Consider the following 115,343-nt stretch of genomic DNA (forward strand, 5'->3'; position numbering starts at 1 on the left):
ATTACGGTGAAGATGCCCCACGGGCTCTCGGCCAGGGCCTTGACCACGATCAGCGCCAGCACCGCGAGGATGATGATCATGATCAGGAAGCAGCCGAACAGTGCGATGGTCCCGGGAATCCGGCCCATCTCTTCACGCACCATGTCGCCCAGGGAACGGCCGTTGCGTCGGGTCGACATGAACAGGACCATGAAGTCCTGCACCGCGCCCGCCAGCACCACACCGGCAATCAGCCAGAGTGTGCCGGGCAGATACCCCATCTGCGCCGCCAGCACCGGACCGACCAGCGGCCCCGCGCCAGCGATGGCCGCGAAGTGGTGACCGAAAAGAATGTGTTTGTTGGTCGGCACATAGTCCAGACCATCGTTGTTGAGCACGGCGGGGGTGGCCCGACGCGGATCCAGTTGCATCACGTTGTTGGCGATGAACAGACTGTAGTAACGGTACGCAACCAGATAAATGGCCACGGCAGCGACCACAATCCACAAGGCATTGATCGCCTCGCCGCGGCGCAATGCCACTACGCCGAGGGCGCACGCTCCTACGATTGCCAGCACGAGCCAGGGTAAGTGGCGCAGCAGGCTATTATTATTTTTCATTTTATTATTCCAGCCAGGGTGGACAAGAAAGACAGCCACCCCGAGTTTAGCGCTTACGGCGCCAAAGGCCATACCCCGACATAGGTCTAGACGCCTTAGTGATTGGCTGGCGCCCGCATTCGCGGTCTATAGTCAGCGAACCTTCATGAGGATTGCGCCATGAGCGAGCACCCCGCCAATCGACGTCGTTTCAAACGTATTGCGTTCGATGCCCGAACCGAGCTGAAACAGGGCGAGTACATCTGGCCGGTCAAACTGATCGACCTGTCGCTCAAAGGCCTGCTGATCGAGCGACCGGAGCCGTGGCTGGGGGATAAAGAGCAGGACTTCTTCGTCGACATTCATCTGAGCGAAGACGTCGATATCGAGATGGACGTGCATCTGGCCCATGAGGAAAACGGCCACTTGGGGTTCATCTGCCGGCACATCAGCCTGGAATCGATCCAGCGCCTGCGCCGCTTGATCGAGTTGAATCTGGCGGATGAGGCCGAGCTGGAGCGCGAACTGGGTGCGCTGATCGAGATCTAGGGCCCCCAGTCCCAATTTGGAATGCCCTGTGGTGAGGGGGATCTATGTGGTGAGGGGATTGATGTGGCGAGGGATTTATGTGGCGAGGGATTTATCCCCGTTGGGGCGCGCAGCGGCCCTGAAAAGCGGGTCTGCTGCGCAGCCCAACAGGGCTAACCCCCTCACCACAGAGGTTCGGCGTTCACTCAAACAGTGCGTCGAGGGCTTGTTCGAGACGGGTCACGGCAATGATCTGCAACCCCGCCGGCGCTTCCTTCGGTGCGTTGCCCTTGGGCACAATCGCGCGTTTGAAGCCGTGCTTGGCCGCTTCTTTCAACCGCTCCTGCCCGCTCGGCACCGGGCGTACCTCGCCGGACAGGCCGACTTCGCCGAACACCAGCAAATCATGGGGCAGCGGCCGGTTACGCAAACTCGACATCACTGCCGCCATCAACGCCAGATCCGAGGCGGTTTCCAGCACCTTCACGCCACCGACCACGTTGAGGAACACGTCCTGGTCGTGAGTCGGAATGCCGCCATGACGGTGCAGCACCGCGAGCAGCATTGCCAGACGGTTCTGATCCAGCCCCAGCGTGACCCGACGCGGGTTGGCCAGATGGCTGTCATCGACCAGCGCCTGCACTTCCACCAGCATCGGCCGGGTGCCTTCCCACGTCGCCATGACCACACTGCCCGGGACTTCTTCCTGAGCGCGAGTGAGAAAAATCGCCGATGGGTTGGAGACTTCTTTCAGGCCCTTATCGGTCATGCCGAATACGCCCAACTCGTTGACCGCGCCGAAACGGTTCTTCACCGCGCGCAGCAAACGCAGACGACCATCGGATTCACCTTCGAAATACAACACGGTGTCGACCATGTGTTCCAAAACACGAGGACCGGCCAAAGCGCCCTCTTTGGTAACGTGGCCGACGAGGAAGATCGCCGTGCCACTCTGCTTGGCGTAACGCACCAGCAGCGCCGCGCTCTCACGCACCTGGGATACGCCGCCCGGCGCCGATTGCAGCTGTTCGGTGAAAATGGTCTGGATCGAGTCGATCACCATCACCTTGGGCTTTTCCTGACGAGCGGTGGCGATGATGGTTTCGATGCAGGTCTCGGTCATCACCCGCAGCTGATCCTGGGGCAGGCCGAGACGACGCGCACGCATGGCCACCTGCTGCTGGGATTCCTCACCGGTGACGTACAGCGCCGGCATGCTCTTGGCCAGGTTGCACAGGGTCTGTAGCAGGATTGTCGACTTGCCGATCCCCGGATCACCGCCAATCAGCACCACAGAACCGTCAACCAGGCCGCCGCCGAGCACGCGATCGAGTTCACCGGAGGCAGTAGAAAAACGCGGGATTTCTTCGATGCTGACTTCGGCGAGCGTCTTGATCTGTGCCTGCTGCCCGGCCCAACCGGTGCGCCCGGTGGGTGCCGTAGCGCCGCCGCTTTCGATCATGGTTTCGGTCAGGGTGTTCCAGGCACCGCACTCGCCGCACTGCCCGGCCCACTTGGGAAAGGTTGCGCCGCACTCGGTGCAGCCGTACATGCGCTTGGCCTTGGCCATCAGAACCCCCGAAAGAAAAGACGCGATGATAACGCAGCCATCGCCGATCAGCGCGGCGCGGCAGTCCGGATTTCGCCGCTGGCCAGACGCACGGCACTGTTGCCCAGCGGATCCTCGGCATTCAGGTCGGCGCCCTTGGCTTTCAACGCATCAAGCAATTCCAGACGTTTGAACAGCCCGGCGTACATCGCCGCGGTCTGCCCGGCGCCGTTACGTTGGTCCGGGCTGCAATCGGTGGCCATCAGGCGCCGGGCGATCTGCAACTCGCCTTTGAATATCGCGCCCATCAGGGCGGTGTTGCCGCGTTGGTCTTGAGCACAGGCATCGGCGCCAGCGGCGAGCAGGCGTTCCACCGCCGGCGCCTGACCGTGATAAGCCGCCAGAATCAGCGCGGTGTAACCCTTGCTGTCGCGGGTATCGAGGGAATAACCGGACTCGATAAAGGTGTCGAGCATCGGCACGTCGCCACGGCGGGCGGCGTCGAAGTAGTAATCCTGCAACTGCGCCTTGAGCGCCTCGGGACTTTGCTCGACCGGTGCCGCCCAGGTGAGGGTCGACAGGCACGCGGCCAGGCCTAAAAGAAAAATACGCATCGAGCACTCTCCTTGAGCGCACGCGAGGCCGGACCGGCCCTCGCGTGCGCCGCATGGCTATCAGTCGGTCAGTTTGGCCGCCAGCGCTTTCACACGGCTGAGGTCGCCCTTGGCCACCTCGGTCACACCGCTGCCGTACTCAGGGTCGGCCTTGTACAGGAACGACAGAATGATGTGCTTGCTCTCGTCATCAGTGGTGGCCAGCGAGCCGCCGAAGCTGTCGATCAGGTCGCGACGTTCCTGCTTGCTGTACGAGCGATACAGATCACCGGCCTGTTTGAAGTTCTGCTCACGCTGAATCTTCGCCTGCTGGGTGGTGCCCGCCAGCGCCGATTGGCTGTAACGCGCCGATGGCGTCTCTTCACGCGGTTGCAGACGGCTTGGCTGGTAGTTGACGCCGGACTGGCTGGCGCCGAAATTCATCGCACCATCCTGATTGCCATTGTTCACTGCGGTTTTCGGTGCGTTGATCGGCAATTGCAATGCGTTGGCACCGAGGCGATACATCTGCGTATCGGCATAAGAGAACACTCGGCCCTGCAACAAACGATCTTCCGAAGGCTCGATACCCGGAACTACGTTGGCGGGTGCCATGGCCACTTGTTCGGTTTCCTGGAAGACATTGGCCGGGTTACGGTTCAAGACCATCTGTCCAACTTTGCGCTCCGGAATACCCGGCCAGATCTTGGTTGCATCCAATGGATCGAAATCAAACTTGGACAAATCCTGTGGCTTCAGAACTTGCACGTACAAGTCCCACTTCGGAAAGTTGCCTTTATTGATATTGCTGACCAAGTCATTGGTCATATGGCTGTAATCCTGACCCTGAACCTTGCCAACCTGTTTCGGCCGCAGATTATTAATCCCCTGCAAGCTCTTCCAGTGAAACTTCACATAGTGAACTTCATTTTTTGCATTGATCAGCTTGTAGGCATGAACGCCATTACCATCCATTTCGCGATAACTGGCCGGGGTACCGTAGTTGGAATACAACTCGGTCAGTGTGCGGGTCGCTTCCGGTACATGGGAGAAGAAATCGAACCGGCGAGAATCGTCGTCCAGGTTGGTGCGCGGATCGGGCTTGAAGGCGTGCACCATGTCCGGGAACTTGATCGCATCGCGGATGAAAAAGGTCGGGAAGTTGTTGCCGACCAGATCCCAATTGCCGTCAGCGGTGTAGAACTTGGTGGCGAAACCGCGCGGATCGCGCAGGGTTTCCGGGGAGTGGTTGCCGTGCACCACCGCCGAAAAGCGTACGAACACTGGGGTGCTCTGGCCGGCGGCGAATACCTTGGCCTTGCTCAGGTCACTGAGGTCATCGGTCACGGTGAAGGTGCCATGAGCGCCGGTGCCGCGTGCATGCACCACGCGCTCGGGGATGCGTTCGCGATCGAAGCGCTGCAGCTTCTGGATCAGTTGCACATCCTGCAGCAGTACCGGGCCGCTGGCCCCAGCGGTTTGCGAGTTCTGATTGTCACCGACCGCAGCGCCGTTATCGCGGGTCAGCGGAGCGGCATTGACTGAAAAGGTCAGCAGGCTGGCGGTCAGTACACCGAAGGTGCGGCGATGGGGAAAAGCCCCCAGTCCAGGAATGGATGTCATATCAGGTTCCTCTGGTTTTATTGGGCGCATCCAGGTGCGCCACGCCAAGGCTAGAGGCCTGTGCAGCGGAACATAAATAGAAAGAACGTAACACCATGATTGAAGAAATTGGCTGTGCAATCAGCGCTTTAGCGCGTATTTCGCGCGCGATTGCTGGCATTTTGCAAACTAATCGTCAATTGATGTGTCGATAAAAACGGGCATTGTAAGAAGGTGTTTCGCGCAGGAGGCGTTTCGCTGATTTACACTGCCTACACCAAACTCATCTGTAACAAGGAAATAACTATGGGCGTGCTTAGCGAGTTCAAGGCCTTCGCGGTCAAAGGCAATGTGGTCGACATGGCCGTCGGTATCATCATTGGCGCAGCGTTCGGCAAGATTGTTTCGTCGTTTGTCGGCGACGTGATCATGCCGCCGATCGGCCTGTTGATCGGTGGGGTCGATTTCAGTGATCTGGCCGTCACGCTCAAAGCCGCCCAGGGCGATGCGCCCGCCGTGGTGCTGGCTTACGGCAAATTCCTGCAGACGGTGCTGGATTTCGTGATTGTCGCTTTCGCGATCTTCATGGGCGTCAAAGCCATCAACCGCCTCAAGCGCGAAGAAGCCGTAGCACCCACTGCGCCGCCGATCCCGAGCAAGGAAGAGCAACTGCTGGGCGAAATCCGCGACCTGCTCAAGGCGCAGAACGAGCGGCCCTGAGGCATTTGCTTCACATTGAAACGGCACCCGCGGGTGCCGTTTTCGTTACCAGTAATTCTCTACCGCGACCTGCCCCGGCTTGCGCGTCAGGCTCAGGCGCATGTCGCGCTGCTTGAGCAAGGCGCGGGTGTCGTCGATCATCTGCGGATTGCCGCACAGCATCACCCGCGAATGCTCTGGCGATAGCTCAACGCCCGCCGCTCGCTCCAGTTCGCCATTTTCGATCAACGTGGTGATCCGGCCCTGCAGCGCGCCGGGATGCACTTGGCGGGTCACAGTGGGGATGAATTGCAGCTTGTGGGCGTATTCGCTCAGATAGTCACGTTGCGCCAACCCGGCGATCAACTCCTGATAGGCCAGTTCCCGCGCCTCCCGCACGCTGTAAACCAGAATGATCCGCTCGAATTTCTCCCAGACTTCGAAGTCCTGCAGGATCGACAGAAACGGCGCCACCCCGGTGCCGGTGGACAGTAGCCAAAGGTCCCGGCCGTCGACAAAGCGATCCAGCGTCAGATAACCGAACGCCTGGCGCTCCACCATCAAAGTGTCGCCGACCTGGAGTCGGCTCAACTCACTGGTGAATTCACCGCCCGGCACAACGATGGAAAAGAACTCGAGAAACTCGTCGAACGGCGACGACACCATCGAATAGGCGCGCCAGACCGTGCTGCCATCGGCCTTGGTCACGCCCAGCCGGGCGAACTGGCCGGCACGAAAGCGAAAGCCGGGATCGCGGCTGGTGCGCAGCGTGAACAGGTTCGGGGTCAACGGTTGCACATCGAGCAAGGTCTGGCTGGTGTACTTCTCGGCGCTGGCAGTCATGAGGCACTCCTTGAAACGATTACCCCCAGTGTCCCGCAAAATCGCGCTGCCAAACACCTGTCATTGGTAATGGTATTAACAGGATCGGCACCGCGCATTCGACTTTTCGTCAATCCTGGATCTAGAGCAATAACTTTAAGATGCCAATTAAAATATAACAGCCTGTATTGCTAAGAACGCTTTATAAAAAACATCAAAGTTTCAATCTCGAAATAATGTAAGGCGATTCGCAGGAAAGATCCTACACTTCGATTCGTGCCGGATCTTTTGGATCCATTCGGCGCCCCGATATCAGGCTATGGAGGCGATAGTTCATGGAAACGTGGAAGGAATCACAATTGAAACAACTGACGTTTGCCAAGGGCATAGAATCGGCTTACGCAATATTGCTGAGATTCGCCGAAAACCTGGGCTTTAATTTCTGCGCAATCGCAGTCACGTCACCGAATCGCGAAGTGCATCTTAACGCCTTGCAAATCAATAACTATCCGAAAGAATGGAACGTCCAGTACAAAAAACAGAACTACCGCAATATTGATCCGGTAATAGCGCATTGCAATCACTCAATACTGCCGATCGTTTGGGAGGAGACCGTGTTTTCAGACGCGCCCGAACTGTGGCAGGCGCTGAAACAGAACGGGCTGCAACATGGCTGGTCGCAAGCGTTTCATGACGAAGCCAGCGGTTTGTGCAGCATCATCAGCCTGGCGCGTACTCATTGCCCGATCAGCCCGCTCGAGCTGTATGAGCATTATGGTTATCTGTTCTACGCCAACCGGCACCTCAGCGAATTGTATGCCCGCACCGTTCCTGTTCAGGCCAAGCCCAGCAGGCCCAGGCTATCGTCCCGGGAGCTGGAGATCATGAAATTGTCCGCCGTGGGCAAGACAGCTCACGATATCTCGCGGATCCTGAGCCTGAGCGAGCGCACCGTTAACTACCATGTGCAAAACGTTATCGAGAAATTCAACGTCTGCAACAAGATTTCTGCGGTGATCGCGGCCGCCCGTGCCGGAATCATCTGAATAACCCAGGGGTAACGCGCCTCAATCCCGCATGTATTTACACGCAAAAAACGTACCATTGCGGCCTCTCCGAGTGATGACGCAACCTGCTTGCATCGCTGTCCACTCGGTAGGATCCCGTCGCACGACAGCCAGCAACGGGACACCCGCCGAATATCCTGAGTCCCCGCCCCATGCCTTTGCTCGAAACGCCTTTAGCTCAACTCGACCTGATCCGCCAGCCCGAACAGCAGAATGAACCGCTGCAAGCCTTCGATGCGGCGGACGAATACCTGCTCAATTATCTCGCCAGCGAACAACCGGCAAGCAGCACTCGCGTGCTGGTGCTCAATGACAGCTTTGGGGCGTTGGCGATCAGTCTGCTGGGCAAGGTCGAGGTGAGCAGCAGCGGCGATTCGTTCCTGGGTTTTATCGGGCTGGAAAAGAACCTGCTGCGCAATGGCCAGGCATTCGACGCGATCCGCCCGATACCGGCCAGTGAGCCTTTGGTCGGGCCGTTTGATCGGGTGCTGATCCGAGTCCCCAAAACCCTGGCGCTATTGGAAGAGCAGTTGATCCGCCTGCAAGGGCAACTCGCTCCCGGCGCGCAAGTGATCGCGGCGGCCATGGTCAAGCATCTGCCCCGTGCCGCAGGCGATCTGCTGGAGCGCTACGTCGGTCCGGTGCAGGCATCGCTGGCGGTAAAAAAGGCGCGACTGCTGATCGCCACGCCTGAAACCAAAGTGCTCGCCACATCGCCCTACCCGACTCGCTATCGCCTCGACGAACCAGCGATCGAACTGCTTAACCACGCCAACGTGTTCTGCCGCGAAGGCCTGGACATCGGCACTCGCGCATTTCTCCCGCATCTGCCAAAGAACCTTGGCAACGCGCGGGTCGCCGATCTCGGTTGCGGCAACGGTGTGCTGGCGATTGCCAGCGCCCTGCAGAACCCGGATGCGCATTACACGCTGGTCGACGAATCGTTCATGGCGGTGCAATCGGCTGCCGAGAACTGGCGCGCGGCATTGGGCGATCGCGAAGTCATCGTGCGCGCTGGCGATGGTCTGGCCGGGCAGGCGCCACAGTCGCTGGACGTGGTGCTGTGCAACCCACCGTTCCATCAGCAGCAGGTGGTCGGCGATTTCCTCGCCTGGCGCATGTTCCAGCAGGCGCGTGAGGCGCTGGTGGTCGGTGGTGCGCTGTACATCGTCGGCAACCGGCATCTGGGCTATCACAGCAAACTGGCGCGCCTGTTCCGTGGTGTCGAGCAAGTCGCGGCGACGCCAAAATTCGTCATCCTCAAGGCGCGCAAATAGATTTCGCGCATAAAAAACCCTCCGTGAGGAGGGTTGCGAGTCCATACCCGAAGGCGCCGGGACGGGATGTCTCAGTGAGTGGTCAAACCTGCGGCATTCATGAACATGCGCATCAGGCTGGCGGCGATGAACAACACGCCGACACTGCCAACCCAGATCAGGGCCAACCAGCCGAGCCGCTGCCACAGCGGCTTTTTTCGGCTTCTTCAATGTCGTGCAGGGAATGTTTGCCGGTCATTTTCTTCAAACCTCTTCAAAATTGATGGCGCCGCTGGCGACGCCATCGCGGGCAAGCCCGCTCCCACAGGGTTTCACTTAGTGGTAACCGTCTTCGTGGGTGACCTTGCCGCGGAACACGTAATAGCTCCAGAAGGTGTAACCCAGGATGAACGGGATGATGAACAGCGTGCCCACCAGCATGAAGCCCTGACTTTGCGGCGGCGCAGCGGCGTCCCAGATCGAGATCGACGGCGGCACGATATTCGGCCACAGGCTGATGCCCAGGCCGCTGTAGCCGAGGAAGATCAGCACCAGGGTCAGCAGGAACGGCGTGTAGTTGGCATTGCGTGCCACCGCGCGGATCAGGCCGTACAAGGTGACCAGCACCAGAATCGGCACCGGCATGAACCAGAACAGGTTCGGCATACTGAACCAGCGCGAGGCGATTTCCGGATGCGACAGTGGCGTCCACAGGCTAACGATACCGATCACTGCCAACAGAACAAACGCAAGCGGCCGCGCCAGGTCATGCATCTGCTCCTGCAACTTGCCTTCGGTTTTCATGATCAGCCAAGTACAGCCGAGCAAGGCATAGGCCACCACCAGCGCCGCACCGCAGAACAGCGTGAACGGGGTCAGCCAATCCAGTGAACCACCGGCGAACTGGCGATTGACCACCGGCAGACCATCGATGAACGCACCGAGCGCCACGCCCTGAAAGAACGTCGCCGCGATCGAACCACCGATGAATGCCTTGTCCCACAGATGCCGTTTTTCATCCTTGGCCTTGAAGCGGAACTCGAAAGCCACGCCACGGAAGATCAGGCCCATCAACATGAAGATCAGCGGCAGGTACAGCGCCGACAGCACTACCGAATAGGCCAGCGGGAATGCGCCGAACAACGCCGCGCCGCCCAGCACCAGCCAGGTCTCGTTGCCGTCCCACACAGGGGCGACCGTGTTCATCATCACGTCGCGATCGGTCTTGCCTGGCACGAACGGGAAGAGAATGCCGATGCCCAGGTCGAAGCCGTCCATGACCACGTACATCATGATGCCGAAGATGATGATCACGGCCCAGATCAGCGGAAGATCAATACCCATGAGTCAAATCTCCTTGGTCAAGCGAGTGTTGTCTTCGTGCTCGCCCTCGGCCGGATCGTCAGCTGCGGACAATGGACGCGCCGGAGTACGTTTCTTGCCTGGACCACCGTCCGGAGTGTCGCTGCCTTCGCTGATCTTCGGCCCTTTGCGCACCAGACGCATCATGTAGCCAAGACCTGCGCCGAACAGCGCGAAATAGACCACGACGAACATGATCAGGGTGATGCTCATCTGCATGAAGCTGTGGTTGGACGAAGCATCCGCAGTGCGCATCAGGCCGTAGACCACCCACGGCTGACGGCCGATTTCCGTGGTGAACCAGCCGGCGAGAATCGCGATCAGCCCGGACGGCCCCATCCACAAGGCCAGATGCAGGAACGGACGTGAGGTGTACAGCGAGTCACGCTTGCGCAGCCACAGGCTCCACAGACCGGTGAAGATCATCAGGAAACCGAGGCCGACCATGATCCGGAACGACCAGAACACAATGGTCGAATTCGGCCGGTCTTCGGGTGGAAACTCCTTCAGCGCCGGCACTTGTTTGTCCAGCGAGTGCGTGAGAATCAGGCTGCCGAGATAGGGAATCTCCACGGCAAACTTGGTGCGTTCTTCTTTCATGTCCGGCCAGCCGAACAGGATCAGCGGCGTGGCTTCGTCGCCGTGGTTTTCCCAGTGGCCTTCGATCGCCGCGATTTTTGCCGGCTGATGCTTGAGCGTGTTCAGGCCGTGGAAGTCGCCGATCACCGCTTGAATCGGCGCGACGATCAACGCCATCCACATGGCCATCGACAGCATGGTGCGGATCGCCGGGTTGTCCCTGCCGCGCAGCAGGTGCCAGGCCGCTGAAGAGCCGACGAAGAACGCCGTCGCGACGAATGCGGCAGTCGCCATGTGCATCAGGCGGTAGGGGAATGACGGGTTGAAGACAATGGCCAGCCAGTCGGTCGGAATCACCTGGCCGTTAACGATTTCAAAACCTTGCGGGGTCTGCATCCAGCTGTTGGAGGCGAGAATCCAGAAGGTCGAAATCAGCGTGCCGATCGCCACCATCACCGTCGAGAAAAAGTGCAGGCCGCGCCCGACCTTGTTCCACCCGAACAGCATGACGCCGAGGAAACCGGCCTCGAGGAAGAACGCCGTGAGCACTTCATAAGTCAGCAACGGCCCGGTGACGGCGCCGGCGAAGTCGGAGAAACGACTCCAGTTGGTGCCGAACTGATAGGCCATGACCAGTCCGGAGACCACACCCATGCCGAAGTTGACGGCAAAAATCTTCGACCAGAAATGGTAGAGGTCACGGTAGGTATCGTTGCGGGTTTTCAGCCACAGGCCTTCGAGCACCGCCAGGTAACTCGCCAGGCCGATGGTGATGGCCGGGAACAGAATGTGGAACGAGATGGTGAACGCGAACTGAATTCGGGCGAGATCTAGAGCCTCTAAACCGAACATATGGCTTCCTCTGTCAGGTAGTACGGGTAGCGGACCCGGAGGCCTGCAACCACTGCCCCCACGGATATGGAGTGCGGCGAATTCGGATTCGTTCTTTTTACAACCATCGCAACGCAGGGAGTCTGGCCAACTGGCCGTCAGATCGGTTCCGCATGCGGTCTTGATCTGGATCAAGCAACGTTGAAAGAGTAGTCCCATTTTTGCCAATGAACTGCGTGGTCGTTTGCCGCGTGGCAAGTTGTCTCACTCCTGTGGCGAGGGATTTATCCCCGTTGGGTCGCGCAGCGGCCTCAAAATCTCGAAGCGACGACTGCTGCGCAGCCGAACGGGGATAAATCCCCTCACCACAGGGCTGATTGTCAGCATGAAAGATCGATGTCTGGCTAACTGAATTGTTTCTCGCAGCAACTTCCTGTTACAGACTGGTGATAATCTCGCCGTTCACTCGTCCAAGACCTGCCTTCAGATGCCCATACAAGAGCCCCTGCTGTTACGTCACCATCGTCCGTTCATGGCCTTCTGGCTGGCGCGGATATTCACTGCCAGCGGGTTTCAGATGCTCACCGTGGCGATTGGCTGGAACCTCTATCAACTGACCGGCAACGTGCTGGATCTGGGTCTGGTCGGGCTGGTGGAATTTGCTCCGCGCGTGCTGTTCATGCTGCACACCGGCCATGTCGCTGATCGCTACGATCGGCGCAAGGTCGCCGCGCTCTGTCAGTCGTTGCAGGCACTGATTGCCCTGGCGCTGGCCATTGGCAGTGCCACCGACAATGTCACTCGCGAGATGATTTTCATCCTCGCCTTTCTCCTGGGTGCGGCGCGTTCGTTCGAGATGCCAACGACCCAGGCGCTGCTGCCCAGCATCGTCCCGAGTGCACTTTTCCCCGTGCAGTTGCCGCCGCGCAATCAGCGCAACAGTCGGCGACCATCGTCGCCCCGGCACTTGGCGGCTTGCTCTATGCGTTCGGCAGCGTCTGGGTCTACGGCCCGACCGTGCTGCTATATGTGATCGCCTGCGCGCTGATGCTCAACCTGCCAGCACGCCAGACGCCATTGAATAAAGGCAAAGCCACGCTGGACTCGCTGCTGGCGGGGATTCGCTTTATCCGCAGCCGTCCGGACATCCTCGGCGCGATCTCGCTGGACCTGTTTGCCGTGTTGCTGGGCGGCGCCACGGCGCTGCTGCCGGTGTTCGCCAAGGACATTCTGCTGACCGGCCCGTGGGGTCTTGGCCTGTTGCGCTCGGCGCCGGCGGTGGGTGCGTTGCTGATGTCGCTGTTTCTGGCGCGGTTTGCCGTGGAACGCAATGTCGGCCGGGTGATGTTCACCGCCGTTGGCATCTTCGGCGTCGCCACCATCGCTTTCGGTCTGTCGACCTCGTTCTGGTTCTCGCTGGCGGTGCTGGTGGTGCTCGGCGCGGCGGACATGATCAGCATGGTCATCCGCGCCTCGTTCGTGCAGCTGGAAACCCCCGACGAAATGCGCGGCCGGGTCAGCGCGGTCAACGGGCTATTCATCGGCGCATCGAACCAGTTGGGCGAATTCGAGTCCGGCCTCACCGCCCACTGGTTCGGCACCGTGCCGGCGGTGGTCATGGGCGGGATCGGCACGCTGGTGGTGACGGGGACGTGGATCAAACTGTTTCCGACGTTGGCGAATCGGGATCGGATGCATGTGCCGGTGGAAGAGAAGGTCTGAGGTTTTTGGAAAAAACGCACCTGCTCAGCACATATCAAGCGACAACGTGCGGTACATAGTTACCGCACTGAGTGTAATGTATCGCCTTACACTCGCCGCCATGATCAAATCCTTTCAGCACAAAGGCCTTCGTGGCTTCTATGAAACAGGTACGACTCGTGGAATTCGTGCCGACCATGCAAAACGGCTGTCGCGCATGTTGCAGTTCATGGATCGAGCGACACTTCCCGGCGATCTGGACTTGCCGGGCTGGCGCCTGCATCCGTTGAAAGGCGAGCTGAGTGAATACTGGTCGCTCAGCGTTTCAGGCAACTGGCGAGTGATCTTTCGTTTTGTCGGTTCGGATATCGAATTGGTCGATTATCTGGACTACCACTGACAGGAGGCAGGCTCATGCCCATGCACAACCCGCCACACCCCGGTGAAACCCTGCTGCTGGATGTCTTGCCCGAGCTTGGTATCAGCGTGAGCGAATTGGCCCGGCACCTTGGCTTTGCACGCCCGCATCTTTCGCGCGTACTGCACGGACACGCGCCAATCAGCCCGGATCTGGCAGTACGACTTGAGCGTGCAGGGATCGGCAAGGCGCGCGTTTGGCTAGGCGTCCAAACCGACTACGATCTTTGGCAAGCGGAGCACCGTGAGCAACCAATGATAGAACCCCTCGCAGCCCACGGCTGACCCGTCAGGCCACCAACTCCCCGCCACCCTCGCCCGCAACGCCTTGCCGCCAAGCTGCTCAACCAGGGTCAGGGCAAATTCCAGCGCCGCGCCCGAGCCTTGCGCGGTGATGCTGTTGCCGTCGACCACCACCGGTTGATCAACAAACGTACAGCCGGACAACTGATGGCTGGCGCCGGGCAGGCAGGTCATGCGTCGCTGGCGCAGCACGCCTGATGCCTGGAGGGCGGTGGCTGGGGCTTCGCCGATGGCAGCGAACAGGCGGCCGGCGCTGGCTTGGTCCTTGAGCAACTGCTGCAAGGGCTGATGCACCGCCAGATGCCGGGAACCGACGTCGCCGCCCGGCAGGACGATCAGGTCGAAGCTCTGTGCCAGTACATCGACGAGCATGCCGTCGGCAGTCAACCGGGTGCCGCGAGCGCAGGTCAGCATGCGTCGGCCTTCGATGCTGGCGGCGACCACTTCGATGCCGGCGCGGCGCAGTACGTCGATCAGGGTCACGCTTTGCAAATCATCGATGCCCTCGGCGAGGGCAATCAGGGCTCTGGAAGTCATGGGTGCTTTCCGCTGGGTAGTCTGTAAAGCGTAGTCAGCTTTGTCCCAGCCTGTTCGCAGACAGCCGTTACTTGATGTAAAGCTGAGCCGAGAGCGTGTTGCGCGGAGCGTTGATCGAGGTGTTGCTGAAGCTGAAGGTGCCTTGCTGTTTGCCGGCCAGATCGAAGGTATACAGAGAACCGACGGTTTTGCTGCCTGGGGTACATTCGGTGAGGTTGCCACTATCGAAGGCACACACCGGGCCTCGTGTGCCGTTGACCTCGAAGCCATCCAGCGTCACGTGTGGCTGGTTCTGGCCATAGCCGACTTCCAGCACGTAGACCTTGATATTCGGCCCGCTGTGATCGCACTGGGTTTGCGGTTGGTTATCGGCAATATCTTCCAGGCCGCAGGACGGTGATTGAACCTTGATCACCTTCACTTCGGTGAGCGGAGGCGCCGAGGCCGCGAACGCCGGAGCTGTCAGCAGCAGCGCTGCAATCCATCCGAAAATCCTGATCCAACCGTTGCGCATGCCTGCCCACTCCAAAAATCAGCGCGCAGTATGGCGCAGTTGTCGGCTGCGCAAAACTTCGCCGACGATCGACACCAACATCCGCCAAATTCCTCACGCGGCTGGTATGATGCGCGGCTTTTTCCGGCCCACGACAATTTTCCAGGCGCTTGCGACGGTCTGTGCTTTGCTGTTGAGGTCGATACATTCACGGCGCCACGCGCGCCACGGGGAGCAGACATGCTGGAAAGGCTGTTTCAACTCAAGGCACACAACACCAACGTGCGCACCGAAATTCTTGCGGGCGTCACGACTTTCCTGGCCATGGCTTACATTCTGTTCGTCAACCCGAGCATCCTCGGCGAGACCGGCATGGACAAGGGCGCGATCTTCGTCGCCACCTGTCTGGCGGCTGCCATCGGCTCGACCGTGATGGGCCTGATCGCCAACTACCCGATCGCCCTCGCTCCGGGCATGGGCCTGAACGCCTTCTTTACCTACACCGTGGTTCTGCACATGGGCCACACCTGGCAGGTGGCGCTGGGTGCGGTGTTCATTTCCGCCGTGCTGTTTTTCCTGCTGTCGATCTTCCGCATCCGTGAATGGATCATCAACGCCATCCCGCTGCCACTGCGCTCGGCAATCGCCGCCGGTATCGGTCTGTTCCTGGCGTTGATTGCCTTGCACAACGCGGAAATCGTGGTTGGCAATTCGGCGACCATGGTCGGCCTCGGTGATCTGACCAAACCCGCACCGATCCTTGCGACAATCGGCTTCGCGGTGATCGTCGCCCTCGAAGCGCTGAAAGTGCGCGGCGCGGTGCTGATCGGCATTCTCGCTGTGACCATCGCCTCGATCGTACTGAATGTCACCAAGTTCGGCGGCATCCTGTCGATGCCGCCGTCGCTGGCGCCGACTTTCCTGCAACTGGACATCAAAGGTGCACTGGACATCGGTCTGGTCAGCGTGATTTTCGCTTTCCTGTTCGTCGACCTGTTCGACAACTCCGGGACCCTCATCGGCGTCGCCAAGCGCGCCGGCCTGATGGGCAAGGACGGCCACATGCCGAAAATGGGTCGCGCGCTGATCGCCGACAGTACGGCGGCCATGGCCGGCTCGCTGCTGGGCACGTCGACCACCACCAGCTACATCGAATCCGCAGCCGGCGTCAGTGCCGGTGGCCGCACGGGCCTGACCGCCATCGTCGTGGCAATCCTGTTCCTGCTGGCGCTGTTCTTCTCGCCCCTGGCGGCCAGCGTTCCGGCGTTCGCCACCGCGCCAGCGCTGCTGTTCGTCGCCGTGCTGATGACTTCCGGCCTGGCGGAAATAGACTGGGACGACATCACCGTGGCTGCGCCGGTTGTGGTCACCGCACTGGCCATGCCGTTCACCTATTCGATCGCCAACGGCATCGCCTTCGGCTTCATCGCCTGGACCGCCATCAAGCTGCTGTCCGGCCGTGCCCGTGAGCTGAACCCGGCACTGGTGATTCTGTCGATTCTGTTTGTGATCAAGTTGGGTTGGTTCAACGCATGAGTTTCGATTCCCAAGCCTACGCCGAACAACTCGAAGCCAAGGTCACGCGCTTGCGTGATCTGCTGGCGCCGTTCGATGCACCCGCGCCGACGGTGTTTGATTCGCCGTTGCAGAACTTCCGCCTGCGCGCCGAATTCCGCCTGTGGCGCGAGGGCGGCGAACGGCATTACGCGATGTTCTCTCAGGACGACAAGCGCACGCCGATCCTCATCGAGCAATTCCCGATTGCCAGCCTGCGCATCAACCAGTTGATGCCGCAGTTGAAGGCTGCGTGGCAGGCCAGTTCGGCGCTGAGCCACAAGCTGTTCCAGGTCGAATTCCTGACCACGCTGGCCGGCGACGCGATGATCACCCTGTGCTATCACCGTCCGCTGGACGAGCACTGGCACGCGGCAGCCACTCAGTTGTCGGCGGATCTGGGCGTGAGCATCATCGGCCGCTCCAAAGGCAAGCGCGAAGTGCTCGGTCAGGACTATGTCGTCGAGAAACTCGAAGTCGGCGGCCGCACCTTCAGCTATCGCCAGCCCGAAGGCGCGTTCACCCAGCCCAACGGCACGGTGAACCAGAAGATGCTCAATTGGGCATACGAAGCCTTGGGCGATCGCAGCGACGATCTGCTCGAGCTGTACTGCGGCAACGGTAACTTCACCCTGCCGCTGGCGACTCGCGTGCGCAAAGTGCTCGCCACCGAAATCAGCAAGACTTCGGTCAACGCGGCCCTGAGCAATCTCAGCGACAACGCTGTGGATAACGTCACGCTGGTGCGTTTGTCCGCCGAGGAACTGACCGAAGCGCTCAACGAAGTGCGCCCGTTCCGTCGCCTGCACGGCATCGATCTGAAGAGCTACGAATTCGGCAGCGTCTTCGTCGACCCACCGCGCGCCGGCATGGACCCGGACACCTGCGAACTGACCCGGCGCTTCGACAATATCCTCTACATCTCCTGCAACCCGGACACCCTGGCGGCCAACATCGCCCAGTTGCATGACACCCACCGCATTACCAAGTGCGCATTGTTCGACCAGTTCCCGTGGACCCATCACATGGAATCCGGTGTGTTGCTGACCCGGCGTTGATTGCCTGTAGCTGATACGGAAAAGCCGTCGTGATTGACGGCTTTTTTGTGGGAATCTTTGATCCGTGCGATCACCGAACACAAAACGCCTTGGTCATTTCCCGCCAATTGACCGATGTAACCATCTAGTACATTTTACCTCCACAGGCTGAACCCTCTCGGCCAATACCAAAAATAATAAGTGGAGTTGCCCCCATGCCCCTATCGTTCTGGTGCTTAACGGCCCGAACCTGAACCTGCTCGGCACGCGTGAGCCGGCGACTTATGGTCATGAAACCCTGGCGGATATTTCCGCGTTGTGTGGTCGCGCGGCTGACGAGTTCGGCCTGTCTGTGGAATTTCGCCAGACCAATCATGAAGGCGAGCTGCTCGACTGGATTCACGCCGCGCGCGATCGTTGTGCCGGGATCGTGATCAATCCGGCGGCGTGGACGCATACGTCGGTGGCGATTCGCGATGCCTTGGTCGCCAGTGAATTACCGGTGATCGAGGTGCACCTGTCCAACGTGCATGCCCGCGAGCCGTTCCGTCATCACTCGTTTGTTTCCGGCATTGCCACGGCGGTGATGTGCGGGTTCGGCAGCCATGGCTATCGCCTGGCGCTGGAGCATTTCAGTCAGCGGTTGCGGGGTGAAGGCCATGTCACGTTCCAGAGTGATACTCGCCGGGCTGATCGGCGCGGGAATTCAGGCTTCGCGCACGCCGGCACTGCACGAACACGAGGGTGATGCGCAGGGCCTGCGTTATCTGTACCAGCTCATCGACCTCGATCAATTGCACCTCGACAGCACGGCTCTACCCAACTTGCTGCAAGCGGCGGAGCGGATGAATTACACCGGACTGAACATTACCTTCCCGTGCAAACAGGCGGTCATCCCGCTGCTTGATGAGTTGTCGCCGGAAGCCCGCGGCATCGGCGCGGTGAACACCGTGGTGCTGAAGGACGGCAAGCGTGTCGGCCACAACACCGATTGCCTCGGTTTCGCCGAGGGTTTTCGCCGGGGTCTGACAGACGCTGCCCGTGAACGCGTCGTCCAGATGGGCGCCGGTGGCGCTGGCGCGGCGGTGGCCCACGCACTGCTCAGCGAAGGCGTACGGCAATTGACGATTTTTGATGTCGACCGCGAGCGTGCCGAGAGCCTGGCGAACAACCTGAATCAACATTTCGGCCCCGGTCGCGCGCAGGCCGGACTGGATTTGCCCGGGGCACTGGCGCAGGCCGAGGGTCTGGTCAACACCACGCCGATGGGCATGGCCAAGCTGCCGGGTTCACCGGTGCCGGCCGGGTTATTGCGCCAGGCAATGTGGGTCGCGGAGATCGTGTATTTCCCGCTGGAAACCGAACTGCTGCGCGACGCCCGCGCGTTGGGTTGCCACACGCTGGATGGCGGCAACATGGCGGTGTTTCAGGCGGTAAAGGCCTTTGAACTGTTCAGCGGCGTGGCGGCGGATGCGCAGCGCATGCTTGAGCATTTTCAGAGCATGAATGCCTGAACAATAGGGTAACTCTTGTGGGAGCGAGCCTGCTCGCGAAGGCGTTGGGTCAGTCAACGAACATGGCGACTGACACACCGCTTTCGCGAGCAGGCTCGCTCCCACAGGGACATCGAGTCAGGCCTTCAGGTAGCGCAACACCGACTCGCAGATCATCTCGCGATGACGCTGTTTGATGGTTTCATCCGGCAGGTCGATCTGGAAGATTTCCCCAGCGTGTGGCGGTTCGACACGCGATAGAAGCAGAACGAACTGATCAGCAGGTGCACGTCCAGCGCATCGATGCCACGCCGGAACACACCCTCGTCCGCCCCCGTTGCAGAATCCCGCCCAAGGTATCGAGGATCGTGTTGTTCAGCGCCTTGATCGCATCGGAACGCTTCACGTATTCGGCGTTGTGGATGTTTTCGATGCTGACGATGCGCACGAAATCGACGTTGCGGTCATGGTGATCGAAGGTGAATTCCACCAGTCGGCGGATCGCCAGTTCGGGCGGCAATTCGTCCAGATGCAGGCGGTTTTCCGTGCTGCGGATATCGCCGTAAAGTTTCTCCAGCACCTCGACATACAACTGCTCCTTGCTGCCGAAGTAGTAATAAATCATGCGCTTGGAGGTGTGAATGCGCTCGGCGATCGCGTCGACGCGGGCGCCGGACAGGCCCTGCTGGACGAACTCGACGATCGCCTCCTGCAGGATGTTCTCGCGGGTCTTTTCCGGGTTGTTCTTGCGACTCTTGCGCGGCACTGCGTCGGACTCGACAGCAGCGGCGGAAAGTTCTGAATTCATGGTCATCGCGGGCTCACGGCCATCACTGCACAAGCTGGCGATTATGGGCCGCGCGGGACAGTGAAGGAAGCCGCGCAGCCCGTGTTTGATCCCGCGTTTACGAATTCCCTACAACTTCGCCTGACGCACCGCGCCACTGCGCGATTTAGCCATCGCCGCCAGCCTGACGGCAACGTTGGCCGCGCCATAACCAGCGTAACCGTTCTTGCGCTGGATGATCTCGAAGAAGAAACGTCCCTCGAACGGCTCGGTGTAAACATGAAACAACTCGCCGCCCTGGGCATCACGGTCGTAGAGGACGTTGTAATAGGCCAGCTCGCTGAGAAACTCATCGTCGAAATCGAAGCGCGCCGCGAGGTCGTCGTAATAGTTCAGCGGGATGTCGAGCAGTGGCACGCCGGCTTCTTTGGCGCGACTGACCTGGGCGAAGATGTCGGCACAATCGAAGGCAATGTGGTGCACACCGGAGCCGCGATAACTCGATAGCGCATGAGAAATGGCGGTATTGCGGTTCTCGGAAATGTTCAGCGGCAAACGGATCGAACTGTCGCGGCTGCGCAGTGCGCGGCTCTTCACCAGGCCGTACGGATCGGGCAAGACCACTTCATCGTCGGCCTCGAAGTCCAGCAGGCTTTTATAGAACAGCACCCAACTGTCGAGGCTGTCGGCCGGCAACGCCATTGCCATGTGATCGATACGCTTGAGGCCGCCGCCGGCCTGCACGTCGGGCAACAGATTGAAATCGGTGCCGTAAACGTCGGCGTCTTCATCGACCAGATAAATCAGGCTGCCGTCCGGTGCGCGCACCGCCGCCAGTTCCAGTTCATTCGGCCCGACCAGCCCGCGATAGGGCTGCCCCTTGTAAGCGACGGCGCGGGCCAGCGCACTGGCGCTGTCCTTGACCCGCACGGCCGTGGCGCACAGCGACGGGCCGTGGGCTTCGAAAAAGCTGTGGGCGAACGAATACGGCTCGGAGTTGAGGATCAGGTTGATATCGCCCTGACGCAGCAGGCTGACGCTCTTGGAGCGATGCTGCCCGGCCTTGGCAAAGCCGAGACGTTGCAGCCAGTGACTGAGCTTCGCGCCCAGCGCTTCGTCGACGGCAAATTCGAGAAATTCAACGCCGTTGTATTCGCTGGCCGGCGGCGTTTCGAAAAGAATTTCACGGTTGGCCACCGGCGTCGCTTCCTGCTCGAGACGCTGACGGGTCTTCTCTTCCAGATACAGCAGCGAACGCAAACCGTCGGCGGCATTGGCCCGTGGCGGCGCGGCGCGGAAGCCGTCGTTGAAAATCTCCAGCGACAGCGGCCCGGTATAGCCACTCTTGATGATCGGCGCGAGAAAGCCCGGCAGGTCGAATTCGCCCTGCCCCGGGAAGCAACGGAAATGCCGGCTCCACTCCAGCACATCCATGGCCAGGATCGGCGCGTCGGCCATTTGCACGAAGAAGATCTTGTCGCCGGGAATATCGGCGATTGCGCTGGGATCGCCTTTCAGCGACAGGGTATGGAAGCTGTCGAGCAACACACCGAGGCTCGGGTGATCAGCCTGACGGACGATGTCCCAGACCTGTTGATAAGTATTGACGTGACGGCCCCACGCCAGCGCTTCGTAACCGATGCGCAAGCCACGGGCGCCGGCGCGTTCGGCCAGCAGGCGCAAATCATCGACGAGGATTTGTTGATCGCCGACACTGTCCGGCGAGGCGTTGCTGCAGACCAGCACCAAGTCGGTGCCAAGTTCCTGCATCAGATCGAATTTGCGCTCGGCGCGCTCGAGATTGCGCACCAGGCGATCGCGGCGGCAGCCTTCGAAGTCACGGAACGGCTGAAACAGGGTGATGGCGATGCCGAGATCGACGCACATCTGTTTGATTTCACGCGGACTGCCGTCGTAGTACAGGAGGTCGTTTTCGAAAATCTCCACGCCGTCGAACCCGGCGGCGGCAATGGCTTCGAGTTTTTCCGGCAGGGTGCCGCTCAAGGAAACGGTGGCAATGGAACGCTGCATGTTTCAACTCCCGTTTGGAGACGGCGGCTGCGTGAGCCGCGCCGCTTTTATAGGATGAGCAAATTATTGGCTGCATCCCTGCGCGCAGCAAATTTAAAGTGTACTACCCGGTTAGTTTTGCGTGCGATTATCGAACACTAAGGCGATTTGGCGAATTGACGATTTTTTGTTCACTGCCCAACATCGGTTGCACATCGAGTCCGGCCACTAACCACCGGGCAAGGTGTTCGACAGAAAAGAACACCAAATAACAAATCCAAAAACGGGTGGAACACATGATTCCTTCACAGACTTCCCGCATGGCTCCGGCCATGAGCACTGCCACGGGTGGCATTGGCGACAAGATCCGCGGCGCCATGGCCGTCGGCAAGACCCGCTGGGGCATGCTGGCGCTGGTGTTTTTGCCACCACCCTCAACTACATCGACCGCGCCGCCCTCGGCGTCATGCAGCCAATCCTCGCCAAGGAAATGAGCTGGACGGCGATGGACTACGCCAACATCAACTTCTGGTTTCAGGTCGGCTACGCGATCGGGTTTGTCCTGCAGGGACGTTTGATCGACCGGGTCGGCGTCAAGCGCGTGTTCTTCTGCGCGGTGCTGCTCTGGAGCCTGGCCACCGGTGCCCATGGCCTGGCGACCTCAGCGGTCGGCTTCATGGTCTGCCGCTTTATCCTCGGCCTGACGGAAGCGGCCAACTATCCGGCCTGCGTGAAGACCACGCGCCTGTGGTTCCCGGCCGGTGAACGTGCAGTCGCTACCGGCATTTTCAACGCCGGCACCAACGTCGGCGCGATGTTCACGCCGATGCTGCTGCCTCTGGTCCTGCATGTGTGGGGCTGGCAAGCGGCGTTCCTGTGCATGGCGGCACTCGGCGGCATCTGGCTGCTGTTCTGGGGCTTGAAGTATTTCAATCCGGAAGATCACCCGACGGTGAAACAGTCGGAGCTCGATTACATCCAGCAGCAAGTCGAACCGGAACAGGCCCGCGTGCCGTTCAGCAAGATCCTGCGCATGCGCGGCACCTGGGCCTTCGCCCTCGCCTACTCGCTGACCGCGCCGGTGTTCTGGTTCTATCTGTACTGGCTGCCGCCGTTTCTCAATCAGCAATACAACCTCGGCATCAACGTGACGCAGATGGGTATTCCGCTGATCATCATTTACGTGACGGCTGACTTCGGCAGTGTCGGCGGCGGGATTCTGTCCTCGTTCCTGATCGGTCGCGGCATGAACTCGATCAAGGCGCGACTGCTGTCGATGCTGCTGTTTGCCTGCTGCATCATCGGCGTGGTCATGGCCGCCGGCTCGGCGAATCTGTGGGTGGCGGTGGCGGCGATCTCGCTGGCAATCGGCGCGCATCAGGCCTGGACCGCGAATATCTGGAGCCTGGTGATGGACTACACGCCCAAGCACATGATGAGCACGGTGTTCGGCTTCGGCGGCATGTGCGCGGCGATCGGCGGGATGTTCATGACCCAGATCGTTGGCCACATCCTCACCGTCACCAACAACAACTACACGGTGCTGTTCACGCTGATCCCGGCGATGTACTTCCTCGCGCTGACGTGGATGTACTTCATGGCACCGCGCAAGATTCCGACTGTCAGCGAATAATCCCGCTACACACATCAACCCTGTGGGAGCGAGCTCGCTCGCGAAGGCGTCAAGTCAGCCAACTAACAGGCTGACGGGCACACCGCTTTCGCGAGCAAGCTCGCTCCCACAGGTTCTCCCAAAGGCCCAAGGCGTTTGCTGATCAGCGCCGGCTCTGTTGCCAAGCCGCCGCCAATCCGCTGCAACAGATCACCGCGATACCAATCACTGTCAACCCGCTCGGGGTGTGATTGAACAGCAGCCAGCCCAACAACCCGGCAAAGACGATCTGGCAATAGCCGAACGGCGCCAGCAATGCCGGTGCGGCGTGACGGAAGGCCTGGGTCAGGAACAGATGCGCCGTCATCCCGCAACTGCCCAGCGCCAGCATCAGCGCGGCGTGAGTCAACGTCGGCACTTGCCAGAAGAACGGCACCAGCGCGCTCATCACCAGGGTATTGCACAGGCCGGCAAAGAAGTTGCTGGAGGTCGGGCTGTCCACTTCGGCAAGCTTGCGCGTCAGCAGTTGGTAGAAGCAGAAAAACAGCGCCGAGCAGAACGGCAGCAGGATCGCCGGGGTGAACAGCTCGCCACCCGGGTGGACGATGATCAGCACGCCGATGAAACCGCAGATCACCGCAATCCACTGCCCGCGCGTGACCCGTTCCTTGAGCAGCGGCACCGACAATGCGGTGACCAACACTGGCGCGAGAAAGTTGACCGCCGTGGCTTCCGCCAGCGGGATGTACAACAGCGCCGTGGTGAAAAACAGGCTGGTGCCGAGCAGGCATAGGGCTCGGGCGAGCTGCCATAACGGTTTTTGGTGCGCAGAACGCGCAATCCGGACTGCGGCAGGAAAATCCCTGCCATCAACAAGGTGTGCACCACATAGCGCGCCCACACCACCATCACGATCGGATAAAAACCGGAGAGGTATTTCGACAACGCGTCGTGGCTGGAAAACAGGAACGTCGCCACGACAATCAGCAGGATCCCCTTGAAGGGCTGGTTGACACCGGAGAGCGGGGTGCTGACGGTCATTGGCAATCTCTGAAAAAAATCCGGGCGAGCGTTCGCGCTGGCGGCAATCGTTGTGACAATCATAGTCGGCTGAGCTTTCAGCAACCGCACAGGTTGCACTCTTCTTCGCCGGGAAACCGCCGCCAGGCAAAACCTTGAGGCAAGATTCCCGCCACTTCGGCGCCCGGCCAGTGTGCAACATCACAGACTGCCGTCGAAACAGCGGGTTCATGAATTCGACGGAAGAAATTCCACTCGGGATTGAATTCACGGCCCGCTCGACCGTCAATACCAGGCCCGCACCATGTGGGCGCGTGTGCATGGACGGACGACCGGACTGGCGCCACACTCACACAGCGGCAACACTCATCACCAGCAGATTCATCACCGGCAATAAAAGAGGATTCCCACATGCTATGGAAAAAGGCCGACGCAGTGACAACGTCGTCGACGCCCGGGGTGATGATGCCGGCGGTGGCGGCGGCATGCGCTTCGGTGGCGGCAAGGGCCTGAGCCTGACCGCTATTGTGCTGATTGTCGGCATCGGCTGGCTCACCGGCCAGGACCCGATGCAGATTCTCGGCCAGTTGACCGGGCAGATGGAGCAACCGGCGCCCTCCTCGCAAACCCGCCAGGCGCCACCGGCCAATGATGAACAGGCCGAATTCGTCCGCTCGATTCTCGGCGACACCGAAGACACTTGGGGTCCGATCTTCCAGCAGGCCGGACGCCAATACAAAGACCCGACACTGGTGCTGTTCAGCAATCGGGTGAACTCCGCGTGCGGCATGGCCACTTCTGCCACCGGCCCGTTCTACTGCCCGGCCGACCAGAAGGTCTATCTGGACATGACCTTCTTTCAGGAAATGTCGCAGCGCTTCAAAGCCGCTGGCGATTTCGCTCAGGCTTACGTGATTGCGCACGAAGTCGGCCACCATGTGCAGACGCTGCTGGGCGTCTCGGCGAAGATGCAGGCGGCGCGTCAGCAAGGCCGGCAGATGGAGGGCGACGGCGGCTTGCTGGTTCGTCAGGAATTGCAGGCCGACTGTCTCGCCGGCGTCTGGGCGTATAACGCGCAGAAACGCCTGAACTGGCTGGAACCGGGCGACATCGAGGAAGCCTTGAACGCCGCCAACGCCATCGGCGATGATCGCTTGCAGCAACAGGGTCAGGGCCGTGTGGTCCCGGACTCGTTTACCCACGGTACGTCAGCGCAAAGGGTGCGCTGGTTCAAAACCGGATTCGCGCAAGGCCAGGTAAGCCAGTGCGACACCTTCGCGGCGAAAACCCTGTAAATGCATAAATGGCTTGTGGCGTTACTGTTCATCGCCGGCACCGCGCAAGCGGCCGGCGTCGATGCGATCAGCCCCGGTCGCCTGCAACTCAAGGCCGGGGAAATGGCAGTGGGCATCGGCCCGGCACCGGAGAAGATCGAGCGGGTGCTGATCGTCATTCACGGTCGCCTGCGCAACGCCGAGACCTACCGCAAAAGCGCGGAAAGCGCCGCCGAACTCGCCGGGCAGACCGCGCACACGCTGGTGATCGCTCCGCAGTTTCTCAATGAAAGCGACGTCACCCTGTATTCCTTGCCGTCGACAGTGCTGCGCTGGCAGGGCAACGAGTGGATGGGCGGCGGCTTGTCCACCGGGCCAAATCCGCTGAGCTCCTACGCGGCGCTGGATGAAATCGTCGCGCGGGTCAGCGATCGCAAACAGTTTCCGGACGTGAAGCAGATCGTGATCTTCGGCCACTCCGGGGGTGGTCAGGTGGTGCAGCGTTACGCCCTGCTGGCCAAGGATCAGCCGGCGCTCAAGGCCAACGGTATACGCTTGCGCTATGTGGTGGCCAATCCTTCTTCTTATGCGTACTTCAACGAGCAGCGGCCAGTGGCGTTCGATCACGCGCAATGCCCTGGCTTCAATCGCTGGAAGTACGGCCTGGCGGACATGCCGGTGTATGCCGGTGGGCAAACGCCGTTGCAGGTCGAGAGCGCTTACGTCAAACGCGAGGTGATTTATCTGTTGGGGCAGCAGGACGTCGACCCGGAACATCCGGCACTGGACAAGAGCTGCGCGGCCGAGGCGCAAGGGGCTTACCGCTTGATGCGCGGGAAGCTGTATTTCGGTTATTTGCTGCGTCGCCATCCTGAGGGGTCAATCAGCGGCTGATTGAAGTGCCCGGGGTTGGGCATGACGGGGATGGCATGCTGACGTCCGCGGAGGGGCAGAAGGCGTTGTTTGATCAGTAGGTTTTTTCTGAATCCACTGCCCCTTCGCGAGCAAGCTCGCTCCCACATAGCTCTATGACATGCACAAAATATGTGTGCACTGAAGATCCAATGTGGGAGCGAGCTTGCTCGCGAAGGCGCCGGCTCAGGCGACGAAGATGTCAGGCAAACAGCATCCGCCGCAACTCAACACAATCCCTTGCATGCCAATCCGTCAACTCCGGCCAAGGGTTATCCGGCAGGTTCACCAACACCGTCCGCGCCCCCGCCGCTCGGCCGCAATCCAGATCAAAGCGGTAATCACCAACCATCACCATGTCACTGGCCGGCACTTGCCAGGCTTCGGCCAGTTTCAGCAAACCGCCGGGATGCGGCTTCGGCGGTGCTTCGTCGCGACCCAGCACATCCTTGACCGCGAAGCAGTCAGCCAGGCCGATCGCCTCCAGCGTCACGTGCGCCAATTCCCGCGCATTGCGCGTGAGAATGCCCAGGCGGTAACCGCGCGCATGCAGGTCACGCACCAGTTCCACCGCACCGGCGGCCGGGGTCGAGCCCAACGCCAGATCGCGTTCATGTTCCAGCAACCAGGCATGCTTGGCCGCTGCTTCATCCGCTGGCAATGCCGCCAGATGGGTGAGGATGTCGTCCTCCGGAGGAATCGCCAAGGCCACGCGAATCGCCGCAAAGTCATGCACGGCGACGGTCAGCGTGCCGTCCATGTCGAACACCCAATGACGAACCTCGGTCAGGCTCATGCCCAGTCCTTGCGATGGCGGATCAGGCCTTCCTGCGTCACCGAAGCGACCAGTTGCCCGGCACGGTTGAACACGCTGCCACGGGAAAAACCACGGGAGTTGCCGGCCCACGGGCTGTCCATCGCGTAGAGCAACCAGTCATCGGCGCGCAGATCATTGTGGAACCACAGCGCGTGATCGAGGCTGGCGACCTGCATGTCTTTCTGCCAGACCGACTTGCCGTGGGGCAGCATCGACGTGGTCAGCAGACCGAAGTCCGAGGCGTACGCCAGCAGGTATTTGTGCAGTGCCGGAATGTCAGCCAGGGCGCCGTCGGCACGGAACCACACATATTTCACCGGATCGGCCGGTTGCGGGTTGTACGGGTCCTTTTCGGTGACCGGGCGTACTTCGATCGGTTTCGGGCACAGCAGTTTTTCCCGCATGTGCTCGGGAATCAGGTGCGCACGCTGCTGGGTCAGTTCCAGTTCGGACGGCAGATTTTCCGGACCGACCACCACGGGCATCTGGCCCTGATGTTCGAAACCTTGCTCGTCGTACTGGAACGAAGCGCTGCACGTGAAGATCGGGTGGCCCTTCTGGATCGCCGTCACGCGGCGAGTGCTGAAACTGCCGCCGTCACGCACGCGATCAACCGAATAGACCACCGGCAACTTGGCATCGCCTGGGCGCAGGAAATAACCGTGCAGCGAATGCACATGGCGCGCCTCTTCCACCGTCTGACTGGCCGCCGACAGCGACTGGCCGAGCACCTGACCGCCGAACAACTGGCGGAACCCCAGATCCTGGCTGCGGCCGCGGAACAGGTTTTCTTCGATCGGCTCCAGGGTCAGCAGATCGACCAGATCTTCCAGCACTTGGCTCATTCAGACTCTCCTCACACAAAGCAATGGCCGCGCAGTCTTGACTGCGGCGGACGATTCAGGTTCTGGCACGGGCCAAATACGATGGCGGCCATTGTAAACGTCCGTGTCGGCTTATTCATGCAAGGTTTGCAGCCATTGTTCGCGGCTGATGCGATACAGAACATGGCGGCGCAACGGGTGATCGAGCGCAAGCCTGGGGTGATCGAAATCATCCTGCGGGTCGTGATGCATGCCGATCGCCTGCATGACCTTCTCCGACTGCGCGTTCTGCTCGGCGGTAAACGAGACGATTTCCGCCAGTTTCAACTGGTCGAAACCCGCGCGCAGAGCGGTCCACGCCGCTTCACTGGCGTAACCCAGGCCCCAATGTTCCTTGGCCAGACGCCAGCCGATCTCCACCGCCGGGGTAAACGGCGCATCGAAGCCGACCACGCCCAACCCGGTGAAACCGATGAACTCGCCCGTGTCCTTGCGCTCCAGCGCCCACAGGCCGAAGCCGTGCTCGGCAAAATGCCCGCGCACGCGGCCGATCAGCGCGGCGCTTTCGAGCCGGGTCAACGGTGCCGGAAAGTAGCGCATCACCTGCGGGTCGGCGCACATCGCGGCGAATGCCGGCAAATCCTCGTCCTGCCACTGACGCATCAACAACCGCGCACTTTGCAGCTCCAGTATCGGCTCCATCGTCCCCTCCATTTCCATGCCGTTGAGTCTACATCGCTGGTAGGATCGTTCATTCTTTTCCTGGTTCTGCGCGAAACAAGCCATGCCCTTGCCGTTGATCTATCACGAAGACTACAGCCCCGAGTTTCCCGCGGATCACCGCTTTCCCATGGACAAGTTCCGGCTGCTGCGCGATCACCTGGTCGACAGCGGCCTGACCCGCGACGCCGACCTGCTGCGCCCGCAGATCTGCCCTAACGACATCCTCGCCCTCGCCCATGACCGCAGCTATATCGAACGCTACATGAGCGGCGAGTTGTCCCGCGAAGACCAACGGCGCCTCGGCCTGCCGTGGAACGAGGCGCTGGCGCGACGCACCGTGCGCGCGGTGGGCGGTTCGATCCTCGCCGCAGAGCAAGCGCTGGAACATGGCCTGGCCTGTCATTTGGCCGGTGGCACCCACCACGCTCACTACGATTACCCCGCAGGGTTCTGTATCTTCAATGACCTGGCGATCATCAGCCAGTACCTGTTGCAGAGCGGCCGGGTCAATCGCGTGCTGATTTTCGATTGCGACGTGCATCAGGGCGACGGCACCGCGCGGATTCTGCACGACACGCCGGAGGCGATTACCGTTTCCCTGCACTGCGAAAAGAATTTTCCCGCACGCAAGGCCGAAAGTGACTGGGACATTCCACTGCCCAAAGGCATGGGCGATGCCGACTATCTGCAGGTGGTGGATGACACGCTCAACTACCTGTTGCCGTTGTATCAACCGGATCTGGTGCTCTACGACGCCGGCGTTGATGTGCACAAGGACGATGCCCTCGGTTATCTGCAACTGACCGACGAGGGCGTAGCCGAGCGCGATGAACGGGTGATGCGCCATTGCCTGGGCCGCGACATCCCGGTGGTCGGGGTGATCGGCGGCGGCTACAGCAAGGACCGCCACGCCCTCGCCCGCCGCCACGGCATCCTCCATCACAGCGCGCAACGAGTATGGGATTCACACGGTTGTCACTGAAACGTGCTGCGTTACCCACAATCGCTGTGGAACTGCCTGTGGATAACCTGAGCGAAAGGGACTGCAGGCCATACTGGGCATGGCTTTCAGAAGACTGGTTAATAATTAGCCACGCCGCAATCTCCTTGTAGGAGTGAGCCTGCTCGCGATAGCGGACTGACATTCAACATTCATGTCGGCTGTTCAACCGCTATCGCGAGCAGGCGCACTCCTACAGTGGTTCAGCGCTGTTAGAATGCGCGCCTTGTCCCGCCATACCGCAGCGCACGCCCATGACCCAGAATTCCGCCCCCGCCAACACCCACGTCGCCATCATCGGCGGTGGCCCCGCCGGCCTGATGGCCGCCGAAGTGCTGAGCCAGGCCGGAATCCGCGTCGATGTGTACGACGGCATGCCCTCGGTCGGGCGCAAATTCCTCCTGGCCGGTGTCGGCGGCATGAACATCACCCACTCCGAAGCCTACCCGGCGTTCCTCTCCCGCTACGCTGAGCGCGCATCGCACATCGCCCCGCTGCTGCGCGGATTCGATGCTGATGCCTTGTGCCAGTGGATTCACGAACTGGGCATCGAAACCTTCATCGGCAGCTCCGGCCGCGTATTTCCCACCGACATGAAAGCCGCGCCACTGTTGCGCGCCTGGCTCAAGCGCCTGCGCGACAGCGGCGTAGTTATCCACACCCGCCATCGCTGGCTCGGCTGGGACGCAAGCGGTGCACTGCGCATCGCCAGCCCGGAAGGCGAAATCAGCGTAAACCCCGACGCCACCCTGCTCGCCCTCGGCGGCGGCAGTTGGCCGCGCCTGGGCTCGGATGGCGCGTGGATGTTGCCGCTGGAGCAGCGCGGCGTGGATCTGGCACCGTTGCAGCCAAGCAATTGCGGCTTCGAGGTGCAAGCCTGGAGCGAGCTGATGGTGAGCAAATTCGCCGGCGCACCGCTGAAAAACATTGCCATCGGTTTGAACGACGATATCCCGCGTCTGGGCGAATGCGTGATCACCGCCACCGGGATCGAGGGCAGCCTGATCTATGCGCTGTCGGCGCCGATTCGTGAGGAGATCAGCCGCTATGGCGCAGCGGTTATCCACATTGACCTGCTGCCCGGCCGGCCTGCGGATAAGTTGCAGGCGGCGCTGAGCAAACCACGCGGCGCCCGCTCAATGGCCAAGCATCTGCACAGTCAGGTGGGGATTGACGGGGTGAAAGCAGCGTTGTTGCGCGAGCTGACCGATGCCGAAACGTTTGCTGATCCGGCTCGCTTGGCGCGAGCGATCAAGGCATTGCCGCTGACCTTGGTGAAAACCCGTCCGCTGGATGAGGCAATCAGCAGTGCCGGTGGCGTGAGATTCGAAGCGATGGATGAGCACTTGATGCTCAAGGCGTTGCCGGGGTGTTTTGCGCCGGCGAGATGCTCGACTGGGAAGCGCCGACGGGCGGCTACTTGCTGACCGGGTGTTTCGCCAGCGGGCGCGCGGCAGGGCTGGGAATCGTGCAGTGGCTGAAAAGCAGCCGCCAGTTCTGAGCCGCAAGCTGCAAGCCAAAGCAAAGCGCTTCTAACTTGCAGCTTGCAGCTGGACGCTCGAAGCTGCTTTCAGGGCTTGCGCTTACGCGGTCCAGTATTGAACACCGGCACTTTGCGCACCGGTTTGATCGATGGCTCCGGTGCCGAGGTCTCGCCGCTGTCGACCCACTTGCCCAGATTGCGTTTACCACCGCCACCGCCCGAGGCTTTCGGCTTCTTCGGTTTCTTCGGCTTCTTGATCACCTGACCGCTGGCATCGGTGTCCGGCACGCGGTGCTCGGGTTCGAAATCCGGCTCGTTCTGGCGCTTCAAGGTCTGCCGCGTGAGCATTTCGATCGCCGAGAGCATATTCACTTCATCGGCACACACCAGCGAAATCGCCTCACCGGTGGCACCCGCGCGGCCAGTGCGACCGATGCGGTGAATGTAATCCTCGGCGACGATCGGCAGGTCGAAGTTGACCACCAGCGGCAGGTCCTCGATGTCCAGACCACGGGCGGCGACGTCGGTCGCCACCAGAATCTGCACTTCACTGAGCTTGAAACGGTCCAGCGCGCGCTGGCGCGTAGCCTGGGGTTTGTCGCCATGGATGCCGTCAGCATTCACACCGAGGCCCTGAAGTTTTTCCACCAGCGCATCGACGCCGTTGCGGGTCTTGGCGAACACCAGCACCTGCTTCCACTTGTTCTTGCGCATCAAATGCACGAACAGTTCGGCCTTGCGCTTTTTGTCCACGGTGACGATCCACTGCTTGACCGTGTTGGCAGCGACGTTGCGCGGGCTGACTTCGACGCTCAGAGGATCGTTGAGCATCTGCCCGGCAAGCAGGCGGATGTCATCGGAGAAAGTCGCGGAGAACAGCAGGGTCTGGCGCTTTTTCGGCAGCATGCGGTAAATGTTCGCCAGTTCTTCCGAGAAGCCCAGGTCGAGCATACGGTCGGCTTCATCCAGCACCAGCGTTTGCAGCTGATTGAGTTTCAGCGCGTTCTGGCGGAACAGGTCGATCAAGCGACCGGGTGTGGCGACCAGCACATCGACGCCGCCGCGCAGCTTCATCATCTGCGGGTTGATGCTGACTCCGCCGTACACCGCATAAGTGCGCAATGGCAGGTTTTCTGCGTACTGGCGCACGGCTTCATGGACCTGCTCGGCCAGCTCGCGGGTCGGTACCAGAATCAGCGCACGCGCCGAATTGGCGGTGACTTTCGGCCCTTCCATGGCCAGCAGCTGCAACAGCGGCAAGGCGAAACCGGCAGTTTTACCGGTGCCGGTCTGGGCCGCTGCCATCAGGTCGCGACCGGCCAGCACCGCCGGAATGGCTTGCGCCTGCACCGGCGTCGGGGTCTGGTAGCCGAGCGTCTCGAGGGAGCGCAGCAAGGGTTCGATCAGGCCAAGGGAGGCGAAAGTCATGGGAGTACCGTAGGAAAAAATGACGCGGGGATGCAATGCCGCGCAGTTTACCCTAATTCGTACGCGCTTCCGTCGGAACGGCTTTCGCCTCTTCGACCGGAAGCTGCGGCGGTCGACGCCACTGCGGCAGGCTGATCAGTAGCACGGCGCTGATGATCACCAGCATCGCCAGCGCTTCTTCGATGCCGATGGTCTCGCCGACAAACACCACGCCGAGCAACACCGCCACTGCCGGGTTGACGTAGGCATAACTGGTCGCTGCCGCTGGGCGCACGTGTTTGAGCAGATACATGTAGGAATTGAAGGCGACGATCGAGCCGAAGAAAATCAGATAGGCCAGCGCCAGCCAGCCTTCGAGCGGCGGCATGGCTTGCAGGTGCTCGCCACTCAGCGCACTGCCGATCAACAAAACCACGCCGCCAACCAGCATTTCCACCGCACTGGCCATCGCTCCCGCCGGCAATGGCAGGTATTTGCTCCACACCGAGCCGAACGCCCAGCTCGCCGCCGCGAAGATCAGCAACATCGCACCGAGCGGGCTCGATTGCAGGTTGGAACCCATATTGAGCATGGCGATGCCGATGATCCCCAGCGCCACACCGGCCCATTCCAGCCGCGTATTGCGTGCGCCCCAGAAGTAACCGAACAACAAGGTGAACAGTGGCACCGTCGCCACCGCCAGCGCAGCGACACCTGACGCCACGCCGGTGTGCTCCGCCACGCTCACAGCGCCATTACCAAAACTGAGCAGCAGAATGCCGACCAGCCCCGCCGCTTTCCATTGCGCCCAGGTCGGCGCCGGAGCCCCACGCCAGCGCAGCCAGGCGTACATCAAGCTGCCGGCAATGACGAAGCGCACCCCGGCCAGCAACAGCGGCGGCCAGTATTCGACGCCGATGCGAATCACCAGATAGGTCGATCCCCAAATCACATACAACGCAAAAAACGCAGCGATCAACGGCAGCGAAAAACGGCGCAAGGCAGGCATGGGCAGCTCGACAGTCAGATTTCTGTGGACGGGTTATTCTAGAAAGGCTGCCGCGCAAAAATAAGTTACAAAACCTGTTTTTCGCGCCGGTACACTTTTGCATGAAGCAGCGGCAATCCCGAGACCAGCGAGGTCACTGTGGGAGCGAGCTTGCTCGCGAATGCGGTGTATCAAACACAGTTGCGGTGAATGACACACAGCATTCGTGAGCAAGCTCACTCCCACAGAAGTGCTGTGTTGTACCTCGGCTCAGCGATAACGCTGCAAATGCTCGCCCACTTTGGCGGCGGGGACTTTCTGCAACTTGCACAGCAGGTCGTGATTCAACTCGCGCACCCCATGCTTGCCCCGCAACTCTTGCGCCAGATGCGCCATCAGATTGGCCGCCATCTCGGCATCGGCCATGGCCCGGTGAGCCTGGCCGGTATGCGGTAGCTGCGCGAAAGTGGTGAGCGTGCCGAGCTTGTGATTCGGCGCAGCCGGCATCAGGCGCCGCGACAGCAGCAGTGAACAGGCAAAATTCTGCAGGCGTGTGCGTTTGATCCGGCCCAGTTCGAAATCCCAGAACTTCTGGTCGAACGAGGCGTTGTGCGCCAGCAACGGCGTGCAGCCGACGAATTCGTTGACCTCTTCCATCACCCGCTCGGCCGGCGGCGCGGTGCGCAGCATGGCGTTGCTGATTCCGGTCAGTTGTTCGATGAACGCCGGGACGCGCACCCCGGCGTTCATCAGGCTCTGGTAACGCTCGACGATGCGGCCGTTTTCCAGCATGACCACGGCGATTTCCGTGGCGCGGCAGCTGCTGTTCGGCGACAGGCCGGTGGTTTCAAAGTCGATGACTGCAATGCGTTCCAAACCGGGGTGTACTCCGTTCAAATCTATTGTTCAGCTCAGCTCTTGAGCAACAGCGCGCCTTCGATCGGCACGTAACGGCTGGCTGCGCGGATCAGCGAGTTGGCGGTCAGGCCGGGGACGCCGTAGGCCACTGCTTGCACGCCGTACTTGTTGATGATGCGTTCGAGCAGCATGTCGAAATCGCCGTCACCGGAGGCCAGCACCACTTCGTCGACATGGTCGGCAGCGTCCATGATGTCCAGGGTAATGCCCACGTCCCAGTCGCCCTTGGCCGAGCCGTCGCTGCGCTGGATGTAGGGCTTGAGCTTCACCGTGAAACCAAGGTTGCGCAGGATCTGCTGAAACTGCTGCTGCTTGCTGTCGCCACGGTCGATTGCGTACGCGTAGGCCTCGACGATCTGCCCGTTCTTGCTGATGTCCGCCCACAGTGCGGCGTAGTTGAAGTGGCAACCATAGGCCTGACGCACGGTGTAGTAGAGGTTCTGCACATCGGCGAACACTGCGATTTTTTTCACCGGAGTTCCTGTGAGCGCGCGAGCGCACGAAGCGGGGTCAGGCGATCAGGCCCGAAAAAGGCGCTCAGTATGCCAGCCAAGAGAAAGATTCAGCGAATAATCACCCGCTGACGCCGAGGTGTCCCTGACAAACGGTGTTGTGGCGAGGGGATTTATCCCCGCTGGGCTGCGCAGCAGCCCCGCTTTTCCCGATTAATGCGAGGACTGCTGCGCAGCCCAACGGGGATGAATCCCTCGCCACAGTGTTTATGTCAGCCTTCAGAGGCGATGTCAGACAAAGGAGTCGTCGTCATCAAAAAACGACGAATTGGCGCTGCTGTAATCGGCGTCGCTGAAACCGCCCTGGTCATTGCCAGAAAAACCGTTGTCCGCCACGCGCTGATCATCGCCCCAGCCATTGTTGCTTTGGTCGGCGACCTGTGCCGGTTCTTCCTTGATGATCTCGACGATTTCTTCAGGTGCTTGGTTGTGATGGAACAGGCTGCTGATGCCCTGCGCGAGCATCACACCACCGGCCACGCCTGCGGCGGTTTTCAGCGCGCCGCCGAGGAAGCTGGGGTCCGCCGCCGGGGCTGCCTGCTGCGCATAGTTGGGCGGCGCGGCGCCGAAGCTCTGTTGCGGTCCCGGAGCCTGATAGCTCTGCTGCGGCGCCGGTTCACGCCAGCCGCCGGTGGACGATGGCGCTGCGCTTTGGCTCGGCGCCGGACGCGAATTGCCGCCGCCAAAAATGCTCGACAGGAAACCGCCGCCACCGCTGGATGCCGGTGCGCCGCCTTGGGCCTTGGCCGATTGCAGTTCGGCCTGTAGACGCTGGACTTGCTGGGTCAGCTGCTTGTTCTGCTCGTCGAGGCTTTTCAGCGCGGCCTCTTGCACCAGAATCGCCTGGGTCATGAAATAGCCTGCCGCCGGTTGGCGCGTCAGGTGTTCCTTGATCCGCGCCTCGGCCTGGGCGTCGCGCGGGGCTGCCTCCGTTTCGGCCTGTTGCAGCCGGGAAAACAGTCCATCGATCAGGGTTTGCTCTTCGCTGTTCATGGCGACCTCGTAGATTGCCGGTAATAACGTGCCCGTGCCCACTCTGAGCGCGGTGCTCTCCTGTAATGGAGACAGTGACAAAACGTTTCAATGGCCTTTACCGAATGTTTACGTTTGTGTCGCCCCGCGTTGCATCGGTTAAAGTGAGCCACTGTTTTCGACCTGCGATACCGACTGATGAATGCCCTCGAAGTACTGCGCGACTCTTTGTATTTTTTCAAACGCCATCTGGGCAGCATCGTGCAGTTGTGCCTGCCGCTGGTGATTGTCGAAGCCTTCTTGCAGCAGGCGGTCGATCACGCCACCGGGCCGGACACCTTCGCCGGCGTCAGCATCATCGTCGGCCTGCTGGTGTATCCGCTGTACACCGCAGCGCTGATCCTGTTTCTCGATGCGCGCAGCCGTGGCGAGTCGCCGCGCAACCGTGACCTGCTGGCGATGGCCGCCACCCTGTGGCCGCGCTTCGCGGTGCTGACCGCGCTCAATACCTTGCTGATTCTGCTTGGTCTGTCGTTGTACTTCCTGCCGGGGCTGATGCTGATGGTCATGCTCGCCTTCGCCGAATACCTGCTGGTCCTGCGCGGCCTCGGCCCGTTGCAGGCGATGAAGGAAAGCCTGCGTCTGACCCGTGGGCATTTCTGGCGCATTCTGCTGTGCATTCTCTGTGTGATGACGCCGCTGTGGCTGCTCAAGGGCGCGACGCTGGCGGTCTATCCCGAGCCGCAGAATCCGCTGATCGCCGGGCTGATCGACAGCGCTCACAGCTTCCTGCAACTGTTCACCAGTGTGGTGCTGTTCCGCCTGTTCATGCTGATCAGCGAATTGCCTGACAAACGTAACGGAGCGGTCTGACCGCGCCGCGCTTGGGCTTCGCCGCTGCCGTCAGGTATGCTCGGGGCCACTTTCTGTAACGCTATAAGCCGAGCCATGACCCGTCTGCTGCGCTACACCCTGCTCCTCGTCATTCTCGCCGTCGTCCTGTTCGGCGTACTGCTGTTCAGCCTGACCTGGCGCCCCGACGCTCGCGAAACCCTGCCGGTCAGTTGCGGCGCTAACGCGCCAACGCTGGTGCCCGGGCAAGCGCTGAAAGTCATGACCTGGAACGTGCAGTTCCTCGCCGGCAAGCGCTACGTATTCTGGAATGATCTGGCCGAAGGCGACGATGAAGCGCCGACCGCCGAAGACATGGCGTTCAGCCTCGACGAAGTGGCGCGGGTGATTCGTGACGAACAACCCGATGTGGTGCTGTTGCAGGAGCTCGATGACGGCGCCAAGGCCAGCGATTACCAGAACCAGCTCAAACTGTTACAGGAACGCGTCGCCGATCTGTATCCATGCAGCACCAGCGCGTTCGACTGGAAAGCCGATTTCGTCCCTGAGCCACACATCTACGGCAGCGTCGGCCGCCAGTTGGCCACGTTGAGCCGCTATCGCATCGAACACGCCGAGCGCCTGCAACTGCCCGTCGCACCGAGCAACTTCATCAGCCGCCAGTTCCAGCCCAAAGACGCTTTGCTCGCCGTCAAACTGCCGCTCAGCGATGGCGGACAACTGACCGTGTTCAACACCCACTTGCAGCGCGCCAGCCAAGCCGACGGCAACGTGCAGGCGCAAGTGGCTGCCGTGGCCAAAGTCCTCGACAAATATGAAAGCCAGGGCCTGCCGTGGCTGATCGGTGGCGATTTCAATCTGCTGCCGCTGGGCCAGTATCGACGCCTGCCGGTCGAGCGCCGCACGCCCTACTCTGCCGACAGCGAACTGCATCTGCTGTGGGACAAGTACCCGATGATCCCGACCAACAACGAGGCCGGCGGTATCGATCGAGCCAAATGGCTGACCCATTACCCCAACGACCCCGGCCTCAATGGCCCGGATCGCACGGTGGATTATCTGTTCTACAGCCCGAAGCTCAAACGCCTGCAAGCGCAGGTGCGGCAGGACGATACCTTGCGCATCTCCGATCACTTGCCGGTGATTGCGCGGTTCCTGTTGCCCGCTGCGCCGTAATCGCTGTAGCCCTCACAGGCCGGGCGGAACGTAGCCGGGAACATAGCGAACGTTGGTGCATTTGCCATGCAGGATTCGCCCGTCCTCGATCAGAAACTGGGCGATTTTCTTCTGCTGATTGACCTTCGCCTGCAACTTGCACTTTGAGCTGTGCCCGACCTGCTGGTAATGCTCGGTGTACACCATGCCATTGCCGGTATGGTTCATCGAAGTGCCAGCCGCTTTGGTGGTGGTCCAGCTCGAGGACTTGTACCAAGTCAGCACGGCCAAGGGTTCGCCGTTTGGGCCGATTTCTTTTTCATCGAATCGGGCGTGCCGAACAGGTCCAGTGCTTCCTGCATATCACGGCCTTCCCAGCGGCTCTGCGCAATGGTCGAGCAGCCGCTCAACAGCCATCCTGCCAGCAGGGTTGCCAGCCATAAACGTGTGTAAGTCATTGGATGCCTCGGCTTATTTCTTCAGTTCGAGCAGGCTGTCGATGTTGTCCATCATCTGGCTCTTTTGCTGGATCGGCGCGAGCTTGAAGAACATCTGCTGCAGCATCTCGATCATCTGCAGGTATTCCATCTTGCCCACGGCGGCCATGTCGTTTTTCGCGCGACTGCCCGGCGCACAGGCAAACTTCAGCGCTTGCTGGACCCAGAACTCTTTCGGGGTCTGCCATTGGTTGGCAACTTTCAGATGACGCATGGTGTAGGCGAGACGCTCGATGGACTGGCCATTGATAAAACGCACCTTGCCCGTAGAGCATTGGGCTTCGAGGTTGTAGACGTCGATCATAGGTTTGCCGGGTTCTTCATACACCAGGGTCACCGCGACCATGGTCGCGCCTTTGGTTTTCTGCGAAGGCACCACCGACGTCGCATCGGCGACGTACATGATGTTTTTCTGGGGCACGCCGTTGCCGTAGATAATCCACCAGTCGCCAATCGGATTGGGCTCTTCGGCCATGGCCGAACTGGAGGCGGCCAATAGCGCAGCCGACAAGAAGATCAACTTCTTGAGCTTGAAGAAAGAAGTCATGGGCAGTTCCGTTCCTTGGGCACAAGTTGTCAGGCAACAAGGCTGGTTATTGTTCAGGCGGCGATTCTGCGAGCCTGAACAACCAAGGGCAATTAGCACGGATGGGCTAATGGCGCGCAGCCATTACGGGTCAGGTGCCGCGTGGTTTTGCCCGCGCCGTGGCTTCGGCCACCAAGGGATCGTCCGGCCAATAGTGCTTTGGATAACGCCCCTTCAGATCCTTCTTCACCTCGGCATAGGTGCTGCGCCAGAAGTTGGCCAGGTCCTGCGTGACCTGCACCGGCCGCCGCGCCGGCGACAGCAGATGCAGCTTGACCACTTGCCGGCCGCCGGCGATCCGTGGCGTATCGGCCAGACCAAACAGCTCCTGCAAACGCACCGCGAGAATCGGTGGATGTTCGCTGTAATCCAGGCGAATCGATGAACCCGACGGCACGCTCAAATGATGCGGCGCCAGTTCGTCGAGCTTCTGCGGCAGCGGCCACGGCAGCTGATTACGCACGATGCTCGACAGGTCGAGATTGGCGAAATGGCTGAGCCGCGAGACCTTGCCCAGATACGGCATCAGCCAGTCCTCCAGCGTATTCAACAGCGCTGTATCGCTGACATCCGGCCATTGGCTGTCGTCCTGAGTGCCCAGATCGAGCTGACGCAACAGCCCCACCCGCGCCTGCCACTGGCGCAGTTCCGGCGTCCACGGCAGTAGCTCCAGGCCCTTGCGCCGTACCAGATTGACCAGCGCCTGACTGCGAGCGTTTTCATCCAGACCGGTCAACGGTTCGCGGCTGAGAATCAGCTCGCCGACCTTGCGCTGGCGCTCGGCGCGCAGCACGCCTTCACGTTCGTCCCAGTCAAGTTGATCGACGCTGCGCACTTGCTCAGCGAGCACCGAATCGAACAGCGCCGGATCGAAATCCGCCGCCAGATAAATGCGTTCTTCGCGCTGGCCCTGACGGCTGCCGAGGTCGGCGATAACGATCCACTCGTGCTTCATCAGGCTGTCGGCCTCGGCGAACAGCGCCGCGCGACCGTTGGCCAAACGGTATTCGGCACCACCGGCACGCCGTTGCTGGGCGACGCGATCCGGGTAGGCCAGCGCCAACAGAGCGCCAAGCCAACGCGGATGCTCGGGATCGTTGACCGGCTCACTCGGCTTGCCGCGCAGGTAGCCGCGATACTGCCGGGCCAATTGCCGGGCGCGTTGCACCCCGCCCTGCGCGCCACGACCGGCGCGCTCTTCCCTGAAAGCAGGACCAATCGGCTGTGCAGATCCGCGCCAGCGCCGCGCAGGATATCGCGCTCGCCGAGCAGCGCCGCCACATCGCAGGCCATCGCCGCCAACCCCAATGCCTGACCGCGCAACAGCAAATGCGCGATACGCGGATGCGCCGGCAGTTCGGCCATGGCCTGGCCGTGGGCCGTCAGCGTGTCGCCGTGCAAGGCGCCGAGCCGTTGCAGTAAATCCTGCGCCTGGGCATACGCGGCGGCCGGCGGTATATCGAGCCAGACCAGTTCGCCCGGGGTCACGCCCCAGCGCCCGAGTTGCAAAGCGAGGCTGGCCAGATCCGCCGAGAGAATTTCGGCGCTGCCATAAGCCGCCAGTTGTTCGTGCTGATCCTGCGACCACAGGCGAAAACACACGCCCGGCTCCAATCGCCCGGCGCGGCCGGCACGCTGGGTGGCGCTGGCCTTGGAGATGCGTTGGGTGTCGAGACGGGTCATGCCGCTGCCCGGGTCGAAGCGCGGCACCCGCGCCAATCCGGCATCGATGACCACGCGCACGCCGTTGATGGTCAGGCTGGTCTCGGCGATGTTGGTTGCCAGCACCACTTTGCGCTGACCGGGGGCGCCGGATCGATCGCTGCACGTTGCGCATTGAGGTCAAGTTCGCCGTGCAACGGGCACAGCAGAACGTCTTTGCGCTCACCGATGGCGTCGGCCAATTGCTGGTGCACGCGGCGGATTTCCGCTTGTCCCGGGAGGAACACCAACAGGCTGCCGGTTTCGTCGTGCAGCGCTTCGAGTACGGTGTGCGTGACGCGCTGGTCGATGTATTCGCCCGGCTGAAATGGCCGGCCCCAGCGCATCGTCACCGGATACATGCGCCCTTCGCTGCGCAGGATCGGCGCGTCATCAAGCAACCCCGCCAACCGCTCGCCTTCGAGGGTGGCCGACATCAGCAGAATCTTCAGCGGCTGTTCAGCGCGAAACAGCTCGCGACCGTTCAGACTGAGCGCCAGCGCCAGATCGGCGTCGAGACTGCGTTCATGAAATTCGTCGAAGATCAGCAGACCCACGCCGTCCAGCGCCGGGTCGTCCTGCAAGCGCCGGGTGAGAATGCCTTCGGTGACCACTTCGATACGCGTCTTCGGGCCAACCTTGCTGTCGAGGCGGATGCGATAGCCGACGGTTTCACCGACCTGCTCGCCGAGCTCGCTGGCCAAACGCTCCGCCGCCGCCCGCGCAGCCAGACGTCGGGGTTCGAGCATGACGATGGTCTGCCCGGCCAGCCAGGCTTCGTTGAGCAAGGCCAAGGGCACGCGGGTGGTTTTACCGGCGCCGGGCGGTGCTTCGAGCACGGCTTCGTGGCGTGACGCGAGGGCTTCACGCAGGGCGGGTAAAACATCGTCGATCGGCAAAGAAATCATGCTGGCTCCAAAACAGAGGGCCGAGTATAACGGCGAACTGCCGGGCGTTCGTCAGGGTCTTAACTTCACAAGACGAAGCTTCGTTATTTGATGACTCAGGAGACATTTCCATGCGCTTACCCTCTCGCCTGATTGGCGGTGTTCTGGTCGCCACCCTGCTCACGCAGCTCACTGCATGCGGTTCGATTTTCTACCCGGACCGCCGTGGCCAGATCGACGGCAAGATCGACCCGGCGATTGCCGTGCTCGATGCCGTCGGCCTGCTGTTCTACATCATTCCCGGACTGATCGCGTTTGCTGTCGACTTCGCCACCGGCGCGATCTATTTCGAACCGGGCCACACCGCGCAGATCGATCCGGCCAAGCTCAAGCAAGCCATCGGCCCGGATGGACAGGTCGACAATCACAAGTTGCAGGCGATTCTTGAGAGCGAGCTGGGAAGAGACTTTCCCTCGACGATCCACGCTTGATCCAGCACAAGGGCAGCACTCAGCAACTGGTGATGTTCGGCCTGCAACCCGCCGCTTGAATAAGGACGTTCAATGACATCCAGCCCCGAACACGCCCGCCTGCTGCGGCTGGCGACCCGCGCCTCGGTGGCGGTCGCCTGCACGCTGATCGTCGCCAAGGCGATTGCCTGGTGGCTCAGTGGATCGGTGAGCATGCTCGCCGGCCTCACCGACTCGGCGCTGGATGGCGTGACCTCGATGCTCAATCTGCTGGCAGTGCACTACGCCTTGCGCCCGGCGGATGACGATCACCGTTATGGCCACGGCAAAGCCGAATCGCTGGCGGGCATGGCGCAGGCGTTGTTCATCGGTGGCAGCGCGGTGTTGATCGCGTTTCAGGCCTACCAACGCTTGCATACGCCGGAGCCGCTTGGCGCGCCGTGGCTGAGCATCGGCGTGATCGTATTTTCGCTGTTGCTGACGGCGGCGCTGCTGATGTTGCAGCATCGAGTGATCAAGCAGACCGGCTCCAACGCGGTACGCGCCGACTCGTTGCATTACCGTTCGGACCTGCTGCTCAACGGCAGCATCCTCATCGCGCTGGTATTGGCGGGAATGGGTTTTGCGCAACTGGACGCGTGGTTCGGCCTGGGGATCGCCGCGTACATTTTCTGGAGCGCAATCCAGATAGCCCGGGAGAGTTTTTCGGTGCTGATGGACGAGGAACTGCCGACCGATGTCAGCCAACACATGCTCGAACTGGCCTGCAGCGTCCCCGGCGTGCTCGGTGCACATGACCTGCGCACGCGGATCTCCGGCAACCACTGGTTTGTGCAATTGCACTTGGAGCTGCCGGGCGAACTGACCCTGTCAGTCGCCCATGGCATCAGCGATCAAGCAGCGGCGGCAATACACAAGGCTTATCCCAAAGCCGAGGTACTGGTCCACGCCGATCCTGTAAAAACAGCCACAAGCGAAAAGCCTCTAGCTTCAAGCTTGTAGCTGTAGCTTGTAGCTTGTAGCTTGTAGCTTGTAGCTGCCCCTATCTGACCTGATAACCGCGACTGTTCAGGCAGTTGCCCTGCGCCTGGCGATACGCCTCAACCACTTCGGGCGCCGGTTGGTAGGTCGCGGTGCGCGGGTCGAAACCGCTTTGCTGCACGGCGTACTGAGAGCACTGGTAACCGTCCTGCTGCACTTGCTGCGGCGACTGGCCGTTGGCCGGGTAGGCTTCGACGTCATAGCCCTGAGCTTGCGGTTGCGGCGGTTGCTGCAGCGGCGGCTCGACCACCACGTAGTCCTGCGTCGCCTCTTGATAGGCGTAATATGAGCCGGCGGCGAGGAACAGCAGCGAGCCGCCGATCCATACCTCACGGGCGTAATCCGGCAAATACTGGATGCGAATCCCGCGCGGTGGCTGGACGACGATGTAGCGCGGGCCTTGCGGGCGATACCAGTAGCCGCCGGAGTAGAAGTAATCCTGACCGCGATACGGCACGCGGTAATCACGATCCGGGAAGCGATCGATCACATGGCCCGGACGATACTGCGGGCCCGGCCCCAGCCATTGCCATGACCGTTCGGCCGTCCCGGCCAGCGGTTGTCATCGGGACGCGGCTGCGTCTGCCACTGTTGATTGTGGTAACCGTTCTGCGGGCGCTCGTCGCGGTAGTAACCCTGACGCGGCTCCTGGGTCTGGCGCACGGCGTCGGGACGTGGCTGGATCGGCAGACTGTTGGCCGGTAATTGTGGCGGTGGTGGCGGTTGGCGAACCGGGTTGGGGTTGTAGGCCGGGCGGTTCTGATCCCGGTTCTGCCATTGACCGTCATTGTTATGCGGCTGGCCGTTGTGCTCGAACTGACGGCTATTGTCGCCACGAATGATCCCGTCGTTCTGCGGCCCGTTGCCGGGCCCACGATTCTGCGGCTCATCGGCCAGCGCTTGCGCACTGACACCCACACAGAGCAAACCAACACCGGCCAGACGCCAGATGCGCGAATTCATGCTTTTCCTCACTGCGGGAGCCTGTCGTTGGGAGGGCTTGTTGCTGAGACTCGGAACTACCCCACCGGGTTCTGCAACAGGTTATCAGTCGCGCGACTTATTTATTGAGGCGCCAACATGAAATCGCAGGCAAGAAAAAGGGAGACCCGTCGGCCTCCCTTCTGGAGATACTTCGTCCTGGCTCGACGCTTTTGACGTCGGCTCACCTCACGCCGTCTTCTGGACAGTGTGCAGCTCGGGGCCGGCACATCCCCGGTGGGGGTGGCGGCCGCGGCGGGCCTGATTGGGCGAACCGCGTGGACTGTGTTACCGAGCAGTGATTCTGGTGATAAGAATAGGCCTGAGGGCGCGACAGATGATTGCGAAAATTGCTCAATTAAACACTGCTTGCGCAATTTTTAACCCTGGATAGATAATCCGCCGCAATAGTTACGACCAAGGACAGATTGATGAGCAAACTCGACCGGTATGACCTGAGTATTTTGGCGGAATTGCAGCGCGACGCCCGTATCTCCAACCAGGAACTGGCCGAGCGCATCGGTCTGTCGCCCTCGCGCTTGCTCGCGCCGGGTCAAGCAACTGGAAGACGATGGTTATATCTCGCGCCAGGTTGCCCTGCTCGATCGCAAGATGCTCGGCTTGAGCCTGACCGCGTATGTGCTGATCGGCATGGACCGGCACACCCCGGAACGCTTCGAGAATTTCGAAGCGGCAATCCGCACATTGCCGCAAGTACTGGAATGCAGCCTGGTGACCGGGGTGGATGCCGACTACCAGTTGAAAGTGGTGGTGCCGGATATGGATCACTATCAGAAACTGCTGCTGGGGCATCTGACCCGGATTGAAGGGGTTACGAGTGTGCGGTCGAGTTTTGTGCTGAATCAGGTGCTCAACAGCACCGAACTGCCGCTGACTCATTTGCGTAGCTGAAATCGCTTTCGCGAGCAGGCTCGCTCCCACAGGGGAATGCATTTCAACCTGTGGGAGCGAGCCTGCTCGCGAAGGGGCCAGCACAGGCGACGCAGATCAATGCCACCCCACCGACCATGGCGTATACTCGCCGCCGCCCTTTCAGCCCTGTCCGCGCCGGAGATCGCCAATGGATCCAGCACTGTTCGAAGAATGGATGATGACCGGTCTGGTCAGCATCCTGATCATTTTCATGGGTTTCATCGTCTGGGATCTGGCGAAGAAATCCAAGGCCGAGCGGTTCGGCTCGTTCATTCTGTTTTTCGTGCTGGGCCTGGGCGTGGCCGCGTTCATCATCAAGAGTGTGGTGATCGGCCTGATCGAATCCGGCGCCTTATAAGCGCGCCGGTACTTCCCGCCACTGGCCCTGATCAAGCCCTTCGATGGTCCAGTCGCCAATCCTGACCCGCACCAGACGCAACGTCGGCAACCCGACCGCCGCCGTCATGCGCCGCACCTGACGGTTACGCCCTTCGCGAATCACCAGTTCCAGCCATGAAGTGGGTATGGTCGCGCGAAAGCGTACCGGTGGATTGCGCGGCCACAATTGCGGCTCAGCCAGTTGTCGCGCTTCGGCGGGCAGGGTCATGCCGTCATTCAGCTCGACACCATCACGCAGGCGCTGCAACTGCTCGGCCGTCGGCTCGCCTTCCACCTGCACCCAATAGGTCTTCGCCAGCTTGTGTTTGGGATCGGCGATGCGCGCCTGCAACTGGCCGTCGTTGGTCAGCAGCAACAAACCTTCGCTGTCGCGATCCAGACGTCCGGCCGGATAAATCCCCGGCACATCGATGTAATCCTTGAGCGTCGCCCGCCCTTCACCGTCGCTGAACTGCGTCAGCACATCGAAGGGTTTGTTGAACAGGATCAGTTTCGGCTCGGCCGGTGGTGCCTTGGCAACACGGCGCGGGGCAGAAGACTGAGGCTTCGCGCCGGGGCGGCGGGAAGGTGGACGCGGGGACGGGACATAAGAGACAGAACATTTAGCGATCAGGGCTGACAATGCTAGTTCCCCGACCGCCAAATGACCACGACTAACCGTTACCGGAACGGCGGCTCGTCGAAGCTGCGCAGTTTGCGCGAGTGCAGCGAATTGAGTTCGGTGCGCAGCAGATCCACCGCTTCGATGCCGATTTTCAAATGCTGGCTGACTGCGCGTTCATAGAAGGCATTGGCCGAGCCCGGCAGTTTGATTTCGCTGTGCAGCGGCTTGTCCGAAACACAGAGCAACGTGCCGTAGGGCACCCGCAGGCGATAACCTTGCGCGGCGATCGTGCCGCTTTCCATGTCCACCGCCACTGCGCGGGACAAGTTGATGAGTGGCCGTTCCTGAGCCCAGCGCAATTCCCAGTTACGGTCGTCGTAGGTCAGAACCGTGCCGGTGCGCAGGCGCTTCTTCAGATCGTCGCCCTTCTCGCCGGTGACATTCGCCGCTGCCTGCTGCAGAGCAAGCTGCACTTCGGCCAGTGCCGGGATCGGAATATTCGGCGGCACCACGCGATCGAGAATGCCATCGCGACGCATGTAGGCGTGAGCCAGCACGTAGTCGCCGATAGTCTGCGACTGACGCAGGCCGCCGCAGTGGCCGATCATCAGCCAGCAATGCGGGCGCAGCACGGCCAGGTGATCGGTGATGTTTTTGGCGTTGGACGGGCCGACGCCGATATTCACCAGCGTCACACCGTGGCCATCGCTGGCGATCAGGTGATAGGCCGGCATCTGGTAACGGTGCCAGACCACACCGGCGGCGATTGCCGAAGCTTCGCCGTGGTCCATGCTCTTCTCGATGATCACATTGCCCGGCAGGACCATGCGCACGAAACGCGGATCGTTGCGCAACTGCTCAAGACCATGAACGATGAACTGGTCGACGTAGCGGTGATAGTTGGTCAGCAGAATCCACGGCTGCACATGGCGCCAGTCGCTGCCGGTGTAATGCACCAGACGGCGCAGGGAGAAGTCCACGCGCGCGGCGTCGAACAGCGCCAGTGGCAGCGGATCGGTGTTTTCCCAGTCATAGAGGCCGTCGGCGATGCCATCGGTGGCGGCGGACAGGTCAGTACTCGGGAACACCCGCGCCAGCACTGCCGCAGTGACACCGGAGCCGGCCAGTTCATCGCCCTGCTCAACCACGTACGGATACGGAATGTTCTGCTGGCTGACGCCGACTTCGACGGTCACGGTGAAGTCATGCATCAACGGTGTCAGCTGTTCAAGCAGGTATTTGCGAAACGCCGCCGGGTGGGTGACGGTGACGCTGTAAGTGCCCGGCAACTGCACCTTGGCGTAAGCGCGGGTGGTCTGCGGCACTTCACCCTGGCAGTGGTAGGTCAGACGCAATTCGGGATAACGAAACAGGGCACGCTGCTCGGCGTCGGGCTCGACGCGGTCCTTGAGGTAACGCTTGAGGGCAGAATTCAGCGCAGTGGTGGCCCGCTCATGCAGCTCGGCCAGACGATCCACGGCTTGTTCGGCGGTTTGAACGACAATAAACGCTTCGGTCACGATCAGCTTCCTGTGTTCTGACTTGCAGGGCTTCATCTTGCCTGCATCGTGGACGCACGGGAACAGTGGCGTTGTGGGTGTACCGAAATCTTTCAGGTAACCCGAATCCTGTGGGAGCTGGCTTGCCAGCGATGAGGCCGTCACATTCAACATCGATGTTGACTGACAGACCGCCATCGCTGGCAAGCCAGCTCCACAGGGTTTTGTGGTGTCGGGAAAATTGCGGTTAGAAAAGCTGTGGGGTCGAGCGTGCGACGATGGGTTCGACGTCCAGCCCACGCGGCAACGCGCCGTAGACGCGACCTCCACCGCTCAGACGGCTGGCAATGAAAGCATCGCTGACGGCTGAATTCCCCGCCTCCAACAGGAGTTTGGCCTGCAATCCAAGGGCAATGTCTTCGGTCAACTGCCGCGCCCGATACTGAATATCACTGGTGTCCTTGAACTGCGCCTGCAACTGCTGAATGTGCGCGGCCAGACGCTTGTCGCCATGACCGTCGCCCAATTCGCTGAACAGCACATCCAACACACCCGGCTCCTTCGACAATGCGCGCAGCACATCCAGACATTGCACATTCCCCGACCCTTCCCACGTCGAATTCACCGGCGCTTCGCGGTACAGGCGCGGCAGGATGCTGTCCTCGACGTATCCAGCACCGCCCATGCATTCGGCGGCCTCGTTGATCATCCCCGGCGCACGCTTGCAGATCCAGTATTTGCCCACTGCCGTCACCAGCCGCGCGAACTGCGCTTCGTGGCGATCATTCAGATGGTCCAGCGCCTTGCCCATGCGCAGACTCAGCGCCAACGCCGCTTCGCTCTCCAGCGCCAGATCGGCGAGTACGTTTTGCATCAGCGGCTGCTCGCTGAGCAATTTGCCGCCAACCTTGCGGTGCGCGCAGTGATGGCTGGCCTGGGTCAGCGCCTGGCGCATCAGCGAGCTGGAACCAACCATGCAATCGAAACGGGTCATCGCCACCATCTCGATAATGGTCGGCACGCCGCGCCCTTCTTCGCCGATCATCCAGGCCAGCGCGCCACGAAACTCCACCTCGCTGGAGGCGTTGGACTGGTTGCCGAGTTTGTTTTTCAGACGCTGAATGTAGAACTGATTGCGCGTGTCGTCCGGGCGATGGCGCGGCAGCAGGAAGCAACTCAAGCCCTTGTCGGTTTGCGCCAATGTGAGGAAGGCATCGCACATCGGCGCCGAGCAGAACCACTTGTGCCCGACCAGCTCATAAGCCTGACCCGGGCCGCTGGCGCCGACCGGGTAAGCCTTGGTGGTGTTGGCGCGAACGTCGGTGCCGCCCTGCTTCTCGGTCATCGCCATGCCGATGGTCACGCCGGCCTTGTGCGCCATGCCGACGTTGCGCGGATCGTATTCGGTGGCGAGGACTTTTGGCAGCCACTGCTCGGCCAGGTTCGGCTGCAAGCGCAGGGCCGGCACGCTGGCGAAGGTCATGGTCAACGGGCAACCACTGCCGGCCTCGGCCTGGCTATGCAGATAGGTCATCGAAGCGCGGGCGACATGTGCGCCGTCCTGCGGGTGCGCCCAGGGCAGCGAGGTCAGGCCATGCTCGATCGCGCTGCGCATGAGCTCGTGGTAAGCCGGGTGAAATTCGACCAGATCGATGCGGTGACCGTAGCGATCATGGCTGGCAAATACCGGTTTGTTCTGGTTGGCGAGAAACCCCGCCTCCATCAAAGGCCCGCCCGCCAGTGCGCCGTAGGCATCGATACGCGACTCGGCCCAACCGGCGCCAAAACGCCGCGACCACTCCTGGAGCGGCAGGTCGATGCGGTACAGGTTGGTGCCGTCCAGCGACGGCGGCTGATTGGTGACTTCGTGGGTTTCGGCGAACTGATGCAGGTTCATGACGGCACTCCGTGTTCAGCAATGGCACCAGTTAAGCACTGGTGCTTTTTGAACAAAGTGTCATACGCGCCGTTTTTGCGGCGCTTTTACCCCATCAGCAACTGAGCACGCGGCGCTGCAATGCAGCTTGCAGATCCTCGAATTTCACCGGTTTGGCCAGATAGTCGATGGCCGCGCCCGGCGCGCATTGCTCGCGATCCGCGCCCAGCGCCAGCATGAACACCGGCAGGTGCGCGCAGCCCGGCAGCGCGTGGATCTGGCAGCACAGCGATGCGCCTTCGTGGCTGGGCAATTGGCAGTCGATCAGCACCGCATCGAAGCTTTCCCGTTGCAGGCAGTCCAGCGCAGCGGCGCCGTTATCAGCGCTGCGCACGCGGAAACCGAGCTTGAGCAACATGCCGCGCATCACCAGTTGGTTGACGCTGTTGTCGTCCACCAGCAGCACCGTGCAGTCCTGCGGCGCACGCGTGCAATCGCGGGTCGGCTGATCCGCAGGTGTTTCGATCACCGGCAGTTCGAATTCGACATCGAGCTGGAAGCGGCTGCCGCTTCCGGGCTCGGAGCGGTGGGTGAGTTTGCCGCCGAGCAATTCGACCAGTTGCCGACAGATCGCCAGACCCACCCCAGGCCGCCGTATTCGCGAGTCATCGAACCGTCGAGCTGGAAAAAACGCTGATACAGCGTGGCCTCGCCCAGATCAGTGAAACCGATACCGGTGTCGATCACCGCAAACGACAGCGCCATGCAGTTATCCGTCGACGGCCGCCCGGTAACGCGTAGCGCCAGGCCGCCGACGCGGGTGAACTTGATGGCGTTGTCGAGCAGGCATTCCAGACACTGCGCCAGTTTCGCGCTGTCGCCATGCAGGCGATCCGGCAGGGTCGGCAAGACCTCGACCTTGAAATCCAGCGACTTGCTCGTCGCATTCCCCTCGAACTGCACGCGCAATGCCTCGACTACGCCGCGCAGGCTGAACGTACCCGGCGACGCCTTGAGCTTGCCGGCCTGCAATTCGGTGAGTGTGAGAATGCCATTGACCATGCGCATCATGTCGCGGGCAGAACCGGCGGCGGTCTGTTGATATTGCTCAAGCTCGGGATCGAGGTCGACGGTCTGCATCAGCTCCAGCGAACCGATCACGCCGTTCATCGGCGTGCGCAGTTCGTGGGTCAGGGTGGCGAGGAATTCATCTTTCAGTTTGTTGCTGTGGGCCAGTTGCTGGTTGAGCACTTCGAGTTTCTGCCCGGCGTCGTACAGCGTCTGCGCCTGCTGCTCGCGCATGGCGTTGATGCGATCGGCCAGCGCCAGCGACAGCAGAGCCACCTCGATGGCCGAGCCGATCTGGCTGGCGTACATGGTCAGGAACACGTTGGGCAGCAGGCCCAACACCATCAGCGTATTGACGATGCCGCCGAGCAAAAATGCCGACCAGGCGATGATGAAGTAACGCGCCACCCGCAAGCCGCGCCACCAGGCGAGAATCCCGGCGGCAAAGATCACCACGGTGAAGGTCAGCGCCAGTGTGGTCGCCAGGCGCAGGGCCAGGGCGTAACTGGTCATCAGCGACAGACCGATCACCAGCGCACTGAAGGCAACCAGACCGATCAGCAAACGGTCCAGCCAAGGGCTGTGAGTCTTGGTCTGCAGGAAACTGCGAGCGAACTGGCTGCCGAACAGCCCGGCGCAACCGATGAAAAACGGCGTCGCGGCGTTGGCCCACCACGGGTTGTCCGGCCAGAAATACTCGACCGCCGCGCCGTTCACCGACAATTGATAGAGGCCGAATGAGCCAATGTAGAAGATGTAATAGAGGTAACTGGTGTCGCGCACGCTCAGGTAGATGAACAGGTTGTAGACCAGCATCCCCAGCAGCACGCCATAAATGATGCCGAGCACATACAGGCGCACCGGTTGGTCTTCGAGGTACGCGGTGCTCGACCACAACGTCACCGGCGCCTGGATCGAGCCTTCGCTGGCCAGGCGCAGGTACAACGTCTGTTGCTGATTCGGTTTGAACGGCAGATCGAACAGGTAATTGTTCTGGCGGATCTCGCGGCTGGCGAACGGCAAAGCATCGCCGGTCTGGCGCACCAGTCGGTAGTCGCCGCTGGCGTCGGGCAAGTACAGATCGAGGTGATCAAGCGGCGGATACGCCAGTTCCAGCAGCCAGGTGCGCTGGGCGACCGGGTTGCTCGGGCGGTAATGCAGATCGATCTTCAGCCAGAACGCCGAACGCGAGTAACCGGCATTGAGCGTGGCCTTGTCGTGGGCTTTGAAATGGCCGGCGGCATCCTGTGCGCGGACGTCGGCAATCGTCGCCTGACCGCTCGGGTCTTCGAACACTTGCAGCGATCGGCCCAGCGGCAGGCTCTGGGTGAATTCGTCGAATTCGACAGCGCTCGCCATGAGGGGCAAGCAGAACAGCAACATCAGCAAATAGCGCATTGAAGCCCCAGCGTGGCTCGTCCGGTTGTGTCAGGAAGCCCCCATTCCCTTTGAGTAGACGTAAAACCGGTATTACCTATGATTGTTTGGATCCAGACTAGCATAGCCGCTGATGGCCATTGAGCACCATGGAAATTTTTCCTACAACGGCTCTAGAACGGGCGTTCCAGGGCAAAGCACCGAGATAGAGCTGTTGGGTTGGTCAACTCGCGACGACAGCCTCCTTGATAGATGACCAATTGTGGCGAGGGGATTTATCCCCGTTCGGCTGCGAAGCAGTCGCAAGTCCATCCAGCGAGATGTGTCAGAAAGAACCGGATTGCAGGGTTTGGGGCCGCTTCGCAGCCCAACGGGGATAAATCCCTCGCCACAAATGTGCTCCAAATAAAGACTGCGGGGTTGTCCGACAATCTGCTCGCAAACACCGTGAGTACTGAACCCCAAAATCAGCTTTGGTGGTAAGCTCGCGCACCATGAATATCTACAGCTCCCGCCCCGTTGTCCTCTGTCTCTCCGGCCACGACCCCAGTGGTGGCGCCGGCTTGCAGGCAGATATCGAAGCCTTGCTCGCGCAGGGTTGCCATGCGGCTCCGGCCGTCACCGCCCTGACCGTGCAAGACACCGTCAACGTCACTGACTTCCGCGTCCTCGACCGTGAGTGGGTATTGGCCCAGGCCAACGCCGTGCTCAACGACTCCGAAGTCGCGGCGGTGAAACTGGGCATGCTCGGCTCGCTGGAGATGGTCGACACGGTCGTCGAACTGCTCTCGGCGCACCCGCATCTGCCGGTGGTCTGCGACCCGGTGCTGCGTGCCGGCGGCGGCGGACGCCTGGGCAAGGACGAGGTCGGCTACGCGATGCGCGAGCGTCTGTTGCCGCTGTCGATCATTGCTACCCCGAATCTTCCCGAGGCGCGAATCCTTGCCGAACTGCCCGAGGGTACGGCCGACGAGTGCGCGGAAAAACTTCTGCCATTCATCAAAAACCTGCTGATCACCGGCGGCCATGGCGACGAAACTGAAATCCACAACCGCGTGTACAGCCGCGACGGCCTGCGCGAAACCTTTATCTGCCAGCGTCTGCCGGGTAGCTATCACGGCTCCGGCTGTACGCTGGCCAGCGCTTTGGCCGGGCGACTCGCTCAGGGCGAACACTTGGCCAGTGCCGTGCGCAGTGCGCTGGATTACACCTGGCGGACGCTGCGCGATGCCGAACAACTGGGCAAAGGCCAGTTCGTGCCGCGTCGCCTGCCGCTGGATTTCTGCTCGTAACCTCGTGAGGTCTGCCCGATGAAACTACGTGGCCTGTATGCCATCACCGACAGCCAGTTGCTGGCCGGCAAGTTTCTGTCTTACGTGGAGGCGGCGCTGGAAGGTGGCGTCATCCTGCTGCAATACCGCGACAAGAGCAGCGACGAGGCCCGCCGCCTGCGCGAGGCCGAAGCGCTGCGCAACTTGTGCGAGCGCTACAAGACGCAGTTGATCATCAACGATGACGCCGAACTGGCCGCGCGCCTCAACGTCGGTGTGCATTTGGGCCAGACCGACGGCCCGCTGTCGCCGACCCGCGCCCTGCTCGGTTCGAAAGCGATCATCGGCTCCACCTGTCACGGGCAGATCGCCCTGGCCGAACAGGCCGCCAAAGAAGGTGCGAGTTACGTTGCCTTCGGCCGCTTCTTCAATTCCACCACCAAACCCGGTGCGCCGAGTTGCAGCCTCGGCTTGCTCGACGAAGCCAAACGCACGCTGCACTTGCCGATCTGCGCGATTGGCGGCATCACCCTCGATAACGCCGCGCCGCTGGTCGAGCACGGTGTCGATCTGCTCGCCGTGATCCACGGTTTGTTTGGCGCCGAGAGCAGCGCCGAAGTGACCCGCCGCGCCCGCGCCTTCAACGAACTTCTGAAAATCTGATTTGAGAGCCCGATCATGTCTCGTTCCGAAACCCTGTTTGCCAATGCTCAGAAACACATCCCCGGCGGCGTAAACTCGCCGGTGCGCGCGTTCAAGAGCGTCGGCGGCACCCCGCTGTTCTTCAAACACGCCGAAGGCGCTCACGTCACCGACGAAGACGACAAGCGTTATGTCGATTATGTGGGTTCGTGGGGGCCGATGATCCTCGGCCACAGCCATCCGGACGTGCTCGACGCGGTGCGCAATCAGCTGCAACACGGCCTGTCCTACGGCGCGCCGACCTCGATGGAAACCGAGATGGCCGATCTGGTCTGCTCGCTGGTGCCGTCGATGGACATGGTGCGTATGGTCAGCTCCGGCACCGAAGCGACCATGAGCGCGATTCGTCTGGCCCGTGGTTTCACCGGCCGCGACAGCATCATCAAGTTCGAAGGCTGCTACCACGGCCACTCCGACAGCCTGCTGGTCAAGGCCGGTTCCGGCGCATTGACCCAGGGCGTACCGAGCTCGGCCGGCGTGCCGGCAGCGTTCGCCAAACACACCCTGACCCTGCCGTTCAACGACATCGACGCAGTTGAAGCGATGCTCGCCGAAGTGGGCGAAGAGGTGGCGTGCATCATCGTCGAGCCGGTCGCCGGCAACATGAACTGCGTGCCGCCAGCGCCGGGCTTCCTCGAAGGCCTGCGCTCGCTGTGCGACAAACATGGTGTGGTGCTGATCTTCGATGAAGTGATGACCGGTTTCCGTGTCGCCCTCGGCGGTGCCCAGGCGCATTACGGCGTGACGCCAGACCTGACCACATTCGGCAAGATCATCGGCGGCGGCATGCCGGTGGGTTGCTTCGGTGGCAAGCGCGAGATCATGCAGCGCATCGCCCCGCTGGGTCCGGTATATCAGGCCGGTACGCTGTCGGGTAATCCACTGGCGATGGCCGCCGGCCTGACGACTCTGCGTCTGATCAGCCGCCCGGGCTTCCACGCCGAACTGACCGACTACACCGCGCGCATGCTCGACGGCCTGCAACAGCGCGCCGATGCCGCCGGCATTCCGTTCGTGACCACTCAGGCCGGCGGCATGTTCGGCCTGTATTTCAGCGGCGCCGACGACATCGTCACCTTCGACGACGTGATGGCCAGCGACGCGGCACTGTTCGGGCGCTTCTTCCACTTGATGCTGGAAGGTGGCGTGTACCTGGCGCCGAGTGCGTTCGAAGCCGGTTTCACCTCGATCGCCCATGGCGAAGCCGAGCTGCAACTGACGCTGGACGCTGCCGAGCGTGCCTTCGCTGCATTAAAATAATCGCCGTACCGCTGACGTTGGCTATAGCCAGCGTCAGCTTTCACCTACATAGCCACGGTTTTTCCGACGTGTCTGCGCAAAACCTGCCTGAATCGGCCGATATATTCCCCACGCAGCAGAAAAACGAGTAAAGACTTTGTAAGGTTGGCCTCGCTTATTTCATAATGCGCGCTTATTGGATCCCTCGACGGGTCCGCGTGCCCTTCAGAGGTAAGTCGATTCCCATGAACCGCACCGGCCGCACCCTTGCATTGGGCTGCCTGTTGCTCCTTCAGCCCCTGCTCGCGCATGCGCAAGCAGGCGGCAACTCGTTGTTGATCCCGGCGATGGGTCGTTGCACCCTCAATACTCAGCCGCAAGACGTCACGCAGGCATTGGCCGCCTGCCAGAAAGCGGCGGATGAAGGGGACGCGCAAGCGCAATACGAGTTGGGTGAGTTCTACTACGACGGCAAGAACGCGCCGCGCGACCTCAATCAAGCCCTGAGCTATTTCGAAAAGGCCTCGTTGCAAGGCCACGCCCAGGCGCAATTCAAGCTCGGCAGCATGTTCTTCCGCGGTGAAGGTGTGCAGGCCAATAATATCCAGGCCTACATCGTGCTTAAGATGGCAGCGGTCAACGGGGCCGAAGAGGCGCTGGACACGGCCGACGAAGTCTCGGAAAAAATGTCCCGCGAAGATCTCGAAACCGCCACCCAGGTGCTGGGGCAGATTTTCCGCAAATACCTGATGGAACTGCAGAGCGCCGATGGGCGTACGCCGTTCTCACCACTGCCATAAGCGCTGTGGAGATGACCTGTGGCGAGGGGATTTATCCCCGTTGGGCTGCGAAGCGGCCCCAAAACCTGCAACCCGATTCTATCTGACACATATTGCTGGATGGATTGCGACTGCTTCGCAGCCCAGCGGGGATAAATCCCTCACCACAAACTCATTCCAATCCAGAATCCGCTGTTACTTTTCAGGCATCGGCATCGGAAACGGCATGACATTGCCGACCGCACCACGGGCTTCGCTGATTTTCGGTGTGCCCAGACGTTCCACCTCGTCGATGCGCACGATCGAATGCATCGGCACAAAGCTGCGCACCACGCCTTCGAACTGCGCCTTGAGCTTTTCTTCGCTCGGATCTACGACCATTTGCGTGCGCTCGCCAAAGACGAATTCTTCAACTTCCAGGAAACCCCACAGATCACTCTGATAGATCTGCTTGGCGTACATTTCGAACACCTGGCCCTGGTTGAGGAAAATCACCTTGTAGATTGGAGCTTCGCGTTTGGTCATGGCGGGCGGATAACATCGGGGTAAAAATGAGGGCGCGAACTATAGCATAGCCACCGGACGCACAGCGGTAGGAACCTGACGGCTTGTTCCCTATAATGCGCGGTTCTTTGAATCACGTGACGACCCGAATCCATGGCCAAGAAGCTTTACATCGAAACCCACGGTTGCCAGATGAACGAGTACGACAGCTCGCGCATGGTCGATCTGCTGGGCGAACATCAGGCCCTGGAAGTCACCGCTCGCGCGGAAGACGCCGACGTGATTCTGCTCAACACCTGCTCGATCCGCGAACGCGCGCAAGACCGCGTGTATTCGCAACTCGGCCGCTGGCGCGAACTGAAACTGGCCAATCCGGACATGGTCATCGCTGTCGGCGGTTGCGTGGCGAGCCAGGAAGGCGCGGCGATCCGCGATCGCGCACCGTACGTCGACGTGGTGTTCGGCCCGCAGACCCTGCACCGCCTGCCGGAGATGATCGACGCAGCGCGCAGCAGCAAGCTGCCGCAGGTCGACGTGTCGTTCCCGGAAATCGAAAAATTCGACCATCTGCCCGAGCCGCGTATCGACGGCCCGAGTGCTTACGTGTCGGTGATGGAGGGCTGCAGCAAGTACTGCACGTTCTGCGTGGTGCCGTACACCCGCGGTGAAGAAGTCAGCCGACCGTTCGATGACGTGATCGCGGAAATCATTCACCTCGCCGAACACGGCGTGCGTGAAGTCACCCTGCTGGGGCAGAACGTCAACGGCTATCGCGGCCAGACCCACGACGGTCGTCTGGCCGATCTGGCCGAGCTGATTCGTGTGGTCGCCGCTGTCGAAGGCATCGACCGCATTCGCTATACCACGTCGCACCCGCTGGAGTTCTCCGACAGCCTGATCCAGGCCCACGCCGAAGTGCCGGAACTGGTCAAACACCTGCACTTGCCGGTGCAGTCAGGCTCGGATCGTATTCTCGCGGCGATGAAGCGCAACCACACGGCGCTGGAGTACAAATCCAAGCTGCGCAAATTGCGCGCCGCCGTACCAGGGATCTGCATCAGTTCGGACTTCATCGTCGGCTTCCCCGGCGAAACCGAGAAAGACTTCGAACAGACCATGAAGCTGATCGCCGATGTCGGCTTTGATTTCTCCTATTCGTTCGTCTACAGCCAGCGTCCGGGCACGCCCGCTGCCGATCTGGCCGACAACACCCCGGAGGAATTGAAGAAAGAACGCCTGAACGCGCTGCAACACCGTTTGAATCAGCAGGGTTTCGAAATCAGCCGACAAATGGTCGGCTCGATCCAGCGCATTCTGGTGACCGATTATTCAAAGAAAGACCCGGGCGAACTGCAGGGCCGCACCGAGAATAACCGTATCGTCAACTTCCGCTGCGACAATCCCACCCTGATCGGCCAGTTCGCCGATGTGCACATCGACGCCGCGCAACCGCACTCACTGCGTGGTTCTTTAATTCAATAACGCCGCATTTCTCCTGTGGAAGCGAGCCTGCTCGCGAAGGCGGTCTGTCAGACACATCAATGTTGAATGTGTCGGCGCCTTCGCGAGCAGGCTCGCTCCCACAGGTAAAGCGCAGCGGCGCTGATCGGCTGAGATATTTAAGAGCTTTCGCACCCACGCCACTGGCGTTATCCTTGATTTCATCCTAATTGCCCCAGGGCGGCTAAATACGACCTTGAACGCACCTATCGAACCACATCGTTTTCTCCTCGAGCCTTTTGAGGCTCGCCGCTTCGCCAATCTGTGCGGGCAATTCGACGAGCATCTGCGCTTGATCGAACAGCGCCTGGCCATCGAGATCCGCAATCGCGGAAACCAGTTCGAGCTGATTGGCGACCCAAAACTCACCACGTCCGCGGAAAACCTGCTGCGCCGCCTGTACCGGGAAACCAAGGGTACCGAGCTGTCGCCCGATCTGGTGCACCTGTTCATCCAGGAATCGGCCGGCGACGATCTCGACAATCCAGCCCCTGCCGAACCGACCGTCGCCCTGCGCACCAAGAAAGGCATGATTCGCCCGCGCGGCTTGAATCAGCAGCGCTACGTGAAGGAAATCCTCGGCAACGACATCAACTTCGGCATCGGCCCGGCCGGTACCGGCAAGACCTATCTGGCGGTAGCTTGTGCGGTTGATGCATTGGAACGTGAGCAGATCCGCCGCATCCTGCTGGTGCGTCCGGCGGTCGAAGCGGGTGAAAAACTCGGCTTTCTGCCCGGCGACCTGTCGCAGAAGATCGACCCGTACCTGCGCCCGCTGTATGACGCGCTGTACGAAATGCTCGGTTTCGAATACGTCGCCAAACTCATCGAGAAACAAGTGATCGAGGTCGCGCCGCTGGCCTACATGCGCGGTCGCACGCTGAACAACAGCTTCATCATTCTCGACGAAAGCCAGAACACCACCGTCGAACAGATGAAGATGTTCCTCACGCGGATCGGCTTCGGCTCTACCGCCGTGATCACCGGCGACATCACTCAGGTCGACCTGCCGCGCGGCACCAAGTCCGGGCTGCACCACGTCATCGAAGTATTGAAAGACGTGCCGGGCATCAGCTTCACCCACTTCCAGCCCAAAGACGTCGTGCGCCACCCGTTGGTGCAGCGGATTGTCGAGGCCTACGAGCGCTTCGAGACCCGTGCCGAAGCCGCGAAGGAAGCCTCGCGCGATGCTTGAGCTGGATCTGCAAATCGCCACCGAGGCCAGCGCGCCGAGTGAAGCCGAGTTCCGCCAGTGGTGCGAACTGGCCCTGCGTCAGCGCAGCGCCGACTCGGAAATGACCATTCGTCTGGTCGACGAGGAAGAAGGCCGCGAGCTCAATCACACCTGGCGCCACAAGGACTACGCGACCAATGTGTTGTCGTTCCCGGCGGAAGTGCCTGATGAGTTTCTCGATATCCCGCTGCTCGGCGATCTGGTGATTTGCGCGGCCGTGGTCGAACGCGAAGCCGCCGAACAGGGCAAGGAACTAAAGGCCCACTGGGCTCACCTGGTCATTCACGGCTGCTTGCATCTGCTCGGTTACGACCATATAGATGACGACGAAGCCGAGGAAATGGAAGCACTGGAACGCGAGTTGCTTGCTGAACTGGGCTATCCCGATCCGTACGCGGACGACGAAACCGAACATTCCCCCATCGTTACAACAAAGGATTCAGAGTAATCGCTATGAGCGAAGATCGATCGAGCAACGGGCAGAAGTCATGGCTGGGTAAACTGACCCAGGCTTTTGCCCACGAGCCGAAGAACCGTCAGGAGCTCCTCGAGCTGCTGCGTGATGCACACCAGAACAAACTGCTGGACAGCGAAGCGCTGGCCATCGTCGAAGGCGCCATCCAGGTGGCTGACCTGCAAGTCCGCGACATCATGGTGCCGCGCTCGCAGATGATCAGCATCAAGGCGACCCAGACACCCCGCGAATTCCTCCCTGCCGTGGTCGACTCGGCCCACTCGCGCTATCCGGTGATCGGCGAAAGCCATGACGACGTGATGGGCGTGCTGCTGGCCAAGGACCTGCTGCCGCTGATCCTCAAGGAGAACGGCGACAGCTTCAACATCAAGGACCTGCTGCGCCCGGCCACCTTCGTGCCGGAGTCCAAGCGTCTGAACGTGTTGCTGCGTGAGTTCCGCGCCAACCACAACCACATGGCCATCGTCATCGACGAATACGGCGGCGTGGCCGGTCTGGTGACCATCGAAGACGTCCTCGAACAGATCGTCGGCGATATCGAAGACGAGCACGACGTCGAAGAAGACAGCTACATCAAGCCGCTGCCCAGCGGTGATTTCCTGATCAAGGCACTGACGCCGATCGAGAACTTCAACGAGTTTTTCGACAGCGAATTTTCCGACGACGAATTCGACACTGTCGGCGGTCTGGTGATGAGCGCGTTCGGCCACTTGCCAAAACGCAACGAAATCACTGAAATCGGCGCCTATCGTTTCCGCATCCTGAATGCCGACAGCCGTCGGATTCATTTGCTGCGTCTGACCCCAATCGCCCGGTAAGAAATCTAAGGACTGAAATGCGCTGGACAACCCGCCCCGGCTGGCCCGGTAACCTGCTGGCCGTGGCGGCCGGTGCAATTACCACCTTCGCTCTGGCACCTTTCAACATCTGGCCGCTGGCGTTGCTCGCGGTCGGTTTGTTCTACGCCGGTTTGCGTGAGCTGAGCCCGCGTCAGGCGCTCGGCCGTGGCTGGTGCTTCGGCTTCGGCCTGTTCGGTGCCGGCACCAGTTGGATCTATTACAGCATTCATCATTTCGGTGGCGCTTCGGTGTTGCTCGCCGGGTTCCTGATGCTGCTGTTCACCGCGGCGATTGCCTGGTTCTTCGCCTTGCCCGCTTGGCTGTGGGCGCGCTGGTTGCGGCGTAACGAAGCACCGCTGGCGGATGCCTTGGCGTTTGCGGCTTTATGGGTCGGGCAGGAAGCGTTTCGCGGCTGGTTCCTTACCGGTTTCCCGTGGCTGTATTCCGGTTACAGCCAGCTCGACGGCCCGTTGGCCGGGCTCGCTCCGGTGGGCGGCATGTGGCTGGTGTCGTTTGTTCTGGCACTGACGGCGGCGCTGATCTACAACGCGCCGCGCTTGTTGCAGACGCGTCGCAAAGGCTTTATCGCGGCCGGTCTGGTACTTCTGCTGGGCCCTTGGGTGGCGGGTATCGCCCTCAAAGGCCACGCGTGGACCAGCCCGTCCGGCGCACCACTGACGGTCGCCGCAATTCAGGGCAACGTCGCGCAAAGCATGAAATGGGACCCGGCCGAGCTCAACGCGCAACTGGCGCTGTACCGTGATCTGAGCTTCCGCTCCAAACCGGTCGATCTGCTGATCTGGCCGGAAACCGCCGTGCCGGTGTTGAAGGAGTCCGCCGAGGGCTACCTGACCATGATGGGCAACTTCGCCGCCGAGCGTAAATCGGCGTTGATCACCGGTGTGCCGATTCGTCAGACCGTGCATCACGAGCGGCGCTTCTTCAACGGCATCACCGTGGTCGGCGAAGGCGACGGTACTTACCTGAAGCAGAAACTGGTGCCGTTCGGCGAATACGTGCCGTTGCAGGATGTGTTGCGCGGTTTGATCGCGTTCTTCGACCTGCCGATGTCGGACTTCGCGCGCGGCCCTTCCGATCAGGCACTGCTACAGGCCAAGGGTTACCAGATTGCACCGTTTATCTGCTACGAAGTGGTCTATCCGGAATTCGCCGCTGGCCTGTCGGCACGCAGCGATCTGCTGCTGACGATCAGCAACGACACCTGGTTCGGCACCTCGATCGGCCCGCTGCAACATTTGCAAATGGCCCAGATGCGCGCACTGGAAGCCGGACGCTGGATGATCCGCGCGACCAACAACGGCGTTACCGGCCTGATCAACCCGTTCGGGCAGATCACCGAGCAGATTCCGCAGTTCGAACAAGGCGTGCTGTACGGCGAAGTGGTGCCGATGCACGACCTGACGCCATATCTGCAGTGGCGCTCGTGGCCGCTGATCGTATTGTGCCTGCTGCTGTCTGGCTGGGCGCTGATGGCCAGCCGCATGTCGAAGACCCTCTGAGAAATGTGGCGAGGGATTTATCCCCGCTGGAGTGCGCAGCAGTCCCTCTTCTGAAGGTAAGAGAGGGGCCGCTACGCGCCCCATCGGGGATAAATCCCTCGCCACAATGATCTTCAGCGGTAAAACAACGAATAGCCCACCTGCCCCACCGCTTCATTGAGCAACTGCCCGCTCTGCCAGATCGATTTGAATTCCGGCAACCAGCCGCCAAACGGGCGAGCGTTATCGGTACCGAGGAAACCCACCGGTGCCGCCACCACTTCAAACCCCGCCTGTTCAAAGCTCCACACCGCCCGCGGCATGTGCCACGCCTGCGTCACCACGACGACCCGCTTGATCCCCTGCAGCAAAAGAATATCCGCTGTCATCCTGGCGTTTTCCCATGTGGTGCGGCTCGCGCCTTCTTGCCAGCGCACGCTCACGTCGAAGTCATCACGCAACGAATCCGCCATCAACTTCGCCTCGGTCGGGGGCGTGCCGTAATGCAGGCCGCCGCTGGCCAGGATCGGCAAGCCCGATGCCTTGGCCAGGCGTGCGGCGTAACGCTGACGCTCCAGTCCGACGCCGGTCGGCTGATCTTCGCCCCAGGCCAGATCACCGCGCTCACGCCCCGAGCCCAAGACCACAATCGCATCGGCGCGTTGCGCCAGGGTTGCCCACTCCTGACGGGGCAGCGGTGGCTCGCGCTCCAATGCCTTGGCGCCCCACTGCACCACCACCGGCAGGCTCATCAACCACAGGCCGCCAAAACCGAGGGCAAAACACACGCCCGCCAGGCGCGGCCGGGAGCGGCGCAGCCACCAGGCGGCCAGCAACAGCAGCAAAAGAATGCCGGGCGGCAGTAAAAGTTGTTTGATGAAATAGCGAAAGGGCATCGGGCATCTCCAAAGATGCCCGAAGCCTAAGAGTGTTAATTACGAGTTACAACCAATAGGCGGGATCCTGTTGCAAAAGATCCGTTTCATGACCTGCCATGCGCTTACTTGGCCTGCACAGAACGCACCTTGCCGGTGTCTCTGCGCGGCGCCTTGTCCTTGAGCCAGATGACCTTGGCCGAATGTGCCGCATCGAGCTGCTTCACTGCTTGAGACAGGCATCCCTGCGTTTCACGTTCACTGCGATCCAGATAGGCCTTGACCAGTTTGAACTCGGCGGGGCTCAAGCCACGCAATTCCAGTTCCAGGGGCGCTCGTCGCGCAGCCGGTCAGCGGTTTTCACGGCGTCCAGCGCCATGCCCAGACGATCGATCAACCTTTCGTACAACTCGGGTTTCGTTACGTTTTTTCCGTTGCTCCACCATCCCTCACCTCATTGAAGATAAGACTCACTCCCCAGTTAGAGCTTAGCTTCGCTGCACGAACCGGCTACACGCCGCGACCAACGGCCCTCGCCACGCAAACGCGCGGACAATCAGCTGTAATCAGGGTTTCCCTCGGCCAAGCGCGGTCATGTATGCTACGGCGCTTCCTGTCATTCCACTTCCAGCGCACCCGGGCCATCCCGGATGCCGCCGTCGAAGAGGATTAGGCCACCCCTATCCAGTACAAAAGTAGCCATGCACGAACAATATCAGCCCCGTGAGATCGAAGCCGCCGCCCAGTCGTTCTGGGATGAGCAAAAGTCCTTTGAAGTCAGTGAACAACCAGGCAAGGAAACCTACTACTGCCTGTCGATGTTCCCTTACCCCAGCGGCAAGCTGCACATGGGCCACGTGCGCAACTACACCATCGGCGACGTGATCTCGCGCTACCAGCGCATGCAGGGCAAGAACGTTCTGCAGCCAATGGGCTGGGATGCGTTCGGCATGCCCGCGGAAAACGCCGCGATGAAAAACAACGTAGCGCCCGCCAAGTGGACCTACGAAAACATCGCCTACATGAAGTCGCAACTGCGCAGCCTCGGCCTCGCGGTGGACTGGTCCCGCGAAGTGACCACCTGCAAGCCGGACTACTACCGCTGGGAACAATGGCTGTTCACCCGCCTGTTCGAAAAAGGCGTCATCTACCGCAAGAACGGCACCGTGAACTGGGACCCGGTCGACCAGACCGTGCTGGCCAACGAGCAAGTCATTGATGGCCGTGGCTGGCGCTCCGGCGCGCTGATCGAAAAGCGCGAAATCCCGATGTACTACTTCAAGATCACCGCTTACGCGGATGAACTGCTGGAAAGCCTCGACGAACTGACTGGCTGGCCGGAACAGGTCAAGACCATGCAGCGCAACTGGATCGGCAAATCCCGTGGCATGGAAGTGCAGTTCCCGTACAACGTCGACTCGATCGGCGAAGCCGGCACCCTGAAAGTTTTCACCACTCGTCCGGACACCCTGATGGGCGCGACTTATGTCGCCGTCGCCGCCGAGCACCCGCTGGCCACCCTGGCCGCGCAGAACAACCCTGAGCTGCAAGCGTTCATCGCTGAATGCAAGGGCGGCAGCGTCGCTGAAGCCGATGTCGCCACCCAGGAAAAGAAAGGCCTGCCGACCGGCCTGTTCGTCGAGCACCCGCTGACCGGCGAAAAGCTCCCGGTGTGGGTCGCCAACTACGTGCTGATGCACTACGGCGACGGCGCGGTCATGGCGGTTCCGGCGCACGACGAGCGCGATTTCGAATTCGCTCACAAGTACAACCTGCCGGTGAAATCGGTGGTGCGCACCAGCTCCGGTGATACCAACCCGGCGCCATGGCAGGACGCCTATGGCGAGCACGGCACGCTGATCAACTCCGGTGAATTCGACGGCCTCGACTTCGCCGGCGCGTTCGACGCCATGGAAGTGGCCCTGATCAAGAAACAACTCGGCGCCTCGCGCACCCAGTTCCGCCTGCGCGACTGGGGCATCAGCCGCCAGCGCTACTGGGGCTGCCCGATCCCGATCATCCACTGCGCAACGTGCGGCGACGTGCCGGTGCCGGAAGATCAACTGCCTGTCGTCCTGCCGGAAGACGTGGTGCCGGACGGCGCCGGTTCGCCGCTGGCGCGCATGCCCGAGTTCTACGAGTGCAGCTGCCCGAAATGCGGCGCGCCGGCCAAGCGTGAAACCGACACCATGGACACCTTCGTCGAATCGTCGTGGTACTACGCGCGTTACGCCTCGCCGCACTTTGAAGGTGGCCTGGTCGAGAAAACCGCAGCCGATCACTGGCTGCCGGTGGATCAGTACATCGGTGGTATCGAACACGCCATCCTGCACCTGCTCTATGCGCGCTTCTTCCACAAACTGATGCGTGACGAAGGTCTGGTCAGCTCCAACGAGCCGTTCAAGAACCTGCTGACCCAGGGCATGGTGATCGCCGAGACTTACTATCGTCGCGAAGCCAATGGTGCCTACACCTGGTTCAACCCGGCCGACGTCGAACTCGAACGTGACAGCAAGGCCAAAGTCATCAGCGCCAAGCTGAAATCCGACGGCCTGCCGGTGGAAATCGGCGGTACCGAGAAGATGGCCAAGTCGAAGAACAACGGCGTCGACCCGCAGTCGATGATCGACCAGTTCGGCGCCGACACCTGCCGCCTGTTCATGATGTTCGCTTCGCCGCCTGACATGAGCGCGGAGTGGTCCGACTCCGGCGTTGAAGGTTCGCACCGTTTCCTCAAGCGCGTCTGGCGTCTGGCGCAGGCTCACGTCACCCAAGGCTTGCCGGGCAAACTGGATATCGCCGCTCTGAGCGACGAGCAGAAGACCGTGCGTCGTGCGATTCACCTGGCGATCAAGCAGGCCAGCCATGACGTCGGCCAGAACCACAAATTCAACACCGCCATCGCTCAGGTGATGACGCTGATGAACGTGCTGGAAAAAGCCGCGCAAGCCACCGAACAGGACCGCGCATTGCTGCACGAAGGTCTGGAAGCGGTGACCCTGCTGCTGGCGCCGATCACCCCGCACATCAGCCATGAACTGTGGAAGCAGTTGGGGCACGCCGATGCGGTGATCGATGCAGGCTGGCCGGCTGTGGACGAAAGTGCGCTGGTGCAGGACAACCTGACCCTGGTGATTCAGGTCAACGGCAAGCTGCGCGGGCAGATCGAAATGCCGGCCAGCGCCACTCGCGAAGAGATCGAAGCCGCCGCGCGCATCAACGAAAACGTGCTGCGTTTCGTCGACGGCCTGACCATTCGCAAAGTGATCGTGGTGCCGGGCAAACTGGTCAATATCGTCGCCAGCTAAATTGGATCGGGTGCCGGGCTCGCCTGGCACCCAGTAAAACCTTTCGGGCCGCAGAGTCGGCTCACCTGGTTTCAAGGGAGCAACACAATGATCAAACGCAATCTGCTGGTGATGGGCCTCGCCGTTCTGCTGAGCGCCTGCGGTTTCCAGTTGCGTGGTACTGGCACCAACGAACTGTCGATCAAGGAAATCGACCTGAGCGCGCGTAACGCTTACGGCGAAACCGTGACACAGCTGCGTCAGACGCTGGAGTCCAGCGGCGTCAAGGTTTACAGCGGCGCGCCGTACAAGTTGTATCTGGCTGACGAGCAGGAAAGCCAGCGAATTCTCAGCTATGCCGGTGCCGGTCGCACAGGCGAGTATCAGGTCAGCACCGTGCTGAGCTATGACATCCGCGGCGAGAAAAACCTGTCGTTGGTCAGCGACAAGCTCGAAGTGCAGAAAGTCTTCATTCACGACGGCAACAACCTCGTCGGCTCCGATCAGGAAGCCAATGACGCCCGTCATGAAATCCGCCGCGAGCTGGTGCAGCGCATGATGCTGCGCCTGTCGCAGCTGACTCCGGGCCAGTTGCAGCAACTGCAGCAAACCGCTAATGACCGCGCCAAGGCTGAAGCCGATGCGCTGGAAGCGGCGCAGAAGGCCGAGGCGGAAACTCCGCGTCAGTCGCCGCTCGAAATCCCGCAGCAGTAAGACGGTCGGGGCGCCCAGGCGCCCCGCTCGCCCTTCCTTATGAAGCTCGCTCCCGCACAACTAGGCAAACACCTGCAAGGTGCACTCGCGCCGGTCTACATCATCAGCGGCGATGACCCGTTGCTGTGTCAGGAAGCCGCCGACGCCATCCGCACCGCTGCCCGCCAGCAAGGTTTCGACGAACGTCAGGTCTTCGCCGCCGACGCCAATTTCGATTGGGGGACGTTGTTGCAGGCCGGCGCGAGCATGTCGCTCTTCGCCGAAAAACGCCTGCTGGAACTGCGCCTGCCGTCCGGTAAGCCTGGCGACAAGGGCGCCGCCGCGCTGATCGAATACTGCTCGCGCCCCGCTGAAGATACCGTGCTGCTGATCAGCTTGCCGAAGCTCGATGGCAGCGCGCAGAAAACCAAGTGGGGCAAGGCGCTGGTCGAAGGCCAACAAACCCAGTTCGTGCAGATCTGGCCGGTGGATGCCAATCAGCTGCCGAGCTGGATTCGTCAGCGCCTGTCACAGACAGGCCTGTCGGCCAGCCAGGACGCGGTCGAATTGATTGCCGCGCGTGTCGAAGGCAACCTGCTCGCCGCCGCGCAGGAAATCGAAAAGCTCAAACTGATGGCCGAAGGTGGGCAGATCACCGTCGAAACCGTGCAAGCCGCCGTCGCCGACAGTGCGCGGTTCGACGTGTTCGGCCTGACCGACGCGGTGCTCAACGGTGAACCGGCCCACGCCTTGCGCATGCTCGAGGGTTTGCGCGGTGAAGGCGTCGAGCCGCCCGTGATTCTCTGGGCACTGGCGCGGGAGTTGCGCCTGCTGGCCAATATCTCCCTGCAATACAGCCAGGGCACGCCACTGGACAAGTGTTTCAGCCAGTCGAAACCGCCGGTCTGGGACAAGCGCAAGCCGCTGATGAGCAAAGCCCTGCAACGCTACTCGGCGCGACGCTGGGCGCAATTGCTGCTCGAAGCGCAGCGTATCGACGCGCAGATCAAGGGCCAGGCGGCGGGTTCGCCGTGGATGAGCTTGAGTCGTCTGGCGTTGTTGATGGCAGGCCAGCGCCTGACACTTCCTGCCGAATAACCTGTTTCCCGCATAACGGCCATTCGCGAGCAAGCTCGCTCCCACATTGAAATGCATTCCAAATGTGGGAGCGAGCTTGCTCGCGAAAGCGCCAGAACATTCCTACACAACAGGCACTGGACAGACGCCCAACATCGGCAGATTATTTGCCGCGCCAAACCCACTCAATCCAGAGAACCCTCATGAGCAAAAAGCCTGCAAAGCATGGCCCCAACAAGGCCAAATCCATCGTCGCCCAGCCCTTGTTCCGCAGCCGCCAGGAACGACCAGCCAAGGGCAAAGGCAGCTACCGCCGCGAAGCCTTCCGGTCTGACAACCGGGAGGCTTTTTACTTTCTGGCTGCCTGAAGCGCACTACCCCTCGCTCATGTTAAGGTCTGCACCTGATTCGTTTCCCTGGAACTGTGCATGCCCCCAAGTCTTTCCCGTCGTTGGCCCGTGCGCCAATTGATCGCTGCCTCCAGCTTCATCCTGCTTGTCGCCTGCGCGGAAAAACCCACCGCCGCCGATGCACAACCGCTTCAAGCCGCCCCGGTTACCACGGCCCCAGCGATTATTCCGCCGGTAGTGCCGTCCGCCGACCCGCTCGATATTCAACCGACCCAGACCTTTGCCGAATGGCAGGCGGGCTTCCGCAAGGACGCCCTCGCCGCCGGGATTCGCCCCGAGCTGTTCGATCAGGCATTTGCCAACATCAGCTTCGACGCCAGCGTGATCCGTGCCGATCGCAGTCAGCCGGAATTTTCCCGCCCGGTGTGGGAATACCTCGACGGTGCGCTGTCGCCACTGCGCGTCCGCAAAGGCCAAGCGCTGATCAATCAGTACGCCGACATTCTGCAAAGCATCGAGCAGCGTTATGGCGTTGATCGCCAGGCGCTGGTGTCGGTGTGGGGCATGGAAAGCAATTTCGGTCAGTTTCAGGGCAGCAAGTCGGTGATCAACTCGCTGGCCACCCTTGCCTACGAAGGCCGTCGTCCTGGCTTTGCTCACGCGCAATTGATTGCCGCCCTGCAGATTCTGCAACAGGGCGATATCACCCCGGAGAAAATGCTCGGCTCCTGGGCCGGCGCGATGGGCCAGACCCAGTTCATTCCGACCACTTACAACACCCACGCCGTGGACTTTGACGGTGACGGTCGCCGCGACATCTGGGGCAGCCCGGCCGATGCGCTGGCCTCCACCGCGCATTATCTGCAAAGCTCGGGCTGGCAACGCGGCCAGCCGTGGGGTTTCGAAGTGCAATTGCCGAGTGTCTTCAACTACACCCTGGCCGATGGCGCGATTCGCAAAAGCGTCGCCGAATGGCGGCAACTGGGTGTGAACCTGCCAAACGGCGCGCAGGTGCCAGCCGGATCCGAACAACTGTCCGCCGCCCTGCTGCTGCCGGCCGGTTATCGCGGCCCGGCGTTCCTGATCCTCGACAACTTCCGGACGATTCTCAAGTACAACAATTCGTCGTCGTATGCGCTGGCGGTGAGCCTGTTGTCCGAGCGCTTTGAAGGCGCGGGCCTGATCAATGGCGACTGGCCGAAAGATGATCTGCCGCTGAGCCGCACCGAGCGCATCGAACTGCAGACGCTATTGAGCGCGCGTAATTACGACGCCGGCACAGCGGACGGGATTATCGGCGCCAATACGCGCAAGGCCATTCGCAGTGCCCAGCAGGCGCTGGGCTGGCCGGCGGATGGTTACCCGACGCACAAGTTGCTCGAGAGCCTGCGCGCCCAATAAAAGCATCGCGGGCAAGCCCGCTCCCACAGAGGTTCTGGTTGAAACACAATTGTGAATTCGACTCAAAACCTGTGGGAGCGAGCCTGCTCGCGAAGACTGACTGTCAGGCAATAACCGTTTCAGCCTTGATCACCACATCCTGCTCCAGCAGCAACGCCTGCTTCCCCGCATCCAGGCGCACCAGCGCGCCCAACGGCAGTGTCAGGTTCGGGTCGCAATGGCCACTGCGCCAGCCCGACAGCACCGGAATCCGCAACGGCTCAAAGGTTTGCTTGAGCAGGCGATTCAGCGCGTCGACCTCCACCCCGGCGATATCACCGACCAGCACACCGCTCAGTCGGGCCAGCTTGCCGGCCAGACGCATCTGGGTCAGCAGGCGATCAATGCGATACAGCGGCTCGTTGATGTCCTCGATGAACAGAACTGCGCCTTCGACATCAATCTCGTAGGGCGTGCCGAGGGTTGCCGCAATCATCGCCAGATTACCGCCGAGCAGGCGTCCGTGGGCAATGCCCGGTTCGACGGTGGATAACGGATAAGCCGCCGGATGGCTCAGTACACTCCCTGACTTCATTTGCCCGCGCAGCATGGCGAAGAATGATGTAACGGTCGGCGGCTCCTTATCGCCTAGCAGGTCGGCATTGAGCAGCGGGCCGTGAAAGGTCACAAACCCGGCGTAGCGACTGATGGCCAAGTGCAGCGCGGTGACGTCGCTATAGCCGACAAACGGCTTGGCATGCCGGCTGAGCAGGTCGTAATCGATTCGGTCCAGCAGACGCGGCGTGCCGTAGCCGCCGCGCAGGCAAATTATCGCGTCGACTTCGGGGTCAGCGAACGCCGCGTGCAGATCGCGCAGGCGTACGTCGTCACTGCCGGCCAGGTAGCCGTCCTTCTCATAGACACCCGGAAACACCTTCAGCCCATAGCCGCGCGCGCGCATCCATTGCAGCGCTTTTTCAGTGTCTAGGGCGCCGGGGCCGGCAGGCGCGATGACGCCGATCGTCCCCTCAGAGGGCAGCGCCGGTACGGCTCGGTGGGCAATCAGGGTGTGGCTCGGTCGAACGGTCATCCTTGGGCTCCAGCGGTAAAGTCATGCACACACAGTAGTCAGCTGAAGAGGCAAACAAAAGCCCCTTGTCTCAGGCAAAAAAATGCCCGCCGAAGGACAGTCCTCGGCGGGCATTTTTGCATCGGCGCTGAATCAGGAACCCAGCAGCTCGGCCTTGACCAGCTTCGCCTGCTCGTCGGCGTGGTACGAGGAACGTACCAGTGGGCCAGACGCAACGTTCTTGAAGCCCATCTTGTAACCTTCCTCGGCGAACCAGGCGAAGGTGTCCGGATGGACGAAGCGCTGCACCGGCAAGTGGCTGCGCGACGGTTGCAGGTATTGACCGAGGGTCAGCATGTCGATGTCGTGTTCGCGCATGCGCTTCATGACTTCGATGACTTCCTCGTCGGTCTCGCCCAGACCCAGCATCAGGCCGGACTTGGTCGGAATGTGCGGCATCATCTGCTTGAAGCGTTGCAACAGGGTCAGCGACCACTGGTAGTCCGAGCCCGGACGCGCAGCCTTGTACAGGCGCGGCACGGTTTCCAGGTTGTGGTTGAACACATCCGGCGGCTCGGCGGCGGTGATTTCCAGGGCGATGTCCATGCGGCCACGGTAGTCCGGGACCAAGGTCTCGAGCTGCACGTTCGGCGACAGTTTGCGGATTTCGCGGATGCAGTCGGCAAAGTGCTGGGCACCGCCGTCACGCAGGTCGTCACGGTCAACCGAGGTGATCACCACGTATTTGAGCTTGAGGTCGGCGATAGCGATCGCCAGGCTTTCCGGCTCGTTGACGTCCAGTGGCTTCGGACGACCGTGGCCAACGTCGCAGAACGGGCAGCGACGGGTGCAGATATCGCCCATGATCATGAAGGTCGCGGTGCCGCCGGAGAAGCATTCGCCGAGGTTCGGGCAGGACGCTTCTTCGCAGACACTGTGCAGCTTGTGCTTGCGCAGCAGGCTCTTGATGCGGTCGACTTCCGGCGAAACCGGAATGCGCACACGGATCCAGTCGGGTTTTTCGGCAGTTCGGTGGTCGGGATGATCTTGACCGGGATGCGTGCAACCTTCTCGGCGCCGCGCAGCTTGACGCCGGCTTCAACCTTGGGACGCGGGGCCGGGCGCTCGGTCACGTCGAGCGTCGGGATCATGGTTTGCACTGCATCAGTAGTCATATCAGTCGATTCCGCCCGTGAGGGTCGTCTGCTCAGCATAGTCGAGGTGTTTGACGAGCTGCGCGCGCAGCCGGGCACTTACCTCGGCAAATTCAATCGATCCTGCGTGATCGCTCAGCTGGGTCATGGCCAGCCCGGCGTAGCCGCAGGGATTAATCCGTCGAAACGGTTCCAGGTTCATATCCACGTTCAGGGCCAGGCCATGAAAGGAACAACCGTGGCGAATGCGCAAACCCAGAGAAGCGATTTTCGCTCCATCGACATACACGCCGGGAGCATCTGGCTTGGCGGCGGCGGTGACGCCGTAGCTGGCCAGCAGTTCGATCAGGCAGGCTTCCATGCGGCTGACCAGATCACGCACGCCGAAACCCAGCTTGCGCACATCCAGTAACAGATAGGCCACCAGTTGCCCGGGGCCATGATAAGTCACTTGGCCGCCACGATCGACCTGCACCACCGGAATATCTCCCGGCAACAACAAGTGTTCGGCCTTGCCGGCCTGGCCCTGGGTGAACACCGGCGGGTGTTCGACGAGCCAGATTTCGTCGGCGGCATCGCTGCCGCGTTCGTTGGTGAAGCGCTGCATGGCATGCCAGACCGGCTCGTAAGCCATCTGGCCCAGCTCGCGAAAGCCCAGCGTGCCGTGCATCACAACACCATGTGCACGAAGCCGGTCGCCCGCAGTTCGCTGTTGATGTTGTACAGCTGATCCTGGTCGGTGGCGACGATGTGCAACTGAATAGTGGTGTATTTGCCGTTGGTGCTTTGACGTTCGTCGATACGCTCATCATTGATGGTCGCGTGTTTCTTGACGATGTCGATGATCTTGTCTTTGTTGCCTACACCGGTATCGCTGATCACCTTGACGGGATAGTCCGTGACAGGGAATTCGATCTTTGGCGCCTTTACTTCGGTATCGGTCATGGCGTAACGGCCTCTAGAGTGCAAGCCGTGGTAACGCACATGGCCCCGCACCGGATCGGGGCGGGGCCATGCAGGTCAACACTGAATCAGTTGAACAAGCCGTAGAAGAATAGACGGATGCTATCCCACATGCGGCGGAAGATACCACCCTCCTCGACGCCATCCAGAGCGATCAGGTCGGCGCTGTGCACCACCTTGTCTTCCAGTTTGACTTCGACTTTACCGATCACGTCGCCCTTGGCGATTGGCGCAACCAGTTGCGGGTTCATGGTCATGCTGGCAGCGAGCTTCTTCAACTGACCTTTTGGCAGAGTCATGGTCAGGTCTTGCGCCAGGCCGGCCTTGACCTGGCTGGTGGTGCCTTTCCATACCGGCGCCTGCGCCAGCTCAGTGCCCTTCTGATAGAAGGTCTGGGTTTCGAAGAAGCGGAAACCGTAGGTCAGCAGCTTCTGGGTTTCAGCGGCGCGGGCCACTTCGCTGTTGGTGCCGAACACCACGGCGATCAGGCGCTGGCCGTCACGTACCGCCGAGGACACCATGCAGTAGCCGGCTTCGTCGGTGTGGCCGGTTTTCAGACCGTCAACGGTCTTGTCGCGCCACAGCAGCAGGTTGCGGTTAGGCTGCTTGATGCCATTCCAGAAGAACTCTTTCTGCGAGTAGATCGCATAGTGAGCCGGGTCTTCGTGGATGATCGCACGGGCCAGAATCGCCATGTCGTGCGCCGACGAGTAGTGCTCAGGATTCGGCAGACCGGTCGGGTTCATGAAATGGGTATTGGTCATGCCCAGTTCGGTGACGGTCTTGTTCATCAGGTCGGCGAAGGCGTCTTCGCTGCCGGCGATGTGCTCGGCCAGGGCGACGCTGGCGTCGTTACCGGACTGGATGATGATGCCGTGCAGCAGGTCGCTGACAGTCACCTGCGAGCCGACCTTGATGAACATCCGCGAACCGCCGGTGCGCCAGGCGTTTTCGCTGACGGTCACCGGGTCGTTCTCGCCGATCTGGCCGCGACGGATTTCCAGGGTCGCGATGTACGCGGTCATCAGCTTGGTCAGGCTGGCCGGTGGCAGACGCTGGTCGCCGTTGTTTTCGACCAGCACGTTGCCGCTGCTGGCGTCCATCAGAACATAGGCCTTGGCGGCCAGTTGTGGTGGCGACGGCATCATCTCGGCCGCGAAGGCGGCTGGCGAGAGGAGCAGCGGGACTAGCAGACACAGGCGTTTGGCAAAGGTGGTGATGTTCATCCGTCTCTCGAAATCGCTAATGGAAACTTGCCCGAAGGCAAAACTTATTCAGACAGCCTTCTAACGGGCCATCGCGTGTTCAGTTGCTCACTCCAGTCACCCTTGCCGGGCTTTTGTTCTTCGAAGAGCCAACAACCTGGTTCACCCCCGAATACCGCAAGTGAACCGTCAATCAAGGTCTACGTATTACTCGCTGACCACGCTGGGCGAACCCAGATTGGCCAGACGCACACTGTTCTGCACCTGGGCGATCTCACCCGGCGAGCCGATCGGCCCCAGGCGTACCCGGTGCAGGGTCTGCTGATTGCGCACGATCGAACTGATGAACACCGGCGCGCTCACCATCCCGCTGAGCTTCGACCTCAGCAGTTCGGCAGCGTCCGGGTTGGCGAACGCGCCCACCTGCAGATACTGGCCAGACGCTGGTGCAGAAGCGTTTTTTTGCATCGATCTGCACCGGCACCACGGCCGCCGCGTGTTGCTGCGGTGGCGGTGTCCATTGCTCGACGGTGCCGGCCGACGCTGTAATCGCTGGCGCGCTATTCTGCGCTACTTGCGGCTCGTTGAGCATCAGCGGCGCCGGACGGCCCTTGGCTGCCCACCACTGTTGCGGATCGATGCCTTCGACCTTGACCCGCGCGGTGCCGGTTTCGGCATAGCCGAGTTTCTTCGCCGCCGCGTAGGACAAATCGATGATGCGATCGGAGTAGAACGGCCCACGGTCGTTGACGCGCAGGATCACCGTCTTGTTGTTGTCCAGGTTGGTCACCCGGACGTAGCTTGGCAGCGGCAAGGTCTTGTGCGCAGCGCTCATGCCGTACAGGTCATACACTTCGCCGTTGGCGGTGTTCTGGCCATGGAACTTGGTGCCGTACCAGGACGCCGTACCTGAGGCCACGTAGGTCTTGGATTCCTGCAACGGGAAATAGGTCTTGCCCAGCACGGTGTAAGGGTTGGCCTTGTACGGGCCGGTGTGCAGGGTCGGTGTCGCATCGGGGATGCGCGAAACATCGACATCCCACCAAGGCGCGCCGTCTTTGTGCGCGCGATTGATGTCCAGGCCCGGTTGGGCGCGGACAGCGGTGGACGGGGATTTCTGCGTCGGCGTGCGGCTGGTCGTGCAACTGGCAACCAGGACTGCCAACGCAGCGAAAGCCACCAGCTTCAGGGGTTTATTGTTAGGCAATGCCTGCATTACTTGACGCCCCGTGCTTGTACCAGCTGTTCAGACAGTTGATGTACGGCCATGGCGTACATCACGCTGCGGTTATAACGCGTGATCGCGTAGAAATTCTGCAGGCCCATCCAGTATTCAGGGCCGTTGTCGCCTTCGAGGCGAAATGCGGTAACCGGCATATCATCGCGCAGCGCATCATGACTCGACCAGCCCAGCGCCCGCAACTCTGCGACCGTTTTCACCGGTTCGATACCGCTGGTCAGGCCTTCATCAGCCTGCTCGCCGCGTACATCGGCGCGGCTGACCACCGGCTCACCGGCGACCCAGCCATGGCGCTTGAAATAGCTGGCGACGCTGCCAATGGCATCGTCCGGGTTGTTCCAGATATTGATGTGACCGTCGCCGTCGAAGTCCACCGCGTAGGCGCGGAAGCTGCTCGGCATGAATTGCGGCAGCCCCATTGCCCCGGCGTAAGAGCCTTTGAGGGTCAGTGGATCGACCTGCTCTTCACGGGCCAGCAGAAGGAACTCACGTAGCTCCTTGCGGAAAAATTCGGCACGGGGAGGATAGTCGAAGCCCAGGGTCGATAAAGCATCGATCACGCGGAAATTGCCGGTATTACGTCCGAAAAAGGTCTCGACGCCGATGATCGACACGATGACTTGTGCCGGCACGCCGTATTCTTGCTCGGCACGGGCCAGGGTCGCCTCGTGCTGACGCCAGAAGTCGACACCCCGGGCGATGCGCGCGTCGGTGATGAACATCGGTCGATATTCGTTCCACTGCTTGACCCGTTCGGCGGGTTTGGAGATGGCGTCGAGAATCGACTGCTTGCGTTGCGCCTCGCGGAACACACCCATCAGTTGTTCACCGGCGAAACCGTAGTCGCGGGTCATTTCGCCGACAAATTCGGCCACCTGCGGCGAGCCTTCATAGTCGCCGGCCAGCGCTTCCTGCACGCTTCCCAGCAGGCCCACCAGGCCAACCAGCGGCGCGCATCGAGTCGCCCAGCCACGCATTACTTGCATTGCACTCTTCACCTTATTCAAACCTGTGCGATCCACTTGCGATGGGTATGGATCGACATCAAAACCCCAAACGCTGACAGCAGCGTCACCAGCGAAGTTCCTCCGTAGCTAATGAACGGCAACGGCACCCCCACGACCGGCAACAGGCCACTGACCATACCGATGTTGACGAAAACGTAAACAAAAAAGTCATGGTCAACGCACCGGCGAGCAATTTGCCGAACAGCGTTTGTGCCTGGGCAGTGATCACCAGCCCACGACCGATCAACAACAGATAGATCAGCAGCAGTGCGCAAATTCCCACCAGACCGAACTCTTCGCCAAGCACGGCGATAATGAAGTCGGTGTGGCTTTCCGGAAGAAAGTCCAAGTGCGACTGGGTACCGAGCAACCAGCCTTTGCCGAACACGCCACCGGAACCGATCGCGGCTTTCGACTGAATGATGTTCCAGCCGGTGCCCAGCGGATCACTTTCCGGGTCGAGAAAGGTCAGGACCCGCTGCTTCTGGTAGTCGTGCATGACGAAGAACCACATCGCCACCGACACCGGCACCGCCGCCGCCAGCACGCTGAGAATCCAGCGCCAGCGCAAGCCGCCCATGAACAGCACGAAGGCGCCACCGGCGAGAATCAGCAGCGAGGTGCCGAGATCCGGCTGGCGCACGATCAGAATGAACGGCACACCAATCAGCATCAGGCTGATGCCGACGTGCTTGAGCTGCGGCGGCAAGGTGCGTTTGGACAGATACCAGGCGATGGTCGCCGGCATCAGGATCTTCATGAATTCCGAGGGCTGGAAGCGGATCACCCCGGGAATGTTGATCCAGCGCGTGGCGCCCATGGCATTGTGGCCCATGATGTCGACGACGATCAGCAAGACCACGCCGATTACGTAACCGAGCGGTACCCAACGCGCCATGAAACGCGGCTCGAACTGGGCGATGACAATCATCGCCACCAGACCGATACCGAACGATGTGGCCTGCTTGCCCAGCAGATCCCAGCTCTTGCCGCTGGCCGAATACAGCACGAACAGGCTGCCGGCGGCGAGAATCAGCAACAGGATCAACAGCGGGCCATCGATATGCAGTCTTTGCAGCAACGTCGCGCGGCGACGCATCACATCCTCGCTGGAGAGCATGCGATCGAAGTTATTCATCACGGGCCGTGGCCTCCGCAGTGATTGGGCTGGCGTACTCGGCTTTGAGATGGCCGTCCTGGTCGAGCAACCACGCGTCCATGACCTGGCGCACGACCGGCGCGGCCACGCCGGAGCCGGACTCACCGTTCTCGACCATCACCGACACGACGATTTTCGGATCATCGGCCGGGGCGAAACCGACGAACAACGCGTGGTCGCGATGGCGCTCCTGGACCTTGGAGCGGTCGTATTTTTCGCCCTGCTTGATCGCCACCACCTGCGCGGTACCGGACTTGCCGGCGATGCGGTATTGCGCGCCGATCGCCGCTTTGCGCGCGGTACCACGGGCACCGTGCATCACCTGCTGCATGCCGTGGTTGACCTTGTTCCAGTCGGACGGGTCGCGCAGGACGATGTTTGGCATCGGGTTCTCATCCACCGGTTTCACCCCGTCGAGGGATTTGGCCAGGTGCGGACGGTTCCAGATGCCTTTGTTGGCCACCAGCGCCGTGGCCTGAGCCAGCTGCAGTGGTGTCGATTGCATGTAGCCCTGGCCGATCCCGAGAATCAGGGTTTCGCCGGGGAACCACGCCTGTTTGCGCGTTGCTCGCTTCCATTCGCGCGATGGCATCAGGCCGGGGATTCTTCGAACATGTCCAGGGAGACCTTCTGACCGATGCCGAACTTGTTCATATAGGTCGACAGCCGATCGATGCCGAGCTTGTGCGCCAGGTCATAGAAGTAGGTGTCGTTGGACCGCATGATCGCCGTGTCGAGGTCGACGAAGCCGTCACCGGTACGGTTCCAGTTGCGGTACTTGTGGTCGTAGTTGGGCAGCATGTAGTAGCCCGGGTCGAACACCCGGCTCGACGCCGTGACCACCCCGGCGTCAAGACCGGCAATCGCCACCGCCGGTTTGATCGTCGAGCCCGGCGGGTACAGACCGCGCAGCACGCGGTTGAACAGCGGCCGGTCGATGGAGTCGCGCAACTCGGCGTAGGCCTTGAAGCTGATGCCGGTGACGAACAGGTTGGGGTCAAAACTCGGCTGACTGACCATCGCCAGCACTTCGCCGGTTTTCGGATCGAGCGCCACCACCGCACCACGTCGCCCGCCCAGCGCGGCCTCAGCGGCTTCCTGCAACTTGATGTCGAGGCTCAGGACGATGTCCTTGCCGGGAATCGGATCGGTGCGTTTGAGCACGCGCAATACGCGGCCACGGGCGTTGGTCTCGACTTCCTCGTAACCGACCTGACCGTGCAATTCCGGCTCGTAGAACCGCTCGATGCCGGTCTTGCCGATGTGGTGGGTGCCGCTGTAGTTGACCGGATCCAGCGACTTCAGCTCTTTCTCGTTGATCCGCCCCATGTAGCCCACCGAGTGCGCAAAGTGCGCGCCCTGCGGGTAATGCCGGACCAGTTGCGCGACCACTTCCACCCCGGGCAGGCGGAACTGATTCACCGCGATGCGGGCGATCTGCTCTTCGGTCAGCTCGAACAGGATCGGCACCGGCTCGAACGGCCGACGCCCCTGCCGCATACGTTTCTCGAAGATCACCCGGTCCTCGGGCGTCAGCTCCAGCACCTCGACGATAACGTCGAGCACCTGCTGCCAGTCGCCGGAGCGCTCGCGGGTCATGCTCAGGCTGAAGCTCGGCCGGTTGTCGGCCACAACCACGCCGTTGCGGTCGAAAATCAGCCCGCGCGTCGGCGGAATCGGCTGCACGTGGACGCGGTTGTTTTCCGACAGGGTCGAGTGGTACTCGTACTGGATCACCTGCAGGTAATACAAACGCGCGATCAGCACACAGATCAGCGTCACGATCACGATCGCGCCGAACACGACACGGCTACGCACCAGACGGGCGTCCTTTTCGTGGTCCTTGATGCGGATCGGCTGAGACATGAGGGCAGGCTTACTTGTGGTAAGGGTGGCCGGACAACACGGTCCAGGCACGGTACAACTGTTCGCCGATCAGGATTCGCACCAGCGGGTGCGGCAAGGTCAGCGGCGACAACGACCAGCGCTGGTCAGCGCGGGCACAGACTTCCGGTGCCAGCCCTTCCGGGCCGCCGACCATGAAGTTGACCGTGCGCGAATCCAGGCGCCAGCGATCGAGTTCGACCGCCAGTTGCTCGGTGCTCCAGGGCTTGCCGTGAACTTCCAGCGTGACGATCCGCTCGTTGTGCCCGACCTTGGCCAGCATGGCTTCGCCTTCCTGGCGGATGAAACGGGCCACGTCGGCATTCTTGCCACGGGTATTGAGCGGAATTTCCACCAGTTCCAGCGCCAGCTCGGACGGAAGACGCTTGGCATATTCATGCCAGCCTTCTTCCACCCACTTGGGCATGCGTGAACCGACGGCGATCAGGCGCAGTCGCACAGCAATCCCTTAGAACTGGTCTTTGTTGAGCTTGGTGAAATGCTCGTGGGTGTTTTCCGGGCTGTGGTGCTTGGCATCGGCAGCACGGCTTTGCTCGGCACCGGCCCACAGGCGTTCCAGGTCGTAGAACTGACGCGCCGAGGCGGTCATCATGTGCACGATCACCAGATCGAGGTCGAGCAGCACCCAGTCGCTGTCGCCCTTGCCTTCTTCGCCCAGCGGCTTGGCGCCCTGCTTTTTCACTTCCTCGCGAACCTTGTCGAGCATCGCGTTGATCTGGCGATTGGAGGTACCGGTGGCGATGATCATGTAGTCAGTGATGCTCTGCTTGTCGCGCACATCGATGATCTGGATGTCCTGGGCCTTGACGTCTTCCAGCGCAGCGACGGCAATCTTGACCAGTTCGTCGCCCTTGAGCGGCTCGTTGGTGTTGACGGCTTCCGGCAGTGGCGCGCTCTTGAACGTGCCTTTGCGCTTTACTTTCGGTAGATCTTTATCAGTCATATGAAACTCGTTTTGCTCACGTATTCGGCGGCTTGGGGATACGGTGATTCGCATCGGTGAAGCACGCCTTGTTCAGTTCGACGCACGGTACAGACCGTGCGCATCGATGTAGGCCAGGACCGCGTCGGGCACCAGGAAACGTACCGACTTACCGCTGGCCAGCAGTTGACGGATCTGGGTGGCGGAAACCGCGAGCGGTGTCTGCCAGACGAATGCAATCTGTCCGCTCGGCCCTTTCAGGGCCAGCGGGTCGCTCACCGAACGCGCTGCCAGCAGGTTGCGCAAGGCATCCGGCGGTTCGCTGTCGGCGTCCGGGCGCTGTAGCACCAGGATGTGGCAATGCTGGAGCAACTCTTCCCAGCGGTGCCAAGTGGGCAGGCCGCAAAATGCGTCCCAGCCCAAAAGCAGAAAAACCTGGGTCTCGGCGGGCATCTCTGCGCGCAGCGACTCCAGGGTATCGATGGTCCAGGACGGTTTGTCCCGCTGCAATTCGCGGGCGTCCACCACCAGCGGCGGCAATCCGGCCACCGCGCACTCGACCATCGCCAGTCGATCCTGCGCCGACACCTGCGGCGTCCCGCGATGTGGCGGGCGCGCGTTCGGCATCAGGCGCAACTCATCCAGCGCCAGCGCTTCGACAACTTCCAGCGCGCCACGCAAATGGCCGATGTGCACCGGGTCGAACGTACCGCCCAGCACGCCAATGCGTTGCGGGCGCGACTCGCTGCCGGTGTGCGGCGCTGTCAGGTCGAGGTCGGTCAAGTCAGACCGTCGCCTGGCCGCGCAACTGGCCATCGCCGACCACGATGTACTTCTCGCAGGTCAACCCCTCAAGCCCTACCGGGCCGCGGGCGTGCAGCTTATCAGTAGAAATGCCGATTTCGGCACCCAGTCCGTATTCAAATCCATCGGCGAAGCAGGTCGGGGTGTTGATCATCACCGAGGCCGAGTCGACTTCCGCCACGAACCGGCGGGTGTCGGCGAGGTTTTCGCTAACGATCGAGTCGGTGTGATGGGAGCCGTAATGGTTGATGTGCTCGATCGCCTGCTCCAGACCGTCGACCACGCGGATCGACAGAATCGGCGCCAGGTACTCGGTGTGCCAGTCGTCTTCGCTGGCCGCGACCGCTTCGATGATCGCCCGGGTGCGTTCGCAACCGCGCAGCTCGACGCCTTTTTCGCGGAACTGCGTAGCCATCGACGGCAGGAAATCCTTGGCAACAGCCTGATCGACCAGCAGGGTTTCCATCGCGCCGCAGATACCATAACGGTAAGTCTTGGCGTTGAAGGCAATGCGCTGGGCTTTGGCCAGGTCGGCGTGTTCGCTGACGTAGACGTGGCAGATGCCGTCCAGGTGCTTGATCACCGGCACGCGGGCATCGCGGCTGATGCGCTCGATCAGGCCACGGCCACCACGGGGCACGATGACGTCAACGTATTCCGGCATGCTGATCAGCGCGCCGACAGCGGCACGGTCGGTGGTTTCGACCACTTGCACCACGGCGGCGGGCAGTTCGGCCTCGGCCAGACCGCGCTGAATGCACGCGGCAATCGCGCGGTTGGAATGAATCGCCTCGGAGCCACCGCGCAGAATGGTCGCGTTGCCCGACTTCAGACACAGGCTGGCGGCATCGATGGTCACGTTCGGCCGGGATTCGTAGATGATCCCGATCACGCCCAGCGGTACACGCATCTTGCCGACCTGAATGCCCGACGGACGGAAGCTCATGTCGCGGATCGCGCCAACCGGATCCGCCAGTGCAGCGACCTGACGCAAGCCGACGATCATGCCGTCGATGCGTGCCGGAGTCAGTTCCAGACGTTCCAGCAGCGCCGGCTCCAGACCGCTGGCGCGACCGGCAGCCAGATCCAGCTCATTGGCTGCGGCCAGCTCGGCGCGCGCGGCGTCCAGAGCATTGGCGGCAGCCTGCAAGGCGCGGTTTTTCTGCGCGGTGCTGGCGCGACCGATGACCTTGGAGGCAGCGCGGGCGGCGCGACCCAATCGGGTCATGTAGTCAAGAACGGACTCAGTCATGGTCTGCTGGGATCTTGGCAAAGAGGAAAGCGGCAGATTATAGCTGTCGCGTCCCGGGACTAACAGCGGTGACGGGCGGATGGTCGAAATGAACTGCGTTTGGCCATCGTTCAGACGTAATTAAGCTGAGCGTTGTTATCATCAAGGCCTCTTGAGCCTGGATAAACCCTGCCCATCATGACCAACGTGCCCCTTTGCCCCGAGTCCGCGCGCCTGCCCGTGGGCCTGCCGGACAGTTTTTCGACCGCGACGCCCAGGTTCTGGCGCAGGCGCTGCTCGGCAAAGTCATCCGCCATCGCGTCGGTGATCTGTGGCTGAGTGCGCGAATCATCGAGACTGAAGCCTATTACTTCGCGGAAAAAGGCAGTCATGCCTCGCTCGGCTATACAGAAAAACGTAAGGCTTTGTTTCTGGACGGCGGGCACATCTATATGTACTACGCCCGCGGCGGTGATTCGCTGAATTTCAGCGCGCAAGGTCCGGGCAATGCGGTGCTGATCAAATCCGCCTATCCGTGGGTCGATGAAGTCAGCGGTCCGGCGAGTCTGGCGCAAATGCTGCTGAACAATCCCGATGCCCAGGGACGGCCGCGTTCGACGCAGAAGTTGTGCGCCGGGCAGACCTTGCTGTGCAAGGCACTCGGTTTGAAAGTACCGATGTGGGACGCCAAGCGTTTCGATCATGAATTGCTGCTGGTCGAAGATACGGGGCCGGCGCCTTCTCACGTTATTCAAACCACCCGGCTGGGGATTCCACTGGGTCGCGATGAACACTTGATGTATCGCTTCGTTGACGCCGCGTATGCGCAATGGTGCACGCGGAACCCGCTGCGACGGGGTCAGGTCGAAGGCCGGGATTATTTTCTTCTGTAAACGCTTACCCCTGTATGAGCTGCCGCAGGTTGCGATCTTTTGATTTTGCTTTAAAGAAACAAGATCAAAAGATCGCAGCCTGCGGCAGCTCCTACCGGGATTATCAATAGTCTGGAGTTTTTCTGTATGGGCCCATGGCTCGATAGCATCACCGGATGGCTCGGCGCCAATCCACAGTGGCTGGCCGCAGCGGTGTTCATCGTTGCCTGCGTGGAATGTCTGGCGATTGCCGGGCTGATCGTGCCGGGCACGGTGCTGTTGTTTGCCGTGGCGGTACTGGCCGGCAGCGGCGCGCTGTCCTTGAGCGAAACGCTGCTGCTGGGCTTTCTCGGTGGCATCCTCGGTGATCTGATTTCGTATTTCCTCGGCCGCCATTTTCACCAGAACATACGCCGCCTGCCCGGGCTACGCCATCACCCGGAATGGATGGCCCGCGCCGAGTCGTACTTCCAGCGCTACGGCATCGCCAGCCTATTGGTCGGGCGCTTCATCGGCCCGCTGCGACCGATGCTGCCGATGGTCGCCGGGATGTGCGACATGCCCTTCCCGCGTTTCTTCGCCGTCAGCTTGCTCGCCGCCGCTGGCTGGAGCCTGGCTTATCTGTTGCCGGGCTGGGCCACGGGCGCAGCGTTCCGCCTGCCATTGCCTGAAGGGTTCTGGCTGGAGGCCGGGATCGTCGCCGCCAGCCTCGCGGTGATGGTCGGCCTGAGCGTCAACAGCAGCGTGCGTCGCCATCGTCGCGCGACGATCTGGATCGGCAGCATGAGTCTGTTGATCCTGATCAGTCTGTTCATCGGCTATCCCTACCTGACCGCGCTCGACAATGGCGTGATGACTCTGGTGCAGGAACATCGCCAGCCAGCGCTGGATGAAATCGCCGTGACGCTGACCCTGATCGGCGAATTCCGCAACATGCTGCTGTTCAGCGCCCTGCTCGTCGTGCTGTTGTTGCTGTGCAAGCAGTGGCGCCAGGCGGTGTTCGCCGGCGCCACCATGCTGATCACCGCCATGGCCAACACCGGAACCAAATACTTTTTCGCCCGAGTGCGCCCGGAAGTGCTCAGTGATCCCTTGACCACTTACAGCATGCCAAGCGGCCATGCCTCCGGCGCGTTTGCCTTGTTCCTGACGCTGGGCGTGCTCGCCGGCCGTGGGCAGCCGCCGCGCATGCGCCTGACCTGGCTGTTGATTGCCTGCATCCCGGCACTGGCGATTGCCTTGTCGCGGGTCTATCTCGGCGCGCACTGGCCGACCGACATCCTCGCCGGCGCGATGCTCGCCAGTTGCGTCTGCGCCGGGATGCTGTGGTTGAGCCAACGGCAGACGTCCCTCAACCCGATGCCATTCAAGATCTGGTGGCTGATCCTGCCTTCGATGATCGCGCTGTTCGGTTTCTTCGTGCTGCGTCATTTGCCTCATACGCTGTTGCGCTACGCCTACTGAACATCGACATGCAAGCACTGTTTGTTTCGCGCCGCTCTTTCGGAAAACTCCGACAAGAGCGGCGTTAGTTGCCTACTTGATCTTTCTCCTGCCCGGTTAAACTTCCACACTGAAACCGGCATGATTCCCTGCCCGCAACAAATATAAAACTGACGTTACACAAACAATTGAAACCGCACCAATATCGACTTTCATATCATTTAAAAAGCGTTAGATTGAACTAGCCAATTAATTTCAATGTTGCTTCAGCCAGTTACAAATTGACATCGAAATTAAATTCATGAAACTTCGCTAGTTCAGAGCATTCAATGAGCCCCAAAATACCTCGCAAGCCAACTGCGACGATTACCCATCCATTTGATTCGAGCAATACTGCACCGCGCCGGAACGAGAACTTACCGCTTGATGGTGTTTCCGACTATTTTCGCCCTCCCACTCTTACCGATCTGGCAGTGCCAAACCGTACTGCGGATATTCACGTGCCCGGACTGTCGTCGGCAATACAGGCCGTGGAAATCTCACGCATGCCGACAACGGGCGCCGCTGTGCTGCAACCTGACAGGGTAAATAACTACTGGCTGTCGGAGGCTTTTCTGCACGGCATGAAGCTGGCCGATGCCGACGGGTTTCGCTGGGTGGTCGGCAGGAAATTTGCCGACGTAGAAGTAGACGGCCGATTGCAAACGACCCACGTCGGCCAGGATGAATCCGGAGCCTGGCGCAGCAAGTTGCTGACCGAGCGATTGCCCTCAGGCCCGCGCTTGTACAAAAACGCCGACAGCCCGACCTGGCGTCTGACAGAACAGGTCGCGCCGAAACGCCCGGCCGTGAGCGCAAGCGAACAACCCGACCAGGCATCTGCAGCCAAACGCCCGCGTCCGGTTGCTGCAGCGGTGCCGCTGGATCAACGCCGTTATCGCCCTTCGTGGCGGTCCCCGGACTCTCAGGGGTATCACGAAATGACACCCCGGCCGGGTACGAAGGACACCGATACCCGTTTCGCGCTGCGCGATGAGTTCGGCAATTTGATGCAAGTCGACGCACCGCAGGGCGGGTTCGGCGCGCAGCCTGCGCACTTGCGACAATGGACTGACCAACAGATCTGGCAACTCTACGGCTTGCATGGCCAGGACATCACTCGCTTCCGGGCGGAAGCACAGGCCACCGGCCGCCCACCGCAATGGGCCGAGGCGGCAAATACCGGCAACCCTGTCACCGACTTGCTGCGCAACACCCTGCGCTGGTTGCACCCGGCCATGACCTTGAAGGAGCGCGAAACGTTTCTACAGTCTTATAACCTGCTGCCGAACCAGCTGACGCGATTACAGCAGGACCTGCAAAATCAATTGGCTATTCCGCCGTGGGCGCAAGCGCACAAGCGCCTGCTCGACGAACTCGACAACCCGCAACGCCTCGAGCAATTTGCCAGGGACGCCGTCGAGCAACTCAATCTCAAGCGCAACGCCCGCCACGATTGGTATCACCCTGAAAACAGCCTGACGTTCGAGGTGCGTGAAGCACTGTTGAAAAAACTCGGCTATCTGCGCAACAAGAACAACTGCCTGTACCGCACCGATATTCAGGCACTGTTTCGCGGTGACGAACGCACACCTTTCGAATTGGCCAACGACGGCACCATGCTGCCGCGCTACCACCATGATCCCGGCGCCACCACGCACAAACCCATCAGCGCAACGTTCAGCCTCAATGAAGGCCAGACGTATGCCAGCGCGCCTGATCCCGAATACCTGCGATTCAACAGCCAGACCCAAAAATATCCCGGCCGCGACGCCAGTGACAGCAGCTCGGAGAGTGGTGCGAGTGACGCCAGCGATTCCAGCAGCAGCGCCTCCTCCGACTGGTCGGATGGCGACCGGCCGATTGCCTGGGATCACGAGCGCGGCTATCGATCCGAGCGCACTCGGCAGAAGGTCATGTTCCTGTACGCCCTGGACACCCGCCATCTGGAGGTCGTACCCCATGAAGAAAACATGATGTTCAATTCGACCGCCCGCGACACGCCGCCTACCTGGTTTCCCTCCGACGATTTTGAAGGGCTGATTTCAGTTACCCGCAGCGGACTGGACGCCGAGCGCATCTGGTTGCTCAACGCCGACCAGACCAAAGGCGCCAAAGTAACGGACATCAAGGACATGGCAGGTGCCAGTGCCGAACGCATCGAAGCTGCCACCCACGCCGGGCATGCCAACCACTTCGAGTACGACACGTTGATCGACCATGTCGAGGCAGCAGGTCTGCCCATTCTCAGACTGTCCGGCAATAGAAACGAATTTGGTCATGACATTGTCTGGCCGTGAAACCCCGGGATTGCCCGCACAACCGGTAAGGAAACCGGTGTTCATACACAACGTTAAGGGATTAAGACGTGTCGAAACTCATCTTACCTTCCGCGCATGTTTCCAATGTGCGCCTGCTTCAGGTCACGCCGCTTGATGCCTCGGCCAATGACCATGCGCCCTCTACAGCCAATCTCTCTCATATGCCTGCACCCTCGGCCGGCAAGGGCGCTGAAGCCAGGCATCGACAAACGCTGGCATCGCTCGACAAGCATTTCGGGCCCTTGTCCATCGGGGAAGTCAAAGTCAGTCGGGTCGAGCTGCAAAGACTGGGTGCTGCGGTCAACGGTCAACCGATCGGTCCGGCGAATGCCGATCTGAAAGTCCCGGATCAGATGTTTCTCGATGGTCTGCATTTCGAATCAACGGCCGTTGAAAACCACTTGAGATCCGCTGAGGTTGCCGACAACGGCAGGGCCACGATGCTGTTCTACGAAATTGCCTGCCAGCGCTCGGTCGACGCCGGCCCCATGTTTGTCAGCCCTCTACCAATCGACCCTGGCAGTGCGGTAGACCGGCTCAACCAGTTGGGCAAAGCCGCGCAGAAGCTGGACATTCATCAGGTAGACGCTTTTGAAAACGCACCCGGCTGGGTCAACAAAAGCAAAAGCTACCTGATGAGCGGCGCCGGCGTCGGTCTGCAAGCCTTCGGCATCTACAGTGGTTACATGGCCATGATCGATGCGATCAGCAAAGGGAAAAACTCGAAGCGGTCTTCCAGGGTGGCTCCATTGCCGCCGAGTTCGGCTCTCTGATCATCGAACGCGGCTTGACCAGGACAGGCGAGGCGATGCTCACCAACGGCGGCAATCTTTTCAAATATTTCCCGCTGACCTCGGTGGGCAAATACATGAGCCGGGGCGCCGGTATGTTCGCCAGCGCGATCACCCTGCCGTTCGACATCATCGATGCGGTCAAATCGTTCAACGCTGCCGCCGCTTCGTCGGGAAAAATCGCGCAGGATCATTACGTCAGCGGCGCCCTGAGCGTGGCGGGAGCGGGTATCAGCCTGGTGCTCGGCGTCGCGGCACTGGCCGGTTTCGGCAGCGTCGCCGGGCCGGTCGGCCTCGCCGCGGCGGCTGTGCTGATCGCCGGCTCGATGATTTACCAGGCCGCTCGGGTCGTGGACGATATCGATGACTACATCGAACTGACCGCACTGGAACGCTTGCGCTCAGGCTGGTTCGCCTTCACCGGCCAGGAACTGGATAACCAAGTGATGGATCGCTTCAAGCTGACCAAAGGCTATAGCGATCACGAAAAACGCCTCGAACTGTCGGCCAGAGACCTGCTTGAAGGCGCCTATAAAAACTCCATTGGACACGTAGTCAACGGCGCCTTCCGCACCGAACTGCAATCGGTCGAACTGTGGCGCTATCAGTGGGATGAAAGCGCCGGCCAGGAACCGTTCAAACGCGACAGCCAGGCTGTGATCGTCGGCGCAGACGATGTGATCGATGCTGCCGATGGCTTGCCGGCAGATCTCAAAGGCAAGGTCAGCGGCAGCGCCGGAGAAGGCAAAGGGGTGTTCTGGCGCCTGGGTGATGGCAACGACCGGGTCGCTGGCGTCAAGGCGCAGTCCAATCTGTTCACTTACCGAGAAGGGCACAAAGCGCTGACCGGTGGCGACCAGACCGATGCGTTCTATCAAGAAGTTTCGGACCAGGAGCTCGACCGCTCCGCCAAACCCGCGCACATCAACATTCTGGACGGCGGCGCTGGCGCCGACACCGTGGCGTTCGAAGGCAGCCGCCCGACCGGAGACACTCGCTACGTCGGCCATGACATCAATCTGCAGACCGGCAAGGTCTGGTTGCGCGGTCTGGATCCGGCGGCTGAAGGGCTGGAAATCGCCCATCTGACTTCGATCGAGAACGCTTCGACGCTGCGCAAGGGCACCAGCCACGTTACCGGTACCGACGCGGCCAACCAGATATCTGCCAATGGCTATGATCGCATCAGCGCCGGTGGCGGCAACGACACCATTGCCATTTTCGGCACCGAATGCGAGGTGGATGGTGGCAGCGGTGAAGACCGTTATTACATCGCCAATACCAACGCCCGCACAACGATCATCGAAAATGACGAGCACTCGAGCCGGGTCGAGTTCGGCTGGCCGCGGGCCCTCATTCAACGCTGGCAAATCATCGACACTTCACTGGTGATCACCTCGTTGCGCGGCAAGGATGGCAGTGATCCCGAACACGTGCTGACTCTGAGAAACGTCTACCAGACGATCGACGGCCAGCGCCACCTGAAGAATGCACAGTGGCTGTTTCGCACGCAGGATGGTTATGAACTGCTGGCTCTGCTGCCCAATCAGCCAGGCCAGGCGCTGATTCAGGATATCGAGGTCGCCATCACCGTTAACGGTCAGCCCGCTCAGGCCCCTGCCATCGTCAATAGCGGCACGGTGGCCTTGCAAGCGCAAGCAGCGTCGCGACACTTTGTGGCACGCACGCCGCACAGGGTCGAGTTTGCCGCCGAGCGTAGCGAAACTGCCACGCAAGGGGGTGTCTACCTCGATTACCTGGCCAGCGAGATTGTCGATGTCGTGATCACTTATGACGTCGAAGTTCGCCAGGGTGTATCGGGCAATACGCACCTGACCTACAAGGATATCTGCCTGTCGTTGCTACTGCCCTCCAAAGTGGTTGCGTTCAAAGGCGTGATCAAGACGAGCGCCGCCGCCACCGGTTACGGCGGCCGCAACAGTCTGAAAGTGACCACACCGCTGCTGACGCAAGATCTGGTGCTGATCATGCGGGACGAAGCCTCCTACCGCCTGCAACTGCCGCAGCTGGATTACGCAGCCGACGCCAAGGCCCCCGGCACACGACTGGTCAGCAACCGAAGCTGGCTGAAGCAGCGCAACGGAACGTATCCGTTCACGCGCCCCGTGGTCAGCGAAAAGCCGGAGCTGACCGACCGCCCCTGCAAAGTGGTGATCGAGTCCAGATCCCACACAGGGATTTATCTGCTGGAAGGCAAAAGCTCGACTTACGATATCCATCTGGTCAGCAACTGCATCGTGCGCCTGTCGACACCCGCTGCGGCTGCAAAAACAGCTAACGCCTCGACGTGGAATCTGTTCACTCGCGCCTTGAGCGAAACGGTGAAGCGCGAAGATATCCACCTTGATGGCAATCGCCTGCGCATCGCTAGCGTCACCGTCGAACTGCCGGACATTGACGAGGACACGCCGGTGGAATCGGTGAGTGTGGTGACTTCGGCCGGCCATATCTATGAGGTTTCGCTGCTGTTCGAAGTGTTGCAGTTGTACGTCATCGACGCTCGCCGCTACGCCAGCGTCGCGGCGCTGCACAGCGACATCGAACAACACAGACAGCGCAATGAACTGGCGGCACGGATTTACGTGACCCACATTGGATACAAGGACACCGTCAGTACCGTGGTTTATCACTCGATGCGCCAGCATTGGGGACTGACTGACAACCCGCAGGTGCGAATCAATCCAGAGGATTTGCACATCCCGGCAGATAGCTGAGTGCGCTCAGCGCGCCTGCAACCCGGTGCCAGCGCGGACAAACACCGCGCTGGCACTCGATCACCTCAGCCGATGGACAGGCTGATTCATAAAGAAGGAGTTTATTCATGCGCCAAAAACCCGGGCCTTTGCGCCCTTCACCAACCACCGAAACGCCCGGCAGCTCGACAACGCGGCCGGCCTCCCTGATCGTCCGATCGATCTGGATCTGCACCTGCCCGGTCGGATTCGAGAGGATGGCTCGAATGCCTTGGCGGGCATCGAAACCATCGCTCCTGCCGCCAGCCACTCGACATTACGGCCCGGCATCACGGTCACCCGCATGCCTGATATGCAGAAGCCGCCGCGAGGTCCAGCAAAATCGCCCCTTGAACCTTATGTACAAAGCGTCAGTGCCGACCTGAGGCACGATGCGCAAGGTCTCAGGACTTACAAGGGCCGACAGTTCGCCGATATGGCCAACGATGACGGTTCTGCCGCCGGGCTGACGGTGATGGTTGCCTACCACGACCTGACCAAGGCCTACCGGGCCAGACTGTCCAGCGAGCGAGTGCCATCGGGCCCACCGCTTTATCGAGTCGCCGACACTGATTTGTGGAGCTTGAACAAGCCCATCGAGATGTACCCACCGGATCGCTACACCCTGCACGACTTGGGGTGGGCCAAGGCGCGTTCCGCCCCCGTACCAGATGAGCAAGGCTATTACGCGGTACATGAATGGAAGGAAACGACAAATCGGGAACCAATGATCGCCCGGCCAAATGTCGGTTTCGCATTTCAGGGCAAATACGGTCGCATGATCAAAGTCGACCCGAGCGAAGCTCGCGGGGACACTTCAGTGCCGTTAAAGCTGGCGCACTGGACCGATGCCGAAATCTGGGATGTTTACCACCTGCGCGATGCAGAGATCCTCACCTTTCGTGCCGAGGCCGAGGTCCGAGGTGGTCCGCCGGCCTGGGCAAGGCGCAGAAATACCGAGGACGACCACAAGTTTCTTCTGGACTCCATGAAGTGGTCTCACCCGCAGAAATCCCGCAGCGAATGCGCCGAACTGTTACGTACTTACAACCTGAGCATCGCTCAGCAGAAACGCTTGCGCCCGGAGATGGAAAACGGCTTCCCGGAATGGGCTGAAACGCACAAAGAACTCTCCCGAAATGCACTGGACACCAAACGGTTCGAGCATATCGCCGAGGAGCTCGGCCCTTTCACGCTGAAACTGCGCAATCACGGCGAGGGCCATGAGGGCGACTTACCGCCAGTCAATCAGCGTTATGAAGACGATTTTCTGCAAGGTTATCTGGCGCATGCCGGTTATAAACGCAACAGGCATGACTATCTTTACCGCACGGACATCCCCGCCATGTTTCGCGCCGACCTACGCACACCTTTTGAACTGGCCCGCGACAAACGGCTCGTCAAACTTCGCGGCAACCCTTCGGAGTCCACCAGCAAACGCGCGTTCAGCGCGACGTTTGCTCTGTCCGACGCCTTGAACTACATGGGGTTCGATTACTATTCCAACCCGCGGCATTACAACAGTCAGGCCAATCGATATCCCGGGCACTTTTCCGACAGTGACTCCTCCAGCGGGCATCGGCACAGTACCGACGGAGAATCGGATACATCGTTTGAAATGGATAACTCGCGCGACTATCCGTTGCTGCGGCGCAAACAGATAAATGGCTTCCTCTACATCATCGATACTCGCAATATCGAAGTGGTCCCTCGCGTGGAAAATCTTTACCTCATCAACAGAGATTTTGACGGAGACAGCCTGGAAGGCCGGATCTCCATGCCGACCCGTGGGATCAGTGCAGAACGGATCTGGCTGGTGAATTCGGATCACAGTCTCGCGGCGCGTGTCGAGGATGTGTTCCGACAAGCCGGTGAGGATGCCGTGGCTATCGAGACGTCGACCTGGGAAGGCACCGACCTCGATGTGTGGTCTCGATCGACCCCCTACGATGGTCTCATCGCTGGCGTCGCTCACTCGGGCGGGGTGGTATTGACACTGCCCAAAGGCACGGACACCGATGCCAACGACATCGTCTGGCCAGTCCCCGAACATTACAGGCCCTGACACAAAGCGCGGCGCCATTCACTCCGGAGTGAATGGCGCCTCTGGTCACGCAGCCGAAGGACTGGCTTTGATCACCTTGATCACCAATTGAGCGGGTTTGTTATTGAACGCGTTGTGCGTCGTGAGATTAGGGTCGGCGTCCAGAAACGTGCTCATGCCGTCACTGATATTTCGATACATGGGTTTGCTTTTCGGCTCACTGCACAACTCAATATAGGCCGGCCCGGCTTCGATGTGACTGAGAGAGGTTTTGGTCGCGCCCAGCGTGCTCATTGAGAAATGCTGGAGCGGCGCACTGGTACTCACCAACAGATTATGGGTTTTGTCTTCAATGAATAACCGTGCGCCTCCAAACTTTCCAGAATGGACCACGCTGATCGCATAGCCATCCTTCTGAGAAACGAACCTGAATAGCAGCGGCTTGTGATCTTCGTGGTCGGCCAGCGTGATGAAGCTGGCGAGGCGCAGACTCGCAAGTCCTACCTGTGCATCCAGCTTTTCGCGTTGAGTGATACGCGGGTCGCGCACAATTTCTTGCAATCGGTACTGATTGAGTACTAACGGCCGGCCATCCAGATAAAGATTTGCCGTGAATTCTTCATTGTTGATTATTGCTGTAGACATGGGCTCGCCCACCTGTAAACGCTCCGCCGCTCAACCGCAACGGCAGGCAAAGTAAAAAGGGAATGAATTAAACTGCGCTCGCGGTTACTGTCTTGCTGGCAGTAGCCGACATCTGCGGAATATCGCTGACCGGAACTTTTTCTATCTTTCGTTTACGTCGCGCGATGACCATACGGTCGGCATAAGTTGTGGCAGCATCGATATGCTTACTGACGTTCTGGTCGGCGCCGGCGTGTTTCAAAATATACTTGCCGGCAATATCGTCCCAGAACGCCCGTTCATCTTCATATAACGTCATCACTTCATCCTTGTTATCGAATTACCCGCGTCCTGCGGGCAACTCGAAATTAAGACAAAGACAAAAGCAACACAATGCTGGCAGGTGGCAGTAGTTGATTCAAAGTAAAACTAGGCGAACAACTCCCCTGCAACTCATCAAGCAACGCCTGAATCGCATCCAGCCGCTGCTGCGGATCATCGAGTTGCAACAGGTCGATCTTGTCTTCTTCAGCGAAAGGCAACAGGTAGGCAAGCTGATTGGCCAGCGATTGCTGCCCGCCGGCTTCGGTGCCCATGTCCAGCGCTTCGACCATCGGGTGCTCGGCCAGTGCCTTGAGCAGCGCTACCAGATCGGCATCCTCCTCCTGCAACGGTTGCTCGGGCTCGTCGTCGAGCCATTCGACATCGGCCAGAATCAACTGGTCGCGCTGCACTTCGGTGCGCAACACCGTGAAACGCCGTCCGCCTTGCACGCGAATGCCGAGCAGGCCGTTGTCCTGTTGCTGGAAATCGGTGATCCGCGCCTCGCAGCCGACCATTGCGAAACCTTCTGGTGCCACACCGACTTCGCTGCCCTCAAGGATGCACACCACACCGAAACCGACGCCCTGCTTCATGCAACGGCCGATCATGTCGAGATAGCGCGCCTCGAAGATCTGCAAGTCGAGGTTGCAGCCGGGGAACAGCACCGTGTTCAGCGGGAAAAGCGGCAGACTCATAGACATTTTCCTTACACCACCATCGACACCGCCAACGGCAGGAACACCGCCGTGGCCACGCCCATCAGACTCATTGCCAGCGCGGCGAACGCGCCGCACTCGTCGTTTTCCTGCATCGCCACCGCCGTGCCGACCGCATGCGCGGTCATGCCCAGCGCCATGCCGCGCGCTTCGGGGCTGTGCACGCCGAGGCGGGTCAGCAGCGCCGGGCCGAAGATCGCGCCAATCACCCCGGTGATCAGCACGAACACCGCGGCCAGCGCCGCCACGCCGCCGATCTGCTCGGCGACCAGCATGGCGATCGGCGAGGTCACCGATTTCGGCGCCATGGTCATCAGGATCATGTGATCGGCACCGAACCACCAGCCCAGCGCCACACCCATGCCCGTTGCGACCACCCCGCCTATCACCAGCGTAGTAAAAATCGGCCAGAACAATTGGCGGATGCGCCGCAGGTTCAAGTAGAGCGGCACCGCCAGCGCCACCGTGGCCGGCCCCAGCAGAATGCTGAGGATCTCGGTGCTCTTGCGGTACTCCGCGTAAGTCAGGCCGCAGCCGACCAGCACACCGATCACCAACAACATGGAGACCAGCACCGGTTGCAGAAAGATCCAGCGGGTTTTCTCGAACGCCGCCAGCACCAGTTGATAGGCGCCGAGGGTGATGCCAATGCCGAACAGCGGATGATGAATCACCGAGGCCCACGCGCCTTGCCAGTCGAACAGCATCAGGACTCCTCCGCCGGCGGCGCGTGACGTTTGACCAGCCGTTGCATGAGCACGCCGGCAAAGGCCATCGACACGATCAGCGAGACCACCAGCGCGCCGACGATCGCCCAGAAATCGGCGGCAATCGCCGTGGCATACACCATCACGCCTACCGCAGGCGGCACCAGCAGCAACGGCAGATACCGCAGCAGGCTGCCCGCCGCCTGGTTCAGCGGCTCGCCCACTTCACCGCGAATGATCAGGAACACCAGCAACAGCAGCAGTCCGATGATCGGCCCCGGCAATATCGGCAACAGCAAATGATTGAGCGCGGTGCCGAGCAATTGGAACAGCACCAGCAGGGTCAGGCCACGTAACAACATCCGACATCTCCGTCTTACATTTTCAGCCAGCAGAGCTCGGCATTATAAGCATGCCGGCGCTATGGACCGGCATTCGCCAAAAGCATGGTCGGTTGACCTGAGCAAATCGCCATGATGATCTACAGTGGTTCGCAGGCCGGTCAAATCCGCCCTGAAAAACTATAAAACCGATGAACCCAAGGAGAGTCTCAATGCCCTATGTTCCCGTTGCAGAGCTCAAAGATTATGTCGGCAAGGAACTTGGACGTTCCGAATGGCTCACCATCGATCAGGAGCGCATCAACCTGTTCGCCGAAGCCACCGGTGATTTTCAGTTCATTCACGTCGATCCGGTCAAGGCTGCGCAAACGCCGTTTGGCAGCACGATTGCCCATGGTTTCCTGTCGCTGTCGCTGATGCCGAAACTGATGGAAGACATCCTCGTGCTGCCCGAAGGCGTGAAGATGGTCGTCAACTATGGCCTGGACAGCGTGCGCTTCATCCAGCCGGTCAAGGTCAACTCGAAAGTCCGACTGAAGGTCGACATGGTCGAAGTCACCGAGAAAAAACCCGGCCAGTGGTTGCTCAAGGCTACCGCGACACTGGAGATAGAAGGCTCGGACAAACCGGCCTACATCGCCGAGCCACTGTCGCTCTGCTTCGTCTGATCATCCCGGATGCGAAGCAGCGCACGCTGTTTCGCGTCACGTCTGTATATATGCGACGCATAGCTGCGGCATACTCGGTCGCCTAATTGCCCGGATCCCGCTATGCGCTCAATCGCTCGACTTGCACCCCTTGCCCTGACCCTGATGCTCACCGCTTGCGGCGACGGCGAATCGCTGTTGCCGCCGGATGCGCGCCTGCCCGATGGCGGTCGCTATCGCGGGGAACTGGTCGACGGCTTGCTGCAAGGTCAGGGCCGCGTCGATTACCCCAACGGCAGCTGGTACGCCGGGGAATTCGATAAGGGTCAGTGGCACGGCCAAGGCGAATGGCACGGCAGCAATGGCGAGGTCTATCGCGGCCAGTTCCAGCAAGGGCTGTTCGATGGTCAGGGCAGCCTGAGCACCAATGCCAGCAGCTACACCGGTGGTTTCAAGCAGGGCCGGCGCGAGGGCGAAGGCACGCTGAAAGAAAACGGCATGACCTATCGCGGCGAGTTCAAGGCTGACCAGTATTCCGGCCTCGGCCGTCTGGAAATGGATGACGGCAGCTCCTATCAAGGCCAGTTCGCCCACGGCAAACCCAACGGCGAAGGCCAGCGCGGCGATGCCAGCGGCAATTCGTTCACGGGCCATTTCGTCAACGGCCAACTGGAAGGCAACGGCACTTACACCAGCGCCGACGGTGATATCTATGTCGGCGGCTTCAAGAACAATCAACTGCACGGCAAGGGCCGCTACGAGAACGCCGACGGCGACGTCTGGCTCGGCCAGTTCAAGGAAGGCGCGCTGACTGGCAAGGGCGAATTGATCGGTGCCGATGGCAGCCATTACATCGGTGTATTCAATGACTGGCGCTTCACCGGTCAGGGCCGCTTGAACCTCGCCGATGGCAGCTTCTACATCGGCGGCTTCGACAACGACAGCTATTCAGGACGCGGCACGCTGGTGCTGACCGATGGCAGCGTGCTCAGTGGCACCTGGATCAACGGCCAACGCGTGCGCGACGCCGACGGCAAATTGCTCCCCGACACCCTCGAGCTCGGCTTGCTCGCCCAAGGTCGTTTGCTCGACGAGGCGCTGGCGGCGATCCCTGCTTCGACTCCGGCCGTCGAGTTGTACACCCTGACCCTTGGCGGCGACGGCAAGCAAAGCGTATTCCTGCGCGAATCCGATTACGTCGCCAACATGCTCAATACGCGCTTCGGCGCCTTCGGCCAGATCCGCTTGGTCAATCACCGCGATCATCTCGGCGACCGGCCGATGGCCACCCGGGAAAACCTGCGCCGCGCCGCGCAAGCCCTTGCCGAACGCAGCGGGCCGGAAGATCTGCTGTTCATCTATCTGACCAGCCACGGCACCGCCGAGCATGAACTGGTGCTCGATCAGCCGCGCATGGAACTGGCAGACCTGCCCGCCGATGAACTCGCCGCCGTGCTCGCGCCGCTGAAGCATCGCGACAAGGTCATCGTGATTTCCTCGTGCTATTCCGGCGGTTTCATCCCGGCGCTGAAAGACGAACGCACGCTGATCATGACCGCCTCACGCGCGGATCGGGTGTCGTTCGGTTGCTCGGAAGAAGCCAACTTCACCTACTTCGGTGACGCACTGTTCGCCCAGGCGCTGAACCAGACTGATGACCTTGAGCAGGCATTCAAACTGGCCAAGGCCACCGTCGCCGAGCGCGAACTGGCCGACGGTTTTGAAGCCTCGGAGCCGCAGATCTGGGCGCCGAAAACCGTGCTCTCGCACTGGCAACTGCTGCGTAAACAGCAGGCGCGTAAAGCTTTGCAAAGCAGCGCATTGAACGACGCGGCGAAAAAAGGCAACTAAGCTGAACAGTATCAAGGAGAGACACTATGTACTTGACGCCTCAGCACGTATTGCTTGCCGGAGCCACCGGACTGACCGGTGAACATCTGCTCGACCGTTTGCTCAACGAGCCAACGATTACCCGTGTCCTCGCCCCTTCGCGCCGGCCGCTGGCCGAGCATCCGCACCTGGAAAACCCGGTCGGCGACCCGCAGGCGTTTCTGCCGCAGCTCAGCGGCCGGGTCGATATCGCCTACTGCTGCCTCGGCACGACGATCAAGCAGGCCGGTTCCGAAGAAGCCTTTCGCGCAGTCGATCTGGACATGGTCGTGGCGTTTGCCAAACGCGCGCGGGAGATGGGCGCGCGGCATCTGATCGTGATCAGTGCGATTGGTGCCGATCCGAATTCCTCGGTGTTCTACAACCGCGTCAAAGGCGAAATGGAACAGGCCCTGCGCGCGCAGAACTGGCCGCAGCTGACCATTTGCCGACCTTCGCTGTTGCTCGGCGAACGCACCGAACCGCGTCTGGTCGAGCAACTGGCCGGGCCGTTGTCGAAGCTGATTCCGGGGAAATATCACGGCATCGAAGCGTGCCAGCTGGCGCGAGCGATGTGGCGCCTGGCGCTGGAAGAACAGGATGGCGTGCGGGTGATTGAATCGGATGAGCTGCGCAAGTTAGGCAAATAACTCCGGGACTTTGTGGTGAGGGGATTTATCCCCGTTCGGCTGCGCAGCAGTCGTCGCTTTTACAATTTTTTTGGGGGCGCTTCGCACCCCAGCGGGGATAAATCCCTCGCCACAAAGGTTGTGCGCCCCTACAATCCGCCAGTCGCCTGAAATCCCACGCCAATCACCGTCAGCAACGACAACGGCAACAGCAACGTATCGAGCAGCGCACTGGCCGGCAGGTCCACTCCCGGGTAGCTCGGCGCCTCGGCACCGAACCTGTCCTTTGCACAACATCCGCCGTTCAACGCATACAAATCCAGCCGCGTCCCGGCGTACACCACCGGTGCGCCGGGTTTCGCCGCATCCAGCGTGCGCGCGGTGGCACATCCGCCCAATTGCAGCGCCAGCACAAGCACCAGCAGCTTATTCATCGCTGCTCAGGTGATGCTCGCCCCAGCGCGGCAGCATGTCCTGCGGGATGCCGAGCAGATTGAGAATCCGCGCCACAACGAAGTCGATCAGATCATCGATGGTTTGAGGCTGGTGATAGAAGCCCGGCGAGGCCGGCAGAATGGTCACGCCCAGATTCGACAGCTTGAGCATGTGCTCCAGATGAATGCTCGAATACGGCGCCTCGCGCGGCACCAGTATCAACTGACGGCGCTCTTTCAGCGTAACGTCCGCCGCGCGTTCGATCAGGTTATTGCAGGCGCCGGTGGCAATCGCCGACAGCGTGCCGGTCGAACACGGCACTACCACCATGGCCGCCGGCGCGCCGGAGCCGGAGGCTACCGGCGACATCCAGTCTTCCTTGCCGTACACGCGAATCTGCCCGGCTGCGGCGCCGGTGTATTCAGTGAGAAACGCCTGCATCATCTGCGGTTTGTTCGGCAGCGACACGTCAGTCTCGGTGGCCATGACCAATTGCGCAGCCTTTGAGATCAGGAAGTGCACTTCGCGATCTTCGCGCACCAGGCAATCAAGCAGGCGCAAACCGTACTGCGCGCCAGAGGCGCCGGTCATCGCCAGGGTGATGCGTTCCGGGCCGCCGGCCTGAGAAAAAGTGTTCATTGCAGTGCCTCGGCGAGCTTGCCGTGCAGGCCACCGAAGCCGCCGTTGCTCATGATCACCACGTGAGTACCGGGCTGCGCCTGGCTCTTCACGCGTTCGATGATGCCTTCCAGCGAATCGCTGACGATGGACGGCACGGTGCACAGGGCAGCGGTCGCGCCAAGGTCCCAGCCGAGGTTGGCCGGGGCATACCAGATCACCTGATCGGCATCGACCACGCTGTCCGGCAGACCGTCACGGTGGGCGCCGAGCTTCATCGAATTGGAGCGCGGCTCGATGATCGCAATCAGTGGTGCGTCGCCGATGCGTTTGCGCAGGCCGTCGAGGGTGGTAGCGATGGCGGTCGGGTGATGAGCAAAGTCGTCGTAAATGGTGATGCCGCGCACTTCGGCGACTTTCTCCATACGCCGTTTGACGTTCTTGAACGCGCTCAACCCAGCAATGCCCATCGACGGCACGACGCCAACGTGACGCGCTGCGGCCAGAGCGGCAAGGGCGTTGGCGACGTTGTGTTGACCGGTCAATTCCCACTCGACGGTGCCTTGCGACACGCCTTCGAACATCACTTCGAACGCCGAACCGTCTTCGCTGAGCAGCTTGACCTGCCACTGACCGCCGGCGCCGGTGGTTTGCACCGGGGTCCAGCAGCCCATTTCAATCACGCGTTGCAAGGCCGGCTCGGTGGTCGGGTGGATGACCAGCCCTTCGCTCGGGATGGTCCGCACCAAGTGGTGAAACTGACGTTCGATGGCCGGCAGATCGGGGAAGATGTCCGCATGATCGAACTCAAGGTTGTTGAGGATGGCGGTGCGCGGACGGTAATGGACAAACTTCGAGCGTTTGTCGAAAAAGGCGCTGTCGTATTCGTCAGCCTCGATCACAAAAAACGGCGTACCGCCCAGGCGCGCCGATACCGAGAAATTTTGCGGCACGCCGCCGATGAGGAAACCCGGGCTCATGCCGGCATGTTCCAGCACCCAGGCGAGCATGCTGCTGGTGGTGGTCTTGCCGTGGGTGCCGGCAACGGCCAGTACCCAGCGACCTTGCAGCACATGGTCGGCCAGCCACTGCGGGCCGGAGACGTACGGCAGGCCTTTGTTCAGCACATATTCCACCGCCGGGTTGCCACGGGACATGGCATTGCCGATCACCACCAGATCCGGCGCCGGATCGAGCTGTGCCGGGTCATAGCCCTGCGTCAGCTGAATGCCCTGGGCCTCGAGCTGCGTGCTCATCGGCGGATAGACGTTGGCGTCGGAGCCGGTGACGTGATGGCCCAGCTCTTTGGCCAATACGGCCATCGAGCCCATGAAAGTCCCGCAGATACCCAGAATATGAATGTGCATAGTCGACCTCGTAAAACATGGCCGCAGGTTAGCGTAGGGAGGGGGAAATGGCACTCTTTAGCTGAGGGGTGGGCCTGTTCGACCTGATCGTTCCCACGCTCTGCGTGGGAACGCAGCACGGGACGCTCTGCGTCCCAAAGCGGACGCGGAGCGTCCGGGAGGCGTTACCACGCGGAGCGTGGGAACGATCAGGTCGGTCAGGCAGAGCGGGCAATACCGTGTTTGCGAAGCTTTCTATATAGCGTATTGCGACTGACCCCCAGTTGCTCTGCCGTACGACTCATATGCCACCGCGCCTGCTCCAGCGCGCCAAGCAATGCCAAGCGCTCGGCGTCATCCAATGGCTGCGCGGCAGTCTGCGCAGGCACAACCGCCGGCCGCGCCTGCCGAATCATCACCGGCAAATCCTCAACGCCGACCCGCCCGCCATCACACAACGCCGCCAGCGTACGCAGGACATTGCGCATCTGCCGCACATTACCCGGCCAATTGAACGCCAGCAGCGCCTGTCGTGCCGGTTCGTCGATCAGAATCGTTTCGCCGCCAGCCTCCTCGGCCAACAGGAAATCCAGTAGCTGCGATTTATCACTGCGCTCACGCAACGCCGGCAGCGCCACTTCCAGCCCGTTCAAGCGGTAATACAGATCCTCGCGAAAACTGCCGTCCTCGACCCGCTCGAGCAGATTGCGATGCGTCGCACTGATGATGCGCACGTCCACCGCTTGCGGTTCACCACCAATCGGCACCACTTGGCGATCTTCCAGCACTCGCAGCAAGCGCGTTTGCAACGCCAGTGGCATGTCGCCGATTTCGTCGAGGAACAAGGTGCCGCCATCGGCCTGTTGCAGCTTGCCGCGCATGCCGTCCTTGCGCGCGCCGGTGAAGCTGCCGCCGCGATAGCCGAACAGTTCGCTCTCGATCAGGCTTTCCGGAATGGCCGCGCAATTGAGTGCGACGAAGGCGTTACCGGAGCGCTGGCTGGCTTGGTGCACAGCCTTGGCGAACGCTTCCTTGCCCGAGCCGGTTTCGCCGTTGATCAACAACGGCACGTCGCGCTCGAACACGCGGAGGGCTTTGCGAAACTCCGCCTGCAACGCTTCATCGCCGAGGCAGATGCCGGACAGGCGTGGCGCTGGAGCAGCGATTGGCGCTGGAACAATGGCTGTCGGCTTGCGCGATTCGCCGCGCAACACGGCAAACAGATGTCGACCATCGCGGGTGCGCAGTGGCCAACTGGCACTGGCGTTGGCGCTCGCCCGCCCGAGCAGGTCATCCAGCGAACAATCGAAAAACGCTTCCACCGGTTTACCGAGCAAACCGCCGCGAATATGCCCGAGCAGGTTCAGGGCGCTCTGGTTGACTGCGCTGATTCGCCCTTCGCCGTCAAACGCCAGCAGCCCTTCACTGAACAGGCCGACGGACTCGGCCTGCAGATGAAAACGCAGCAACCATTGATTATCAAAACAGCGCAGGAAGTAGCAGCTCTCGATCATCTTCGCCGACAGATTGACCAGCGCCATGGTGTGGAACTGGCTTTGCCGCGACACGTCCGGCCGCGCCGAGGACACGTCGAGTACCGCCAGCAATTCACCATGTGGATCGAACACCGGGCTCGCCGAGCAGGTCAGCCCGGTGTGGCGGCCGCGAAAGTGTTCGTCCTGGTGAATGGTCAGCGCCTGCCGCTCGACCAGGCAGGTACCGATGCCGTTGGTGCCTTCGCAGGCCTCGCTCCAGTCGGCGCCGAGCCAGAGACCGGCACGCTCGAAAATCTTCCGTTCCGCCGGCGCGGTGACGCAATTGAGGATCACACCGCGCGCGTCGGTCAGCAGCACCGCGTGACCGGCACCGGAGAGTTGTTGATGCAGGCTGCTCATCTCGGTGCCGGCGATCTGCAGCACTTGTTGCAGACGTTCGCGGCTTTCCAGCACTCGGCCATGCTCGAGCACGGTCGGCGCCATGGTCACAGAAGGATCGAGGTGATAGTCCTCAAGGCAACGCAGCCACGAACGGGCGATCGATGGATCGGCGCCGGGGCCGTGCAGGTGCGGTTTGCCCTGGGTGACGGTGAGAACCTGACGGGCATGGCGACTCAAATGGTTGTCGTGCATTTCTTATTGTTCTCCCCGGGGCGCGATGGCCCAAAGCATGAGGTGACGCCCAGCATCCTCCAGCGGCTCCGGCAATGCAATGCTGGCAAGACCGTCCGGTCACGGGCTGTGTCGCAAGCGGTACAAACTGTCACCCGCGCTGTACCGAATCCGTCACAGCGCCTCTCCGTTCGTCCGAGACAAACCGGCCAAGCCCTTGATTTGCCTGCGCTGCACGGCAGTGGCCCGGCCCTTGCTCTACGCTTATAGCAAGCGCACTTGCGCGTTTCTCTAATAAGTACAAAGCCAAGGAGAACATCATCATGCGTTACGCCCACCCCGGTACTGACGGCGCCAAAGTCTCGTTCAAGAGCAAGTACGGTAACTACATCGGCGGCGAGTTCGTCGCACCGGTCAAAGGTCAGTACTTCACTAACACCTCGCCGGTCAATGGCCAGCCAATTGCCGAATTCCCCGCTCCACCGCCGAAGACATCGACAAGGCGCTGGACGCTGCCCACGCCGCCGCCGATGCGTGGGGCGCCACTTCCGTGCAGGCGCGTTCACTGATCCTGCTGAAAATTGCCGACCGCATCGAAGAAAACCTCGAATTGCTGGCGATCACCGAAACCTGGGACAACGGCAAAGCCATCCGCGAAACCCTCAACGCCGACATCCCCTTGGCCGCTGACCATTTCCGTTATTTCGCCGGTTGCCTGCGCGCTCAGGAAGGCAGCGCTGCGGAAATCGACGGCAATACCGTGGCTTACCACATTCACGAACCGCTGGGCGTGGTCGGCCAGATCATTCCGTGGAACTTCCCGCTGCTGATGGCTGCGTGGAAACTCGCGCCAGCGCTGGCCGCCGGTAACTGCGTGGTGCTCAAGCCTGCCGAGCAAACCCCGCTGGGCATCTGCGTGCTGATGGAGCTGATCGGCGACCTGCTGCCGCCGGGCGTGCTCAACGTCGTGCAGGGCTTCGGCAAAGAAGCCGGCGAGGCGCTAGCGACCAGCAAGCGCATCGCCAAAATTGCCTTCACCGGCTCGACCCCGGTCGGCTCGCACATCATGAAATGCGCAGCGGAAAACATCATTCCGTCGACCGTGGAACTGGGCGGCAAGTCGCCGAACATCTTCTTCGAAGACATCATGCAGGCCGAGCCGAGCTTCATCGAAAAGGCCGCCGAAGGTCTGGTGCTGGCGTTCTTCAATCAGGGCGAAGTGTGCACCTGCCCTTCCCGCGCGCTGGTGCAGGAATCGATCTATGACGAATTCATGCAGGCCGTGATGAAGAAAGTCAGCCAGATCAAACGTGGCGACCCACTGGACACCGACACCATGGTCGGCGCCCAGGCATCCGAGCAGCAATTTGACAAGATCCTCTCGTACCTGGAAATCGCCAAGGGCGAAGGCGCGGAACTGTTGACCGGCGGCAAGGTGGAAAAACTCGAGGGCAGCCTGGCCACTGGTTATTACATCCAGCCGACCCTGCTCAAGGGCACCAACAAGATGCGCGTGTTCCAGGAAGAAATCTTCGGCCCGGTGGTGAGCATCACCACCTTCAAGGACGAAGCCGAAGCCCTGGCGATTGCCAACGACACCGAGTTCGGTCTCGGCGCCGGACTGTGGACCCGCGACATCAACCGCGCCTACCGCATGGGCCGCGCAATCAAGGCTGGTCGGGTGTGGACCAACTGCTACCACCTCTATCCGGCGCATGCCGCATTCAGCGGTTACAAGAAGTCCGGCGTCGGGCGTGAAACCCACAAAATGATGCTCGACCATTATCAGCAAACCAAGAACCTGCTGGTGAGCTACGACATCAATCCGTTGGGATTCTTCTGATCCTGCGATGCTGATCGTTCCCACGCTCCGCGTGGGAACGCCTCAACGGACGCTCCGCGTTCGGTTTCGAAGGGACGCGGAGCGTCTAGGGCTGCATTCCCACGCAGAGCGTGGGAACGATCAGGTTCCTGGCTGTAGCCGGGCCAATAAAACAATAAAAATGGTGAACCCTATGCCAAGCGAATCCCCGGCCGGCGCTCCGGCGACCGGCTCCTCCGTCGACTTCGAAAAAGTCGGCACCGATTACTTCCAACAACGCGAACTGAAAAAGGCGCCGCCGGCTGGGTCCTGCTGGTGGGCCTCGGCGTCGCTTATGTGATTTCCGGCGACTACGCCGGCTGGAACTTCGGCCTCGCCCAGGGTGGCTGGGGCGGCATGTTTCTCGCCACGCTGCTGATGGCGACGATGTACCTGTGCATGTGCTTTTCCCTGGCCGAATTGTCCTCGATGATTCCCACCGCTGGCGGCGGCTACGGTTTCGCCCGCAGTGCGTTCGGGCCGTGGGGCGGGTTTCTTACCGGTACCGCAATCCTTATCGAATACGCCATCGCCCCCGCTGCCATCGCGGTGTTCATCGGCGCCTATTGCGAGTCGCTGTTCGGCATTGGCGGGTGGATGATCTATCTGGCGTTCTACATCATCTTCATCGCTATCCACATTTTCGGCGTCGGCGAAGCGCTCAAGCTGATGTTCATCATTACCGCTGTCGCCGCGCTGGCGCTGGGGGTGTTTCTGGTGGCGATGGTGCCGCACTTCGACGTCGCCAACCTGCTCGACATCCCGGTGACCACTGCGGTCGGTGCCAGTCCGTTTCTGCCGTTCGGCTATGTCGGCGTCTGGGCGGCGATTCCCTATGCGATCTGGTTTTTCCTCGCCGTCGAAGGCGTGCCGCTGGCGGCGGAAGAAACCAAAAACCCCAAGCGCGACCTGCCGCGCGGGCTGATCGGGGCGATGCTGGTGCTGCTGATGTTCGCACTGCTGATTCTGATCGTCGGCCCCGGCGGCGCCGGTGCGAATTCGCTGCTGACTTCGGGTAACCCGCTGGTCGAAGCACTGAGCAAGGCCTACGGTGGCTCGACGTGGATGGGCAGCTTCGTCAATCTCGTCGGTCTGGCCGGACTGATCGCCAGCTTCTTCTCGATCATCTACGCCTACTCGCGGCAGATCTTCGCGCTGTCGCGGGCCGGTTACCTGCCGCGCAAACTGTCGCAGACCAACAAGAGCAAGGCGCCGGTGCTGGCCCTGGTGATTCCCGGGATCATCGGCTTCGGTCTATCGCTGACTGGCCAAGGCGATCTGCTGATTCTGGTCGCGGTGTTCGGGGCTACCATTTCCTATGTGCTGATGATGGCCGCGCACATCACCCTGCGCATCCGTCGCCCCAAAATGGACCGGCCGTACCGCACGCCGGGCGGCATTTTCACCTCGGGTGTGGCGCTGGTACTGGCGTGCATTGCCGTGGTGGCGGGCTTCCTCGTCGATCCACGGGTGGTGATCGGCGCCGCGATCATCTATGGAGTGTTAATTGCTTACTTTGCTTTCTACAGTCGGCATCACTTGGTAGCAGGCACGCCGGAAGAGGAATTCGCGGCGATTCAAAAAGCTGAACAAGCCTTGCACTGATTGTCGAAAACCACGGCGCAGACGCATTCTGCGCCGTCACGGAGAACGCTGAATGGCCAGTTTTGCTCACACGGTCGGCGCGCAGACTTACCGCTTCGACAGCCTCAAAGATGTCATGGCCAAGGCCAGCCCCGCCCGCTCGGGGGATTTTCTCGCCGAGATTGCCGCGCTCAACGACGGCGAACGGGTGGCCGCGCAAATGGCCCTGGCGGACATCCCGCTCACCCACTTCCTGCAAGAAGCGCTGATTCCCTACGAAGCCGATGAAGTCACCCGGCTGATCATCGACACCCACGACAAACAAGCCTTCGCCGTGGTCAGCCACCTCACGGTCGGCGGCTTTCGCGACTGGCTGCTCAGTGATGCGGCGGACGAAACCAGCCTGCGCGCCCTCGCCCCCGGCCTGACCCCGGAAATGGTCGCCGCCGTGTCGAAGATCATGCGTGTACAGGATCTGGTGCTGGTCGCGCAGAAAATCCGCGTGGTCACCCAATTTCGCGGCACCCTCGGTTTGCGCGGGCGCCTGTCGACCCGCCTGCAACCCAACCACCCGACCGATGAGCCGTCCGGCATTGCCGCGAGCATTCTCGACGGCCTGCTCTACGGCAACGGCGATGCAATGATCGGGGTCAACCCGGCCACCGACAGCATCGCTTCGATCTGCGCGATGCTGGAGATGCTCGACGCGATCATCCAGCGCTACGACATTCCCACCCAGGCCTGCGTGCTGACCCACGTCACCACCTCGATCGAGGCGATCAACCGTGGCGTGCCGCTGGATCTGGTGTTTCAGTCGATTGCCGGCACTGAGGCAGCCAATGCCAGTTTCGGCATCAACCTCAACGTGTTGCAGGAAGGCTACGACGCCGGCCTCAGTCTCAAGCGCGGCACCCTCGGGCAGAACCTGATGTATTTCGAAACCGGTCAGGGCAGCGCGCTGTCGGCCAACGCCCACCACGGCGTCGATCAACAGACCTGCGAGACAAGGGCCTACGCCGTGGCGCGACATTTCAAGCCGTTCCTGGTGAACACCGTCGTAGGATTTATCGGCCCGGAATACCTCTACAACGGCAAACAGATCATCCGCGCCGGCCTCGAAGACCACTTCTGCGGCAAGCTGCTCGGCGTGCCGATGGGCTGCGACATCTGCTACACCAACCACGCCGAAGCCGATCAGGATGACATGGACACTCTGCTGACGTTGCTCGGCGTCGCCGGGATCAACTTCATCATGGGCATCCCCGGCTCCGACGACATCATGCTCAATTACCAGACCACTTCGTTTCACGACGCTTTGTACGCCCGCCAGACCCTGGGCCTGAAACCGGCGCCAGAGTTCGAGCAATGGCTGGCCAACATGGGCATCTTCACCCAGGCGGACGGCAAGGTTCGCTTCGGCAACAATCTGCCGCCGGCCTTCCGCCAGGCCTTGGCGCACTTGGGATGAGTCTTATGGAAAAACCACCGGTCGATCCGCAAAACCCCTGGCTGGAACTGCGCCGCCTGACGCCGGCACGCATTGCCCTGGGCCGCACCGGCACCAGTCTGCCGACGCGGGCGCAGCTGGATTTTCAGTTTGCCCACGCCCAGGCCCGCGATGCCGTGCACCTGGCCTTCGATCACAGCGAAATCAGCGCACAACTGAGCGAGCGCGGGCGGGAAACCCTGGCACTGCAAAGCGCCGCGCCGGACCGACACACCTATCTGCAACGCCCGGACCTGGGGCGCAAACTCAGCGATGAGTCGGCGCAGACCTTGCGCGACTACGCCAGCGCCCACCCAGGCGGGGTCGACCTAGTGATGGTCGTCGCCGATGGCCTGTCGGCACTGGCAGTGCACCGCCACACCCTGCCATTCCTGACGCGCCTGGAAGAACAGATGAGCGGCGACGGCTGGTCCGTGGCGCCGGTGGTGCTGGTGGAACAGGGTCGCGTTGCCATCGGTGACGAGATCGGCCAGTTGCTCGGGGCGAAGATGGTGGTGATGCTGATCGGCGAGCGTCCGGGCCTGAGTTCGCCGGACAGCCTCGGGCTGTATTTCACCTATGCGCCAAAGGTCGGCCTGACCGACGCGTATCGCAACTGCATTTCCAATGTTCGGCTTGAAGGCTTGAGCTATGGCATGGCGGCGCATCGCTTGCTGTATCTGATGCGCGAGGCCTGTCGGCGGCAGCTGTCGGGGGTCAATCTGAAGGATGAAGCTCAGTTGCACACATTGGAGGCCGACGACGCTGTCGACATGAAAGGCAACTTCCTGCTCGATCCACCCCCAGCCTGAACCGTTTCCGCATTGCCTTTCTGCGCTGCTTTCAGGCAGGATCGACGCACGGCCGCCCGGGTTTCCCATCGCCGTCAGAGCAGTTGAAGACAGCCACTTGAAGACGAGACCTATCATGCGGATTATTCAAGCGACCCTCGAACATCTGGATTTGCTGACTCCTTTGTTCGTCAAATATCGCGAGTTCTACGGCTCCCTGCCTTACCCGGATTCCTCCCGCGCGTTCCTCGAAAAACGCCTGCGCCGCAAAGAGTCGGTGATCTATCTGGCCCTGGCCGACGATGACGACAAGAAACTCATGGGCTTCTGCCAGCTATATCCGAGCTTTTCGTCGCTGTCGCTCAAACGCGTGTGGATTCTCAACGATATCTACGTTGCTGAAGACGCGCGCCGGCAACTGGTCGCCGACAACCTGATCCGCACTGCGAAGAAAATGGCCAAGGAAACCCAGGCCGTGCGCATGCGCGTCTCGACCAGCGCGAACAACGAAGTGGCGCAGAAAACCTACGAATCGATCGGCTTCAAGGAAGACACCGAGTTCAAGAACTACGTACTGCCGATCAGCGACGAGCTCTGACTCCAACGGCTTCGGTGATGAGGGAGTTCGCTCCCTCGCCACGGCCGCCCCTTCCCTGACAATTGCTCACTTCGCGACACTCCCCGCTACAAAACCGGCGCGCTTTTCAGCGGTCAGACCGTATAATCCCGATCTTTCCGGCTTGTAAGAAAAACTACACCCCGCTGTAGGCTTACACGAAGTCATCCGCACAGGCCTGCCGAGTCGGGCCGTCATACAGGTGCCCCCATGGATTTCAACCCGCTCGACCTTATCCTGCATCTCGACGTGTACCTCGATTTGCTGGTGAACAACTATGGGCCATGGATTTACGCCATCCTGTTTCTGGTGATCTTCTGTGAAACCGGTCTGGTGGTGATGCCGTTCCTGCCGGGCGACTCGCTGCTGTTCATCGCGGGCGCGGTGGCGGCCGGCGGCGGCATGGATCCAGTGCTGCTCGGTGGCCTGCTGATGCTGGCGGCGATCATGGGCGACAGCACCAATTACGTGATCGGACGCACGGCCGGGGAGAAGCTGTTCAGCAACCCGAACTCGAAAATCTTCCGTCGCGATTACCTGCAAAAACCCACGACTTCTATGACAAGCACGGCGGCAAGACCGTGACCATGGCGCGCTTCCTGCCGATCATCCGCACCTTCGCGCCGTTCGTTGCCGGTGTGGCGCGGATGCCGTACCCGCGTTTCTTCGGCTTCAGCGTGCTCGGCACCATCCTCTGGGTTGGCGGTCTGGTCACCCTGGGTTATTTCTTCGGCAACGTGCCGTTCATCAAGAAAAACCTCTCGCTGCTGGTGGTGGCAATCATCCTGCTGTCGCTGGTGCCGATGATCATCGGCGTGGTGCGCAGCCGTTTCGGCGGCACCAAAGTGCAATCGCACTGATCCGATGTGGTCTCTGAGCGCCTGGCGTCGCCGGCGCATCCTGGCCAGCCACCCGATTGCCGACGACCTGTGGCAACGGGTGCGCCACCAACTCTCCTTCCTCGACGGCATCAGCGCGGCTGAAGACCAGTGGCTGCGCGAAGCCTGTGTGCTGTTTCTCGACGACAAACACCTGACCGCCCTGCCCGGCGTCGAACTGCATCAGGAACAGCGCCTGCTGCTCGCCGCCCAGGCGCAGTTGCCGTTGCTGCATCTCGGCGATCTGAACTGGTATCAGGGCTTCCACGAGATCGTTCTATACCCCGATGACTTCCTCAGCCCGCAACGCCATCGCGATGCCAGCGGCGTCGAACATGAGTGGGATGGCGAACACAGCGGTGAAGCCTGGCAGCAGGGGCCGGTGATTCTCGCCTGGCCCGGCGTACAGGCCAGCGGTGGCTGGGAAGGCTACAACCTGGTGATTCATGAATTGGCGCATAAGCTCGACATGCTCAACGGCGACGCCAACGGCCTGCCGCCGCTGCACGCCGACATGCGCGTCAGCGACTGGGCCGAAGTGATGCAGGCCGCCTACGACGACCTCAACCGCCAGCTCGACCACGATCCAGACGCCGAAACCGCCATCGATCCCTACGCCGCCGAGAACCCGGCGGAGTTCTTCGCCGTCACCAGCGAATACTTCTTCAGCGCCCCGGATCTGCTGCATGAGGCTTATCCACAGGTCTACTTGCAACTGCAGCTTTTCTACCGGCAGGATCCGTTGGGCAGACTGCGGCAACTTCAAGCCACAGACCCGGTCTATCAGGCGCACGACTAAGCTCTGCACGACTTCTGGTACGTGGCGTCGCCGTAGGAATGTGCCTATAATCGCCGCCACTTTTTGGTCAATCCGGCCAAGTGTTTTTGGTCAACTACGGGGGCAACGCCCAATGAGCTACAGCAAGATTCCGGCTGGCAAAGACCTGCCGAACGACATCTACGTCGCGATCGAGATCCCGGCCAACCACGCGCCGATCAAATACGAAATCGACAAAGACAGCGATTGCCTGTTCGTTGACCGTTTCATGGCCACCCCAATGTTCTACCCGGCCAACTACGGTTACATCCCGAACACCCTGGCTGACGATGGTGATCCCCTCGACGTGCTGGTCGTGACCCCTTACCCGGTAGCGCCAGGTTCGGTAATCCGCGCCCGTCCGGTCGGCATCCTGAACATGACCGACGACGGCGGCGGCGATGCCAAAGTCATCGCAGTGCCACACGACAAGCTGTCGCAGCTGTACGTCGATGTGAAGGAATATACCGACCTGCCACCCCTGCTGATCCAGCAGATCGAGCACTTCTTCGCGAACTACAAGGATCTCGAGAAGGGCAAGTGGGTCAAGATCGAAGGCTGGGCCGGTGCAGACGCCGCCCGCGAAGCGATCACCAAGTCGGTTGCCGCCTACAAGGGCTAAGCCATTGCGCTTCGCGTGACGCTTGAAAAAACCCCGGACTTCCGGGGTTTTTTGTTATTGGCGTCTGCATAATCGACTCGGTTGTTCAGGTCGATGTCACTCGAAATACACCCTGGTCGGCCCCTCTCCCTTCGGGAGAGGGTTGGGGTGAGGGCCTCTTGAAAAGCCCGACTAAACAAACCGTTTAAATTCCTACATGCAGTTTTAATCTGTTTAATTTCCCACAAGCACGTCTTACATCCCGTCGCAAAATACAGGCTTTTTTTGAACGCCCGGTTTATTCAAACCGCTCTGGTCCGGCCGTAGACTCCGTGTTTATGAGAAAGAACACTAGCGGTCCACGATTCAAGGCACTCCTGGAAGCAGCGAACATCAGCACCACGGATTTCGCAAGGTTCTGGGGCACGGAAGCCCAAAACGTTCATAACTGGTACACCCGGGGCGTCCCGGCGTATCGCATGGAAGAAGTCTCACGCCTGTTGTCGGTCAATAGTGAATGGCTGAAAACCGGGGAAGGCGTCAAGGAGGTCCCGCGCCTGCACCCACCCGCCAGCAATGGCGACACGTTCGACGCCCAGTCGATCTGCGGCGTCTACACCGTCATCAACCCCAGCGACATCGATCTGGCCTTCTTCAAGGAAACCCCGATCGCCAATGGTGATGGCAAAACCCACGTCATTCTCGACCCCGACCAATCCCTGCGCCTGCCCCGCGCCCACCTCGATCAACTCGACATTCAGCACGCCAACGCCATCTGCGCGCACATGATCGGCAACAGCATGGCCGATCGCATCGAAGACGGCTCCATCGTCGCCATCGACCGCGGCCTGACCCAAGTCGTCGATGGCGAAATCTACGCCGTAGAGCATGACGGCATGCTGCGCATCAAATACCTGCACCGCATGCCCGGCAATGGCCTGCGCATGCGCAGCCACAACAGCGCCGAATACCCCGACGAGGTCTTCCGGCCGGCGCAGATCGAAGAGCAGCGGATTCACATTCTTGGCTGGGTATTCTGGTGGTCGACACTGGGCAAGCGCCGGCCGGTGGTGCCGTTTCTATGACAGTTCACTCGAACCTGTGGGAGCGGGCTTGCACGCGAAGAGGCCCTGACAACCGATACAAATCCCGAGTTTGTACCGCTTCAGTCGCTCTAAACCGCACTTGAGGCTGGGAATCCAGAGCAAAACTCAGTATCCTGCGCCCCACATTCGCGCATCGACCCGCCCAGCGGCTCGGATGACGCCCGACGCGGCAGACCAACGTCTGACCAAGTCCCACAGCCGGACGCAAGATCCGGATGTACGTTTTGAAGGCTGGCGCGGTTTACCAAAAATAAACCAAGTCAGTCTCCGAGAAGCCGGCCACAAGCCGGCTTTTTAATGTCTGCAAAAAGGCTACGCCTACCGTCCGGAACTTGAATTCTCACTTGTCGAGAACGCGACCCTCTTGTTACCGTAACGACAACCGTCATTACAGCATTCCATCATGGCTTCCATCAACATCCGCATCGATGATGATCTGAAACAGCGCTCCTTCGCCGAACTCGAAAAGCTCGGCGTCACGCCGTCGGAGCTTCTGCGCCAAACCCTCCAATATGTAGCAGAGCGGGGCAAGTTACCCTTCAAAGCGGCGCTGCTCAGTGAAGAAGATGAAGCGCTGATTGCCGTAGTCACCGAACGTCTCGCATCCCCTCAGCGGGTCAAAGTGAGTCTGGATGACTTATGAACTTGAGTTTGATCGACGTGCATTAAAAGAATGGAACAAGCTGGGCGATACGGTTCGCCAACAGTTCAAACAAAGTTGGCTGAAGTCTTGGAGAATCCGCGAATCGAAGCCAATCGGCTTCGCGAGCTACCAGACTGCTATAAAGTGAAATTGAAAAACGCCGGTTATCGCTTGATCTATCAGGTACTTGATCACGAAATTCTGGTGTTCGTGGTCGCGATAGGCAAACGTGAGCGGGAGGCCGCCTACGAGGTTGCGCAAGATCGGTTGCCATCCCGGACCTGATTTCGAAACATCCCATTTGCCGGACGCACGCCGCCGAGGTGCAAAGGGCTGATCATTGTAGAAAGTCACAACGCGTACAAGGAAGTTAAAACATGCGTCTCGCATCTCGCCACGCATCCGTTGAATCGATGATCCTCATCGCTGCTCTGGGCTTGTGCCTCTCCGGCTGCGTCGGTGCCATCGTGGCGTTGCCTGAGAAAACCACACTCAGAACTGACGAGTACAAAGCTCTAAGTGCTCGTTCGCTCACGCCAGCGATTACCCGAACCGCGCAATCAGCCCCTACCCGAGAATGGTGTGGCGTCACGGTTTGGGCGTTGATCATTCCTGTTCCGCTGAAATTGCCCGTGTGTACGTCGTACTCCGAGCAGTCCTTTGGCAGCGACGAATCTGGAGATGAAACCGTTTTGCTCTATTCAAAACAAACGGTGCCGTCGCCGTTCTACGCCTGCGGCCCGTTCATGATGCTGGGGCCGATTGTGCATGGTTATCAGGGCAATGCGCTTTGCGGCGTTTTTCCAAATTAGCCGGGAATTCACGGATAACTGAACGACTTCACCAACGTCAGCTCCCCGCTGTCCGCATCGGCACTACAAACGTCTCCATCTTCTCGCTCGGCGTGCCTTCTTCAGTAATCACCGTCACCTGCGCCGTGGTCAGCGCCTGCACCGCTTCATCCCCTCCTTCGTCATCTCCGCGATACCCGCCGCCGTAATAATTCACGTACACCAGATACTGCCCCTTGATCGGCGCGGGCATGGCGGCGATTTCGGGACCGTAGCCGGTGGTGACGTCGACGTCCAGGGCGGCGCCGTTGGCGGCGCTGCGGTTGCCGTACCAGATGTGGGCGCCGTCGGGGGTGATCAGGTGCAGGTCGAGGTCGGTGCCGTCGCTGTCCCAGGCCAGCAGCACGCGCAATTTGGCCGGGGTGGCGCCGCCGCGGGCGTTGAGGAACTGCGTGCGGTGGCGTTGCTGGCCGTCGGCGCTGCGCACTTCGACGCTGTTGCTGCCGTTGGGGAAGGAGAACGGCCGATCAAAGCCGCCGGCGGGGTCGATTTTCAATGGCATGCTGACGCCGTTGACGATCAGGCGTCCGGGTTCGCCGCTCTTCGGCACGGCTTTGATCTGACCGCTGATTCTGGCGGTATTGGCCTGACCAAGCGGTGTGTTGACCGACGAGGCCGGGTAGTTGACGGTCTGGCGAAAGCTCTCGCCCTCGCCTTCTGGCGCGCCGCTGCGCCAGCCGCCGACCGGGGTGTCGAGTTTGACGCCCTCGGCGGCGAACGCTTGCGGCAGCACGTTGAGGGCACAAAGCAGCAGCAAGACCTGTGGATAACGGAGTGTCATGGTCTATTCCAGCAAAAGGTGACGGGCGAGCCCTTCGATGTAGGTTTCATCCTGGCCGTGGGGTGTGCTTCGAAGGCCAGGTGCAGATATTCATGAGTCAGGTCGAGGCGATCCTGCAGGGTCAGCACGCCGCGCACGTAAATGCGCTGGCG

The 115,343-nt window shown here is 60.9% G+C and carries 87 protein-coding genes and 28 pseudogenes (2 of these 115 running past the window's edge); 58 read left to right on the forward strand and 57 right to left on the reverse strand.

What is annotated here, in order from left to right; genetic code table 11:
• Positions 1-599 carry the 5' portion of a carbon starvation protein A gene (locus LJU32_00540; GenBank protein WKV89048.1) on the reverse strand. 1,468 nt of this gene lie to the left of the window's left edge, so only the first 599 of its 2,067 coding nucleotides appear in the window; it begins with the start codon at positions 597-599; its stop codon lies off the left edge, out of view.
• Between the two features lie 159 nt (positions 600-758).
• On the opposite strand from LJU32_00540, the gene LJU32_00545 reads away from it, so the two are divergent.
• Positions 759-1,127, forward strand: a complete 369-nt coding sequence (locus tag LJU32_00545; GenBank protein ID WKV89049.1) for a PilZ domain-containing protein — start codon at positions 759-761, stop codon at positions 1,125-1,127.
• 181 nt (positions 1,128-1,308) lie between these two features.
• On the opposite strand, the gene radA is transcribed toward LJU32_00545, so the two are convergent.
• From radA to katB, 3 genes are read right to left on the reverse strand one after another with little or no spacing between them, the layout of a single operon-like run.
• Positions 1,309-2,676 carry a DNA repair protein RadA gene (gene radA, locus LJU32_00550; GenBank protein WKV89050.1) on the reverse strand — a complete coding sequence of 456 codons (1,368 nt, stop codon included), beginning with the start codon at positions 2,674-2,676 and terminating at the stop codon, positions 1,309-1,311.
• 47 nt (positions 2,677-2,723) lie between these two features.
• Positions 2,724-3,269, reverse strand: coding sequence for an ankyrin repeat domain-containing protein (locus LJU32_00555; protein ID WKV89051.1), 546 nt, complete (start codon positions 3,267-3,269; stop codon positions 2,724-2,726).
• Positions 3,270-3,329: 60 nt separating this feature from the next.
• Positions 3,330-4,871, reverse strand: a complete 1,542-nt coding sequence (gene katB, locus LJU32_00560) for a catalase KatB (GenBank protein WKV89052.1) — start codon at positions 4,869-4,871, stop codon at positions 3,330-3,332.
• 285 nt (positions 4,872-5,156) lie between these two features.
• On the opposite strand from katB, the gene mscL reads away from it, so the two are divergent.
• Complete coding sequence (mscL, locus tag LJU32_00565) at positions 5,157-5,570, forward strand: large-conductance mechanosensitive channel protein MscL (GenBank protein ID WKV89053.1); 414 nt, start codon at positions 5,157-5,159, stop codon at positions 5,568-5,570.
• A 45-nt stretch (positions 5,571-5,615) separates the two neighbouring features.
• On the opposite strand, the gene LJU32_00570 is transcribed toward mscL, so the two are convergent.
• The gene (locus LJU32_00570; GenBank protein WKV89054.1) at positions 5,616-6,392 is read right to left on the reverse strand and encodes a ferredoxin--NADP reductase; all 777 of its coding nucleotides are present in this window, start codon (positions 6,390-6,392) and stop codon (positions 5,616-5,618) included.
• 314 nt (positions 6,393-6,706) lie between these two features.
• On the opposite strand from LJU32_00570, the gene LJU32_00575 reads away from it, so the two are divergent.
• Complete coding sequence (locus LJU32_00575) at positions 6,707-7,417, forward strand: autoinducer binding domain-containing protein (protein ID WKV89055.1); 711 nt, start codon at positions 6,707-6,709, stop codon at positions 7,415-7,417.
• 173 nt (positions 7,418-7,590) lie between these two features.
• Complete coding sequence (locus tag LJU32_00580; protein ID WKV89056.1) at positions 7,591-8,715, forward strand: class I SAM-dependent methyltransferase; 1,125 nt, start codon at positions 7,591-7,593, stop codon at positions 8,713-8,715.
• 71 nt (positions 8,716-8,786) lie between these two features.
• Here the strand turns inward: LJU32_00580 and LJU32_00585 are convergent.
• The 3 genes and pseudogenes from LJU32_00585 to LJU32_00595 all read right to left on the reverse strand — a co-directional run bounded on the left by LJU32_00585 (position 8,787) and on the right by LJU32_00595 (position 11,487).
• Positions 8,787-8,953, reverse strand: a pseudogene (locus tag LJU32_00585) (DUF2474 domain-containing protein).
• 77 nt (positions 8,954-9,030) lie between these two features.
• A complete protein-coding gene (gene cydB, locus LJU32_00590; protein WKV89057.1) occupies positions 9,031-10,038 on the reverse strand; it encodes a cytochrome d ubiquinol oxidase subunit II in 1,008 nt (335 codons plus the stop codon).
• Positions 10,039-10,041: 3 nt separating this feature from the next.
• On the reverse strand, positions 10,042-11,487 hold the full coding sequence (locus LJU32_00595; GenBank protein WKV89058.1) for a cytochrome ubiquinol oxidase subunit I: 1,446 nt from the start codon (positions 11,485-11,487) through the stop codon (positions 10,042-10,044).
• A gap of 466 nt (positions 11,488-11,953) precedes the next feature.
• Between LJU32_00595 and LJU32_00600 the strand changes: the two are divergent.
• From LJU32_00600 to LJU32_00610, 3 genes and pseudogenes are all read left to right on the forward strand, one after another.
• Positions 11,954-13,188: pseudogene (locus tag LJU32_00600) on the forward strand (MFS transporter).
• 100 nt (positions 13,189-13,288) lie between these two features.
• Positions 13,289-13,567 (forward strand): type II toxin-antitoxin system RelE/ParE family toxin, encoded by a 279-nt coding sequence (locus tag LJU32_00605; GenBank protein ID WKV91013.1) that lies wholly within the window; start codon positions 13,289-13,291, stop codon positions 13,565-13,567.
• A gap of 14 nt (positions 13,568-13,581) precedes the next feature.
• A complete protein-coding gene (locus tag LJU32_00610) occupies positions 13,582-13,869 on the forward strand; it encodes a HigA family addiction module antitoxin (GenBank protein WKV89059.1) in 288 nt (95 codons plus the stop codon).
• An 18-nt stretch (positions 13,870-13,887) separates the two neighbouring features.
• On the opposite strand, the pseudogene LJU32_00615 reads toward LJU32_00610, so the two are convergent.
• A pseudogene (locus LJU32_00615) lies at positions 13,888-14,424 on the reverse strand (DJ-1/PfpI family protein).
• 67 nt (positions 14,425-14,491) lie between these two features.
• Positions 14,492-14,938, reverse strand: coding sequence for a YolA family protein (locus tag LJU32_00620; GenBank protein WKV89060.1), 447 nt, complete (start codon positions 14,936-14,938; stop codon positions 14,492-14,494).
• Positions 14,939-15,157: 219 nt separating this feature from the next.
• On the opposite strand from LJU32_00620, the gene LJU32_00625 reads away from it, so the two are divergent.
• The 4 genes and pseudogenes from LJU32_00625 to LJU32_00640 all read left to right on the forward strand — a co-directional run bounded on the left by LJU32_00625 (position 15,158) and on the right by LJU32_00640 (position 19,022).
• The gene (locus LJU32_00625) at positions 15,158-16,453 is read left to right on the forward strand and encodes an NCS2 family permease (GenBank protein WKV89061.1); all 1,296 of its coding nucleotides are present in this window, start codon (positions 15,158-15,160) and stop codon (positions 16,451-16,453) included.
• Positions 16,450-17,529 (forward strand): tRNA (uridine(54)-C5)-methyltransferase TrmA, encoded by a 1,080-nt coding sequence (trmA, locus tag LJU32_00630; GenBank protein ID WKV89062.1) that lies wholly within the window; start codon positions 16,450-16,452, stop codon positions 17,527-17,529. Before LJU32_00625 ends, trmA begins: the two co-directional genes overlap by 4 nt.
• A 202-nt stretch (positions 17,530-17,731) precedes the next feature.
• Positions 17,732-18,160, forward strand: a pseudogene (gene aroQ, locus LJU32_00635) (type II 3-dehydroquinate dehydratase).
• A 7-nt stretch (positions 18,161-18,167) separates the two neighbouring features.
• On the forward strand, positions 18,168-19,022 hold the full coding sequence (locus LJU32_00640) for a shikimate dehydrogenase (GenBank protein ID WKV89063.1): 855 nt from the start codon (positions 18,168-18,170) through the stop codon (positions 19,020-19,022).
• A 117-nt stretch (positions 19,023-19,139) separates the two neighbouring features.
• Here the strand turns inward: LJU32_00640 and LJU32_00645 are convergent.
• A pseudogene (locus tag LJU32_00645) lies at positions 19,140-19,815 on the reverse strand (TetR family transcriptional regulator).
• Positions 19,816-19,917: 102 nt separating this feature from the next.
• Positions 19,918-21,819 (reverse strand): bifunctional sugar phosphate isomerase/epimerase/4-hydroxyphenylpyruvate dioxygenase family protein, encoded by a 1,902-nt coding sequence (locus LJU32_00650; GenBank protein ID WKV89064.1) that lies wholly within the window; start codon positions 21,817-21,819, stop codon positions 19,918-19,920.
• A 299-nt stretch (positions 21,820-22,118) separates the two neighbouring features.
• On the opposite strand from LJU32_00650, the pseudogene LJU32_00655 reads away from it, so the two are divergent.
• Both LJU32_00655 and LJU32_00660 read left to right on the forward strand, forming a co-directional pair.
• Positions 22,119-23,431 (forward strand): annotated as a pseudogene (locus tag LJU32_00655) (MFS transporter).
• Positions 23,418-23,546, forward strand: a pseudogene (locus LJU32_00660) (metal ABC transporter ATP-binding protein). The pseudogenes LJU32_00655 and LJU32_00660 overlap by 14 nt, the downstream one beginning before the upstream one ends.
• A gap of 27 nt (positions 23,547-23,573) precedes the next feature.
• Here the strand turns inward: LJU32_00660 and LJU32_00665 are convergent.
• Positions 23,574-24,451: pseudogene (locus tag LJU32_00665) on the reverse strand (DMT family transporter).
• Positions 24,452-24,846: 395 nt separating this feature from the next.
• On the opposite strand from LJU32_00665, the gene LJU32_00670 reads away from it, so the two are divergent.
• Entirely contained in the window at positions 24,847-25,725 is an 879-nt protein-coding gene (locus LJU32_00670) for a neutral zinc metallopeptidase (GenBank protein WKV89065.1), read from the forward strand.
• Positions 25,726-26,678: pseudogene (locus LJU32_00675) on the forward strand (alpha/beta hydrolase).
• 140 nt (positions 26,679-26,818) lie between these two features.
• On the opposite strand, the gene LJU32_00680 reads toward LJU32_00675, so the two are convergent.
• The 3 genes from LJU32_00680 to LJU32_00690 all read right to left on the reverse strand — a co-directional run bounded on the left by LJU32_00680 (position 26,819) and on the right by LJU32_00690 (position 28,959).
• Positions 26,819-27,412 carry an HAD family hydrolase gene (locus LJU32_00680; protein ID WKV89066.1) on the reverse strand — a complete coding sequence of 198 codons (594 nt, stop codon included), beginning with the start codon at positions 27,410-27,412 and terminating at the stop codon, positions 26,819-26,821.
• The gene (gene tesB, locus LJU32_00685; GenBank protein WKV89067.1) at positions 27,409-28,278 is read right to left on the reverse strand and encodes an acyl-CoA thioesterase II; all 870 of its coding nucleotides are present in this window, start codon (positions 28,276-28,278) and stop codon (positions 27,409-27,411) included. The genes LJU32_00680 and tesB overlap by 4 nt, the downstream gene beginning before the upstream one ends.
• A gap of 111 nt (positions 28,279-28,389) precedes the next feature.
• Complete coding sequence (locus LJU32_00690) at positions 28,390-28,959, reverse strand: GNAT family N-acetyltransferase (GenBank protein ID WKV89068.1); 570 nt, start codon at positions 28,957-28,959, stop codon at positions 28,390-28,392.
• An 82-nt stretch (positions 28,960-29,041) separates the two neighbouring features.
• Between LJU32_00690 and LJU32_00695 the strand changes: the two genes are divergently transcribed.
• Positions 29,042-29,962, forward strand: coding sequence for a histone deacetylase (locus LJU32_00695; GenBank protein WKV89069.1), 921 nt, complete (start codon positions 29,042-29,044; stop codon positions 29,960-29,962).
• Between the two features lie 272 nt (positions 29,963-30,234).
• Positions 30,235-31,481: pseudogene (locus LJU32_00700) on the forward strand (TIGR03862 family flavoprotein).
• Positions 31,482-31,550: 69 nt separating this feature from the next.
• Here the strand turns inward: LJU32_00700 and LJU32_00705 are convergent.
• The 5 genes from LJU32_00705 to LJU32_00725 all read right to left on the reverse strand — a co-directional run bounded on the left by LJU32_00705 (position 31,551) and on the right by LJU32_00725 (position 36,281).
• Positions 31,551-32,891: a DEAD/DEAH box helicase gene (locus tag LJU32_00705; GenBank protein WKV89070.1), complete on the reverse strand. Its 1,341-nt coding sequence runs from the start codon at positions 32,889-32,891 to the stop codon at positions 31,551-31,553.
• 52 nt (positions 32,892-32,943) lie between these two features.
• Complete coding sequence (gene yedA, locus LJU32_00710) at positions 32,944-33,879, reverse strand: drug/metabolite exporter YedA (GenBank protein ID WKV89071.1); 936 nt, start codon at positions 33,877-33,879, stop codon at positions 32,944-32,946.
• Positions 33,880-34,128: 249 nt separating this feature from the next.
• Positions 34,129-34,734, reverse strand: a complete 606-nt coding sequence (locus LJU32_00715; GenBank protein WKV89072.1) for a 3'-5' exonuclease — start codon at positions 34,732-34,734, stop codon at positions 34,129-34,131.
• Positions 34,735-34,769: 35 nt separating this feature from the next.
• Positions 34,770-35,249: an NYN domain-containing protein gene (locus LJU32_00720; GenBank protein WKV89073.1), complete on the reverse strand. Its 480-nt coding sequence runs from the start codon at positions 35,247-35,249 to the stop codon at positions 34,770-34,772.
• 270 nt (positions 35,250-35,519) lie between these two features.
• Complete coding sequence (locus LJU32_00725; GenBank protein ID WKV89074.1) at positions 35,520-36,281, reverse strand: DUF2076 domain-containing protein; 762 nt, start codon at positions 36,279-36,281, stop codon at positions 35,520-35,522.
• Positions 36,282-36,458: 177 nt separating this feature from the next.
• Between LJU32_00725 and LJU32_00730 the strand changes: the two genes are divergently transcribed.
• A complete protein-coding gene (locus LJU32_00730; protein WKV89075.1) occupies positions 36,459-37,133 on the forward strand; it encodes a hypothetical protein in 675 nt (224 codons plus the stop codon).
• 75 nt (positions 37,134-37,208) lie between these two features.
• On the forward strand, positions 37,209-38,288 hold the full coding sequence (locus tag LJU32_00735; protein ID WKV89076.1) for an endonuclease/exonuclease/phosphatase family protein: 1,080 nt from the start codon (positions 37,209-37,211) through the stop codon (positions 38,286-38,288).
• 12 nt (positions 38,289-38,300) lie between these two features.
• Here LJU32_00735 and LJU32_00740 read toward each other — a convergent pair whose 3' ends face one another.
• From LJU32_00740 to hrpB, 4 genes and pseudogenes are all read right to left on the reverse strand, one after another.
• Positions 38,301-38,558: a hypothetical protein gene (locus tag LJU32_00740; GenBank protein WKV89077.1), complete on the reverse strand. Its 258-nt coding sequence runs from the start codon at positions 38,556-38,558 to the stop codon at positions 38,301-38,303.
• Positions 38,546-38,725 carry a hypothetical protein gene (locus LJU32_00745; GenBank protein WKV89078.1) on the reverse strand — a complete coding sequence of 60 codons (180 nt, stop codon included), beginning with the start codon at positions 38,723-38,725 and terminating at the stop codon, positions 38,546-38,548. Before LJU32_00745 ends, LJU32_00740 begins: the two co-directional genes overlap by 13 nt.
• Before the next feature lie 13 nt (positions 38,726-38,738).
• A complete protein-coding gene (locus LJU32_00750; protein WKV89079.1) occupies positions 38,739-39,311 on the reverse strand; it encodes a hypothetical protein in 573 nt (190 codons plus the stop codon).
• Between the two features lie 130 nt (positions 39,312-39,441).
• Positions 39,442-41,959 (reverse strand): annotated as a pseudogene (gene hrpB / locus LJU32_00755) (ATP-dependent helicase HrpB).
• A gap of 110 nt (positions 41,960-42,069) precedes the next feature.
• On the opposite strand from hrpB, the pseudogene LJU32_00760 reads away from it, so the two are divergent.
• Both LJU32_00760 and LJU32_00765 read left to right on the forward strand, forming a co-directional pair.
• Positions 42,070-42,488: pseudogene (locus LJU32_00760) on the forward strand (polyribonucleotide nucleotidyltransferase).
• A gap of 13 nt (positions 42,489-42,501) precedes the next feature.
• Entirely contained in the window at positions 42,502-43,410 is a 909-nt protein-coding gene (locus tag LJU32_00765; GenBank protein ID WKV89080.1) for a cation diffusion facilitator family transporter, read from the forward strand.
• A 40-nt stretch (positions 43,411-43,450) separates the two neighbouring features.
• Here the strand turns inward: LJU32_00765 and LJU32_00770 are convergent.
• Positions 43,451-44,412: pseudogene (locus tag LJU32_00770) on the reverse strand (glycine zipper family protein).
• Positions 44,413-44,861: 449 nt separating this feature from the next.
• On the opposite strand from LJU32_00770, the pseudogene LJU32_00775 reads away from it, so the two are divergent.
• Both LJU32_00775 and LJU32_00780 read left to right on the forward strand, forming a co-directional pair.
• A pseudogene (locus tag LJU32_00775) lies at positions 44,862-45,342 on the forward strand (Lrp/AsnC family transcriptional regulator).
• A gap of 169 nt (positions 45,343-45,511) precedes the next feature.
• The gene (locus LJU32_00780; protein ID WKV89081.1) at positions 45,512-45,721 is read left to right on the forward strand and encodes a DUF2788 domain-containing protein; all 210 of its coding nucleotides are present in this window, start codon (positions 45,512-45,514) and stop codon (positions 45,719-45,721) included.
• Here the strand turns inward: LJU32_00780 and LJU32_00785 are convergent.
• The 4 genes and pseudogenes from LJU32_00785 to LJU32_00800 form a co-directional block, all read right to left on the reverse strand.
• Positions 45,716-46,252: a pseudouridine synthase gene (locus tag LJU32_00785; GenBank protein ID WKV91014.1), complete on the reverse strand. Its 537-nt coding sequence runs from the start codon at positions 46,250-46,252 to the stop codon at positions 45,716-45,718. The two genes, LJU32_00780 and LJU32_00785, sit on opposite strands and share 6 nt — an antisense overlap.
• A gap of 170 nt (positions 46,253-46,422) precedes the next feature.
• A complete protein-coding gene (amn, locus tag LJU32_00790) occupies positions 46,423-47,922 on the reverse strand; it encodes an AMP nucleosidase (GenBank protein WKV89082.1) in 1,500 nt (499 codons plus the stop codon).
• Between the two features lie 190 nt (positions 47,923-48,112).
• Positions 48,113-49,762, reverse strand: coding sequence for an acyl-CoA dehydrogenase family protein (locus LJU32_00795; GenBank protein WKV89083.1), 1,650 nt, complete (start codon positions 49,760-49,762; stop codon positions 48,113-48,115).
• Positions 49,763-49,856: 94 nt separating this feature from the next.
• A pseudogene (locus LJU32_00800) lies at positions 49,857-52,207 on the reverse strand (response regulator).
• 473 nt (positions 52,208-52,680) lie between these two features.
• Between LJU32_00800 and LJU32_00805 the strand changes: the two are divergent.
• The 4 genes from LJU32_00805 (at position 52,681) to LJU32_00820 (ending at position 56,198) form a co-directional block, all read left to right on the forward strand.
• Entirely contained in the window at positions 52,681-53,478 is a 798-nt protein-coding gene (locus tag LJU32_00805) for a hydroxymethylpyrimidine/phosphomethylpyrimidine kinase (GenBank protein WKV89084.1), read from the forward strand.
• A gap of 18 nt (positions 53,479-53,496) precedes the next feature.
• A complete protein-coding gene (gene thiE, locus LJU32_00810; GenBank protein WKV89085.1) occupies positions 53,497-54,120 on the forward strand; it encodes a thiamine phosphate synthase in 624 nt (207 codons plus the stop codon).
• Positions 54,121-54,135: 15 nt separating this feature from the next.
• The gene (gene hemL / locus LJU32_00815; GenBank protein WKV89086.1) at positions 54,136-55,419 is read left to right on the forward strand and encodes a glutamate-1-semialdehyde 2,1-aminomutase; all 1,284 of its coding nucleotides are present in this window, start codon (positions 54,136-54,138) and stop codon (positions 55,417-55,419) included.
• 224 nt (positions 55,420-55,643) lie between these two features.
• Complete coding sequence (locus LJU32_00820) at positions 55,644-56,198, forward strand: sel1 repeat family protein (GenBank protein ID WKV89087.1); 555 nt, start codon at positions 55,644-55,646, stop codon at positions 56,196-56,198.
• A gap of 174 nt (positions 56,199-56,372) precedes the next feature.
• Here LJU32_00820 and LJU32_00825 read toward each other — a convergent pair whose 3' ends face one another.
• A complete protein-coding gene (locus LJU32_00825) occupies positions 56,373-56,702 on the reverse strand; it encodes a DUF1820 family protein (GenBank protein ID WKV89088.1) in 330 nt (109 codons plus the stop codon).
• A gap of 132 nt (positions 56,703-56,834) precedes the next feature.
• Here LJU32_00825 and miaB point away from each other — a divergent pair, with 132 nt between their 5' ends.
• The 5 genes from miaB (at position 56,835) to lnt (ending at position 62,249) form a co-directional block, all read left to right on the forward strand.
• Positions 56,835-58,163: a tRNA (N6-isopentenyl adenosine(37)-C2)-methylthiotransferase MiaB gene (miaB, locus tag LJU32_00830; protein WKV89089.1), complete on the forward strand. Its 1,329-nt coding sequence runs from the start codon at positions 56,835-56,837 to the stop codon at positions 58,161-58,163.
• A 214-nt stretch (positions 58,164-58,377) separates the two neighbouring features.
• On the forward strand, positions 58,378-59,376 hold the full coding sequence (locus LJU32_00835) for a PhoH family protein (protein WKV89090.1): 999 nt from the start codon (positions 58,378-58,380) through the stop codon (positions 59,374-59,376).
• The gene (ybeY, locus tag LJU32_00840) at positions 59,369-59,863 is read left to right on the forward strand and encodes an rRNA maturation RNase YbeY (GenBank protein WKV89091.1); all 495 of its coding nucleotides are present in this window, start codon (positions 59,369-59,371) and stop codon (positions 59,861-59,863) included. The genes LJU32_00835 and ybeY overlap by 8 nt, the downstream gene beginning before the upstream one ends.
• 5 nt (positions 59,864-59,868) lie before the next feature.
• The gene (locus LJU32_00845) at positions 59,869-60,708 is read left to right on the forward strand and encodes an HlyC/CorC family transporter (GenBank protein ID WKV89092.1); all 840 of its coding nucleotides are present in this window, start codon (positions 59,869-59,871) and stop codon (positions 60,706-60,708) included.
• Between the two features lie 17 nt (positions 60,709-60,725).
• Positions 60,726-62,249 carry an apolipoprotein N-acyltransferase gene (lnt, locus tag LJU32_00850; protein ID WKV89093.1) on the forward strand — a complete coding sequence of 508 codons (1,524 nt, stop codon included), beginning with the start codon at positions 60,726-60,728 and terminating at the stop codon, positions 62,247-62,249.
• 113 nt (positions 62,250-62,362) lie between these two features.
• Here lnt and LJU32_00855 read toward each other — a convergent pair whose 3' ends face one another.
• On the reverse strand, positions 62,363-63,124 hold the full coding sequence (locus tag LJU32_00855) for a YdcF family protein (GenBank protein ID WKV89094.1): 762 nt from the start codon (positions 63,122-63,124) through the stop codon (positions 62,363-62,365).
• A gap of 104 nt (positions 63,125-63,228) precedes the next feature.
• Positions 63,229-63,512: pseudogene (locus tag LJU32_00860) on the reverse strand (hypothetical protein).
• Positions 63,513-63,804: 292 nt separating this feature from the next.
• Between LJU32_00860 and leuS the strand changes: the two are divergent.
• The 5 genes from leuS (at position 63,805) to LJU32_00885 (ending at position 69,911) form a co-directional block, all read left to right on the forward strand.
• The gene (gene leuS, locus LJU32_00865; GenBank protein WKV89095.1) at positions 63,805-66,411 is read left to right on the forward strand and encodes a leucine--tRNA ligase; all 2,607 of its coding nucleotides are present in this window, start codon (positions 63,805-63,807) and stop codon (positions 66,409-66,411) included.
• Between the two features lie 87 nt (positions 66,412-66,498).
• Positions 66,499-67,104 (forward strand): LPS assembly lipoprotein LptE, encoded by a 606-nt coding sequence (gene lptE / locus LJU32_00870; GenBank protein ID WKV89096.1) that lies wholly within the window; start codon positions 66,499-66,501, stop codon positions 67,102-67,104.
• Between the two features lie 39 nt (positions 67,105-67,143).
• Positions 67,144-68,181 (forward strand): DNA polymerase III subunit delta, encoded by a 1,038-nt coding sequence (gene holA, locus LJU32_00875; protein WKV89097.1) that lies wholly within the window; start codon positions 67,144-67,146, stop codon positions 68,179-68,181.
• Positions 68,182-68,363: 182 nt separating this feature from the next.
• Positions 68,364-68,528, forward strand: coding sequence for a ribosome alternative rescue factor ArfA (gene arfA, locus LJU32_00880; protein WKV89098.1), 165 nt, complete (start codon positions 68,364-68,366; stop codon positions 68,526-68,528).
• A 60-nt stretch (positions 68,529-68,588) separates the two neighbouring features.
• On the forward strand, positions 68,589-69,911 hold the full coding sequence (locus LJU32_00885; protein WKV89099.1) for a lytic murein transglycosylase: 1,323 nt from the start codon (positions 68,589-68,591) through the stop codon (positions 69,909-69,911).
• A 103-nt stretch (positions 69,912-70,014) separates the two neighbouring features.
• Here LJU32_00885 and LJU32_00890 read toward each other — a convergent pair whose 3' ends face one another.
• The 13 genes and pseudogenes from LJU32_00890 to LJU32_00950 form a co-directional block, all read right to left on the reverse strand.
• On the reverse strand, positions 70,015-70,980 hold the full coding sequence (locus tag LJU32_00890; GenBank protein WKV89100.1) for an LD-carboxypeptidase: 966 nt from the start codon (positions 70,978-70,980) through the stop codon (positions 70,015-70,017).
• Between the two features lie 132 nt (positions 70,981-71,112).
• Positions 71,113-72,110, reverse strand: a pseudogene (gene lipA / locus LJU32_00895) (lipoyl synthase).
• Between the two features lie 25 nt (positions 72,111-72,135).
• Entirely contained in the window at positions 72,136-72,783 is a 648-nt protein-coding gene (lipB, locus tag LJU32_00900; protein WKV89101.1) for a lipoyl(octanoyl) transferase LipB, read from the reverse strand.
• Positions 72,783-73,058 carry a DUF493 domain-containing protein gene (locus tag LJU32_00905; GenBank protein WKV89102.1) on the reverse strand — a complete coding sequence of 92 codons (276 nt, stop codon included), beginning with the start codon at positions 73,056-73,058 and terminating at the stop codon, positions 72,783-72,785. Before LJU32_00905 ends, lipB begins: the two co-directional genes overlap by 1 nt.
• 86 nt (positions 73,059-73,144) lie before the next feature.
• Positions 73,145-74,302, reverse strand: coding sequence for a D-alanyl-D-alanine carboxypeptidase (locus LJU32_00910; GenBank protein WKV89103.1), 1,158 nt, complete (start codon positions 74,300-74,302; stop codon positions 73,145-73,147).
• 186 nt (positions 74,303-74,488) lie between these two features.
• Positions 74,489-75,497 (reverse strand): annotated as a pseudogene (locus LJU32_00915) (septal ring lytic transglycosylase RlpA family protein).
• Positions 75,497-76,507 (reverse strand): lytic murein transglycosylase B, encoded by a 1,011-nt coding sequence (gene mltB / locus LJU32_00920; protein WKV89104.1) that lies wholly within the window; start codon positions 76,505-76,507, stop codon positions 75,497-75,499. Before mltB ends, LJU32_00915 begins: the two are co-directional and overlap by 1 nt.
• A gap of 17 nt (positions 76,508-76,524) precedes the next feature.
• Positions 76,525-77,627: pseudogene (rodA, locus tag LJU32_00925) on the reverse strand (rod shape-determining protein RodA).
• 31 nt (positions 77,628-77,658) lie between these two features.
• Positions 77,659-79,553: pseudogene (mrdA, locus tag LJU32_00930) on the reverse strand (penicillin-binding protein 2).
• Positions 79,554-79,563: 10 nt separating this feature from the next.
• Positions 79,564-80,031 carry a 23S rRNA (pseudouridine(1915)-N(3))-methyltransferase RlmH gene (gene rlmH, locus LJU32_00935; GenBank protein ID WKV89105.1) on the reverse strand — a complete coding sequence of 156 codons (468 nt, stop codon included), beginning with the start codon at positions 80,029-80,031 and terminating at the stop codon, positions 79,564-79,566.
• A 9-nt stretch (positions 80,032-80,040) separates the two neighbouring features.
• Positions 80,041-80,535 (reverse strand): ribosome silencing factor, encoded by a 495-nt coding sequence (gene rsfS / locus LJU32_00940; protein ID WKV89106.1) that lies wholly within the window; start codon positions 80,533-80,535, stop codon positions 80,041-80,043.
• Between the two features lie 72 nt (positions 80,536-80,607).
• Positions 80,608-81,297, reverse strand: a complete 690-nt coding sequence (nadD, locus tag LJU32_00945; protein ID WKV89107.1) for a nicotinate-nucleotide adenylyltransferase — start codon at positions 81,295-81,297, stop codon at positions 80,608-80,610.
• Position 81,298: 1 nt separating this feature from the next.
• On the reverse strand, positions 81,299-82,570 hold the full coding sequence (locus tag LJU32_00950) for a glutamate-5-semialdehyde dehydrogenase (GenBank protein WKV89108.1): 1,272 nt from the start codon (positions 82,568-82,570) through the stop codon (positions 81,299-81,301).
• A 177-nt stretch (positions 82,571-82,747) separates the two neighbouring features.
• On the opposite strand from LJU32_00950, the pseudogene LJU32_00955 reads away from it, so the two are divergent.
• From LJU32_00955 to LJU32_00980, 6 genes and pseudogenes are all read left to right on the forward strand, one after another.
• Positions 82,748-83,442 (forward strand): annotated as a pseudogene (locus tag LJU32_00955) (DNA-3-methyladenine glycosylase).
• 126 nt (positions 83,443-83,568) lie between these two features.
• Entirely contained in the window at positions 83,569-84,885 is a 1,317-nt protein-coding gene (locus tag LJU32_00960; protein ID WKV89109.1) for a bifunctional DedA family/phosphatase PAP2 family protein, read from the forward strand.
• Between the two features lie 452 nt (positions 84,886-85,337).
• Positions 85,338-87,203 carry a hypothetical protein gene (locus tag LJU32_00965; GenBank protein ID WKV89110.1) on the forward strand — a complete coding sequence of 622 codons (1,866 nt, stop codon included), beginning with the start codon at positions 85,338-85,340 and terminating at the stop codon, positions 87,201-87,203.
• Positions 87,204-87,466: 263 nt separating this feature from the next.
• The gene (locus LJU32_00970; GenBank protein ID WKV89111.1) at positions 87,467-87,997 is read left to right on the forward strand and encodes a hypothetical protein; all 531 of its coding nucleotides are present in this window, start codon (positions 87,467-87,469) and stop codon (positions 87,995-87,997) included.
• 14 nt (positions 87,998-88,011) lie between these two features.
• On the forward strand, positions 88,012-90,750 hold the full coding sequence (locus LJU32_00975) for a calcium-binding protein (GenBank protein ID WKV89112.1): 2,739 nt from the start codon (positions 88,012-88,014) through the stop codon (positions 90,748-90,750).
• A 250-nt stretch (positions 90,751-91,000) separates the two neighbouring features.
• A complete protein-coding gene (locus LJU32_00980; protein ID WKV89113.1) occupies positions 91,001-92,833 on the forward strand; it encodes a hypothetical protein in 1,833 nt (610 codons plus the stop codon).
• A 45-nt stretch (positions 92,834-92,878) separates the two neighbouring features.
• Here LJU32_00980 and LJU32_00985 read toward each other — a convergent pair whose 3' ends face one another.
• The 5 genes and pseudogenes from LJU32_00985 to LJU32_01005 form a co-directional block, all read right to left on the reverse strand.
• Positions 92,879-93,457 (reverse strand): hypothetical protein, encoded by a 579-nt coding sequence (locus LJU32_00985; protein ID WKV89114.1) that lies wholly within the window; start codon positions 93,455-93,457, stop codon positions 92,879-92,881.
• A 67-nt stretch (positions 93,458-93,524) separates the two neighbouring features.
• Entirely contained in the window at positions 93,525-93,755 is a 231-nt protein-coding gene (locus LJU32_00990) for a hypothetical protein (GenBank protein ID WKV89115.1), read from the reverse strand.
• A gap of 124 nt (positions 93,756-93,879) precedes the next feature.
• Positions 93,880-94,455 (reverse strand): annotated as a pseudogene (locus LJU32_00995) (LON peptidase substrate-binding domain-containing protein).
• 11 nt (positions 94,456-94,466) lie between these two features.
• The gene (locus LJU32_01000; GenBank protein WKV89116.1) at positions 94,467-95,183 is read right to left on the reverse strand and encodes an LrgB family protein; all 717 of its coding nucleotides are present in this window, start codon (positions 95,181-95,183) and stop codon (positions 94,467-94,469) included.
• Complete coding sequence (locus tag LJU32_01005; protein ID WKV89117.1) at positions 95,183-95,545, reverse strand: CidA/LrgA family protein; 363 nt, start codon at positions 95,543-95,545, stop codon at positions 95,183-95,185. Before LJU32_01005 ends, LJU32_01000 begins: the two co-directional genes overlap by 1 nt.
• 191 nt (positions 95,546-95,736) lie before the next feature.
• Here LJU32_01005 and LJU32_01010 point away from each other — a divergent pair, with 191 nt between their 5' ends.
• The 3 genes from LJU32_01010 (at position 95,737) to LJU32_01020 (ending at position 98,690) form a co-directional block, all read left to right on the forward strand.
• Positions 95,737-96,192: a MaoC family dehydratase gene (locus LJU32_01010; GenBank protein ID WKV89118.1), complete on the forward strand. Its 456-nt coding sequence runs from the start codon at positions 95,737-95,739 to the stop codon at positions 96,190-96,192.
• A 102-nt stretch (positions 96,193-96,294) separates the two neighbouring features.
• Positions 96,295-98,022, forward strand: coding sequence for a peptidase C13 (locus tag LJU32_01015; protein ID WKV89119.1), 1,728 nt, complete (start codon positions 96,295-96,297; stop codon positions 98,020-98,022).
• Between the two features lie 26 nt (positions 98,023-98,048).
• Positions 98,049-98,690: an oxidoreductase gene (locus LJU32_01020; protein ID WKV89120.1), complete on the forward strand. Its 642-nt coding sequence runs from the start codon at positions 98,049-98,051 to the stop codon at positions 98,688-98,690.
• A 128-nt stretch (positions 98,691-98,818) separates the two neighbouring features.
• Here the strand turns inward: LJU32_01020 and LJU32_01025 are convergent, their stop codons facing one another.
• The 4 genes from LJU32_01025 to LJU32_01040 all read right to left on the reverse strand — a co-directional run bounded on the left by LJU32_01025 (position 98,819) and on the right by LJU32_01040 (position 103,197).
• Positions 98,819-99,103 (reverse strand): YceK/YidQ family lipoprotein, encoded by a 285-nt coding sequence (locus LJU32_01025; protein ID WKV89121.1) that lies wholly within the window; start codon positions 99,101-99,103, stop codon positions 98,819-98,821.
• Positions 99,096-99,743: a flavin prenyltransferase UbiX gene (gene ubiX, locus LJU32_01030; protein WKV89122.1), complete on the reverse strand. Its 648-nt coding sequence runs from the start codon at positions 99,741-99,743 to the stop codon at positions 99,096-99,098. Before ubiX ends, LJU32_01025 begins: the two co-directional genes overlap by 8 nt.
• Positions 99,740-101,089, reverse strand: a complete 1,350-nt coding sequence (gene mpl / locus LJU32_01035) for a UDP-N-acetylmuramate:L-alanyl-gamma-D-glutamyl-meso-diaminopimelate ligase (protein ID WKV89123.1) — start codon at positions 101,087-101,089, stop codon at positions 99,740-99,742. Before mpl ends, ubiX begins: the two co-directional genes overlap by 4 nt.
• A 197-nt stretch (positions 101,090-101,286) precedes the next feature.
• A complete protein-coding gene (locus tag LJU32_01040) occupies positions 101,287-103,197 on the reverse strand; it encodes a sigma-54-dependent Fis family transcriptional regulator (GenBank protein ID WKV89124.1) in 1,911 nt (636 codons plus the stop codon).
• Positions 103,198-103,499: 302 nt separating this feature from the next.
• On the opposite strand from LJU32_01040, the pseudogene LJU32_01045 reads away from it, so the two are divergent.
• The 12 genes and pseudogenes from LJU32_01045 to LJU32_01100 all read left to right on the forward strand — a co-directional run bounded on the left by LJU32_01045 (position 103,500) and on the right by LJU32_01100 (position 114,371).
• Positions 103,500-105,019 (forward strand): annotated as a pseudogene (locus LJU32_01045) (aldehyde dehydrogenase).
• A 172-nt stretch (positions 105,020-105,191) separates the two neighbouring features.
• Positions 105,192-106,642 (forward strand): annotated as a pseudogene (gene eat, locus LJU32_01050) (ethanolamine permease).
• A 52-nt stretch (positions 106,643-106,694) separates the two neighbouring features.
• Positions 106,695-108,089 carry an ethanolamine ammonia-lyase subunit EutB gene (locus tag LJU32_01055; protein WKV89125.1) on the forward strand — a complete coding sequence of 465 codons (1,395 nt, stop codon included), beginning with the start codon at positions 106,695-106,697 and terminating at the stop codon, positions 108,087-108,089.
• A gap of 5 nt (positions 108,090-108,094) precedes the next feature.
• A complete protein-coding gene (eutC, locus tag LJU32_01060; GenBank protein WKV89126.1) occupies positions 108,095-108,919 on the forward strand; it encodes an ethanolamine ammonia-lyase subunit EutC in 825 nt (274 codons plus the stop codon).
• Positions 108,920-109,034: 115 nt separating this feature from the next.
• Complete coding sequence (locus LJU32_01065; protein WKV89127.1) at positions 109,035-109,496, forward strand: GNAT family N-acetyltransferase; 462 nt, start codon at positions 109,035-109,037, stop codon at positions 109,494-109,496.
• A gap of 228 nt (positions 109,497-109,724) precedes the next feature.
• A pseudogene (locus tag LJU32_01070) lies at positions 109,725-110,374 on the forward strand (DedA family protein).
• A 4-nt stretch (positions 110,375-110,378) separates the two neighbouring features.
• Entirely contained in the window at positions 110,379-111,191 is an 813-nt protein-coding gene (locus LJU32_01075) for a zinc-dependent peptidase (GenBank protein WKV89128.1), read from the forward strand.
• Between the two features lie 112 nt (positions 111,192-111,303).
• Positions 111,304-111,831, forward strand: coding sequence for an inorganic diphosphatase (ppa, locus tag LJU32_01080; GenBank protein WKV89129.1), 528 nt, complete (start codon positions 111,304-111,306; stop codon positions 111,829-111,831).
• Between the two features lie 317 nt (positions 111,832-112,148).
• Positions 112,149-112,895 (forward strand): helix-turn-helix transcriptional regulator, encoded by a 747-nt coding sequence (locus LJU32_01085; GenBank protein WKV89130.1) that lies wholly within the window; start codon positions 112,149-112,151, stop codon positions 112,893-112,895.
• A 424-nt stretch (positions 112,896-113,319) separates the two neighbouring features.
• Positions 113,320-113,559 (forward strand): type II toxin-antitoxin system RelB/DinJ family antitoxin, encoded by a 240-nt coding sequence (locus tag LJU32_01090; protein ID WKV89131.1) that lies wholly within the window; start codon positions 113,320-113,322, stop codon positions 113,557-113,559.
• A pseudogene (locus tag LJU32_01095) lies at positions 113,549-113,844 on the forward strand (type II toxin-antitoxin system RelE/ParE family toxin). The gene LJU32_01090 and the pseudogene LJU32_01095 overlap by 11 nt, the downstream one beginning before the upstream one ends.
• 92 nt (positions 113,845-113,936) lie before the next feature.
• Positions 113,937-114,371: a hypothetical protein gene (locus LJU32_01100; GenBank protein WKV89132.1), complete on the forward strand. Its 435-nt coding sequence runs from the start codon at positions 113,937-113,939 to the stop codon at positions 114,369-114,371.
• Positions 114,372-114,379: 8 nt separating this feature from the next.
• Here LJU32_01100 and LJU32_01105 read toward each other — a convergent pair.
• Positions 114,380-115,191 (reverse strand): annotated as a pseudogene (locus tag LJU32_01105) (DUF2135 domain-containing protein).
• 3 nt (positions 115,192-115,194) lie between these two features.
• Positions 115,195-115,343, reverse strand: a pseudogene (locus tag LJU32_01110) (DUF2300 domain-containing protein) (it continues 1,470 nt past the right edge of the window).

Source organism: Pseudomonas sp. B21_DOA (assembly GCA_030544685.1).
Lineage (GTDB): Bacteria > Pseudomonadota > Gammaproteobacteria > Pseudomonadales > Pseudomonadaceae > Aquipseudomonas > Aquipseudomonas fluorescens_AO.

What these genes read in the sequence shown, in the direction of transcription:
- LJU32_00545 (WKV89049.1), top strand. Translation starts at nt 759, where the DNA reads ATGAGCGAGCACCCCGCCAATCGACGTCGTTTCAAACGTATTGCGTTC.
- radA (WKV89050.1), bottom strand. Translation starts at nt 2,676, where the DNA reads ATGGCCAAGGCCAAGCGCATGTACGGCTGCACCGAGTGCGGCGCAACC.
- LJU32_00555 (WKV89051.1), bottom strand. Translation starts at nt 3,269, where the DNA reads ATGCGTATTTTTCTTTTAGGCCTGGCCGCGTGCCTGTCGACCCTCACC.
- katB (WKV89052.1), bottom strand. Translation starts at nt 4,871, where the DNA reads ATGACATCCATTCCTGGACTGGGGGCTTTTCCCCATCGCCGCACCTTC.
- mscL (WKV89053.1), top strand. Translation starts at nt 5,157, where the DNA reads ATGGGCGTGCTTAGCGAGTTCAAGGCCTTCGCGGTCAAAGGCAATGTG.
- LJU32_00570 (WKV89054.1), bottom strand. Translation starts at nt 6,392, where the DNA reads ATGACTGCCAGCGCCGAGAAGTACACCAGCCAGACCTTGCTCGATGTG.
- LJU32_00575 (WKV89055.1), top strand. Translation starts at nt 6,707, where the DNA reads ATGGAAACGTGGAAGGAATCACAATTGAAACAACTGACGTTTGCCAAG.
- LJU32_00580 (WKV89056.1), top strand. Translation starts at nt 7,591, where the DNA reads ATGCCTTTGCTCGAAACGCCTTTAGCTCAACTCGACCTGATCCGCCAG.
- cydB (WKV89057.1), bottom strand. Translation starts at nt 10,038, where the DNA reads ATGGGTATTGATCTTCCGCTGATCTGGGCCGTGATCATCATCTTCGGC.
- LJU32_00595 (WKV89058.1), bottom strand. Translation starts at nt 11,487, where the DNA reads ATGTTCGGTTTAGAGGCTCTAGATCTCGCCCGAATTCAGTTCGCGTTC.
- LJU32_00605 (WKV91013.1), top strand. Translation starts at nt 13,289, where the DNA reads ATGATCAAATCCTTTCAGCACAAAGGCCTTCGTGGCTTCTATGAAACA.
- LJU32_00610 (WKV89059.1), top strand. Translation starts at nt 13,582, where the DNA reads ATGCCCATGCACAACCCGCCACACCCCGGTGAAACCCTGCTGCTGGAT.
- LJU32_00620 (WKV89060.1), bottom strand. Translation starts at nt 14,938, where the DNA reads ATGCGCAACGGTTGGATCAGGATTTTCGGATGGATTGCAGCGCTGCTG.
- LJU32_00625 (WKV89061.1), top strand. Translation starts at nt 15,158, where the DNA reads ATGCTGGAAAGGCTGTTTCAACTCAAGGCACACAACACCAACGTGCGC.
- trmA (WKV89062.1), top strand. Translation starts at nt 16,450, where the DNA reads ATGAGTTTCGATTCCCAAGCCTACGCCGAACAACTCGAAGCCAAGGTC.
- LJU32_00640 (WKV89063.1), top strand. Translation starts at nt 18,168, where the DNA reads ATGTCACGTTCCAGAGTGATACTCGCCGGGCTGATCGGCGCGGGAATT.
- LJU32_00650 (WKV89064.1), bottom strand. Translation starts at nt 21,819, where the DNA reads ATGCAGCGTTCCATTGCCACCGTTTCCTTGAGCGGCACCCTGCCGGAA.
- LJU32_00670 (WKV89065.1), top strand. Translation starts at nt 24,847, where the DNA reads ATGGAAAAAGGCCGACGCAGTGACAACGTCGTCGACGCCCGGGGTGAT.
- LJU32_00680 (WKV89066.1), bottom strand. Translation starts at nt 27,412, where the DNA reads ATGAGCCTGACCGAGGTTCGTCATTGGGTGTTCGACATGGACGGCACG.
- tesB (WKV89067.1), bottom strand. Translation starts at nt 28,278, where the DNA reads ATGAGCCAAGTGCTGGAAGATCTGGTCGATCTGCTGACCCTGGAGCCG.
- LJU32_00690 (WKV89068.1), bottom strand. Translation starts at nt 28,959, where the DNA reads ATGGAGCCGATACTGGAGCTGCAAAGTGCGCGGTTGTTGATGCGTCAG.
- LJU32_00695 (WKV89069.1), top strand. Translation starts at nt 29,042, where the DNA reads ATGCCCTTGCCGTTGATCTATCACGAAGACTACAGCCCCGAGTTTCCC.
- LJU32_00705 (WKV89070.1), bottom strand. Translation starts at nt 32,891, where the DNA reads ATGACTTTCGCCTCCCTTGGCCTGATCGAACCCTTGCTGCGCTCCCTC.
- yedA (WKV89071.1), bottom strand. Translation starts at nt 33,879, where the DNA reads ATGCCTGCCTTGCGCCGTTTTTCGCTGCCGTTGATCGCTGCGTTTTTT.
- LJU32_00725 (WKV89074.1), bottom strand. Translation starts at nt 36,281, where the DNA reads ATGAACAGCGAAGAGCAAACCCTGATCGATGGACTGTTTTCCCGGCTG.
- LJU32_00730 (WKV89075.1), top strand. Translation starts at nt 36,459, where the DNA reads ATGAATGCCCTCGAAGTACTGCGCGACTCTTTGTATTTTTTCAAACGC.
- LJU32_00735 (WKV89076.1), top strand. Translation starts at nt 37,209, where the DNA reads ATGACCCGTCTGCTGCGCTACACCCTGCTCCTCGTCATTCTCGCCGTC.
- LJU32_00745 (WKV89078.1), bottom strand. Translation starts at nt 38,725, where the DNA reads ATGACTTACACACGTTTATGGCTGGCAACCCTGCTGGCAGGATGGCTG.
- LJU32_00750 (WKV89079.1), bottom strand. Translation starts at nt 39,311, where the DNA reads ATGACTTCTTTCTTCAAGCTCAAGAAGTTGATCTTCTTGTCGGCTGCG.
- LJU32_00765 (WKV89080.1), top strand. Translation starts at nt 42,502, where the DNA reads ATGACATCCAGCCCCGAACACGCCCGCCTGCTGCGGCTGGCGACCCGC.
- LJU32_00780 (WKV89081.1), top strand. Translation starts at nt 45,512, where the DNA reads ATGGATCCAGCACTGTTCGAAGAATGGATGATGACCGGTCTGGTCAGC.
- amn (WKV89082.1), bottom strand. Translation starts at nt 47,922, where the DNA reads ATGAAGCCCTGCAAGTCAGAACACAGGAAGCTGATCGTGACCGAAGCG.
- LJU32_00795 (WKV89083.1), bottom strand. Translation starts at nt 49,762, where the DNA reads ATGAACCTGCATCAGTTCGCCGAAACCCACGAAGTCACCAATCAGCCG.
- LJU32_00805 (WKV89084.1), top strand. Translation starts at nt 52,681, where the DNA reads ATGAATATCTACAGCTCCCGCCCCGTTGTCCTCTGTCTCTCCGGCCAC.
- thiE (WKV89085.1), top strand. Translation starts at nt 53,497, where the DNA reads ATGAAACTACGTGGCCTGTATGCCATCACCGACAGCCAGTTGCTGGCC.
- hemL (WKV89086.1), top strand. Translation starts at nt 54,136, where the DNA reads ATGTCTCGTTCCGAAACCCTGTTTGCCAATGCTCAGAAACACATCCCC.
- LJU32_00820 (WKV89087.1), top strand. Translation starts at nt 55,644, where the DNA reads ATGAACCGCACCGGCCGCACCCTTGCATTGGGCTGCCTGTTGCTCCTT.
- LJU32_00825 (WKV89088.1), bottom strand. Translation starts at nt 56,702, where the DNA reads ATGACCAAACGCGAAGCTCCAATCTACAAGGTGATTTTCCTCAACCAG.
- miaB (WKV89089.1), top strand. Translation starts at nt 56,835, where the DNA reads ATGGCCAAGAAGCTTTACATCGAAACCCACGGTTGCCAGATGAACGAG.
- ybeY (WKV89091.1), top strand. Translation starts at nt 59,369, where the DNA reads ATGCTTGAGCTGGATCTGCAAATCGCCACCGAGGCCAGCGCGCCGAGT.
- LJU32_00845 (WKV89092.1), top strand. Translation starts at nt 59,869, where the DNA reads ATGAGCGAAGATCGATCGAGCAACGGGCAGAAGTCATGGCTGGGTAAA.
- lnt (WKV89093.1), top strand. Translation starts at nt 60,726, where the DNA reads ATGCGCTGGACAACCCGCCCCGGCTGGCCCGGTAACCTGCTGGCCGTG.
- LJU32_00855 (WKV89094.1), bottom strand. Translation starts at nt 63,124, where the DNA reads ATGCCCTTTCGCTATTTCATCAAACAACTTTTACTGCCGCCCGGCATT.
- leuS (WKV89095.1), top strand. Translation starts at nt 63,805, where the DNA reads ATGCACGAACAATATCAGCCCCGTGAGATCGAAGCCGCCGCCCAGTCG.
- lptE (WKV89096.1), top strand. Translation starts at nt 66,499, where the DNA reads ATGATCAAACGCAATCTGCTGGTGATGGGCCTCGCCGTTCTGCTGAGC.
- holA (WKV89097.1), top strand. Translation starts at nt 67,144, where the DNA reads ATGAAGCTCGCTCCCGCACAACTAGGCAAACACCTGCAAGGTGCACTC.
- arfA (WKV89098.1), top strand. Translation starts at nt 68,364, where the DNA reads ATGAGCAAAAAGCCTGCAAAGCATGGCCCCAACAAGGCCAAATCCATC.
- LJU32_00885 (WKV89099.1), top strand. Translation starts at nt 68,589, where the DNA reads ATGCCCCCAAGTCTTTCCCGTCGTTGGCCCGTGCGCCAATTGATCGCT.
- LJU32_00890 (WKV89100.1), bottom strand. Translation starts at nt 70,980, where the DNA reads ATGACCGTTCGACCGAGCCACACCCTGATTGCCCACCGAGCCGTACCG.
- lipB (WKV89101.1), bottom strand. Translation starts at nt 72,783, where the DNA reads ATGCACGGCACGCTGGGCTTTCGCGAGCTGGGCCAGATGGCTTACGAG.
- LJU32_00905 (WKV89102.1), bottom strand. Translation starts at nt 73,058, where the DNA reads ATGACCGATACCGAAGTAAAGGCGCCAAAGATCGAATTCCCTGTCACG.
- LJU32_00910 (WKV89103.1), bottom strand. Translation starts at nt 74,302, where the DNA reads ATGAACATCACCACCTTTGCCAAACGCCTGTGTCTGCTAGTCCCGCTG.
- mltB (WKV89104.1), bottom strand. Translation starts at nt 76,507, where the DNA reads ATGCAAGTAATGCGTGGCTGGGCGACTCGATGCGCGCCGCTGGTTGGC.
- rsfS (WKV89106.1), bottom strand. Translation starts at nt 80,535, where the DNA reads ATGACTGATAAAGATCTACCGAAAGTAAAGCGCAAAGGCACGTTCAAG.
- LJU32_00950 (WKV89108.1), bottom strand. Translation starts at nt 82,570, where the DNA reads ATGACTGAGTCCGTTCTTGACTACATGACCCGATTGGGTCGCGCCGCC.
- LJU32_00960 (WKV89109.1), top strand. Translation starts at nt 83,569, where the DNA reads ATGGGCCCATGGCTCGATAGCATCACCGGATGGCTCGGCGCCAATCCA.
- LJU32_00985 (WKV89114.1), bottom strand. Translation starts at nt 93,457, where the DNA reads ATGTCTACAGCAATAATCAACAATGAAGAATTCACGGCAAATCTTTAT.
- LJU32_00990 (WKV89115.1), bottom strand. Translation starts at nt 93,755, where the DNA reads ATGACGTTATATGAAGATGAACGGGCGTTCTGGGACGATATTGCCGGC.
- LJU32_01000 (WKV89116.1), bottom strand. Translation starts at nt 95,183, where the DNA reads ATGCTGTTCGACTGGCAAGGCGCGTGGGCCTCGGTGATTCATCATCCG.
- LJU32_01005 (WKV89117.1), bottom strand. Translation starts at nt 95,545, where the DNA reads ATGTTGTTACGTGGCCTGACCCTGCTGGTGCTGTTCCAATTGCTCGGC.
- LJU32_01010 (WKV89118.1), top strand. Translation starts at nt 95,737, where the DNA reads ATGCCCTATGTTCCCGTTGCAGAGCTCAAAGATTATGTCGGCAAGGAA.
- LJU32_01015 (WKV89119.1), top strand. Translation starts at nt 96,295, where the DNA reads ATGCGCTCAATCGCTCGACTTGCACCCCTTGCCCTGACCCTGATGCTC.
- LJU32_01020 (WKV89120.1), top strand. Translation starts at nt 98,049, where the DNA reads ATGTACTTGACGCCTCAGCACGTATTGCTTGCCGGAGCCACCGGACTG.
- LJU32_01025 (WKV89121.1), bottom strand. Translation starts at nt 99,103, where the DNA reads ATGAATAAGCTGCTGGTGCTTGTGCTGGCGCTGCAATTGGGCGGATGT.
- ubiX (WKV89122.1), bottom strand. Translation starts at nt 99,743, where the DNA reads ATGAACACTTTTTCTCAGGCCGGCGGCCCGGAACGCATCACCCTGGCG.
- mpl (WKV89123.1), bottom strand. Translation starts at nt 101,089, where the DNA reads ATGCACATTCATATTCTGGGTATCTGCGGGACTTTCATGGGCTCGATG.
- LJU32_01040 (WKV89124.1), bottom strand. Translation starts at nt 103,197, where the DNA reads ATGCACGACAACCATTTGAGTCGCCATGCCCGTCAGGTTCTCACCGTC.
- LJU32_01055 (WKV89125.1), top strand. Translation starts at nt 106,695, where the DNA reads ATGGCCAGTTTTGCTCACACGGTCGGCGCGCAGACTTACCGCTTCGAC.
- eutC (WKV89126.1), top strand. Translation starts at nt 108,095, where the DNA reads ATGGAAAAACCACCGGTCGATCCGCAAAACCCCTGGCTGGAACTGCGC.
- LJU32_01065 (WKV89127.1), top strand. Translation starts at nt 109,035, where the DNA reads ATGCGGATTATTCAAGCGACCCTCGAACATCTGGATTTGCTGACTCCT.
- LJU32_01075 (WKV89128.1), top strand. Translation starts at nt 110,379, where the DNA reads ATGTGGTCTCTGAGCGCCTGGCGTCGCCGGCGCATCCTGGCCAGCCAC.
- ppa (WKV89129.1), top strand. Translation starts at nt 111,304, where the DNA reads ATGAGCTACAGCAAGATTCCGGCTGGCAAAGACCTGCCGAACGACATC.
- LJU32_01085 (WKV89130.1), top strand. Translation starts at nt 112,149, where the DNA reads ATGAGAAAGAACACTAGCGGTCCACGATTCAAGGCACTCCTGGAAGCA.
- LJU32_01090 (WKV89131.1), top strand. Translation starts at nt 113,320, where the DNA reads ATGGCTTCCATCAACATCCGCATCGATGATGATCTGAAACAGCGCTCC.
- LJU32_01100 (WKV89132.1), top strand. Translation starts at nt 113,937, where the DNA reads ATGCGTCTCGCATCTCGCCACGCATCCGTTGAATCGATGATCCTCATC.